The 93783-nt window shown below is 39.8% G+C and carries 94 protein-coding genes and 5 pseudogenes; 50 read left to right on the forward strand and 49 right to left on the reverse strand.

Going from position 1 to position 93783, the window contains the following annotated elements; genetic code table 11:
• A partial coding sequence (locus FTV37_RS10310) for a transposase (RefSeq protein ID WP_373683574.1) occupies nucleotides 1–277 on the reverse strand: 277 nt, incomplete at its 3' end.
• 88 nt (nucleotides 278–365) lie between these two features.
• Between FTV37_RS10310 and FTV37_RS10315 the strand changes: the two are divergent.
• A pseudogene (locus FTV37_RS10315) lies at nucleotides 366–1037 on the forward strand (FAD-dependent oxidoreductase); the annotation flags it as partial.
• A gap of 76 nt (nucleotides 1038–1113) precedes the next feature.
• Here FTV37_RS10315 and FTV37_RS10320 read toward each other — a convergent pair.
• Nucleotides 1114–1764 carry a hypothetical protein gene (locus tag FTV37_RS10320; RefSeq protein ID WP_180063790.1) on the reverse strand — a complete coding sequence of 217 codons (651 nt, stop codon included), beginning with the start codon at nucleotides 1762–1764 and terminating at the stop codon, nucleotides 1114–1116.
• Between the two features lie 100 nt (nucleotides 1765–1864).
• Between FTV37_RS10320 and ispF the strand changes: the two genes are divergently transcribed.
• Nucleotides 1865–2353, forward strand: a complete 489-nt coding sequence (ispF, locus tag FTV37_RS10325; protein WP_078193864.1) for a 2-C-methyl-D-erythritol 2,4-cyclodiphosphate synthase — start codon at nucleotides 1865–1867, stop codon at nucleotides 2351–2353.
• On the opposite strand, the gene FTV37_RS10330 is transcribed toward ispF, so the two are convergent.
• The 3 genes from FTV37_RS10330 to FTV37_RS10340 form a co-directional block, all read right to left on the reverse strand.
• The gene (locus FTV37_RS10330; protein WP_180063791.1) at nucleotides 2341–2865 is read right to left on the reverse strand and encodes a protein tyrosine phosphatase family protein; all 525 of its coding nucleotides are present in this window, start codon (nucleotides 2863–2865) and stop codon (nucleotides 2341–2343) included. The genes ispF and FTV37_RS10330 overlap by 13 nt on opposite strands.
• Before the next feature lie 57 nt (nucleotides 2866–2922).
• Complete coding sequence (locus FTV37_RS10335) at nucleotides 2923–4014, reverse strand: 3-deoxy-7-phosphoheptulonate synthase (protein WP_143221612.1); 1092 nt, start codon at nucleotides 4012–4014, stop codon at nucleotides 2923–2925.
• 127 nt (nucleotides 4015–4141) lie between these two features.
• Entirely contained in the window at nucleotides 4142–5038 is an 897-nt protein-coding gene (locus FTV37_RS10340; RefSeq protein WP_078193863.1) for a sulfite exporter TauE/SafE family protein, read from the reverse strand.
• Between the two features lie 386 nt (nucleotides 5039–5424).
• Between FTV37_RS10340 and FTV37_RS10345 the strand changes: the two genes are divergently transcribed.
• Together FTV37_RS10345 and lpxB are read left to right on the forward strand one after the other, a co-directional pair.
• Nucleotides 5425–5685: a helix-turn-helix domain-containing protein gene (locus tag FTV37_RS10345; RefSeq protein WP_180063792.1), complete on the forward strand. Its 261-nt coding sequence runs from the start codon at nucleotides 5425–5427 to the stop codon at nucleotides 5683–5685.
• A gap of 106 nt (nucleotides 5686–5791) precedes the next feature.
• Nucleotides 5792–6964 carry a lipid-A-disaccharide synthase gene (gene lpxB, locus FTV37_RS10350; protein WP_180063793.1) on the forward strand — a complete coding sequence of 391 codons (1173 nt, stop codon included), beginning with the start codon at nucleotides 5792–5794 and terminating at the stop codon, nucleotides 6962–6964.
• 4 nt (nucleotides 6965–6968) lie between these two features.
• Here the strand turns inward: lpxB and FTV37_RS10355 are convergent, their stop codons facing one another.
• Nucleotides 6969–7919 (reverse strand): AraC family transcriptional regulator, encoded by a 951-nt coding sequence (locus tag FTV37_RS10355; protein WP_180063794.1) that lies wholly within the window; start codon nucleotides 7917–7919, stop codon nucleotides 6969–6971.
• A gap of 181 nt (nucleotides 7920–8100) precedes the next feature.
• On the opposite strand from FTV37_RS10355, the gene FTV37_RS10360 reads away from it, so the two are divergent.
• Nucleotides 8101–9306 (forward strand): alkane 1-monooxygenase, encoded by a 1206-nt coding sequence (locus FTV37_RS10360; RefSeq protein ID WP_180063795.1) that lies wholly within the window; start codon nucleotides 8101–8103, stop codon nucleotides 9304–9306.
• A 459-nt stretch (nucleotides 9307–9765) separates the two neighbouring features.
• Here FTV37_RS10360 and FTV37_RS10365 read toward each other — a convergent pair.
• The 8 genes and pseudogenes from FTV37_RS10365 to FTV37_RS10400 form a co-directional block, all read right to left on the reverse strand.
• Nucleotides 9766–10709 (reverse strand): annotated as a pseudogene (locus tag FTV37_RS10365) (phosphatidate cytidylyltransferase).
• Nucleotides 10709–11359, reverse strand: coding sequence for a 1-acyl-sn-glycerol-3-phosphate acyltransferase (locus FTV37_RS10370; protein WP_180063796.1), 651 nt, complete (start codon nucleotides 11357–11359; stop codon nucleotides 10709–10711). Before FTV37_RS10370 ends, FTV37_RS10365 begins: the two are co-directional and overlap by 1 nt.
• Nucleotides 11360–11420: 61 nt before the next feature.
• A complete protein-coding gene (locus FTV37_RS10375) occupies nucleotides 11421–11849 on the reverse strand; it encodes a hypothetical protein (RefSeq protein WP_180063797.1) in 429 nt (142 codons plus the stop codon).
• Entirely contained in the window at nucleotides 11846–13198 is a 1353-nt protein-coding gene (locus FTV37_RS10380) for a phosphatase PAP2 family protein (protein WP_180063798.1), read from the reverse strand. The genes FTV37_RS10375 and FTV37_RS10380 overlap by 4 nt, the downstream gene beginning before the upstream one ends.
• Before the next feature lie 18 nt (nucleotides 13199–13216).
• On the reverse strand, nucleotides 13217–14971 hold the full coding sequence (locus FTV37_RS10385) for a bifunctional alpha/beta hydrolase/class I SAM-dependent methyltransferase (protein ID WP_180063799.1): 1755 nt from the start codon (nucleotides 14969–14971) through the stop codon (nucleotides 13217–13219).
• A gap of 47 nt (nucleotides 14972–15018) precedes the next feature.
• Nucleotides 15019–15654, reverse strand: coding sequence for a CDP-alcohol phosphatidyltransferase family protein (locus FTV37_RS10390; RefSeq protein WP_168378667.1), 636 nt, complete (start codon nucleotides 15652–15654; stop codon nucleotides 15019–15021).
• Between the two features lie 90 nt (nucleotides 15655–15744).
• The gene (locus FTV37_RS10395) at nucleotides 15745–16353 is read right to left on the reverse strand and encodes an acyl-CoA thioesterase domain-containing protein (RefSeq protein WP_180063800.1); all 609 of its coding nucleotides are present in this window, start codon (nucleotides 16351–16353) and stop codon (nucleotides 15745–15747) included.
• Entirely contained in the window at nucleotides 16313–16636 is a 324-nt protein-coding gene (locus FTV37_RS10400) for an acyl-CoA thioesterase II (protein ID WP_180011871.1), read from the reverse strand. The genes FTV37_RS10395 and FTV37_RS10400 overlap by 41 nt, the downstream gene beginning before the upstream one ends.
• A 154-nt stretch (nucleotides 16637–16790) precedes the next feature.
• On the opposite strand from FTV37_RS10400, the gene ybaK reads away from it, so the two are divergent.
• On the forward strand, nucleotides 16791–17258 hold the full coding sequence (gene ybaK / locus FTV37_RS10405; RefSeq protein ID WP_168378703.1) for a Cys-tRNA(Pro) deacylase: 468 nt from the start codon (nucleotides 16791–16793) through the stop codon (nucleotides 17256–17258).
• A gap of 125 nt (nucleotides 17259–17383) precedes the next feature.
• Here ybaK and FTV37_RS10410 read toward each other — a convergent pair whose 3' ends face one another.
• Genes FTV37_RS10410 through FTV37_RS10420 form a run of 3 tightly spaced genes read right to left on the reverse strand, consistent with a single transcriptional unit; the run spans nucleotide 17384 to nucleotide 19012 of the window.
• Nucleotides 17384–17875 carry a hypothetical protein gene (locus FTV37_RS10410; protein ID WP_168378665.1) on the reverse strand — a complete coding sequence of 164 codons (492 nt, stop codon included), beginning with the start codon at nucleotides 17873–17875 and terminating at the stop codon, nucleotides 17384–17386.
• On the reverse strand, nucleotides 17868–18464 hold the full coding sequence (locus FTV37_RS10415; RefSeq protein ID WP_168378664.1) for a hypothetical protein: 597 nt from the start codon (nucleotides 18462–18464) through the stop codon (nucleotides 17868–17870). Before FTV37_RS10415 ends, FTV37_RS10410 begins: the two co-directional genes overlap by 8 nt.
• 5 nt (nucleotides 18465–18469) lie before the next feature.
• Entirely contained in the window at nucleotides 18470–19012 is a 543-nt protein-coding gene (locus tag FTV37_RS10420) for a PAAR domain-containing protein (RefSeq protein WP_171525891.1), read from the reverse strand.
• 537 nt (nucleotides 19013–19549) lie between these two features.
• On the opposite strand from FTV37_RS10420, the gene FTV37_RS10425 reads away from it, so the two are divergent.
• The 15 genes from FTV37_RS10425 (at nucleotide 19550) to FTV37_RS10495 (ending at nucleotide 37623) form a co-directional block, all read left to right on the forward strand.
• On the forward strand, nucleotides 19550–19819 hold the full coding sequence (locus FTV37_RS10425) for a hypothetical protein (protein WP_168378663.1): 270 nt from the start codon (nucleotides 19550–19552) through the stop codon (nucleotides 19817–19819).
• A gap of 590 nt (nucleotides 19820–20409) precedes the next feature.
• Nucleotides 20410–22194: an IucA/IucC family siderophore biosynthesis protein gene (locus tag FTV37_RS10430; RefSeq protein WP_180063801.1), complete on the forward strand. Its 1785-nt coding sequence runs from the start codon at nucleotides 20410–20412 to the stop codon at nucleotides 22192–22194.
• The gene (locus FTV37_RS10435; protein WP_180063802.1) at nucleotides 22187–23644 is read left to right on the forward strand and encodes a lysine N(6)-hydroxylase/L-ornithine N(5)-oxygenase family protein; all 1458 of its coding nucleotides are present in this window, start codon (nucleotides 22187–22189) and stop codon (nucleotides 23642–23644) included. The genes FTV37_RS10430 and FTV37_RS10435 overlap by 8 nt, the downstream gene beginning before the upstream one ends.
• Nucleotides 23644–25479 (forward strand): IucA/IucC family siderophore biosynthesis protein, encoded by a 1836-nt coding sequence (locus FTV37_RS10440; protein ID WP_180063803.1) that lies wholly within the window; start codon nucleotides 23644–23646, stop codon nucleotides 25477–25479. The genes FTV37_RS10435 and FTV37_RS10440 overlap by 1 nt, the downstream gene beginning before the upstream one ends.
• A 54-nt stretch (nucleotides 25480–25533) precedes the next feature.
• Nucleotides 25534–26166, forward strand: coding sequence for a GNAT family N-acetyltransferase (locus FTV37_RS10445; RefSeq protein WP_180063804.1), 633 nt, complete (start codon nucleotides 25534–25536; stop codon nucleotides 26164–26166).
• Complete coding sequence (locus FTV37_RS10450) at nucleotides 26163–26555, forward strand: hypothetical protein (protein WP_078190999.1); 393 nt, start codon at nucleotides 26163–26165, stop codon at nucleotides 26553–26555. Before FTV37_RS10445 ends, FTV37_RS10450 begins: the two co-directional genes overlap by 4 nt.
• Nucleotides 26531–27802: an MFS transporter gene (locus tag FTV37_RS10455; RefSeq protein ID WP_257221052.1), complete on the forward strand. Its 1272-nt coding sequence runs from the start codon at nucleotides 26531–26533 to the stop codon at nucleotides 27800–27802. Before FTV37_RS10450 ends, FTV37_RS10455 begins: the two co-directional genes overlap by 25 nt.
• Nucleotides 27803–27817: 15 nt before the next feature.
• Nucleotides 27818–30085 carry a TonB-dependent receptor gene (locus FTV37_RS10460; protein ID WP_180063806.1) on the forward strand — a complete coding sequence of 756 codons (2268 nt, stop codon included), beginning with the start codon at nucleotides 27818–27820 and terminating at the stop codon, nucleotides 30083–30085.
• A gap of 111 nt (nucleotides 30086–30196) precedes the next feature.
• Nucleotides 30197–31417: an MFS transporter gene (locus FTV37_RS10465; protein WP_180063807.1), complete on the forward strand. Its 1221-nt coding sequence runs from the start codon at nucleotides 30197–30199 to the stop codon at nucleotides 31415–31417.
• A gap of 235 nt (nucleotides 31418–31652) precedes the next feature.
• Nucleotides 31653–33824 carry a bifunctional mannitol-1-phosphate dehydrogenase/phosphatase gene (mtlD, locus tag FTV37_RS10470; protein WP_180063808.1) on the forward strand — a complete coding sequence of 724 codons (2172 nt, stop codon included), beginning with the start codon at nucleotides 31653–31655 and terminating at the stop codon, nucleotides 33822–33824.
• Between the two features lie 190 nt (nucleotides 33825–34014).
• Nucleotides 34015–34689: a 2'-5' RNA ligase family protein gene (locus FTV37_RS10475; protein ID WP_180063809.1), complete on the forward strand. Its 675-nt coding sequence runs from the start codon at nucleotides 34015–34017 to the stop codon at nucleotides 34687–34689.
• Nucleotides 34686–35207 carry a bifunctional adenosylcobinamide kinase/adenosylcobinamide-phosphate guanylyltransferase gene (gene cobU / locus FTV37_RS10480; RefSeq protein ID WP_180003751.1) on the forward strand — a complete coding sequence of 174 codons (522 nt, stop codon included), beginning with the start codon at nucleotides 34686–34688 and terminating at the stop codon, nucleotides 35205–35207. Before FTV37_RS10475 ends, cobU begins: the two co-directional genes overlap by 4 nt.
• Nucleotides 35204–36256 carry a nicotinate-nucleotide--dimethylbenzimidazole phosphoribosyltransferase gene (gene cobT, locus FTV37_RS10485; protein WP_180063810.1) on the forward strand — a complete coding sequence of 351 codons (1053 nt, stop codon included), beginning with the start codon at nucleotides 35204–35206 and terminating at the stop codon, nucleotides 36254–36256. The genes cobU and cobT overlap by 4 nt, the downstream gene beginning before the upstream one ends.
• Entirely contained in the window at nucleotides 36257–36880 is a 624-nt protein-coding gene (locus FTV37_RS10490; RefSeq protein ID WP_180063811.1) for a histidine phosphatase family protein, read from the forward strand.
• Complete coding sequence (locus FTV37_RS10495; protein ID WP_180063812.1) at nucleotides 36877–37623, forward strand: adenosylcobinamide-GDP ribazoletransferase; 747 nt, start codon at nucleotides 36877–36879, stop codon at nucleotides 37621–37623. Before FTV37_RS10490 ends, FTV37_RS10495 begins: the two co-directional genes overlap by 4 nt.
• A gap of 66 nt (nucleotides 37624–37689) precedes the next feature.
• On the opposite strand, the gene FTV37_RS10500 is transcribed toward FTV37_RS10495, so the two are convergent.
• The gene (locus FTV37_RS10500; RefSeq protein ID WP_180063813.1) at nucleotides 37690–38400 is read right to left on the reverse strand and encodes an LrgB family protein; all 711 of its coding nucleotides are present in this window, start codon (nucleotides 38398–38400) and stop codon (nucleotides 37690–37692) included.
• Nucleotides 38397–38849: a CidA/LrgA family protein gene (locus tag FTV37_RS10505; RefSeq protein ID WP_111884333.1), complete on the reverse strand. Its 453-nt coding sequence runs from the start codon at nucleotides 38847–38849 to the stop codon at nucleotides 38397–38399. Before FTV37_RS10505 ends, FTV37_RS10500 begins: the two co-directional genes overlap by 4 nt.
• Nucleotides 38850–38946: 97 nt before the next feature.
• On the opposite strand from FTV37_RS10505, the gene FTV37_RS10510 reads away from it, so the two are divergent.
• On the forward strand, nucleotides 38947–39846 hold the full coding sequence (locus FTV37_RS10510; protein ID WP_180007851.1) for a LysR family transcriptional regulator: 900 nt from the start codon (nucleotides 38947–38949) through the stop codon (nucleotides 39844–39846).
• Nucleotides 39847–39994: 148 nt separating this feature from the next.
• Nucleotides 39995–40474, forward strand: a complete 480-nt coding sequence (locus tag FTV37_RS10515) for a helix-turn-helix domain-containing protein (RefSeq protein ID WP_078191046.1) — start codon at nucleotides 39995–39997, stop codon at nucleotides 40472–40474.
• An 82-nt stretch (nucleotides 40475–40556) separates the two neighbouring features.
• On the opposite strand, the gene FTV37_RS10520 is transcribed toward FTV37_RS10515, so the two are convergent.
• The 4 genes from FTV37_RS10520 to tusD are packed head-to-tail and all read right to left on the reverse strand — an operon-like array spanning nucleotide 40557 to nucleotide 41982.
• The gene (locus FTV37_RS10520; protein ID WP_168378648.1) at nucleotides 40557–40868 is read right to left on the reverse strand and encodes a TusE/DsrC/DsvC family sulfur relay protein; all 312 of its coding nucleotides are present in this window, start codon (nucleotides 40866–40868) and stop codon (nucleotides 40557–40559) included.
• Nucleotides 40869–40916: 48 nt separating this feature from the next.
• The gene (locus tag FTV37_RS10525) at nucleotides 40917–41204 is read right to left on the reverse strand and encodes a DsrH/TusB family sulfur metabolism protein (RefSeq protein ID WP_078190986.1); all 288 of its coding nucleotides are present in this window, start codon (nucleotides 41202–41204) and stop codon (nucleotides 40917–40919) included.
• Nucleotides 41205–41217: 13 nt separating this feature from the next.
• Nucleotides 41218–41568, reverse strand: coding sequence for a hypothetical protein (locus FTV37_RS10530; protein WP_180022111.1), 351 nt, complete (start codon nucleotides 41566–41568; stop codon nucleotides 41218–41220).
• A gap of 45 nt (nucleotides 41569–41613) precedes the next feature.
• A complete protein-coding gene (gene tusD, locus FTV37_RS10535; RefSeq protein ID WP_078190984.1) occupies nucleotides 41614–41982 on the reverse strand; it encodes a sulfurtransferase complex subunit TusD in 369 nt (122 codons plus the stop codon).
• 314 nt (nucleotides 41983–42296) lie between these two features.
• Here tusD and FTV37_RS10540 point away from each other — a divergent pair, with 314 nt between their 5' ends.
• The 4 genes from FTV37_RS10540 to FTV37_RS10555 all read left to right on the forward strand — a co-directional run bounded on the left by FTV37_RS10540 (nucleotide 42297) and on the right by FTV37_RS10555 (nucleotide 46863).
• Complete coding sequence (locus FTV37_RS10540; protein ID WP_078193832.1) at nucleotides 42297–42893, forward strand: phosphatase PAP2 family protein; 597 nt, start codon at nucleotides 42297–42299, stop codon at nucleotides 42891–42893.
• A 517-nt stretch (nucleotides 42894–43410) separates the two neighbouring features.
• Nucleotides 43411–44418 carry an SDR family NAD(P)-dependent oxidoreductase gene (locus FTV37_RS10545; protein WP_180003741.1) on the forward strand — a complete coding sequence of 336 codons (1008 nt, stop codon included), beginning with the start codon at nucleotides 43411–43413 and terminating at the stop codon, nucleotides 44416–44418.
• A 198-nt stretch (nucleotides 44419–44616) separates the two neighbouring features.
• Entirely contained in the window at nucleotides 44617–46011 is a 1395-nt protein-coding gene (fumC, locus tag FTV37_RS10550) for a class II fumarate hydratase (RefSeq protein ID WP_180063814.1), read from the forward strand.
• A 360-nt stretch (nucleotides 46012–46371) separates the two neighbouring features.
• Nucleotides 46372–46863, forward strand: a complete 492-nt coding sequence (locus FTV37_RS10555; RefSeq protein ID WP_168378642.1) for a hypothetical protein — start codon at nucleotides 46372–46374, stop codon at nucleotides 46861–46863.
• 127 nt (nucleotides 46864–46990) lie between these two features.
• On the opposite strand, the pseudogene FTV37_RS18165 reads toward FTV37_RS10555, so the two are convergent.
• Nucleotides 46991–47777, reverse strand: a pseudogene (locus FTV37_RS18165) (IS3 family transposase); the annotation flags it as partial.
• 383 nt (nucleotides 47778–48160) lie between these two features.
• Between FTV37_RS18165 and FTV37_RS10560 the strand changes: the two are divergent.
• Together FTV37_RS10560 and FTV37_RS10565 are read left to right on the forward strand one after the other, a co-directional pair.
• A complete protein-coding gene (locus tag FTV37_RS10560; protein WP_180063815.1) occupies nucleotides 48161–48373 on the forward strand; it encodes a DUF4177 domain-containing protein in 213 nt (70 codons plus the stop codon).
• Nucleotides 48370–48582, forward strand: coding sequence for a hypothetical protein (locus FTV37_RS10565; RefSeq protein WP_180063816.1), 213 nt, complete (start codon nucleotides 48370–48372; stop codon nucleotides 48580–48582). Before FTV37_RS10560 ends, FTV37_RS10565 begins: the two co-directional genes overlap by 4 nt.
• A gap of 85 nt (nucleotides 48583–48667) precedes the next feature.
• Here the strand turns inward: FTV37_RS10565 and FTV37_RS10570 are convergent, their stop codons facing one another.
• The gene (locus FTV37_RS10570) at nucleotides 48668–49153 is read right to left on the reverse strand and encodes an Lrp/AsnC family transcriptional regulator (RefSeq protein ID WP_078188537.1); all 486 of its coding nucleotides are present in this window, start codon (nucleotides 49151–49153) and stop codon (nucleotides 48668–48670) included.
• A 216-nt stretch (nucleotides 49154–49369) separates the two neighbouring features.
• Complete coding sequence (locus FTV37_RS10575) at nucleotides 49370–50230, reverse strand: alpha/beta fold hydrolase (RefSeq protein ID WP_180063817.1); 861 nt, start codon at nucleotides 50228–50230, stop codon at nucleotides 49370–49372.
• 174 nt (nucleotides 50231–50404) lie between these two features.
• Here FTV37_RS10575 and FTV37_RS10580 point away from each other — a divergent pair, with 174 nt between their 5' ends.
• Nucleotides 50405–50866, forward strand: a complete 462-nt coding sequence (locus FTV37_RS10580; protein ID WP_180023531.1) for a hypothetical protein — start codon at nucleotides 50405–50407, stop codon at nucleotides 50864–50866.
• Between the two features lie 273 nt (nucleotides 50867–51139).
• Here the strand turns inward: FTV37_RS10580 and FTV37_RS10585 are convergent, their stop codons facing one another.
• Complete coding sequence (locus tag FTV37_RS10585) at nucleotides 51140–51376, reverse strand: hypothetical protein (RefSeq protein WP_078188534.1); 237 nt, start codon at nucleotides 51374–51376, stop codon at nucleotides 51140–51142.
• Between the two features lie 559 nt (nucleotides 51377–51935).
• A complete protein-coding gene (gene brnQ, locus FTV37_RS10590) occupies nucleotides 51936–53228 on the reverse strand; it encodes a branched-chain amino acid transport system II carrier protein (protein WP_180007846.1) in 1293 nt (430 codons plus the stop codon).
• A gap of 349 nt (nucleotides 53229–53577) precedes the next feature.
• On the opposite strand from brnQ, the gene map reads away from it, so the two are divergent.
• Nucleotides 53578–54372 carry a type I methionyl aminopeptidase gene (map, locus tag FTV37_RS10595; RefSeq protein WP_168378636.1) on the forward strand — a complete coding sequence of 265 codons (795 nt, stop codon included), beginning with the start codon at nucleotides 53578–53580 and terminating at the stop codon, nucleotides 54370–54372.
• 319 nt (nucleotides 54373–54691) lie between these two features.
• Here the strand turns inward: map and FTV37_RS10600 are convergent, their stop codons facing one another.
• On the reverse strand, nucleotides 54692–55606 hold the full coding sequence (locus tag FTV37_RS10600; RefSeq protein WP_180007845.1) for a LysR substrate-binding domain-containing protein: 915 nt from the start codon (nucleotides 55604–55606) through the stop codon (nucleotides 54692–54694).
• A gap of 279 nt (nucleotides 55607–55885) precedes the next feature.
• Here FTV37_RS10600 and FTV37_RS10605 point away from each other — a divergent pair, with 279 nt between their 5' ends.
• Nucleotides 55886–56797: a LysR family transcriptional regulator gene (locus tag FTV37_RS10605; protein ID WP_078188530.1), complete on the forward strand. Its 912-nt coding sequence runs from the start codon at nucleotides 55886–55888 to the stop codon at nucleotides 56795–56797.
• Between the two features lie 134 nt (nucleotides 56798–56931).
• Here the strand turns inward: FTV37_RS10605 and FTV37_RS10610 are convergent, their stop codons facing one another.
• Both FTV37_RS10610 and FTV37_RS10615 read right to left on the reverse strand, forming a co-directional pair.
• Nucleotides 56932–57840, reverse strand: coding sequence for an alpha/beta fold hydrolase (locus FTV37_RS10610; protein ID WP_180007844.1), 909 nt, complete (start codon nucleotides 57838–57840; stop codon nucleotides 56932–56934).
• A 24-nt stretch (nucleotides 57841–57864) separates the two neighbouring features.
• Entirely contained in the window at nucleotides 57865–58404 is a 540-nt protein-coding gene (locus tag FTV37_RS10615) for a PadR family transcriptional regulator (protein ID WP_180022122.1), read from the reverse strand.
• Between the two features lie 181 nt (nucleotides 58405–58585).
• On the opposite strand from FTV37_RS10615, the gene FTV37_RS10620 reads away from it, so the two are divergent.
• From FTV37_RS10620 to FTV37_RS10630, 3 genes are all read left to right on the forward strand, one after another.
• Nucleotides 58586–60610, forward strand: coding sequence for an NADPH-dependent 2,4-dienoyl-CoA reductase (locus tag FTV37_RS10620; RefSeq protein ID WP_180063818.1), 2025 nt, complete (start codon nucleotides 58586–58588; stop codon nucleotides 60608–60610).
• Nucleotides 60611–60733: 123 nt separating this feature from the next.
• On the forward strand, nucleotides 60734–61138 hold the full coding sequence (locus FTV37_RS10625) for a nuclear transport factor 2 family protein (protein WP_121532411.1): 405 nt from the start codon (nucleotides 60734–60736) through the stop codon (nucleotides 61136–61138).
• A 203-nt stretch (nucleotides 61139–61341) separates the two neighbouring features.
• Nucleotides 61342–62433: a YheT family hydrolase gene (locus tag FTV37_RS10630; protein ID WP_180063819.1), complete on the forward strand. Its 1092-nt coding sequence runs from the start codon at nucleotides 61342–61344 to the stop codon at nucleotides 62431–62433.
• Nucleotides 62434–62471: 38 nt separating this feature from the next.
• Here FTV37_RS10630 and FTV37_RS10635 read toward each other — a convergent pair whose 3' ends face one another.
• Both FTV37_RS10635 and dkgB read right to left on the reverse strand, forming a co-directional pair.
• Nucleotides 62472–63647: an MFS transporter gene (locus tag FTV37_RS10635; RefSeq protein ID WP_180011266.1), complete on the reverse strand. Its 1176-nt coding sequence runs from the start codon at nucleotides 63645–63647 to the stop codon at nucleotides 62472–62474.
• A gap of 1 nt (nucleotide 63648) precedes the next feature.
• Nucleotides 63649–64455, reverse strand: coding sequence for a 2,5-didehydrogluconate reductase DkgB (gene dkgB / locus FTV37_RS10640; protein WP_218947589.1), 807 nt, complete (start codon nucleotides 64453–64455; stop codon nucleotides 63649–63651).
• Between the two features lie 109 nt (nucleotides 64456–64564).
• On the opposite strand from dkgB, the gene FTV37_RS10645 reads away from it, so the two are divergent.
• Complete coding sequence (locus FTV37_RS10645; RefSeq protein ID WP_180063820.1) at nucleotides 64565–65449, forward strand: LysR family transcriptional regulator; 885 nt, start codon at nucleotides 64565–64567, stop codon at nucleotides 65447–65449.
• A 113-nt stretch (nucleotides 65450–65562) separates the two neighbouring features.
• Here the strand turns inward: FTV37_RS10645 and FTV37_RS10650 are convergent, their stop codons facing one another.
• Nucleotides 65563–65976, reverse strand: a complete 414-nt coding sequence (locus FTV37_RS10650; RefSeq protein WP_180063821.1) for an internalin — start codon at nucleotides 65974–65976, stop codon at nucleotides 65563–65565.
• Between the two features lie 229 nt (nucleotides 65977–66205).
• Between FTV37_RS10650 and FTV37_RS10655 the strand changes: the two genes are divergently transcribed.
• The 7 genes from FTV37_RS10655 to FTV37_RS10685 all read left to right on the forward strand — a co-directional run bounded on the left by FTV37_RS10655 (nucleotide 66206) and on the right by FTV37_RS10685 (nucleotide 73148).
• Nucleotides 66206–67846 (forward strand): CTP synthase, encoded by a 1641-nt coding sequence (locus tag FTV37_RS10655; protein ID WP_180022127.1) that lies wholly within the window; start codon nucleotides 66206–66208, stop codon nucleotides 67844–67846.
• Nucleotides 67847–67877: 31 nt separating this feature from the next.
• Nucleotides 67878–68735, forward strand: a complete 858-nt coding sequence (gene kdsA / locus FTV37_RS10660) for a 3-deoxy-8-phosphooctulonate synthase (protein WP_078188522.1) — start codon at nucleotides 67878–67880, stop codon at nucleotides 68733–68735.
• Nucleotides 68736–68799: 64 nt separating this feature from the next.
• On the forward strand, nucleotides 68800–70089 hold the full coding sequence (eno, locus tag FTV37_RS10665; RefSeq protein ID WP_078188521.1) for a phosphopyruvate hydratase: 1290 nt from the start codon (nucleotides 68800–68802) through the stop codon (nucleotides 70087–70089).
• Nucleotides 70090–70105: 16 nt separating this feature from the next.
• The gene (locus FTV37_RS10670) at nucleotides 70106–70498 is read left to right on the forward strand and encodes a septum formation initiator family protein (RefSeq protein WP_078188520.1); all 393 of its coding nucleotides are present in this window, start codon (nucleotides 70106–70108) and stop codon (nucleotides 70496–70498) included.
• On the forward strand, nucleotides 70461–71186 hold the full coding sequence (ispD, locus tag FTV37_RS10675; RefSeq protein ID WP_180063822.1) for a 2-C-methyl-D-erythritol 4-phosphate cytidylyltransferase: 726 nt from the start codon (nucleotides 70461–70463) through the stop codon (nucleotides 71184–71186). Before FTV37_RS10670 ends, ispD begins: the two co-directional genes overlap by 38 nt.
• Nucleotides 71187–71271: 85 nt before the next feature.
• Entirely contained in the window at nucleotides 71272–72408 is a 1137-nt protein-coding gene (gene rodA / locus FTV37_RS10680) for a rod shape-determining protein RodA (protein ID WP_180063823.1), read from the forward strand.
• 68 nt (nucleotides 72409–72476) lie between these two features.
• Nucleotides 72477–73148 (forward strand): hypothetical protein, encoded by a 672-nt coding sequence (locus FTV37_RS10685; protein WP_257224294.1) that lies wholly within the window; start codon nucleotides 72477–72479, stop codon nucleotides 73146–73148.
• Between the two features lie 20 nt (nucleotides 73149–73168).
• Here the strand turns inward: FTV37_RS10685 and FTV37_RS10690 are convergent, their stop codons facing one another.
• From FTV37_RS10690 to FTV37_RS10720, 7 genes and pseudogenes are all read right to left on the reverse strand, one after another.
• Nucleotides 73169–73471, reverse strand: a complete 303-nt coding sequence (locus FTV37_RS10690) for a cyd operon YbgE family protein (protein ID WP_078188516.1) — start codon at nucleotides 73469–73471, stop codon at nucleotides 73169–73171.
• A 3-nt stretch (nucleotides 73472–73474) separates the two neighbouring features.
• Entirely contained in the window at nucleotides 73475–73576 is a 102-nt protein-coding gene (gene cydX, locus FTV37_RS10695; protein ID WP_002120988.1) for a cytochrome bd-I oxidase subunit CydX, read from the reverse strand.
• A 24-nt stretch (nucleotides 73577–73600) separates the two neighbouring features.
• On the reverse strand, nucleotides 73601–74746 hold the full coding sequence (gene cydB / locus FTV37_RS10700; protein WP_180063824.1) for a cytochrome d ubiquinol oxidase subunit II: 1146 nt from the start codon (nucleotides 74744–74746) through the stop codon (nucleotides 73601–73603).
• Nucleotides 74743–76329, reverse strand: coding sequence for a cytochrome ubiquinol oxidase subunit I (locus FTV37_RS10705; RefSeq protein ID WP_180063825.1), 1587 nt, complete (start codon nucleotides 76327–76329; stop codon nucleotides 74743–74745). The genes cydB and FTV37_RS10705 overlap by 4 nt, the downstream gene beginning before the upstream one ends.
• Entirely contained in the window at nucleotides 76329–76520 is a 192-nt protein-coding gene (gene cydP, locus FTV37_RS10710) for a cytochrome oxidase putative small subunit CydP (RefSeq protein WP_078188513.1), read from the reverse strand. Before cydP ends, FTV37_RS10705 begins: the two co-directional genes overlap by 1 nt.
• Nucleotides 76521–77434: 914 nt before the next feature.
• Nucleotides 77435–77503, reverse strand: a pseudogene (locus FTV37_RS18170) (hypothetical protein); the annotation flags it as partial.
• A gap of 56 nt (nucleotides 77504–77559) precedes the next feature.
• Nucleotides 77560–77709: a hypothetical protein gene (locus tag FTV37_RS10720; RefSeq protein ID WP_168378620.1), complete on the reverse strand. Its 150-nt coding sequence runs from the start codon at nucleotides 77707–77709 to the stop codon at nucleotides 77560–77562.
• Between the two features lie 308 nt (nucleotides 77710–78017).
• Between FTV37_RS10720 and FTV37_RS10725 the strand changes: the two genes are divergently transcribed.
• Nucleotides 78018–78236, forward strand: a complete 219-nt coding sequence (locus FTV37_RS10725) for a transposase (RefSeq protein ID WP_168378619.1) — start codon at nucleotides 78018–78020, stop codon at nucleotides 78234–78236.
• 134 nt (nucleotides 78237–78370) lie between these two features.
• Here FTV37_RS10725 and FTV37_RS10730 read toward each other — a convergent pair whose 3' ends face one another.
• Nucleotides 78371–79090 carry a UDP-2,3-diacylglucosamine diphosphatase gene (locus FTV37_RS10730; RefSeq protein ID WP_180063826.1) on the reverse strand — a complete coding sequence of 240 codons (720 nt, stop codon included), beginning with the start codon at nucleotides 79088–79090 and terminating at the stop codon, nucleotides 78371–78373.
• Between the two features lie 138 nt (nucleotides 79091–79228).
• Nucleotides 79229–79738 carry a peptidylprolyl isomerase gene (locus FTV37_RS10735; RefSeq protein WP_078193500.1) on the reverse strand — a complete coding sequence of 170 codons (510 nt, stop codon included), beginning with the start codon at nucleotides 79736–79738 and terminating at the stop codon, nucleotides 79229–79231.
• A 168-nt stretch (nucleotides 79739–79906) separates the two neighbouring features.
• On the opposite strand from FTV37_RS10735, the gene FTV37_RS10740 reads away from it, so the two are divergent.
• A complete protein-coding gene (locus FTV37_RS10740; protein ID WP_180063827.1) occupies nucleotides 79907–81634 on the forward strand; it encodes a glutamine--tRNA ligase/YqeY domain fusion protein in 1728 nt (575 codons plus the stop codon).
• Between the two features lie 135 nt (nucleotides 81635–81769).
• On the forward strand, nucleotides 81770–82681 hold the full coding sequence (locus FTV37_RS10745; protein ID WP_180063828.1) for a bestrophin family protein: 912 nt from the start codon (nucleotides 81770–81772) through the stop codon (nucleotides 82679–82681).
• Nucleotides 82682–82690: 9 nt separating this feature from the next.
• Here the strand turns inward: FTV37_RS10745 and FTV37_RS10750 are convergent, their stop codons facing one another.
• The gene (locus tag FTV37_RS10750) at nucleotides 82691–83614 is read right to left on the reverse strand and encodes a LysR family transcriptional regulator (protein WP_180063829.1); all 924 of its coding nucleotides are present in this window, start codon (nucleotides 83612–83614) and stop codon (nucleotides 82691–82693) included.
• 96 nt (nucleotides 83615–83710) lie between these two features.
• On the opposite strand from FTV37_RS10750, the gene FTV37_RS10755 reads away from it, so the two are divergent.
• Entirely contained in the window at nucleotides 83711–84772 is a 1062-nt protein-coding gene (locus FTV37_RS10755; protein WP_180063830.1) for an aldo/keto reductase, read from the forward strand.
• An 83-nt stretch (nucleotides 84773–84855) separates the two neighbouring features.
• Entirely contained in the window at nucleotides 84856–85314 is a 459-nt protein-coding gene (locus FTV37_RS10760; protein WP_372491103.1) for an SRPBCC domain-containing protein, read from the forward strand.
• A 139-nt stretch (nucleotides 85315–85453) separates the two neighbouring features.
• Here the strand turns inward: FTV37_RS10760 and FTV37_RS10765 are convergent, their stop codons facing one another.
• Complete coding sequence (locus tag FTV37_RS10765) at nucleotides 85454–85990, reverse strand: lecithin retinol acyltransferase family protein (RefSeq protein WP_078193494.1); 537 nt, start codon at nucleotides 85988–85990, stop codon at nucleotides 85454–85456.
• 135 nt (nucleotides 85991–86125) lie between these two features.
• Between FTV37_RS10765 and FTV37_RS10770 the strand changes: the two genes are divergently transcribed.
• Nucleotides 86126–86902 carry a phosphodiester glycosidase family protein gene (locus tag FTV37_RS10770; RefSeq protein WP_257224296.1) on the forward strand — a complete coding sequence of 259 codons (777 nt, stop codon included), beginning with the start codon at nucleotides 86126–86128 and terminating at the stop codon, nucleotides 86900–86902.
• A 56-nt stretch (nucleotides 86903–86958) separates the two neighbouring features.
• Here the strand turns inward: FTV37_RS10770 and FTV37_RS10775 are convergent, their stop codons facing one another.
• The 4 genes and pseudogenes from FTV37_RS10775 to putA form a co-directional block, all read right to left on the reverse strand.
• Nucleotides 86959–87207 carry a hypothetical protein gene (locus FTV37_RS10775; protein ID WP_168378614.1) on the reverse strand — a complete coding sequence of 83 codons (249 nt, stop codon included), beginning with the start codon at nucleotides 87205–87207 and terminating at the stop codon, nucleotides 86959–86961.
• Nucleotides 87208–87468: 261 nt separating this feature from the next.
• The gene (locus FTV37_RS10780) at nucleotides 87469–87693 is read right to left on the reverse strand and encodes a hypothetical protein (protein WP_168378613.1); all 225 of its coding nucleotides are present in this window, start codon (nucleotides 87691–87693) and stop codon (nucleotides 87469–87471) included.
• Between the two features lie 252 nt (nucleotides 87694–87945).
• Entirely contained in the window at nucleotides 87946–89028 is a 1083-nt protein-coding gene (gene trmA / locus FTV37_RS10785; protein ID WP_078193491.1) for a tRNA (uridine(54)-C5)-methyltransferase TrmA, read from the reverse strand.
• Between the two features lie 230 nt (nucleotides 89029–89258).
• A pseudogene (gene putA / locus FTV37_RS10790) lies at nucleotides 89259–92918 on the reverse strand (trifunctional transcriptional regulator/proline dehydrogenase/L-glutamate gamma-semialdehyde dehydrogenase); the annotation flags it as partial.
• 205 nt (nucleotides 92919–93123) lie between these two features.
• Here putA and FTV37_RS10795 point away from each other — a divergent pair.
• Nucleotides 93124–93618, forward strand: a complete 495-nt coding sequence (locus FTV37_RS10795) for an Lrp/AsnC ligand binding domain-containing protein (protein WP_180063832.1) — start codon at nucleotides 93124–93126, stop codon at nucleotides 93616–93618.
• Nucleotides 93619–93783 lie beyond the last annotated feature (165 nt).

Raw genomic sequence — 93783 nt, forward strand, 5'->3', positions numbered from 1 at the left:
TCTTCAACACACCTTCTAAAAAATCAATTTCTAATGCCTGCTCACCGATTTTTGCATGTAACTTTTTAAGATCAATGGGAGGTTCTGATGGAGCTTTTGATTGATCGAAAGCTTGTGAGGAAGCTGAGATCAATTGATTTTTCCAGTCAATAATTTGGTTTTGATGAACATCAAACTCAGAACTCAATTCAGCAAGTGTTTTTTCTGCTTTGATCGCAGCAAGTGCTACCTTAGCCTTAAAGTCGTTTGAATGATTTCTTCTTGGTCTACGTGCCATAAAATACTCCATATATTGATGTTTATAACATCATTTGAGGAGCAGAGTATCACTTATAGGAGTTGTTCAAATTTCCGGATCCATCTCTGATGCCACGGGCGACATCCACAAATTTACGACGCAGCTTGCTAAAGCAACAGAACGCTTTGATGTGAAATATATGTGGGGTTTTGAGGTGACTGACTTTGAACATCATGCAAAAGGTGTCAATGTTCAGTTAAAAGCCAGTGATGAAAATATGGAACATCCTGATGCAAATACCTTACTTGAGGCAGATGCTGTGGTGGTCTGTGGTGGTGTAGGCAGTTATGAACTTGCGCATAAACTCGGTGACCGTGTAAATGTCTATCCAGTCAAAGGATATTCAATTACCATAAACTTAAATGATGAACAAAGTCAGACCAATGCGCCTTGGGTGAGTCTGTTGGATGAAAGTGCCAAAATTGTGACTTCACGCTTAGGTGCAAATCGACTACGTGTTGCAGGCACGGCAGAGTTTAATGGCTATAACCGAGACATTCGTGCAGATCGCATTCAGCCCTTAATTGATTGGTCGAATCGTAACTTTAATCTATCAACAGAACATGTGGTGCCATGGGCGGGTTTACGACCAATGATGCCCAATATGATGCCTGTAGTACATGCAGGTAAGCGAGATCATATTTTCTATAATACAGGGCATGGTCACCTTGGATGGACCTTGTCTGCGGCAACAGCTGCAATGATTAGCCAGCAAGTGCAGCAAACACATCCGATTTAACTGACATATTTTAGACATCAAAAAAGCCTCAATGTTGAGGCTTTTTTGTATTTTTCTAAGTCATTCGAATTTGATCTTAATCATATAAACGATAAATCCCTGCAAAACGTTCACAGCCTTTTTGTTCAGTTTTTACTGAGAGTAAGGCTTTACTGTAATTGAACTGATATTTGCAGTCGTGTTCATTATCGGTGATTTGATTTTTTTGTTCGGGTGTTGTGTAAGCTAAAAATGGGATGGTTTGTGTTTCGACTCGATTGTTAGGATTACGATAGGCAATGCCTTCAATTTTGATGCTGTCTTTGCCTAGTTGATGTACCTTTAAATGTACAGGTGATGTCGCAAAATGACCATTTTCAAATTTCAGATAATGCTGCGTTAAACTTTGGTTCATCGAGGTGTAGATATTCAAATCTTCATAGCGAAGCTCGAATTGTTGTTTAAAACACTCCAAGTTTTTGCATTGCTGAACTCGGCTATACCATAATTTTTGCGTATCTATCAGTAAGCGTATTGGGGCATCGGTAATCAACTGCGCTGTTAAAAAAAGCCCATCTAGCTTTTCACGTTGTTCTTCAAAACCGTTAGAACAGTAATTTTTTTTTGCCTGAGTATTGGCATGATCACAGTCTATCTTTTCTGCATGCGTAAACGTCGCTAGGCCAGAACCTATTAGCAGAACCAGTCCGAATTTTTTGATGATATTTATTTCAGTTTTCAACAGCATGATCGCTTATACTTTCACTATGTTGCGCTTGCCCACACTATAGCGAAATAGAAAGCGTGAATACAAGATTTCAATCATTATTTTCTCAAGGAACTCAAGCATGATAGCTCAAATTCGTATCGGTCAGGGCATGGATGTGCATGCATTTGAAGAAGGTGATTTTGTAACGCTTGCTGGTGTTCAAATTCCACACACACATGGACTCAAAGCACATTCAGATGGTGATGTGGTATTGCATGCGCTTTGTGATGCATTATTAGGAGCTTTGGCACTTGGAGATATTGGTCAGCATTTTCCAGATACAGATCCAAAATTTAAAGGTGCCGATAGTCGAGTACTTTTAAAACACGTCTACCAAATGATTTTAGATCGTGGATATGTACTTAATAATGCTGATATTACCGTGGCTTGTGAGCGCCCTAAACTAGCAAAACATAATTTAGAAATGCGTCAAAGTATCGCAAATGTTATGGATGTTGAAGTTACACAAATTAGCATCAAAGCGACCACCACCGAAAAATTAGGGTTTACTGGTCGCCAAGAAGGTATTCTTTCTACTGCAACAGTACTGATTTCTCACGCAAAATGATCTGGATGGATCAGTGCATGTTGTAAATCTTGAGTTGCTTTACGGCCTTGAAGTTGTAAGGCAACCGCATGGATTAAACCTGTCCATGTTTCATTAGGTTCCCAAATTTGATGCATAAATTCTTGAGCCTTTGGCATATCAACATCCATATAGTATTGACGATATAAATACATCAAACTGCTGACACGGAAGTTTTTCGCACAGTGTAGCCAAACCGTTTGACCTTGAATCAAATGGTCAATCATATCGAGTACTAAAAGGCATTGATCATCTGAAGGGGTATCCCAAGAGATCGGAACTTGAATGTAGTTCAGGCCTAGATCTAGGCAAATGCGGTCTTCATGCTCGATATGATTGGATGCATCGGTCAATGCTAAATTGATAACTGTTGAAACACCATATTCTTTGATCGTTTGAAGCTCAGAAGGAGATGGTTGTCCTGACGTTAATAAGTGTTCATGTATATATTGGAAGTTTTCAATGTGACTTAACGCATTTTCGATTTCATTCATCTGACAAATAATCCTTCAAAGTAAAACGCCATCTTGAAGATGGCGTTTTTCATTCACTTAGCGTGTCGGTAACACGTCTTTAAGTGCTTCATGCATCTCTAACAAGACTTTTTCAGTCGTATCCCAATCGATACAGCCATCAGTCACTGATTTACCATATTCGAGGTCACAGAGGTTGGCAGGAATATCCTGACGACCACCTTTTAAGTGACTTTCTACCATAATACCCACGATTGACTTGTTTCCGTCAAGGATTTGTTCAGTAATATTTTTCAGAACAAGGGGTTGTAGGTACGGGTCTTTGTTTGAGTTTGCATGACTGGTATCAATCATGATTTTGCCACTAACTTTTGCTTTGGCTAATGCCGCTTCGGCATCTGCAACAGAACCTGCGTCGTAGTTTGGTTTACCGTTACCGCCACGAAGTACAACGTGTGCATAAGGGTTACCACTGGTACGAATAACTGAAACTTGACCTTGGTCGCTTAAGCCCAAGAAGCTATGACCATGTTTAACAGATTGCATGGCATTGGTCGCAACGGTTAAACCGCCATCTGTACCATTTTTAAAGCCAACTGGTGAAGAAAGGCCAGAAGACATTTCACGATGTGTTTGGCTTTCAGTGGTACGCGCACCAATCGCTGACCAAGAGATAAGATCTTGGTAGTACTGTGGTGAGTTTGGATCGAGTGCTTCAGTTGCACAAGGCAAACCTTTTTCATTCAATTCAAGTAAAAGTTTACGACCAATACGTAAGCCTTTTTCGATGTTGAAAGAATCGTTCATGTCTGGGTCATTAATTAGACCTTTCCAACCAACAGTGGTACGTGGTTTTTCAAAATACACACGCATCACGACATAAATTGTATCTTGGATTTTGTCACTTAAAACTTTTAAACGGTCAGCATAATCATGTGCAGCGACTGTGTCGTGAATTGAACATGGACCAATGACAACAAAAAGACGTTTGTCATTTCCATCTAAAATATTACGTACAGTTTCACGGCCCTTAAGGACTGTTTGATAGGCAGTTTCAGTCAGAGGTAGCTCTTTTTTTAGTTCTGCAGGAGTAACAAGAGGCTGAATGCTTTTTACATTCACGTCATCAATGTCGTTTTGGGTAATAGAATTTGACTGTAAAGTATTCATTGCCGTCACTGGTTTGATTATACAAAAGGTTGTTTCGTGAGCCGAATATAACATGAATTTAGCATTCAAATGTTATAAAAAAGATCAATAAGTCTCTGAAAAAAAAGTGATGAATCGGGCAGTTAATTTAAACCTGCTGACTATTCACCGTCGGTGCGATCAACATTGCAGTTGTTGGTTTTTCGACAGGTTTTGATTTTACTGGATTAATGATGAAATTCATGCCTAAAACAAACAAGGTAATGCCTAAGACTTTACGAATAACTTTTTCAGGTAAACGTGAGCTGATCAAAGTTCCGACAACAATCGCTGGAATAGAACCCACCAATAACCAACCCAATAAATGAAAATCGACATTACCTGAGCTCATATGACCCAAGCCTGCAACCAGTGTAAGAAGCACGGCATGTACGACGTCAGAGCCGATAATACGAATCATCGGTAAGTTCGGGAACATAAGCACCAAAGCCATAATACCGAAGGCACCTGCACCAACAGACGATAGAGTAACGAATACGCCTAAAATAATCCCCATGATGATGATATATGCACGCTTATTTTTAGCTTGGAAATTGATACGCTCCAGATCAGCACTCATATCATCCAACTGATCAGTTTTTCGAAATTTATTAAAGAATTTTTCGATATGACCACGGAAAATAATTGAGATCCCTGTAATCGTCAGCATAAAACCTAAAAACATGGTTAAGACGGTTTTGTAATGTGTCGATTGGCTGAGATAGTTTTCCAGTACCCAATGGGTCGCAAATGACGCAGGGATACTGCCGACTGCAAGCCAAATGACAATGGTCCAAACGATATTCATTTTACGGGCATGGACTAAAGAACCACAAAATTTTGAAATTGCGGCATACAGTAGATCTGTACCGATCGCAATGTGGGGTTCAATTTTATATAGGCTAATCAGGATCGGGGTCATCAATGAACCACCACCAACACCGGTAATACCTACGCAGAAACCTACAATTACACCTGCCAGAATGAACTCTAAAGGACCGACCATCGCTGAATGCCAAATATCAAAAAACGTGCATATCTTATGACTAATTAATATAAGTCGTTGTCTCGATTAGTGATTTACTTGTGAAAAAAATAGATAAAGAATAATTTAATTTGGAAATTAATAAATTTTATATAAGCTAAGTTATTGATTTCGGCTTTCTCAACTGGTTGATAGTTCAAATGGAGATTATGCTGCAGTGAAATCATGTATTAAGAATATAAAGGAGTGACGATCTGAAAATAGATATCCAATGTCTAAAACGCACCGTAGGTTTATTTTCCTAGTCTTTAATTAGTTATTTATCGATATATGCGACTGTGAACTTAAAGTCCATTCCTGCAAAATCTATACTCCTTAAAAAGATAAGGTTTCGCCATTATTCGAATATGGGTAGAAGGACACTAACTAGACATTTTAACCATGCGACAGGGCTACCAATTGTCACATGGTTAAATAATGAAAGACTGCGATATGCGGCTGAATTGCTCGAATTGACAGATTATTCAGTTGATAAACTTGCGGAAGCCTCTGGTTTTAATACCGCAGTGCTATTTCGTAAAATGTTTAAGAATAAATACGGCACAAATCCGAACCATTGGCGGAAAAATTTTAATCAGCAGCTAAATAGCAGTGATGAATATTTCTAAGATGGTGAATTAAAGACGTGCAGCTTTTTTTAGGAAATCTATTAACTTTGCGAAGGACTCGTATAGAATCTATAGCTAAAGAAAATTGAGTTAAAAGGACAGACTTTTGCAAAATCGGAAACTTAAAATTGGCATCGTGGTTGGGGAAGTATCGGGGGATACATTAGGCGCCAAGCTTATCCGTAGTTTTCGAGAGCAAGGGATTGATGCGGAATTTGAAGGCATTGGTGGTCCGCAAATGATTGCAGAAGGCTTTAACAGCTATTATCCGATGGATATTTTATCGGTGATGGGGATTGTTGAAGTCTTAAAAGATATTAAAAAACTCTTTGCTGTACGTGATGGTCTGGTTGAAAAATGGACTGAAAACCCTGTCGATGTTTTTGTAGGGATAGATGCACCGGATTTTAATTTGCGTTTATCTAAGAGCTTAAAGCAAAAACAGCTACCAATTAAAACAGTGCAATATGTCAGCCCTTCTGTGTGGGCATGGCGACAAGGCCGTGTACATGGCATCAAGGCGAGTATCGATTTAGTCCTTTGCTTATTTCCATTTGAAAAAGCGTTTTTCCAAAAATGGCAAGTTCCGGCTGCATTTGTCGGACACCCATTGGCAAGTCAGTTGCCTTTAGATAATCCACTCGTTGCGGCTAAACACGAGTTAGGCTTAGATGAGCATCAAAAACACATTGCATTACTTCCGGGCAGCCGTCGCGGTGAAATTGAGCGCTTAGGGCCTTTGGTGCTATCTGCCGCACAGATTTTGACGGAGCAGCATCCAGACTATGTGTTCCTGATTCCTGCAATCAATGATGCACGTAAACAGCAAATCGAAGTGTTGCTCAAGCAGTACCCTGAAGCATTACAAGCCAAAGTTCGCTTGATGGAAAACACAGATACTGAGTCTAAAATTGGCCGTCAGGTGATGAACGCATCCAATATTGTTGCTTTGGCATCGGGTACAGCGACTTTAGAAGCGATGCTTTTACATCGTCCAATGGTGACCTTTTATAAGTTAAATTGGCTGACCTATCATGTGGTGAAATTACTAATCAAAATTCCGTATTATTCATTGCCAAATATTATTGCGGGAAAAAAAGTGATTCAGGAACTTATTCAGCATGATGCAACACCTGAAAAATTAGCAGCAGAAATTGAAAGCTTGATGGATGTTGAAACATCGCAAATTCAAGTGATGCAGCACATCACCATGCATAAACAACTGCTTTCAGGTAACAGTGAAAACCCTGTGGAAGCGATTTTAAAGCTTTTAGATTAAACCTTTAAGATGACTCAGTTTTTGCGAGCTGATGCTGCTGTCGATACTGGCTCGGTGTGAGATCATAAAACTTTTTAAAAGTTTGGCTAAATGCCGTTTCAGATGAGTAACCTATACGATGGGCAATTTGCTGAATAGTGAGTTGCCCCATTTGTAAGTGCTGTGTTGCCAGTCGCAAACGATGTTGCTGCAAATAGGCGAGTGGTGATTCACCGAGCATTTGAGTAAATAAACTGGCAAATTTAGAACGCGACATACAACATTGTTCTGCCAAACTTTCGACGGTCCAAGCATGCTGCGGTTGTTCATGAATCGCGGCCAAAGCGTTGGATAATTCGGGATGACTCAAGGCATGCAACCAACTGCTTGAATCTGACAAGGCTGCAATATAATCACGCACACATTCGATAAATAAAATACTCACCAAATGATCCAAAATTTTGTCACGGCCTGGACGGATCTGATGCGCTTCAACGGCCAGAAAATGTAAGCCAATTTGCAACCATTCCGGTGCGGTACTGCTCATGATATGTGGTGTATGTAACAGCGTGGGGAGGGCATTCACTAAAGGCTTTGCCATAATGCTGTCGACATGTCCACGGATCGCTAGTACAAATAATTCTTCTGCTTCATGAGATTCGGCAGAATTTAATTCAATGGTTTTATTTCGTTGCTCTTGAAACAGTGGCGTGATGTTTATTGATTCGACCAAGACATCAGACTGTATAGATTTGCAGTGGTGGTTTTGCCCTGAGGGAATAAGGCAAAGATCGCCAGCTTCGAGTAAGACCTGCTCTTGATCTATATGTACAACACACTGACCTTGAATCACTACATACGCAACCATGGCATTGTGATCTTGAAAATGAAAAGCCCAAGGATGCTTTGATCTCAAATAAATATATTCAGATCGGTGGAGATGAATATCATCAAAAATTTTACTTAAAGCATCCATATTTCAAATATTTACTCATATTAATTTTCTATTTATAGATGGTCATTATGTGCTTAAAGGTCAACATTTATCCTTAAATGCCAAAGACGATAGCATAGTTTTTTTGGACGCTTAAAACTGTTCTGGCTGCCCATATTTTACGAATATAAACACAGAAGAAGTAATTAGGGAAGTCTAGCGCATGAATGCACCAGTAAAATTAAATGAACAGCAGCTCGCTCAGTTAGAAAGCAAAATCGGTAGTGTTTTAGATAAAAAACGTTATGGTTGGCTATTGAGTCCAGGTTTACCAGTCATTGGTATGGGGATTTTGGCGGGTTATCATTTTGGTCCAAAACCGACAAAAAAACTATTTGCCATGGGTGGGCCGCTTCTACTGCATGTCATTATTCCTGCACTGGATGCACTGATCGGTGATGATGCCAATAACCCGACAGATGATGACATCAAAGTTTTAGTGAATGATCCCTATTATGATCGGATCGTCAAATTATTTATTCCACTGCAAATGGCAGCGAACGCTTTTGCAGGCTATGTGGTTACCCGTAAAGATGTTTCATTATTAGATCAAGTTCTACTTGGGATTTCGATGGGTGCCATCAATGGCGTCGGTGTAAATACAGCACATGAACTTTGCCATCGACCACATAAAAAAGACCATTATTGGGCACATGCGACTCTCGCACCTTTGGGTTATAGCCATTTCCGCATTGAACATCCTTATGGACACCATAAACGTGCGGCAACGCCTGAAGATCCTGCATCCTCAAAAATGGGCGAAACCTTTTATGAGTTTTGGCCACGCACTGTATTTGGTGGAATTAAATCGGCGGTGCAGATTGAGAAACAACGCTTAAAACGTAAAGGTTTAAGTTTCTTTTCGAAGGACAATGAGCTGTTTCATGGTTGGGCGATGAGTGCTGGTTTTCATACCGCGATGCTGAAAATGTTTGGTAAAGGCGTGACACCGTATTTAGTTACACAGGCCTTTTATGGAATCAGCCTTTTTGAAATTATTAATTATATTGAACATTATGGCCTGAAACGTGAGCAAAAAGCGGATGGAAGCTATGCGCGTACCATGCCTGAACATAGTTGGAATAACAATAATATTGTGACCAATCTATTTTTGTATCAATTACAACGACATTCAGACCATCATGCTTATCCGACTCGTCCATTTCAGGCATTAAGACATTTTGATGAAGCCCCAGAGTTGCCTAGCGGCTATGCCACTATGCTAATTCCTGCTTTAGTACCCTCTATTTGGTTTAAGATGATGGATAAACGTGTCTATGATCACTATCAAGGTGATTTAACTAAAGCCAATATTCATCCTAAACGTCGTGCAAGACTTTTTAAAAAGTTTGCAGTTTCAGACGTTTAAATCGAATACCTGATGAGAAGTGTCCCAAGATTGTTTGCTTGGGATTTTTTTATTGTGCGTATTATTAACTGAAGTTACGCAGTAACATCAGAAGCGCACGTTGATTCAAATAAAAGAACGATACACGGTAACATCATCCGCAACTGTTTGAGACAGGACTAATTGTAATCAAAAATGTTTCTGCGATACTTTGAATAATTTGACGCTAGTGAAAGAGTTTTGTCTGTGAGGTGCATTCACCGCAAGATGGTTTCCTTGCGAAGCTTCGCTTCTCATTTTGCCGAATGAGAAACAACGTTTCGTAAGAGTATCTCCAGCCGAAGGCTAATACCTTTATTCAATCCTTAGGTGTAAGACACCATCGCATAGACTTAAAAATCATTTTTAAATGTGAAATCAATTCTACATGCGTAACATCATTTAAAATCCCAAATTTTCTATTTGAATCTTAGTCACTTCTTAAGACCACCAATAGCGCAAAATGTGGAAAAAATCGGTGCAGAAAAGCAGATTGAATCAATTCGGTCGAGCATGCCACCATGGCCTTGGATGAGCTGTCCCCAATCTTTTACACCACGATCGCGTTTAATGGCCGACATGACAAGACCACCAAAGAAACCGAATATACAAACAATAAAACCAATACATGCAGCCTGTAGATAGCTAAAGGGTGTAAGCCATGACATAGCCACGCCTAGTGCAGTGGCTAAAGCGATGCCGCCGATTAACCCCTCAACGGTTTTAGACGGTGAAAGTATCGGTGCGACTTTGTGTTTTCCAAATAGCTTGCCACAGACATATTGTAAGACATCGGAGGCTTGTACCACCATGATCAGCCAGATCGCTAGCCAAATTTTTTCACCTTCAAATCCGGGAAGTTTGAGATTTAATAGCGCAGGCACATGCGAAATACAGAATACGCTGATCATTAAACCCCATTGAATTTTTGAACTGCGTTCTAAAAATCGCGTGGTATCTTCAGCTTTGAGTGTAGCGATAGGGATAAGAAGAAACACATACAGCGGAATAAAAATAGAATATAGCCCGTACCAGTCGATATACACCAAGTAATACTGGTAAGGGATGACAAAATAAAAAGCGATCAGCAAAGGAAGATAATCACCGCGACGGGTCGGCAGTAAACTGATAAATTCACGTAAAGCAAAGAGTGAAATCAATGCAAACAGGATCACAAAGGCGATTTTACCTAATGAAATTGCTACACCAAGTACCAACAACATGACCCACCATGCATTGATCCGCGCATTTAAATTGTCGATGACCGGTGCAGGTGCATAACCCGCTTTAAATTTTAGTATTGAGCCAATGGTTGAGGCAATAATCAAAATAATCGCAAAGATACCAAACAATACATAAGTCATTTGCGCATTGGTGAATTCCATTATTGATACTCCAATGCTTTTAATTTGAGTAATTCTTCCTGAGCGTAGTTTAAAAACTCAGTTTTACTGTGTTCATTATGGGCTTCTAAAGGTTTGCCAAAAATAACGGTAGATAATAATGGCAATGGTATAAGCGCGCCTTTAGGCATGACACGTTTTAAATTAGAGATCCACACTGGTACGATTTCAACATCAGGAAATTGATTTTTGAGATGGAATAAACCGCTTTTAAACTCTAATATTTCAACGTCATCATTTAAATTCCGAGTGCCTTCAGGAAAGAAAATAATCGAGTCACCTTGTGCTAATACGGTTTTGATCGGTTCTAATGGATCTTGATTTTGCTCTCGATTTCGCTGAATAGTGACGCCAGTAAACGTATCTTGAATGAGAAAACGTCGAAAGCCATCTTTTAGCCAATAATCCGAAGCCGCTACAGGACGCGTATTCCGTCTGAGATCTGTCGGTAGTGATGACCAAAGCAAAATAAAGTCGATATGGCTATTATGATTTGCATAATAAATACGCTGCTTCATTACAGGTTTACACCCGACCCATAGACTCCGCGCGCCCGTGAGCAGCCGCGCACCACGACGAGTGAGAAAGGCAATATAGCGAGCAATTGAACGGCTTAAAAAATTACCTTTCATTGGTGAGTGAGCATTCCTTGAAGTGTCTAATGGAGTTGGCATAGCTTCAAATTATTGTGAATTATTTATACAGTAAAAATATGCAGAGGAATGCGATGTATTGCAAGCAAAGCACAAAGATCTGCCATTTAAATAAAGCCAGACAACCTAATTCACGCAGCTCCCATGCGCGACCACATTTATTTGTAGGCATTAATTTTAGGTTAATTAAACTTAAGTCCAGCTCTTTGGTGGTTTGTTCTAGGCTTTGGGTTTGGCTGTATTCAGCGACAGTGGCTAAAAGTGCCGAATCAAATTTGATTCTCAGGCTTAAATAATGTTGTATTCCGAGCAAAACTAGACAAATTAATAAATATAGCAAATCGAATAGCATCACATTACCAAACTGGATAATGAGCCAGAGCGTGAGGATCGCTGCCACATAAGCTGAGATGAGCAATCCAGTGGTGGATTGCAACAACTTTGACAGCACCACAAGTTGTAAATTCATGGTGCAAGTCCTTTAAGTTTTAAACGATAAGTATTTAAATGTTTTATTTGCGGTGCTTTAAGCACGACCCACGGACGGTTATGGCGAATAATCCGTAAAACATCTTCGACTGAATATTCAGGATGTTGTTTCAATAATAATGCGGCAACTACAGCACTACTTCGTGAATATCCCAAAGCACAGAAGACCAAGATGTTTTGTGCTTCATCATTGTTATTAGATTTCAAGAATAGTTCTAAAGACTCTACAGCATGATGCAGCTGATTGGCCTGTAAAGGAATTAGGTCTAAACTCAAGTGTTGAGCATAGGAGCACTTTGGATAAGTGGGTAATTCTGCGCAACAATCGAGTAAAGCATCATATTGTTGCATGACCTGTTTGGACGGATAGCGACCTAAATAAATATAACTCTGATTGATTTTGATGATTTTAGAATCTTCAGGATGGCGATAGGTCCAGATTCGGCTATTGATCCAAGCAAATACAAAGTAGGGCGTGAATAGCATTTTTGCAGCAATTGTCATATCACCATGACTGAGTTTTTGAAAAAAATGGGGTCGATTGAATAAATATGCAAACGAAACTAAAAGCAGACTGCTTGCAGGATAGAGCAGCCAAAGCCACCAACCTTTTGCATGTGCGATTGCGCCACAAAATAAGGCAGCAAATAGATAAAGGATGCCGATTTTAATGTGCTTTAAGCTTAGCCGACTCAGGCTGTTTTGAGCCCATGGTGCAGGACTGGCCATCGGGAATAACCATAAACATAAGGCACCGACTAATAAACCTGTTGGGATATCTATAAAATGGTGCTGCCAAGTGGTTAGAACCGAGAGACCGATCAAAAAGGACCAACCATCTACCAGATATTTCAGCTTGCCTGTGCTATGCCGACGGTAGAAATCCCAAAGTATCACCAGTAGTACAATGTGCAGGGAAGGTGCTTGATTGAAGGGTTTATCAAAGCCCATCAAGACATCAAACCATAGGCCGAAAAAACCTGTGAGTTCGGGGCGTTCAAAGCTAAAACGTAGCGGGAAAATTAAAAAGCAGCTGATTGAAAGGATTTGTGCCGAAAATAGTCGCAGGACATGTTGTTTTAATTCAAACTTATTCCAACAAAGTAATAAAGACAAACCATAGAACAGATCAATCGACCAATAAGGCACAATACTCCATGGCCAAAGTGGAATATATTTTTCCCATTCAAAGACGATAACAGGTACGGAAGCTAAGCCCGCAGCGTATTGATTGGCAAAACCATAACTTAAGAAGAAAAAAGGTGCCAGAAATGCCAAACACAGTAGGCCGTATTTCCAAGTTCCTTTTTCAGTATCCAGTTTATGCATAAGATTGACCGTCCAAGCTTAAATTTTTTGTGCAACGGAAACGGTGAAAATACCAAACTCATCAATAACTTGATCGATTTTTTTGAAACCAGCTTGCTCAACTAATGTATCCATTTCTGCTTGTGAGCGTAAACGCATCACCCATGCATCTCCTTGGCGATGTGAGGTCAGGGCACGGGCGATAAATTCTTGTTGCGGATGCCAAATTTGACCTGTGTAGATGAGATAACCATCTTTCTCAATGGCTTGACTTAAGCCTGATAAGGACTGTCTAAGTAAATCATTATCACTAAATAATTCGTATAAACCTGAGACCACGGCTAAAGTCGGTTTAGGTTCAACACTGGCTAGTGATGTGGTATCAAAGGCATCCGCTTCTACAAATTTGGCAATCTGGCTTAAACCTCTTTGCTCAATCATTACTTGACCTGCTTGTACATTGATCGAGCTGTAGTCTCTAAGCAGGATGGATTCAGGATGCTCAGGCAGTTTTTGTACAGCATCTAAAATATAACGGCCATGACCTGCTGCAATATCCATAATCCGTACTGCGTGTTGGGCATCATGTAACTTAGAAGCATATTTCGTTAATAGTGCTTCAATATTTTGTTTTCTAACGCGAATACCACGCCAACCAATCGCATTTAAATATTGTCGATCGATGATGTTACCAAGAGCATTTTGGCTTTCTGATTTATCTCTGTAGACAAAATCTAAGGTACTGCCGGAGTCATATCCTGTCTCTTCACCAATTTTTAAACCCTTGGAAAAGAGACTACCAATTTTAAGATTTTGTTTGGTTAAGCTCCAAAATGCATGTTTTAAAGAATGCTTTGGAAGCGTTGAACTTAAGGTTTCTGCTACAGCACAGCTCGGGCCAATTTTATCGGCATCTAAAAGTTTAGGTGCGGAATAGGGTTGTTTAAAACATTGTTGAATAAAGCGATGGATTTTATCTGTGGCGATTTTGCGATGTTTTTCACCCAAAGTATCATGATAAAAACCATCTAAGACGTGAAATTCCTTCAATGGATGAGGGAGTTTTTGATAAAACGCCAATTGCGGTTTTTGATGCACCACGTAGTCAGATCCTGAACATAAGACTTGAGTAGGAACAAAAATATTTTGTGCATCTTTAACGATTCGATCTGACGCTGCATATAGACCCAGCAGCATCCGGACTGATATGGCCCGAGCGATCTGCGGGTCTGTTTCATAACTTTGCGCACGTGCAGTATCGTGCGTCAACATTTTGGCTTTGACATAACTATTGATAAAAAAGTTGCCGGCGAATTTGTTGAGGAGTGTTAAGCCGGGTTTTGCAAAAGGCACATAGAGTTTGATGTCAAATGCAGGCGAGGCAAGGCATAAAGCACGAATTTTAGGGGCATAATCATGCACCCATGTCGCGGCTAAAACAGCGCCAACGCTTTGAGCTACAATTGCTATATTTTCTGATCGAATTTGGTAATTTTGTTCTATATGCTGAACAAAATATTGAATGTCTTGAACGCATGCAGAAAAGCTCGGTGCATCTCCTCGTTCACCAGGAGTATTACCGTGACCTCGCGCATCCCAAGCGAAAAAATCAAAATCAGGCAAATTCAATTCATTGACCAAATGCGCCATTCGTCCCGAATGTTCATGGCCACGATGAAATAAGATCACCGCTTTTTTCTTACGGTTGCTTTTTAAACTGCTATTTTCCCAATGTTGATAAAACAAGGATGTTCCATCATGGCTCGTAAAGGTATGCTGAGTATTGTTATACATTGTGTTGTTCTCAAAATAATGAATCGACTGACGATCTAAACTGAAATTTATTGTGGGTTGATAATGCTATTTTTAATGCGGTTATAAATCGTAATAAATAATAAAAAGATGGTAATAATCAAAATACTATTGCAGATAAGAGACAATGTATTTAAGCCAACATTCAATATAGAAGAGGTCACGATGATGACGCAGATGATGCTAAATACAAAAGCGCGGTCACTTTTTCCCATTGGACCATCGTAACGACGTTCTTGCCCCACTAATGGCGCCATCACACCGGTATATTCGGCAAGTATGGCGAGAAAACAGGTTAAAATAAGTAATTCAGCTTGAATAAAAGCAAAACAAATTAAACTAAAATAGAGTGCTGAGTCGGAAATCACATCACATAATTCATTATAAAAAGCACCGAGTTTGGATTGTTGGTTGAACTCACGTGCCAGCATGCCATCTATGGCATTGAAGCCCATTCGAATAAGCATCCACACGGGGAAAATCAACAGTAAAATGCCAATACCGTTGTGAGAAAAATAGATATAAATAAAAAATGCCACAGCTAGCGAAATGAACATTGCCAGTAGTGTTACTTGATTTGCTGTAATACCAAGATGATGAAGTGATTTAACCAAAGGTCGAAGCAGGTTTTGAAATGCAGGCTTAAGCTGGTAGATCGAAGGCATATTATTGTTATAGCGGTATGATTTGCATGAATTTTATACGATTGATGCTTAACTTAACAAGAATTTGAATGTTAAAGATTGTCACAGGCCTCAAGATTCGCCTGTATAACGCATTAAGTTTTCTTGTGTAGTACTTGCGACTAATTTTCCATCTTGCCACATTTGTCCATGACTAAGCCCACGTGATTGGGAGGTTCGGGTGGTATTCATGTCATAGAAAACCCAATCATCCACCCGAAAGGCATGATGATAATACATCGAATGATCAAGACTAGTTGCGATGAGTTCAGGAGACAGATAATTTAAACCATGTGTTTTGAGCGCCACAGAATATAAATTATAGTCTGAATAGTATGCTGCAATGGCCTGATGTATATGAAGTTGGTCAAATTGTGCATCCAAGGCATCATGGAGTTTTAAATATTCTGCATATTGATTTTGATTTAAGACAGAAGTTTGACCGGACGGTGGCAAATCTGTCAGCACGTATTCAATTGGTTTAGATATAAGCTGAAAAGGCTGTAAAAATGTGGATAGATATTCAGGTGAAATAGATGATTGGATTTGCGATTTATAGAATTGCTCTTCTTTGAGCATAATTGGTGGAAACTGTGGGATCAGATCTGGTTCAGGTATTTGATACTCCATACCCGTTTCGTTATTCATATAGGACAACATCACCATATATTGGTTTGCCATGCTGTATGGCGGTCACTTGTCGTGTAGAAAAACTATGGCTATCACGTAAATTTTCGACTTTAAATAAGACGGGCTGATTTGCATGACCCGCAGAAATAAAGTTGGCATGTAAAGAGTGAAGTGGGAGCGTGCAGGTATAGGATGCACTGATTATACTCTGAGCAAGTAATTGTCCACCAAAAATATGGTCACCAAACAGAGGTTTGCTCTGTGCCAAAAAGTAGCCCTGATCTTTGGGCACTACAGTTAATAATTGGATGAGGTCTTGAGTCAGCGTTGTCATATTTTTTTGAAATTTTTGCTTTGTTTAAATGTATTCAACTCAAACTTATTGCACAAGTCATGTTCATGAAAAATATAAAAGTGTTCGCCGGTCTTTCTAGAATAGGCTTATAATCGAGTTTTCCTAGTTGTCCGAATGGAATGACGAAAAAGCAATGACACCTGCATGTAAACTCTTAAAATCTAATAAAATCGACTTTACAATTCATGAATATGATCATGACCCAGAAGCAAAAAGTTTTGGTTTAGAAGCTGCGGAAAAACTTGGTTTAACCGTCGAAGAAGTGTTTAAAACCTTGATGGTTACGGACGATAAAAATTACTTTGTTGCCGTATTGCCTGTGGAGTTTCAGCTGAATTTGAAAAAAGTGGCCACAGCATTTGGCTGTAAAAAACTAAAAATGGCAGACCCAAAAGATGCAGAGCGTTTAACCGGTTATTTGGTTGGTGGTATTAGTCCAGTTGGACAGAAAAAACGCTTAAAAACTGTGATCGATGTTTCTGCACAGAACTTAGCTAAAATCTATGTGAGTGGTGGTAAGCGTGGTTTGGACATTGGTTTAAAACCCGAAGATTTAGCAAAAGTTTTGGGTGCAAACTTTGCTGATGTGATAGATGTCTAAACGGAGTTTATGATTCCCTAAAATCAATTGAATTTTACGGTGTTACTTACAATATTATCCACTATTCCCAAACCACTAAAATAACAAAAGCCGCATTGAGCGGCTTTGTAGTTCGATGACACATCTTAATTAGGGATATTTGAAGGAGAAATCACACATGAATACTCGAACTCTCCGGGTTTAGTCTCTTTAAGTAAGTTTTCCCAAGAACTATTCTTTGTTTTAATCCAACTATAAATATCTTCATAAAATTCAGGATTGAGATTAGCTTTTTGAATATATGATTTATTTAGAAGAAATTTAGTCATCAAACACATTGAATTCAGCTCAATTGGATTTCTATTTTTTTCTAAACTAAAATTATTTTTAGCTTCAACTTCGTATTTTCTCAGCATAGTTGCTTTGAGTAGTGTTGATTTAAATAATTCCATAGTTAAATCGTTAGGAGGTGTTTGATTAGCAAGGGCAAAGAGATTTCCATCAATTCTCAACATAGACGGGAAAAAGTTTGCCTGTATATCTAATTCTTGCTGAGGAGACGGTGAAGATTTACATCCTGTTGTTAAAATACTACTAAAAATGAGAATACTTATAAACTTTAAAATTTTGTTACGCATCTGGGTGAATTCCTTGTTCAGCTAAAACTTTTAACATTTTAGGATTGTAATCTTGGTTAAAAAGCATTTTGTACATATTGCGGTTGATCTTTTCACCACCTCTGAGCATCTGTAGTTTGGCAGCACCAGCTAATACTTCCCCTATATTAAGATCATCTAATGTGCCTTTTAAACCAACTAAATCCTGAATAGCAAACGTTGTACCAAATCTAGTTTTGAACTCATTGCTCTTAAACTCTGCAACGATAAGTGCTGCTTCTTTAACAATGTGTTTTCTTAAATATTTCTGAAATAAGACGTACATTCGAGTGTGGTATCCAGTAGTGGATATTAAGTTTTCAACATCTGAGACATCATTTTCTAATCCGAAACGAATGGCTAAAGCATATTCTAATTTATTTGTATTATATACATGTTCCCACATATGACTTGGCATCATAAAGTTATACGGTTGTACTATCTTTCTATTAAACTCTAATAAACAAAATGGTTGTCTAACCGAACAGCTTTCAACCTTATCAGGAAAGCCGGACCAAGCTTTAGCATTTCCTGGAACTGAATCAGTATTTGGTCCTAATGTATCACTCATAAAATTTACTCAAATGGTTTCATAGGTTTTGATAAATCAAAGGTTTCAATCTGCACTTCAGATGGTTCATAACCGATCTCATGAACTAATGTTTTACCATCACTACCAGTAAAGTTTTCAATCTTTTCACCATTTGGGAGCGTTAATATATAAAAATAATTACTTAATGGATCTCTAGAAGTTTCATTTTTAAATTCAAATTGGGCTGTATAAACTTGTTGACTATCCATAAAGCTGTTGTTAGATGTAGTAGAGTTATAACTTAATATTGAACTATTAATTCCGCCATTTTGTTTTCCAACTAAATTTTGACTAGGTAAAAATGTAGCACCACAGGTAGTTTTATCTCCTGCAACTATCATGGCCTTGCCATTAATAACAACAAGGTTATTGCTTGCTATTGCTGTAACTATTGTTTTGCATTTAGGACAGAAGTGTTTCATGCCCTGAAGATGTGAGGCTTTTCCTTGGATAACAAAAGTATTATCTACTTCGGTTACAATTCCGCCATGAGTAGTTTTATCGCCAATTGTTATTACGGCTTGCATTATGTATGACTCGTTTTTATATCGAAATTAAAAAATAGAAAGTGAATGTTATCTGTTAGATTTAGTTAGTTCTTTTTGGTTTTTGTAAAATTTCGATAAGAGTTGAGCTTGTACAGGGTATCTGCAATAGTGGATGAATTGATACTCATTCATTAAGTTCAAAAGCTCGTCCCAAAAGTGGATTTTTTGTATAAAATATACGATAGAATAATATTAAGCTGGCAACCAGCGTTGCGGATCAGTTTAGCAAGGAAACTTGTGACACTCCCGACTTTAGAAGCGTTGCACATTAGAGCTCAAAGTAATGTGGGCTTTTTTGTTGTTTTCAGATTTAGCTTTGAATAACGAAAATGCATGAAGTTACAGAAGTAAAATTTAGTAAAACTTCATGTTAGAGGTTAATTCATTAACAGTGCTTAATTATATTTAAACGTAAAAAATACCTATAAAAATAGGTATTTAAAATCCGACTAAAACAGTTGTATTTTAATTTAAAAGCTGTAATTTGAAAGAGCGATCTAATAAAGAGACAACAAAATGCCTTATTCAAATACTAAAGCGATTATTGAGCAAATCTATAATTTTGTATTAGAAAAACATGGTTTAGCGTCTAAAAGTCGATTTATGCAGTTATCGATTTTCTTTAAAGAATTACATGAAGGGGATGAGTCAAAATTTACCGCAGATAGGTCTTTTTATTACAAAGGAATATTTAACAACAGAGAAAAAAGTGTATTTGCGAATGCTGCGCCAGACTTTTTTGATAAGCACAAGTTTTTGGATTGGGTTGTTAAATCAATTGATTGATTTCAACCCAATCGTTTGAGTACATATTCATCATTCATGCTGTATAGCCAGTCTGAATAGAAGATATGGATCAGAAATCAGTAGGTGTTTGTTATGAAATACATGCTTATAGTCAATAAAGATGCATGATCAGTATGATGCCAGTAAAGTCTTCAATGATTAAAATTTAACTGCACATTTCGTTCTTTGATTTAAATAAAAGCTTGGTTCAAAGCAGAATATAAAAACCCATGTAAAAGACATGGGTTTTTAGTTTAAGTTGCACAATGTGATAATATGGCTAAAAAATAAGCAACATGATTTATTTGTTCTATGCTAAATGAGAAAATTATCATTTAGTTCCATTTCAGAAAATTGTATAAATAAAAACAGAAAAGTTCATATCAAAAAAATTAATTTTTAAATACATAGAGATAAGACCAAATTTGCAATCCTGTAGCAAATCTTCACAAAAATGCAATTATTAACAATAATGATTATCATTAACATAGTTTCACGCTGGCCAGCGTACTAAGCATGACTTGCACAGTTAAAGAAACATAATTACATGACAAAGCTTGGAAAAGCTTAAAAATAGAGGATATGGTCAGATGAAAGAGCTTGCTAATCGCTTGGCGATGCAGCATCTTGTCAATGCATACTCACAAGAAACCGGTAAAGGTATTTTGCTGGAAAAGTATCAACAGAATTCATCACAATTGACGTTTAGCCAAGGCTTGACGTTGTTATGCATCCCTTTAGATTGCATTCAATCACAGTTATTTGTACCACTATCTTATGTCAGCCTTGTTGGTAGACATCGTCTTGCAGATCTCCCATACGTTTTTAATAAAGGACAGAAACTGTCATTTAGTATCACCGCGATCGCGAGTTTATTGCTTGAACAGCTCGTACAAGAGTCAGGTCATATACTGGATGCTTCATCATTATTAGAGCGTTGGATCGAAAGTCGTGAAGCGCTTACACAATTTTTGACACTACGTGAACATGATTTAGAGGTCTTGGTCCAAGCGGAACAAAGTTTCATTGAATCAGAACAGGCCTTAATTTTAGGGCACAGCATGCATCCTGCACCGAAAAGTCGGGTTGGTTTTGTGCATGAAGATTGGGAAAGGTATTCGCCAGAAGCCAAAGGTCTCAGCCAACTGCATTATTGGTTGGTTGCTCCAGAATATATTCAAGAAGGTTCAGCTTTAGATCAAACTGTATCAACGCAATTGAAAAGCGAATTGCAATGGCATTTATCAGAAACAGATCAAGCACTGCTCAATGCCTATTCGCATTATAAGTTATTACCTTTGCATCCTTGGCAAGCACGCTATTTACAGTCAAAAGCATGGTTTAAAAACTTAAAAACCAAATTAAAAATTATCGATTTTGGCGAGAAAGCTTGGTCATTTTCCCCAACAACTTCGGTACGGACTATGGCAAGTTTTGCAGCGCCGTGGATGTTAAAACCATCACTATCTGTAATGATCACCAATTCAATCCGAGTCAACCTTGCCAAAGAATGCCACCGTGGTGAAATGACCCATCGACTTTGGCATTCAAGTCTTGGTGAACGTATTTTAAAACAATGCCCAACGCTCAAAGCGGTGAATGATCCTGCATGGATGGCATTGAGCATAGATGATGAAATCGTCGATGAAACTATTTGCATCTTCCGTGATCAGCCTTTTAGTGAAAAGCAGCAGGTGAGTTGTATTGCATCATTGTGCCAAGATCATCCTGCACAGCCGATAAGCCGTTTTAATGCCTTATTTGAACAAATCGCAAAACAACAACCTGAACTTGATCAAAGCGCCATTGCGATCAATTGGTTTAAACAATTCTTAGCTATCAGTCTAAAACCACTGATGTATTTGTATCACCGATACGGAATGGCTTTTGAATCACATCAGCAAAATGTCTTACTTGAGCTGGAACATGCAATGCCTAAATATCTATGGCTGCGTGACAATCAAGGCTTTTACTATATTGAAGAACTAGCAGGTGAAATCTTAAGCGCGTTTCCAGAGTTGCAAGAAAAAGCGCATGCCGTGGGTTCAAAAGCCTTTGTCGATGAGCGCTTTAGCTATTATTTCTTTGGCAATACTTTATTTGGAATCATCAATGCAATTGGTGCAACTGGATATGTCACAGAGCAAGTGTTGATATCGATATTGCAAAATGAACTGTTGGACTTACATCGGGCATATCCAGAAAGTTCATTGATTCATTCATTACTTTATCAGCCGACCTTGCCGTATAAGGGTAATCTGTTGACGCGCTTGTATGAGCTGGATGAATTGATTGCCCCAGTCGATCAGCAATCGGTTTATGTACAGTTGCCAAATCCTTTATGTGTGGAACAGAAGGATGTGCAATATGCTTGATTTTATTGGGATAGGCTTAGGGCCATTTAACCTTAGTTTGGCGAGTTTGCTACATAAGCAAAATCATTTGCAGTATCAATTTTTTGAAAAGAAACCACAGTTCGACTGGCATGCGGGTATGCAATTGCCCAATACAGTACTGCAAGTGCCGTTTATGGCCGATCTGGTTTCCATGGTCGATCCAACCAGTCCTTTTAGTTTTTTAAATTACTTAAAGGCGCAGCAGCGTTTATACAAATTCTATTTTTTAGAACAAGCTCAGATTCCTAGACGTGAATATAACCATTATTGTCAATGGGTTGCAGACCAACTAGAGCATATTCAATATCAATCAACCGTAAAAACCATTTATGCCCAAGAGCAAGGCTTTGAAGTCATGGTTGAGCAAGATGGACGTTTTAGACGTTATCAATGCCGAAATTTGGTCATTGGTTCGGGTAATGTTCCGCATTTACCACAGTGTCTAAAAGACATACAACAGCAATATCCGGAGCGCTGCTTACATTCTGCAAATTATTGCAATGCAGCGTTAAATCACATGAAAGGGAATGTGGTTGTACTGGGATCAGGCCAGTCTTCGGCCGAAGTCTTTATGGATCTGTTTGATCGTCAATATTTGCAGGATCAGACGACAACAGCGCAGTTTAAATTGCATTGGCTGACCCGTTCTAATGGTTTTTTCCCGATGGAATATGCGCCGCTGGGTTTAGAGCATTTTAGTCCGGATTATACTACGCACTTTTATCAACTAAGTCCTGAAAATAAAGCCGAACAACTGAAACAACAAGGTTTGTTATATAAGGGCATCAGTGCAAAAACCATCCGTGATATTTACCAAAAACTATATCACCGGAGTATTGGTCAAAATATTCAACAGACGCATTTACATGCTCAGGTGGGTTTGGTCGATGCCGAGCCTCATGGTGCGGGCATCCGTTTGCAGTTTCAGCATAAAGTCACGGCAGAACAATTCTATCTAGATGCGGACTTTGTCGTGGCTTCAACGGGATATCACAGTCCAGAGTGGCAATATCTCAAATATCTAAAACCACTGATTCAATGTGATGAATTCGGTCGCTGGAAAATCAGTCAGGACTACCGCGTACAGCATGACGCTGTTGGGGAGATCTTTGTTCAAAATCAGGAAATGCACAGTCACGGTGTCGGGACTCCTGATTTAGGGTTGGGTGCTCACCGTGCAGCGATCATTGCCAATCAATTATTGGGTTTTGACTTATACGATTTAGGTGATCAAGCGCAAAGTTTCCAACATTTTTCACCCAGTGAAAATGCTGAAATGCACAGTATGGGCATTGTAAAGAAATCAGCGCCAACCAATATCCAAAGACCATTTTCCGTAAAAAAAACCATTGCCAACTATGCAATGAACCGCAATACAACAATGCCGAATAAGCAAGAACAGAATGCGGTTAAACTCGAGAAATTATAATGACATTTGCAAAATTACAGATAAATCAAACGCAGTGGCGCCGTGCAGGGCAAAGACTGATTGAAATGGCGATTGCTGAATTTTTATATGAAGAAATTATTCAAATTCAGCCAGTGGAAAATAACACTTGGCAACTCAATCTGGATGATAAAACGTATCAATTTGAAGCGACTCAGTTTCTGCTTGGGCATTGGCGTATAGTTGAAGGGAGTGTTCGAGATTTAGGTGATTCGACAGCACAGCCCGCATGGAATCTACATGAATTTATTCGTGCCTTTTCAAATCAAGCTGAAGTGAAACCTTTTACCAAGGCCTATTTGATTAAAGAAATGAACAATACATGGTTGGCTGAAGCACATGTTTTTGATGAGCAAAGATTGCTGAGTCAGGCTGTGCTGTCAGCGCCACACTATCAAATTGAAGGCATGTTACGTGGACACCCATGGCTCATTATGAGTAAGGGGCGTATGGGCTTTGGCTATGATGATTATTTAAGCTCAGCACCAGAGATTTCTCCAACAGTCAAAGTCTTGTGGTTAGCTGTTCATCGTAATTTAGCTGAGTTTCGTTCGACCGAGGCTTGGGATGCGAAAAGCTTATATCGCCATGAATTGAATTCTGCGCAATTACACGATTTTCAACAGCAATTGGCGGACAAAGCCGTAGATGCTGCTGAGTATTATTTTATTCCTGTACATGCGTGGCAGTGGCATCAGTGGTTAATCCCGACCTATGCCAATGAAATCGTTGATCAGCGCATTGTTGAATTGGACATTGGACAAGATGACTATGTGCCAATGCAATCAATTCGTACCTTATGCAATACCAGTCATCCTGAACGGCATTATGTGAAGTTACCTGTCAGTATCTTTAATACGGCGGTATATCGAGGTTTGCCTTCAAAACGAAATTTAGCTGCACCTGCGGTGACCGCTTGGCTGAAGGACATTCAACATCATGATGTAGACCTGCAAAAAACTCAGGTGGAGTTTTTGGGCGAAGTCGCAAGTCTCACTTTGCAACAGCCGTGTTTTGATCAGATAGACGGTGCGCCTTACCAATTTAAAGAATTGTTTGGTTGCTTATGGCGTGAAAGTGTAGAGCCTTGTATCGGTGAACATCAGTTAGCGCTTTCCCAAGCAGCATTGTTGCATCGAGACCTAAACGGTCAGTCTATTTTATCCGTGTTGATTCAGGCTTCAGGTTTGACGCCTTTGCAATGGTTGAAGCGTTTTGCCGAAGTTTGTGTAACACCGTTACTGATTTGCTTATACAAATATGGTTTGGCTTTTTCTCCACACGGTGAAAACACCATGTTGATCCATGAAAATGGTTTACCGAAAAAAATGGTGCTGAAGGACTTTATTGATGATGTCAATTTAGTTGATGAAGATTTTCCAGAACTCGAAAATTTACCACCTGAAGGGCAAATTTTACTGCGTCATCCTGCTGAAGAACTTAGTCACTTTATCTTTACAGGTTTGTTCATGGTGCATTACCGCTATATCTGTAATGTCTTCCTTGAAGATTATCCAGAGCATACAGAACTTGAGTTTTGGCAAACCATCTCCACCGTGATCGACGAATTTCATCAAGCACATCCTGAATTGGCAGATCGTATTGAAAAATTCAGTATGTTCCGTCCAAATTTCGAGAAAATTTGTCTGAACCGCGTTCGGCTGTTTACCACCAGTTATAACGACGAAGCAGAACGACCAGTACCTGTATTTTTAGATCCAATTGCAAATCCTGTGAGTCCAAGCACTTTAAATCAGTGGGCGAAACAACAGCATACCGCCGAACAGAAAACGACAACCAATCGTATTGCGTCATAAGCAGATTTTTGAGCTAAGAACAGAAAAGATTAAATAAATTTAAAGGACGACATCATGACAACGTTATCACGACAACTACCTGATTTTTATGAATACTATGAGAATGAGACGCAATACTACTTACGACAAATGCAATATCCACAAGATATGGCTTTGGTTCATAAATGGATGCATGAACCGCATGTGATTCCACAGTGGCAACTCAATAAGTCAGAAACTGAACTAAAAGTGTATTACGAAAAAATGCTGGCAGATGATCATCACCGAATTTTGATCGTAGGAGTCAATGGTGAAGACGTGGGCTACACAGAGATTTACGAAGGAAAACGGGATCGATTAGGTTTGTACTACGACGGTGATGAGCTTGATCTAGGTTGGCATTTGTTATTTGGTGAAAAGTCCGTTTTTGGTAAAGGCTATTTACGTCCCGTCATGCGTTTATTGAGTTTTTATATCTTTGAAAATGCCGCATCAGCCAAGATTGTGGGAGAGCCTGATCATAGTGTGAAGCCTTATGCCGTCGTGGTTGAAGACATGTGCTATGAAGCGCAGCGCCTAATCCCAATGCCTGAAAAGACCGCCATGTTGTATTACTGCTTTAGAGAAACATTTTATTCAAAATTTGGTCATTACTTAAACGACTCCAAGGCATTTCAGCATCAGCAACTAGCTAAGGCGGTGTCATGAGTTATCGCTGCACCCACATGCACATACTGGACATGCGCTTTTCAGCGCATGTTTCAGTGGAAGAGTTTGAACAATGGTTGACTCAAGTTGAGCGCTTTTTTCTGAAAAGTCAGCCCTTTGTTTTGGTTATGCAAACGGCTGAGGGAACGACTTTTCCTGAAGAATATCGGCAAATACAGGCCGTTTGGTACAAGAAGTTTAAACATCTCTTTTTTCAATATTGTTTGGGTCTGGTGCGTATTGCGCAAGATCCAGATGACTTCAAACGTTTAAATACACCCGCGCTGCATGCAGCGTGGCGTGTGCCTTATTACGTTTCATTAGAACAGTCTGATGCGCTGCAATGGGCAGTGCAGAGGTGGATATGCAACAACACTCAAGAAAATTAAATCATGCAATTTCACCATCTCAAATTTCAGTCCTGAGTTTGAGCGTCGTGATTATTTTGTACTTAGCACATGCATTGCCTTTGTATTTTTACAATGTGGCTTTGCCTGCCATTTTACGACATCAAGGGGTAGATTTACGCTGGATCGGCATGTTATCGCTGCTTTATATTCCATGGGCATTCAAGTTTTTTTGGGCGCCTTGGATCGATCAGCTCTATGTCAAAAAACTCGGTAAACGTAAAACATGGCTGTTGTTTACGCAAATCGCATTGGTACTGGGGGTACTGGTTTTAGCCTTTACGCAGTTTTCTTATGGGCTGACTTTATTTGTCATTGTTGGTTTATGGATTTCAACGTTTGCGGCAACGCAAGATATTGCGATTGATGGTTATACCGTAGAGAAATTTACCGAAGGCAATTACCGTCTGGGCAGTATGGCACAGAGTATTGGGGTGGCCGTCGGTAGCATGCTTGGTGGCGCTGCAACTTTATGGATTTACCAATATTGGGGTTGGCAGTCAGCGCTCACAACTTTAGCGCTGCTGACATTTTTAACCATGTTTGCTGTGTTTTTTATTCAAGAAGAACCACAAACTCAAATTGCCAAAGCCAAACCAAGCCTACGACAAGCGTTTAAACGACCTGCGATTCGTTGGGCCTTGCTGCTCATCGTTTGTTATCGCGTGGTGGAAGCACCCGCTATGGCAATGCTGAATCCCATGTTGATCGATCAAAAATGGTCACTGTCTCAGATCGGGGTGTTGATGTCTGTGGTCGGTGCCGGTGTCGGTCTGATTGCAGCTGTTAGTGCAGCTGTATTGCTGAAAAAAATCAAAGCGACGCAATTGTTGGTCTGGGCAGGATGGTTACGTACATTGCTATATGCCGTCATTGGGGCAGCCGTTGTATTGGAGTGGTTGAATCAATGGCATCTGCTTTTAGGTCTATTTGTCGTGTTGATGCTAGCCATTCGTTATATCGCCATGACATCACTCTATGCCTATTTCATGCAGACCAGTTCTAAAGAACAGGCGGGTACCGATTTCACCATATTAGTGTGCTTTGAATTGCTCGTTTACTTCATTGGCGGTGCATTTTCAGGCTTTCTCGCAAAATCATTAGGCTATGGACATTTTTACTTGGTATTGGCAATTGGCTCAGTAATCAGCGTCTTAATTAGTCAGCGCATTGTTTTAAAAACACAAAATTTTAAAACTCAAACACTTCCGACTCAATCGGAACTCTAAGAAATGGAAAAGAATATGAAACGTTTAGCTCTACCGATGCAACTGACGTGTCTCAGCCTTGCAATTTGCACTCAGCTTTATGCACAAGACGTCACAACGGACACAGCACAAAATACTGCAGTTGAAACACAAACTGCAGTAGCTACTAAAATGGCACCGATTGTTGTGACGGCAACTCGTTCTGCGAAAAGCATTGCAGATATTGCGGGTACGGTGTACAGCATTCCTAAAGAAGAAATTGAAAAACAAGCCAATGCAGGTAAAAGCACAGCTGATATTGTTGGTTTATTGGTGCCATCACTGACTCCATCGAGTGGTACAACGTCTAACTATGGGATGACCATGCGTGGACGTGTGGTGCAATACATGATCGATGGTGTGCCGCAAACGGGATATCGTGATGGATCTCGACAACTGGCGAGTATTAGCCCGTCGATGATTGAACGAATTGAAGTGGTCTCTGGCGCAAGTAGTATTTATGGTTCAGGTGCGACAGGCGGTATTATCAATATCATCACCAAACGAGGTGGATCTGAACCGCTGAGTTTTGAAACGAAAGTCGGTGTTACTTCTGGTAATAACTTTAAGTCTGATGCTCTGGCTTATGAAGCTGCACAAACCATGAACTTTAATCAAGGCAATTTACGCGGAACTTTAGGTGCAAGCTATACCAAACGTGGTGAAATACAAGATAGTCATGGCAACCGTATTGGACCTGAAATTGCACAAACAGACCGTCAAGATACCGACACTTTAGATCTAAATGGTCGTGTCAGTTGGAAAATTGCCGATGGTCAAACGCTGAGTTTTGGCGCGCAATATTATAATGATGAGCAAGATAGTGACTATGGCCCTGACTATGGTCCAAATTTAAATGCGCTGCGCTCACAGCCCGTGGGTGGCAAGCTGCCGTTGTCATTAAATGCGGTAAAAGGCTTACAACTTGCTGAACAACCACAAACTGAACGTTATAGCGTCAACGCACAATATGAAAATCAAGATATTTTAGGCCACCGTCTAAACGCTGAAACCTATTATCGAAATGAAAAAGCACGGTGGTTCCCATCTGCACGTCAAATGGCACCTGAACTCTTCTTGGTGTATCAGTCAGAAACCGATATCGATGTTTTAGGCGCGCGTGTTGCTCTACAAAAAGATCTTAACTTAAATGGTCGTGAACTGGGTTTAACCTATGGTGTGGACTATGAAAATGAAAAAGATCAACAAAATATCCAAATGTATGACAGCGCAACGTTTATTCAAAGTAATGGTTTGAGTTATCAGCCGTTTAACTACTATGCCTTTGGCCCAGATGTTGAAACAGAAAAACTTGGCGTATTTGCCCAAGCGCAATATGAATTAACCGACCGACTTGGCTTACAAGCAGGCATTCGCCATGAACGTGTAGAAAGCGATGTCGATTCATCTGTGCCTTATATGGAAGCAATTACTGCAGATTTAACCCCAGGTTATGTGGCGAAAACACTGAATGGCGGCAAAGTAAAACATGATGCAACGCTGTTTAATGTTGGCGCGGTGTATCACTTAACAGATGCACAGCAAGTGTTTGCCAATTTCTCACAAGGTTCAAACTTGCCCGATGTGCAACGTATGCTGCGTGATGTGCCAGCAAATTCTGTGATTAATAGCCAAACCATTGACCCGATTAAAGTCAATAACTATGAACTCGGTTGGCGTGTACAAAATGCCGGTGGTTTAAATGCAGGAGTGACAGCTTTTTATAATGACTCAGATAAAAGCCTGAAATTTGGTGCGCCGAATTACACCATTGATGTTATTGATACCGATGAACGTATCTATGGTGTCGAAGCCAATGCCAGTTATGAAGTTCAACCAAATTGGACTGTTGGCGGCACAGTTGCATATACCACGGGTCAATTTAAAAATACCCAAGGTGACTGGCAAGAGTTGGATGCCATTCGTGTAGCACCTTTAAAAGGAACAGCATTTTCAGAATGGCAATTTGATAATGACATGAGCCTACGTGTTCAAGCTTTAGCGATTGGCGGTACAGACAAAGCCCAAAAAGACGCTGTGAAATATGGGTCTGCTCCAGCAGCGGCAATTAAAGGCTTTGCAACGATGGACGTGATTGCCAATGCAAAAGTAGGACCGGGTAATGTGGGCTTTGGTGTCTACAACGTGTGGAATACGGATTATAAGTCGGTATACAGCCAGTCGGTTGAAACTGTCTATGGCCCAATTTCTAGCCTAGCAGCTCAAGGTCGTACCTACGGTTTAAGTTATACGGTGAAATACTGATTTAAATCCTGAATCGGGTTTAAAGCACGGTATCGTGACTTACAAAATAGAGGTGGCTTAAGTCACCTCTATTGTTTATAACGTAGCCATTAAAAATGGGTAACAAAAATAATGGATCGAAATAACAAACTGTTTATTGCTGCCAGTCTTGCCAATGGTGCAAGTTTCTCGATGATATTGCCGCTGTTGGCGCCATTGGTTCGAGAGTTAAAGCTTTCTGAACTACAAGGCGGAGCAATGGTTTCCGTCGGTGCGCTGCTGATGGCTATCGGTGCGATTTACATTTCAAAAAATCAATCCAAGTTTTCGATTTATCAACTGTTGAGTATCGGTTTTGTGGGGATGGCTGTGACATGGGGGCTATTTACTGCAGTGTTGATGTATGGCCTTTCTGTTCAGATAGGGATGTTGTTGCTGTTTAGTTTATTGATGTTGTCACGTGCAGCCACTGGGGTATTTATGGCGATGCCACAGATTGCCTTGCAAACTTATGTGATGACTCGTTTTAACAATGAGCAGCAGCGTTCACAAGCAATGTCAAAATTCGGTGCATTAAACAGTGCAGGCGTGATCATTGGTCCATTTCTAACAACCTTACTGTTGGGCTTTGGTGGAATCATGACGCCGCTTTGGGCAGCAATCATTATTTTAGCGTTGATTTCTGCGGTCTTGGTGTTCAGCTTTGACCGACATACCGAACAGCATAGCGTTGAAAAGCCAGTGACAGAAAAGCATGAGTCACCATCTACGGATTTGAGCATTCAGCAATGCTATCCATGGTTAATGTTGGGATTTAGTCTCTATCTTGCCATCGTGACCGTAAATTTAACGGCCGGGTTTTATATTCAAGACCGCTTTAATATGACTGCTGCAGAAGGCGCAGTGCATTTTGCAGAATGTTCTCTTGTCGTCGGTATTGCTTTGGTGATTATGCAAACGCTGATTTCTAAGTATTTAAATTGGTCCGTATATCGCTTACTGTGGGTTGGGCTGTTTAGCATGGCAGTAGCCTTGCTGATTTCGGTTTTCACCAATGAATTACGGATATTTCAAGCCACGTACCTGTTATATGGTATATCGGTAGCATGTTTAATCCCTGCATTTACAACGGGTGCAGCGCAAACGGCGCCCAGTGCGTTACAGACTAAGGTGGCAAGTTGGTGTACAGCCACTCAGGCTTTGAGTTTTGTTGTCGGGCCACTGATTAGTACGGGTTTATACCAGTGGCACAAAGAATTTCCGTATTATTTTTTATTTTTAGTGATGCTTGGTTTAATCGTATTCTTTTTATTTCAAACCAAAACTCAAACCGTGAAGCGAGTAACTGAGTGAAATATGCAGAGACTTGTATACTTACTTCAATAGGTCGGTGTGAAGATAGGCCTATCCTGACAACAGTGGGTTTTGATTACATGATGTTACTTGATCAGCGATTGATTTTACAAAATAGATTTTAAAAGCAAGCTTTTTGATTAAAAAATAACCACAATTGTTTCATTAATTCTCAAAGTACTGAATCAATAGTTTTCTCCGTTATTCTTTTCACATAAAAAATAACGGAGGTTAAATGCTTAAATTTAATAATGATTTGGTTCTGGGCGCCATTTTTGATATGGATGGAACAATGTTTGATACTGAACGTTTACGGTTTCAAACATTGAAACAGGCATCTCTTGAATTGATCGGTGTTGAGTTTTCCGAATCATATCTGATGAATTGTTTGGGGCTAAGTGCACAAAGCGCGCATCGATTGGCCCAAGCCGAATATGATGAAAACATTCCATACGCAGATATTCGCAAACGTGCAGATGAATTAGAGCTGGAGCATGTTCGTCAGTTTGGTGTACCGATCAAAAAAGGCTTGGTTCAAGTATTAGAACGCTTACGCAAGTCAGGACTACGGATGGCTGTAGCAACATCGAGTCGCCGAGCAATCGCAGAAGAATATCTCATCAATGCCAATGTGTATAAGTTCTTTGATGTCTTAGTCTGTGGTGATGAAGTTGAAAATGGTAAACCGCATCCGGAAATATTTATACGTGCTGCCGCAAAGCTGAATTTAAGTCCTGCTGATTGTTTGATGTTTGAAGATTCGGAAAATGGTGTGACTTCAGCCTTTGACGCTGGCGGTATTACTGTACTGTTTAAAGATATTAAATCGCCCAATGAAAACATGCTGTCCAAAGCCAAATATTATTATGAATGTATGTATGACTGCTTGACGGAACTTGACCCGTTCACTGCGCATTTAGAGATGCCGCATGTGCAAGAGGCTTTTCCACAAACACTTAATCAGCTCACTGTCGGTATTCATGGTTTTGGGGCGATTGGTGGTGGCTATTTAGCTCAAATTTTGTCGCATTGGGATGGTTATACTCGCCCGAAAAAAATCTATGCATCGACTCGTAACCCTTTATATCGTTCTGCGGTCAATGCATTTGGTACCTATAGTATTCGCTATGGTCAATTGTCTTATGACGAACGCGTTGAAAACATGGCAGTCATTGATGCTGAAAATATTCAGCAGATGCAAGAAATGTACACGGAGTCGAGTTTAGTTGCCATCTGTTTGCCTGAAAAAGCGATTGCGGAAGAAGCCAAAACCATTGCGCAAGGCCTGTATGCACGACATATTGCACATGATGAAAAAGCCATAGAACCCCTAACTATACTCATCATTTTGAATAAAGTCGGGGCAAAACAATTATTAATGTCACATTTAAAACAGGCTTTAACTGAGCTTGCAGGGGCGGTCGTTGCTGAGAAAATTATACAACAACACTATTTTTGCGACACCGTGGTCAACCGCATGGTATCTAAGTTAAGTGACCAAAACTTATATCGTCAGCTCCGTATAAAATATAATATCTTCAAACAATTTCAATTAGATGAAGTTGAAGTGAATGCTCAATTAGACTTAGAAGATGCGACGAAATTAAATCCTGTTCAGGAACGTCAAGCCACTTTATATGTTGAGGATATGCGCCGAAATTTCCACCCAAGTCATATATTGCAAAGCATGGATTTAATTTTATTTAACGCAGAATCTGACATGCCGATCTATGTAGAAAATAACAGTCCTTTGTTAGAAAAAATGCGTCAAATGATTTTGGTCGATCATATTGAAGATATCCAGTTAATAAAAAATCGCTTATGGAATGGTGTACATGCCATGTTGGCTTGGAAATCCGTATTGTTAAATCATCAAAACATAGGTGTAGCACTTGCAGATAATCGCATTGAACAATTTATGCATGAGCTCATTGACGAGGTACAGGCTGGTTTAGCACGATGCTTACCTAATCGTGCTTTTGATTTAACACGACTGGCAGAAAGCTTTATAAACTCTTGTGAACATGCGTATAAAGATCCATGTGCGCGTGTGGCACGAGATCCTTTACGTAAACTTGCAATTAATGAACGAGTGTTGGGCTCGTTGGCGACCAATGTGAAATATGGACTGGAGACAACACATCTACAACAAGGGATTGTCTATGGTTTGATGTATGCCGTGAGTGTAAATCAATGTTCGATGGATCAGGTTATCAACTTTATCCAGTTGCAATTTTCAGAACTGAAAAAGACAAACGAGCTTGAACAACTGGAACGTATTGAACAGATTGAGGCCAATGTAATGATACAGTTGCACCATTTTTCTGATCAGTCCACAGAGCAGTTCACATCTTGGAAAAACCATGCTGTAACGCAAGATCAGAAAGATACTGTGAAATTTGCCTAAAATATAATGCTTATCTGTGCGCAATGTATATTGAATCAAAATGCTGAGTATGACTCGGCATTTTTTTCTTACAAAGAAGCTTTAGATGAATGAATTTCAGCTTTAAATGAATATTACTAAATCAAAATTGGGCAAAGTCTGTTTTGATTCATGCTTTAATAAAGCAGATTGAATTTAAAGTGATTTATCTGTGTTTCTAAAACCTTCAACGCAAGTCGTACCTACGCTCAATCAGGATTATCCCGATTGGCATCAAGGTCGTCATCACTATGCTTTGTGGTATATAGAAATACAGGATCCTGAATTATTGGCATATCTCACAGCACTTCGAGCGCAGTTTTCAGATCTTTTATACACGCCGAATACGCGCCAATTTCATATTACCGTGTTTATTTGTGGTTTTTTTCAAGAGCTGAATAAAACCCAATTATTCGATCATTCTGAACAACGATGGAATGATAATTTCTCAGCAGATGAATTGGCACTGCACCAACAACAACTTCGACAGTTATCGCTATCTAATATTCGGTTATGTACAGGTCAGATCAATAGCTTTCAAAGCGCGCTGTTTATTGAAATTGTGGATTTAGAACGTAAGTTAGACCATCTACGTCAAGCTTTGAATTTTAGTTCGAATGAAATTGCATCGATCGAATATTGTCCGCATATCACATTGGGCTTGTATAAACAGGCGTGGAATAGCGATGATATTTTTGAAAGAATCCAACAAATTGAGCAGCACAGCTTTGATTTTGAAAGCGAGCAACTGACTTTTGGTCATTATCAGGCTCAAGTATTACAAGGGGCTTTGAGTCCTTATTATCAACATCAGTTCAGACAAAATATAGAGATGGCACAGTCATGATTCATTTCATTTTGGGTGGGGCGCGTTCAGGTAAGAGCCGACTTGCAGAACAAAAAGCCAAAGAAAGTGCTCAAGCCGTCATCTATGTGGCGACAGCACAAGCCTATGATGAGGAAATGCAGGAGCGAATTCAGCATCATCAAGCGGACCGACCTGAACATTGGGGGCTGATTGAAGAGCCTTTGTATTTAGCCGATCGCTTAGTTGAAATAGACCAAGCTCATCAAACCATTCTTATCGATTGTTTAACGCTGTGGATGAGTAATTTATTGCTGCATGAACAAGCAGATTTTCAACAGCAACAATGCCAAAAATTACTTACGGTGCTGCCAATATTAAAGTCAGACATTATTTTAGTCAGTAACGAAACTGGGCTGGGCGTTGTTCCCATGGGACAAATCAGTCGAAAATTCGTCGATGAATCTGGGCGCTTACATCAACAAATTGGTCAAATTGCTGACCATGTGGTGTTTTGTGTTGCAGGTTTTCCAATGATCTTAAAAGGAGATAAAGCATGAACTGGTGGCAAGAACCCTGTCAAAATCCGAGTATCGAAGCTAAGCAACAGGCGTCAAATCACCAGTTACAGCTAACTAAACCTACGGGCTCGCTTTCAGAACTTGAAAATGTAGCGGTGCAACTTGCATCATTACAAAACACGGATCAGCCCAATATCGATTTCCCATGGATCACCATCTTTGCAGGTGATCATGGCGTGATGGAAGAAAATATTTCGGCCTACCCACAAGCTGTCACACGCCAAATGCTACAAAACTTCACGACCGGTGGTGCATGTATTAGTGTCATTGCACGTGAGTATCAAGCCAAACTACAAGTGATTGACTGTGGCTCTGTAGGTGAAGCCTATGAATATGCAGGGGTTGAGCGCTACTGTATTGCAGCGGGTACAGCAAATTTTGCTAAAACTGTTGCGATGAGCGAATCACAATGTATTGAAGCGATGAATCTCGGCCGTAAAAGTGTTGAAGATGCTATCGCTGCAGGTGCGTCTATTTATGTCGCAGGGGAAATGGGCATTGGCAATACCTGCTCGGCCTCTGCTGTTGCATGTTTTTTATTTAATGAGCCGGCCGAAAAACTGACAGGTGTTGGTACAGGTATTCGTGCTGAACAATTGGCACATAAGAAACAAGTGATTGATCAAGCTTTAGCTTTACATCAGGACTATGTCGGCCAAGATGTCTTTAAAGCGCTATGTGCTGTAGGTGGTTTGGAAATTGCCGCAATGGTTGGAGCATACATTCGCTGTGCGCAATTGGGGCTAGCAATGGTCGTGGATGGATTTATTAGTACGGTTTCTGCCTTGGTCGCTGTTCGTTTAAATCCTGCTGTACGTGAATGGATGCTTTTTGGTCATCAATCGGCTGAATATGGGCACCAACGTTTACTTCAAGCCCTTGAAGCTGAACCACTCTTAAAGTTGAATTTACGTTTAGGTGAAGGCAGCGGTGCCGGTGCAGCCTTGGGTTTAATTCGTTTGGCATGTCGTTTACATAACAATATGGCAACTTTCGCGCAAGCTGCTGTGATTGGTGAAAAAGTTTAAATGGAACATTTCCGTTTAGATATATTGCGTCATGGTGAGACTGAACTGAGCCATACCTTACGTGGCTCTACAGATGATATTTTGACGCAAAAAGGTTGGCAGCAGATGCAGCAGACCATAGATGATGTATTGAACGTCATACATACACACGGTTTAGTGAGTTGGGATGTCATCATTACTTCTGACTTACAGCGCTGCCGTTTATTTGCTTTAGATTTGTCTCAACAACTCAAATGTCCAATGTTTGAAAATGCGAAGTTTCAAGAAATGCATTTTGGCGACTGGGAAGCGGTATCAACCAAGCATATCTATGAAAACACCCCAGAGTTACTCGCACAGTTTTGGCAAAGCCCCAGCACATTTACGCCACCGAATGCAGAAAGTCTTCAGCAATTTCAACATCGGATATTAAGCGGTCTAGATGAGTTAGTCTTGCAGGCTCAACAGCATCATTGGCACCGCGTTTTATTGGTTTCCCATGGTGGCGTGATTAAATTATTAAAATGTACGGCACAGCAAAGTCACTTAGATGATTTATTAAAAATGACGGCTGAATTGGGACAATTAAATTCATTCATTGTGCAAAATCGTGCAAATATTCGTCTTTTGGAGCAAAGTGAATGACACCTTTTTGGATTGCTCTACAGTTTCTCACGACTTTCCCGATTCAACTTAAAGCGATGCCATCGAAACAGCAAAATGGACAATCTTTACTGTTTTATCCAGCGGTGGGATTGTTGATCGGTGGCATTCTTGCCTTGCTTGCTTTTACATTGCATAGTCTGCCGATTATCTTACTCAGCAGTATTTTGCTGGTAGTTTGGATTTGGCTCACAGGTGGATTGCATCTAGATGGTTTAGCTGATACGGCAGATGCGTGGGTCGGTGGCTTTGGTGATGCCGAGCGTACACTAAAAATCATGAAAGACCCTGCATGTGGGCCGATCGGTGTTTTGAGCCTCGTCGTGATTTGCTTACTCAAATGGTCGGCACTTTATGTTTTGCTACAACAGCAAATGTATTTGGCATTAATTGTATTTCCAGTCTTAGGACGTTTAGCCCCTTTATTTTTGTTTTTAACAACTCAGTATGTTCGCGAAAAAGGTTTAGGCTCATCGATAGCAGCAACTATTCCACGAAAGTCGGCATACATGATATTTACACTCTGCCTAAGTGCATGTTTGTATTTTAGCTGGCCTGGAGTTGTGAGTATATTTACGTTTATTTGTACTTTACTGTATTTGCGATGGAAATTTATTCAGCGTATAGGTGGCGTGACGGGCGATACAATTGGTGCAGCGATTGAAATCACAGAGGTGATGAGTCTTTTAGCGTTTGTCATAGCACTTCATTATGTAATTGCTTAGTTTTACAGTGAAATGACTTAACTCCTGATTTAAAAAAAGCCCAGCTAATGCACTGGGCTTTTTATTTTATCCTAATAGATAAATGACCAAATGAATAAGTGATGGCCCAAGCAATACCATAAAGACCCCAGCTAGTACCATGCTCAAGCAGGCTGCAACACCTTCTTCTTTATGACGTGATAACGCCTTACTTGTACCAAATCCATGTGCAGCATTGCCAAGAGCCGCACCTTGCGCAAAGCGTGAATGCAATTTAAGCCCAGCCAAAACTAGGTCAGCCAAAGCCACGCCGGCAATCCCAGTAATCATGGTAAATAGAATCACCAATTCGACTGAACCCCCAATATTCGAGGTAAGTTCCATGGCAAATGGCGTAGAAATGGAACGTGCCATCAAGCTATAAGACGTTTCTTGGTCAAATTGAAATAACTGTGCCAAATAAAAAGCACTAATAATCCCAGCTAACATGCCAATCACGATGCCTAGACTAATACTCAGCGCATGCTGACGGATAATTTGTCGATATTCATAGATGGGGATAGCAAAGGCCACAGTGGCCGGGCCGAGCATCCATACAATCCATTGGCTTTCTTGCATATAGGTGTCATATGAAATATGAAAGCAAAACATGAGTATAATCAGCACAAACGGGACGAATAGTGCAGGGGAAAGAACCATATACGGTAACTTACGATGTAGCTTTTTCGCCAAAATATAACCGACAAGGGTCAGGACGAAAAACAACACTGAGATACTGTTCAACCCAAAATCGTTCATAAGGTTTTTCCTGCTGTGTTGACATCATGATCTGTCGCAGTTTGGTGTTTCGCTTTAAGTTTTGCCTCGAGTTTAAAGCCCCAATAAACCGTAAATGCTGTAAACACCATGACACAGACGGTACCCAGTACCACGGCTAAAATTAACTGCCAGCCAGAGCTGAGTAATAAATCTTGATATTTAATTAATCCAACTACACAGGGGATAAAGAATAGAACCAGTTCAGCCAAAATAAAATCTGAGCCTTGTTTAACCCATTGCATTTTAAATAAACCACTCAATAATGCGGCTAAAAGGAGCAATAAACCAATCACGCCAGCAGAGATCGGCAAGTTAAACCAAGATTGAATGCAAGAGCCAATCCACCAGATCAATATCAATAAACTTAGCTGCGCTAAAGTTTTAAGAAACTGGGTAAATTTGGAAGTAGATTGTGGAAACGTATCCATGAGACGACAGTAGAATAGGAGATGACGCTATTTTAAAAGTGCATACCCTGTATAATTATGAATAATTAATTATTAATTATGCTTAAATGGAATAATAATGGACATTAAAAGCCTAAAAGTCTTTGTGACCATCGTACAAAAACAGAGTTTTAGTCATGCAGCAGAAGCGCTTTTTGTCACTCAGCCGACCATTAGTAAATTAATTCGTCAGTTAGAAGACGAGATCGGCGTGCCTTTATTTCATAAAGGAGAAGCAGGTCGAAAAAGGGAAGCACAGCTCACCTATATGGGAGAGCAGATTTATCAGCATGCCTTAGTGATATTGAATGAACAACAACGGATGCTTGATACCGTTACCCAAGTTCGTGCCTTAAAACAAGGTAAATTGACCCTAGGTTTACCGCCATTGGCATCAGTGTTGTTCAGTCAGTTAATCGCGCTGTTTCATAAAAAATACCCCAATATTGAACTGAGCTTTTTTGAGGTTGGGGCGACAGGTATAGAAAGTGCCATTTTAAAAAAACAGGTCGACGTCGGGATTATTTTGGGTCACTTGAAACCGGTGCTGAGTGGTATTCCAGTGATGGAGTCACCTTTGTGTCTATTGTCCAAAAAAAACTCACAGTGGCGTAAGCGAAAAACAGTATCGCTGATTGAATTAAAAGAAGAATCCTTTTTATTATATGATGATACCTTCACACTCAATGACATCATTATACAGGCGGCAAACTACGTCGGATTTGAGCCCAATGTAGTGTGTAAAAGTAGCCAGTGGGACTTCATCGCCAAAATGGTAGATTCAAATGTCGGGATTGCACTCCTGCCTAAAATTTATTGTGAACAACTTGATGCGGCAAAATACCATATGGCTGAATTAGAAAATCCAAATCTAGACTGGAAACTCAGTATGGCCTGGAATACCACTGTTGCCATGAGTCCCGCAACGCGTGCATGGCTAGAAATAATTGAGGACAATAAAGACAAAATACATTTTTAGTTCATTCCTAGATCAAGCCGATAAATAAATGATTGGAAATGAAGGTGGATTTATGATTTGTACCTCAAAGATTATTGAAAAGGATTTTGCAAAATCAACAGGCATGAATTAAATTGGGTGTTGGTCGTTATTTTTGATGGTTCATAAAATGAAATGGGATGATATAGGTCAACAACCGTGTTCAATCGCTCGTGCGCTTTCAGTGCTAGGGGATCGTTGGACCATGTTGATTATCCGTAATGCATTTATGGGCATTCGACGTTTTGATGACTTTCAACAAAATCTCGGTGTGACGCGTCATGTGTTATCTGACCGATTAAAGCGTTTGGTTGAAGAAGGTATTTTAACCAAAGTTGCTTATGTCGAGCGTCAGGAACGGTTTGAATATCGGCTGACTCAAAAAGGCTTAGACTTGTATCCAATCCTTCTAGCTATGACCCATTGGGCTGATCAATATATGGATCAGGGCTTAGGATCACCTGTTGAATATGTGCATCAGGCATGTGGGCAAAAATTTAAACCGGTTTTGGTGTGCTCATGTTGTGCTGAACCAATCCAAGCCAAACAGGTCAAACCGATATTTACCCAAGCCTATTACATCGCTCTCAACCAATTAAAACCTGCCTAAGCTGTTTTATGGCTTTCTTCAAGATGCTGATTTGCATCCATATAGTCAAAATAGCCTAAGCGGCATTTAGATTACTTTAAAATTACAAACAATTTGCAGGTTTAGGGATTCCCGCTAAACGACTTAAATGTCGAGCGACCAAACCGGTGTTAAATTTGTCTTGTAACACCGCATTATTAATATCAGCGCTCACCGTTTTCATTAAAAATTTAATGAGTGGGCGAGTTGCCGGCGAGTGACCAAACTGTTGATAAAACTGTCGCACAGCTTGTAAAACTTCAAAATGCCATGGGCTTAACTCAAGATCTAAACTTTTAGCCAGTTCTTGGGCAACAGTTTCATTCCAAATAGTGTAATCCACCAAATGGCCATCTTGGTCTAATTCAAGATTCATATTCGTTCCAAAAGAGAAGATTGTAGAAATGGATCGCTTTTACTCAATTTATTTGAGTGAAATACATCGTTTAAATCTAAGGCATAGATCAGCAAAAGCGGCATAGTCGATCACTTTCATATGACTATAATTCATACTTTTACCTAAAATCTCAGCATCATTTTCAAGTACATAACATGTGCCAAATTGCTGAATTTGTTCATCTGCAATATGTAAGACTGCTTCACCCATCAAGATAATTGCATCTTCAGGATTGATTAAACTGGCTAACTGCTGGATGTGCTGTAGGGTATTGGCATAGCTGGCTTGGACTAAATACAGCGTAGAATTTGACATCATCATTCCTCTTTTACCAATACAACACATGATCAAATTGTTGAATTAATTCAGTATTGAATTGAACAAACTCTAGTTCTTGTTCACTGTTGATCACAAAAGGATGCTGTGAATTTTTTTGTTCAATATAAATCGGGGTGAGATCATAAAACTCAAAGCTATCAACCATGTTGGATGCGAGTTTAAATGCATGCTTGAGCTGATTAAACTCTTGTTCTGCCTGAAGTAAGCTCAGCGCAGCATCTTTGAGCAACACTTTAACGTCACAGCCGAAGGTTGCAAGCACCATGGTCGCAGAAAGACTTTCATGTACTTGTAAGCTTGCAAGATTTGCATGGGTTAAAACAACCAGTACAGATTTCACGTAATTTTCCTTTTCAATGCTACAAATGCGCGGCAATCAAAATACTTAGAATTGCAATAAACGGTCAGCAGCTTGTACGGCATCGGCGAGTTCGCCTAGGCCCACAAGTTCAAATTGCTCAGCTAGATTATGTTGCTGAATATTGTGACGCTGTGCATTTTCCTGATCTGTGATCCCACGTGCGAGAGCTGCACTTACGCAAACAGGTAAACGAATGCCGAGTTTTTGCCATTCACTACTGAGTTTGCGTTGATCATCTGGCACCCATTGCAGGGCATTTGCGACATTTACACCATCTTGATAGAAAAAAACCCGAAAGTTTTCGCCTTTTTGCTTCAGCGCTTGGGCAAGACCCAAAGCATGCCAAGCCAATATCGAAGTGGGTGAGGAGGTAATTAGTAATAGAGTACTCATCGAAATTCACTAAATGAATAAACGGTCTAGATCGACAGTTTGTTCTGAGTTCAGAAGAAAAAGCTAGTATACAATGATTTACTCAATGATCTGAATATTTGCACAGTTTTGCTTATTTAGGCAGCACTGCCATTGCAAATTTTTCTTCAAATAGAACGATTGGTATAACATTGGGTTTAATTTGGATTCAGCCTCAAGCTAACACTTTTCATAAATAAACTGTGCGGTTACATACTGAAAAATCTTTATATGAATAAAACGCAATTTTTGATTTTACAGAGTGCTATGATCTTTTCATTTTTTTAAACCACCTCATGAATATAGAGAAATTTAATTTAAGTTTATTTAATTCAATCAATGCTTCGGACAATGCTTTAGATTTCACCATTTCTTTTGCCATATTTATAGCCAATGATCTATTTTATATCGTGATTCTTTTGATGTTTTTGGCTTGGTTTAAAGGAAGTTTTGATACAAAAAAGCAAATCGTTAAAGCCACTGTGTTTACTATCGTCGCTTTTCTGATCAGCCAAGTGATTTCAAGTTTCTTTTACTATCCTAGACCCTTTGTCTTGGACGTTGGACGCACGATTATAGAACATTCACCAAATGGATCATTCCCGAGTGATCACATGCTGTTTTTTAGTACGATTGCATTTTCTTATATTTTTTCAAAGCAAAAAGCTGTCGGCTATGTATTTCTAGCTTTCGCTTTTCTTGTGGCGTGGTCGAGAGTCTATTTGGGTGTGCATTATCCAATGGATATGGCGGGAGCGCTGATCATTGCGGTTTTGCTGAATTTTGTTGGACTGTCTTTATGGCGAAAATATGGGTCTTATTTGGTGAGCATGATCTTAAAAGTTTACGAGTTCCTATTCTCAGCCATGATTAAAAAAGGCTATATCCGCTAAATTAAGTTTGCTAGATATTTGTGATTTCAAACTTTTGCTGCTGCTATAGTTACATTGGCAACATCTTGCCAGATGAATATTTCTGATGATTCATCTGGCGTTCACATCCTGCTTCTCCACCTCAAAAATAGTCAGACTGCTCAATTCAATTTGCTCATTCGATAAGATCATTTCTTAATATTTTGTTGCTGTCTAACATGCTTCGCAATGTAACTATTATTAAATATCTTCTTCAAAAACCCTTCAACTCAAATGCCACGAAAACTTATGATGTCTTCAAAATTGATCGCTAGCGAGGTCATTTGTCGTAAATCAAATACAGTTAATATCCATAACTGCAACACAGTCAAAATTCTAAAGCAGTAAGATAAAACTAGAATGCTCTTGCAGATTATTCGGCTCATGAAAAATGCTGAGGCGAAGTTTCAAAATTTAGATCTGTAGATAAGTTGGTGACGACACCAAGATGATGCCAAAGAGTTGTAAAAGCTTGATAACTATAAGGAGTATCTAAACAATGATTTTAGTGACTGGTGGTTTAGGCTTTATAGGTTCACATATAGCCTTGAGTTTAATGGCTCAAGGTCAAGAAGTCATTATTGTGGATAATTTATCCAATGCAAATTTACAAACACTTGAACGACTAGAATTTATTTCAGGCATGTATGTGCCTTTTGTCAAACTCGATATTCGCAATACTCCCGCACTCAATAAAGTATTTGAACAATATACCGTCGATGCTGTCATTCATACGGCAGGCTTTAAGTCATTGGAAGAATCCGTCCTTAAACCACTTGAATATTATAATGATAATGTCAGTTGTATCATGAGTTTGCTGCGTGCCATGCAGCGAACAGGTGTACGAACACTGATCCATTTATCAAGTTTAGCGGTATATGGTCAGTCGTCGGCAGAATTAACAGAAGACACAGAAATTAATTTTACCTATCCAAATCCCTATGTGAAATCTCAACAAATGGTGGAAGAAATTATACGGGATACTGCACGTACGGATAATGAGTGGAAAATTGCGATTTTGCGTTTAGGAAACGTCGCAGGTGCTTTCGAGCATGCAGTTTTAGGTGAGTTTGTAGCGCCATTGCCAAAAAATATCGTGCCACTAGCGATGCAAGTTGGGGCTTTACAACGAGATTTTATCGAACTTCGCAAACAAGCTAAAACTGGAGATGGTACTGTGGAACGGAGTTTCTTGCATGTACTCGACTGTTGTAAGGCGGTGTGGCAATGTTTGCAATGGTTGTCGCAGCAGCAATTCGCCTGTGAGGCTTTTAATATTTCAGGTGAGTTGGTTTCGATACAGCAACTATTAGATACGCTTTCAGAAGTAACTAAGGCCGAGATTAAGACTGTCGAATCTACTTTTTATCCAAGCCATGAATATGACCAGCTTGGGGCAAGTACACAGAAAGCGAAAAGTACTTTTGATTGGCAGCCTGAACAAGATTTAAAGAAAATGCTAGAAGATGAATGGCGTTTCTATCAACAAACATTAAGAGGGAATTAACTCGTCTTGTTTTCGGTAAATTTAATCATCGTGCATGATTTTCTTTATAAAATCACGATAAAGATTATCAAATAAACCACTTATAATTGATAATGGTTATTATTTACAAGTCTAAACAAGTTACCTAAACTGTATTTATCAGCAGAGTTTGATTCTGCACAGACGTTCAAGTTTATAGATAAGGATATGAGGTCATTTATGCAAACACGTATTGAACATGACACAATGGGCGATGTTGAAGTACCTAGCGATGCGATGTGGGGTGCACAAACACAGCGTAGTTTGCAAAACTTTAAGATTGGTGGTGAACGTTTACCACGTCCAATGATTCGTGCAATGGGTCTCGTGAAAAAATCAGCAGCGATTACTAACGCAGCATTGGGTCAAATCCCTCAGGAACTATCTGGTTATATTGTCAATGCAGCCGAAGAAGTGATCTCAGGGCAGTGGGATGCACAATTTCCACTGGTAGTTTGGCAAACGGGTTCAGGTACGCAAAGTAACATGAACTGTAATGAGGTAATTGCCAATATTGCCAATCAAAAACTAGGCAATCCATTGGGTTCACAAAAACCTATCCATCCCAATGATCATGTCAATCGTGCTCAATCGACCAATGATTCGTTCCCAACCGCAATCCATGTGGCTGCAAGTCTACAAATCAATGAGCTTTTAATTCCTGCAGTAACGAAACTGCGTAATACCTTAGAAGCTAAATCTAACGAATTTAAAGATATTGTTAAAATTGGCCGTACACATTTACAGGACGCAACGCCTTTAACATTAGGCCAAGAGTTTAGCGGCTATGTTTCACAGCTCGATCATGGATTGAAGCGTTTAAATCAAGCTTTAGAAGGGCTGTATGAATTACCACTAGGCGGTACAGCGGTGGGTACAGGTTTGAATGCACATCCTGAATATGCTGTAAAAGCAGCAGCAGAACTTGCGAAGCAAACGGGTCTGCCATTTGTAACGGCGCCCAATAAATTTGAAGCACTTGCAGGACGTGATGCAGCTGTATTTGCGTCGGGTGCTTTAAAAACACTTGCTGCAAGTTTAAATAAAATCGCCAATGACGTGCGCTGGTTAGCCAGTGGTCCACGCTGTGGTTTTGGTGAGCTACGCATTCCAGAAAATGAACCAGGCTCAAGCATCATGCCAGGTAAGGTCAATCCAACTCAAAGTGAAGCCATGACGATGGTGGTTGCTCAAGTACTTGGAAATGACACAACCATTAATGTTGCCGGTGCATCGGGTAACTTTGAATTAAACGTGTTTATGCCTGTTATTGCCTTTAACCTATTGCAATCTATTCAACTCCTCGGCGATGCATGTAATAGCTTCAATGACCACTGTGCAGTAGGCATTGAACCAAACCGTGAAAAAATCGATCATTTCTTACATGATTCATTAATGTTAGTTACGGCGCTCAATCCAGTAATTGGTTATGAAAATGCTGCAAAAGTTGCTAAAACCGCATATAAAGAGGGCAAAACCTTAAAACAAGTTGCGGTAGAACTCGGATTAGTTACTGCTGAGCAATTTGATGAAGTGGTTCGTCCTGAGCAAATGGTTTCACCAAATACAAAATAAATTGTTTTGAGATTATTCATCTAAAGTATTTGTAAACAAGTAGAGAGGCTGATTTATATTCAGCCTCTCTTTTTATTGGATCTATGATTCATCAATTTTTCAGCTAGATACTGCCTAATACAGATTCTTTTGATTCATTTTCAGCTGTAAAAGTATAGATATAAACTGGATGATTTATAAAAAACTGGGTAACGAAAAAATGAAGCAAGGCCAATGTTGGAAGAGAGTAATTCATTGGATTGGGCTTTGAATTCATTGGCACACTTGTTAAAATGCCTTTCTTTTTCTGTTTTCGTTGCTATTTGACATTTGTTTGAATAAATATTTGCAAGACAGTATTTTATTTAAGGATTTCCCCCAATGCTCACCATCTATTTGACAGATGTCCAAAAGAACGTTCAATTTAAAGACTATCCGGGCGAGCATCCTGTTAAATTTATATTGAATTTTAAAAAGATTTTTCCAAGCGTTATGGAGCTTTTGCTACCAGTTTTGCCTGAAAATGAAAATCTTGAAGAAATGAGCTGGGAATCGACAACGCCAGATTTTGAAAAATTTAAATTACTACTCAGTGGGTGGGGCGTAATTGAGCTACGTTTGAATGCTATTGCCCAATATAAAGACCGTGCTTATGCAGATAACTTGGTAAAAAAAGCACAGCAAAAACGTAAAGAATATAAAAAAGCACAGTCAAAATTACAAACCGTTGAACTTGATTATTTATTCATGCACGAAGTTCATGGTTTGATTGATGCAGAGTTGGTCGAGCTAGGTGAAAAATTCTATCTACCGACTTTACGTGAGCTTTGGAAAAACCAAGTGTCAGCGAATGTATTAGAAGCAAAATTCTAAACTGCACACAGTTTTAGTCGAAAAATCCTCCGCTTAGGAGGATTTTTTATATGCACATCAGAACTTCAGATTTACTGCGGCAAGTGACTGTTTCATAGTGCCCCATCAAGCAAGTGAAGCATTGATCCTAAACAATATCGTGAACGGTCATCCCTTCTAAATACTTAAAATATTTCTGCTTAAAGGCTTTTAGACTTAACCAGTCATTTGTAGAAGGTCGTCTAATTCGATGGTAGTAAACTTTGAGAATAATACAGCATCGGTTTCTTTTCTAGTAGTAAACACTACCGTGAATCACATGGTCTTTTAATGTGGGAGACAAGCTTCGCTTACTGCATTATCCCATGAGCAGCATACTGTGTAAGGTCGCGACGGTTGTATACTAGAATACCGTTATTCATCAATAAATAGCCCCTACAATCATGATTACAGTACTTCGAGTCTGTGAAGTATTGCTTTGCAAGGAAATGTACCATGCACCTGTTTGGATAACCTTGATGAGCTACTGCTTAATTAAATGCATTACACGCATATCAATTGATGGTCTGATTTTACTTGACCATTACAATGGCTAGTTTGCCAACAGACAGTACAACGACTAAATAAACTTAGCATCCACATAAATACAACCCATCTTGCTTGGTACTGATATAAGTAATATCCGTTGTATGCTTATATTTGCGTGCAACTTTATTCAGTAAACTTAGCTTTTTAAATATTCTTAGATTCTACAGACAGAACATTCATTCATACGATAATCAAGATCATGTATGTCATGGACATGATTGTGCGCCTAAATGAGTATGATGCTGCCAATGGATAGCTTTCAAATCATCATACATAAATAAATCTAACATTTTTCATGCATAGAAGCGTGAAGTGCTGACACCTAGATATTTGCAGGCAGAAGAGACTGCAGTGATTATTTTTAACTGATCGGTGATAGATTTAAGTAAGTATATCGTTGCTTTGAATACTTTCTTAGCTTTACGAGTATAGGGCTATGCTGGCAGCATGTCGAAAGACACAGCAAACTATTAGCGAAAGAGTCTCTCAAAGATGCTAAAACTTGAAAATCATAAATGCTGACATTAAAAAGCCCCATGGTTAGGGGCTAGTCGTATCACTCGCGTGATACTCATATAAGGCTCATCTCATACTGCGTGTATTAAAACATAAAATTGAAAAAATTGCTGAGTAAATTGGCAGGAAAACCGGGTTGTTTCAGGAAAAAGCGATCGTTATACTTTGCCGTGAACATTTGTTCATTTCACTATAACCATAAAGAACGAAATTGATGAAAGAATATAAAGTTGTTATCTATCAAGAAGGCATGCTGGGGTCTTTACTGCTTGGCGCTTCAAAAGTTGATCCTGTTAAATTCACAAATTTTTTAAACCAAAATGCGCAGCAAGGCTGGGCGGTGATTACGATGGAAAAAGATATCCGCCGTATGCTGCTGTTTTGGAAGCGTGAAGCTTATGTGGTTGTTTTGGAGAGAGAAAAATGAAATACGGTGTCTTCAGCGCACTGATTATTTCAATTTTATGGGGTTTATTAGCCATTGCTCAGCTGTGGTTTGAGTGGCTCAGTGCCGATGTTTTTATCAAAATAACCGTCACAGCGGCCATTCTGGAAGTCATCATTATTATCGCAACATTGGTCATACGCGAGTATTTGACAGATAAAAAATTGAAAAAAGATGGCTTTATAGATTAGACCGCATAAACAGGGCAATTAGGTGATGAACTTAATTGCTCTTAAATTTTAAGGTCATTTTATAGATTAGATCTATATTGACTCATTACTCAATCATCATGAGGTCAGCACTGCTGGCAGATTTTAATTGTCGTAGCGCAAAAATGGAGCGGGTATGGCGTATACCTTTCATAGAATATAAATTTTTACGTAAAAAACGCTCATAGTGTTCAGCATTTTTAACCGCAACTTTCACTAAATAATCGTAATCGCCAGTGACTAAATGTGCCTCTACCACTTCTGGCATATTGGCTAAAGTTTCACTAAATTGATCTAAAATTTCATCATCGTGACGTTCTAATGTGATTTCAATAAAGAATAATTCATTGATCCCAATCGATTTTGGATTGATGTTGGCTGTATAACCATCGATAATTTTTAAATTTTCTAGACGTTTTAAGCGTGTCCAACATGGCGAAGAGGAGAGACCAACACGTTCAGAAAGCTGGGCTATGGTGAGTCGTCCATCTTCTCTTAATGCGGATAATATTAAACGATCAATTCTGTCGAGGTTGTGTCGTGCTTCACTCATGCCAAAATAGAATATAATTGAGAAAAAATAGTTATATCATTTTTTGCAATGGTCGGCTGAAGAAAATAAGCACACTCGGACTTGCAATGCAGATTTTAAAGATAGAAAAATAAATTATGTAAGGTGTTAGGCAGGGTGATTGAAGCTAAAAATAGAAAATCTTGTGCAGATTATAAAAAGACCACTCAGCCGGATTACTGACTGAGTGGCAAAAACTTAAGCGTGTAACTGTTGTTCAATGATCGGCCATAGGTTTTGATGTGATGATTTAAACATCAACATATGTCCGATGGCTTTATGACCTGTTTCTTTCGGTTTTAACTCAATCATTTGAGTCGAAGCATTCGGGTATAAGCGCAGCAAGTCTTTGACATTGGCTTCCGTGGCAATTTCGTCATCGGAGCTCCATACGGCGGTGATCGGGCAGCTCACTTGTTGATGAAAATCATGCTGAACAGTTTTGCCTAAGGCATTGATGACATAACCAGGTTTGCTACAAAATTCAGCCCATTCACGAGCTACATCTTTTGGCAAATTTTCACCCATGCCAATTGCATTGGTCGGGCCATAGCCAATGGTATAGCGTGCAATCGGGAAGATCACATTAAACATCACTGGAGCTAAAAGTTTGGTACGACCTTTAAGTTTTTTTACATGACCTGTAGAGCCAGAAACAGCAACCACTTTGGCAACTTTGTCAAAATTTGGCACGATACCTAATAATTGTCCGCCTGCGCTATGACCGAGTAATATGACTTTAGGCGCTTGCGTTTTACTGATCAAGGCGTCGATTGCCGCAGGGATATCAAGCTGCCCCCATTGCACAATACTTGCTGTCGATTCTTTTAGAGGGCTGTGTAGCGACTCACCAATACCACGAAAATCAAAAACTAAAACGTCATAGCCTTGTTGGCTCAACCATGTTGCATAACTATTATAAAATTGCTTGGTAATGCCTGTGGCTGGACAAATCAACACAGGTAAAACCTGTTTGAGCTCTGTCTGGTGCGGATAATAGCGCGCACTCAGTGAATAGCCGTCTTGGCAATGAATCGTGAGTTTTTCAGATGATGACATGATTCAAACTTCATGGGTGTGTTCCGATGACTCTAATTTAAACAAGTTCCAAAAAGAAACCTGAAAAGAGTATGACTCTAAAGTCATGTCATAACAGGTTTGAAGCAAGTACTATTGCAGTAGAAATACAGATAAAAATAATGCGTGTAATTGAACAATGGATGTAAATTAAAAATGGACATGCTTCAACTTTCGAGTGCAGTACAAATTGCGATAGTCTTTAGTGGGATTTATTTATGGGTAGGTATGCTCACGGGTGTGTGGAAATATACACAAATAAGACAGTCTGAACTGGCACGTGCGCATTATTATGTCGATATTGCACATCGGAGCAGTTTGTTATACGCCCCAGCGACGCTTATTTTAGCGGTATTGGCCTATTTTTCAGCACTTCCACATACGCTCAATTTACTCTTTGTAATCATCAATTTGTTCTTTTTTAGCTTTTCGATTTTAAGCTATGTACTGCATGGCTTTTTAGCCGATACCACCAATCAATTTAAAGTACCGCACGTCTTAGGTAAGTGGCATTTGCCTAAATGGATGATGAGTATGGCAATGCTTGGATTGGTGATTGGCGAGTTAATTGCAACACTCGGATTGCTCTTCGGAGTCATCGTTAAATTTTGGTTTTAAGCAAAGTAGTATCAAATAAAAATCGTATCAATTAGATTGGAGGCTAATCAGGAGATAAAAGCTTTTAAAGTGCAGACGATTGTTAGGTCGAAGAATTTATATAAACAAAATTTTAAGTTCTGCAGAATTGAAAATTTATGAGAAAAGGCTGATGATTTTCTGGTTATTTTAGGGATTATTTGTATTGTTATTTAAAAAGGATTAAATGATCGAGAAGGTGGGGGTGGCATCTTTCTTTTTTCAAGATGGATGATGCCTCATCCATCTTCTAACTTAAAATTCTGTTGATTTTTGCTTTCGATATTTGTGGTCAATGACTGCCCATAAATAAAAGGCTACAGAGACAATAAGCGCATAAGCAAAATATTCAGGTCTTAAATTTCCTTGTATTAAGCCTTGAATAAGTAGTGTCAGCATGAGAGCAATAGTGGTGCTTGTATAGGTCACCATGTTCTTATTTGCCTTCAGAGCGTTAATGAAGAATTGCTTTTTGAAATGTACTGATAACATCTCCACCCCTCCTTGTTGTTGTTTAGCCAAAACCCATGATTTTGGTCAGGTTTGAACTACTGTTGTACTTCGAAACTAGAAGTATTTCAATAGCAAATGTCATTATTTTGTCATAAAACTATGTTAGATCATCGTATAAGAATAATCATTTTATTCATATACTAAATATTATGAATCTAAAGGTGTTGACTGGTGAGTAAAATGGTCGATGCATAATATCTATGTATGAATAAGCAATATATATACCAACACGGGTATATCGGCTTTATGACACGAAACCGCCTAGCTTACAGTCTGAATCGGGCTTAATCATGGAGTTTGTGTACGGTGTATTTTGCAGAAAGTATTTGTATTTTAACTATTATTATATTTTGTAGCCAAAGGGCTGGATTTTTTTCTCATCATGAAAATAAAACTTTATTAAAAAAGTTCAATGACTTAGGATTTTTGCGCTGTAGTAGGACAAATAAAAGTCAGTTTGGGTAAAACTCGACAATTATTGGTCACAGGTAAAATCGTCATTCGGGTAAAACTCCGATTTTAGACAGGTCAAAAAAGGTTATTTTTTAACTTTGTCAATTACAGCAGCAATAATCAGCACAATCACAGAAGGGATCAGCCATGCTAAATTTTGTTGAGCAAGCGGTAGATTGGCAATAAAGCTTGGAAGCGCATCTTCGAAACCAGCTACTTTTAAACCATCAAAAATACCGAAAATAAACGCACAAGCGGTAACAGGCGCAATAACTCGTGATGGTGAAATAAACCATTTAGAGCAGAAGCTAAGTAGGATAACTGCAATCGCAGGTGGATAAATTGCACTTAAAACAGGCACTGAAACTGCAATGAGTTTGGTTAAACCTAAGTTTGAAATCAGCAGTGAGAAACCAACTAAAATGAACACAAAAACTTTGTATGGAATTTTAGTCAATTCTGAGAAATATTCAGCACATGCGCAGGTCAAGCCAATCGCGGTCACCATACATGCAACAAAGATCATTGCAGATAGGAAATAAGCGCCCATATCACCAAATGCATGTTGTACATATGCATGCAGGATCACTGCACCATTTGTTGCATTTGGAGCAATATCATGGCTGCCCATACCGAGTTTGAACAAGCTGATATAAACCAGTGTAAGTCCAATACCTGAAATAATACTGGCAATGACAGCATACTTGGTGACGAGCTTACTATCCGTTACACCACGTGAAGTAATGGCTTTTACGATCACGATACCAAAAACTAAAGCACCTAAAGTATCCATGGTTAAATAACCATTGACCACACCTTCAGAAACTGGTGCAGCCACGTAGTTACCAATTGCAGGCGGAATTACACCAGCAGGGATAAAGAACGCAGAGATACCCAGTACAATGAGACCTAAGATCTTGAGCGGTGAAAGGAAATAACCCACAGTATCCAAAATTTTGTTTGGATAAAGTGAAACAATGGTCACTAATGCAAAATAAATCACGCTATAAATTAGCAGACTGTTTGCGCCGTTACCAAAATAAGAAGAGAAACCAATTTCATATGAAACGGTAGCTGTACGAGGTGTTGCAAATAAAGGTCCAACAGCTAAGTAACACGCGACAGTAAGGATAATGCTGGCTGCTTTACCCAAAGGTGAACTTAAAACTTGAATAGAACCCTCAACACGCGACAAAGCAATAATCGTGATGACAGGTAGACCAACTGCGGTGATTAAGAAACCAAATGCAGCTAACCAAACATGTTCACCCGCTTGCTGTGCGACAATTGGTGGGAAAATAATGTTACCTGCACCAATAAACAGTGCAAAGGTCATAAAACCTAAGGCAACAATATCCCGTGTACGAAGACTTGTCATAAAGGGGAGATGAACTGTGAAAAAAGGCAATTTTAGTGCAATTAAGCTCGTTTTTGGAGCAAAATTTATAAATCGTATAGATAGTTTTTATAATACGAATCATAAATATATTGACAGATAAAATAATGTTTTATTTATATTTATGATAAATAAAAGAAATTTATTGTATATAAATTTTTTATAGAAATATGTTTAGCGATTAAGATTTATCAGATATAAATCAATTGTTCTAATTTTCAGCACTAAATAGGATGCTATAAGCCGAATAAATGCAGAAATATTGGCTGAATAAAACAAAAAAAATCTAAAAGGTCTATAATTCGGTGTATTCAAATTTGAGGATATTCAGATGAAAGCTTCCAAAATCACGATTAAAACCGAGCAAGATATTGAAAAATTACGCATTTCAGGTCGTTTAGCTGCTCAGGTTTTAGAGATGATCGGGGAGTATGTCAAGCCGGGCGTGACCACTGAATATCTAGACGATATCTGTAATGATTTTATCGTCAACACACTTAAAGTGATTCCTGCCAACGTTGGCTACTATGGCTATACCAAAACCACCTGTATTTCACCGAATGAAGTGGTTTGTCATGGTATTCCTTCGAAAGAAACTGTATTGAAAGATGGTGACATTATCAATATTGATGTTGCCATCATTAAAGATGGTTATTTTGGTGATACCAGTCGTATGTACTATGTGGGTGAGGTTTCGCCTGCGGCTAAAAAGTTAGTGGAAACTACCTACGAAGCCATGGTTGCAGGGATTCATGCAGTTAAACCGGGAGCAACTTTGGGGGATGTAGGCTATGCCATTCAACAAGTTGCTCATCGTGAAGGCTACAGCATAGTACGTGAATACTGTGGTCACGGAATTGGTAAGGTTTATCATGAGCAACCGAGCGTTTTACACTATGGTCAACCGGGTCAAGGTGTGATTCTGAAAAAAGGCATGGTCTTTACCATTGAACCGATGATTAACAGCGGTAAAGCGCGAACTAAAGAGTTAAAAGATGGCTGGACAGTGATTACTGCAGACCGCTCTTTATCTGCACAGTGGGAACATATGGTGGTTGTAACCGATAGTGGTTTTGAGTTGCTATCTCCATGGCCAGAAGGTACAGGTACATATCCTGCAATCTAAGCTAAATCGCGAATTTAATCCTGAATCTGCTGTATCTAAATGATTGAAGTTAAATTAAATTATACATGTGTATAATTTTTGACTTTAGTCTAATAATTTGTAGTGTGTATGAACGTTATAGGTTTTAAGACTAAGAGGTTTTGTCTATAGCTTAATTTATAAGGCTTTGCTTATAACTCTGAAAATCAGTTAGAGCTATTAACGATTTAATAAAGATGTATTTTATTTATATAATATGATTACAGATTCTGCTGTAGTTTCTGATTTTCTTAGTTTTTAAGTTTTCGCTTACCCATCACATGGGTAAGCTTTTTTTTGCCTAAAATTTAGCGTGTTCATGTTGGCTGAGTTTTTCAACTAAGTAATCAATGAATACTCGTACAGCAGGTAATAAGCCACGACGAGATGGATAAACAGCATGGAATATACCATGTGCAGCTTTCCATTCAGGTAACACACGAACCAAAGCACCTGATTTCACATGGTCGGACACAATACTGTCGGGCAATAACACCACGCCACAATCTTGGCAGGCTAGCGCAGCTAACATAGACAGGTCAGAGCCCATCACCGTTGGATTCACTTTAATTTTTTTCTGATGCTGCTGTGCATCGGTCACAATAATATGTTGATCGAGATGCTCATCCGCCATACTTAATATTTGATGTTGTGATAAGTCTTCGGGCTGTTTGAGTTCACCAAATTTATTCAGATAGGCCTGACTGGCAAATAAGTGCTGCTCAATCGTTTCAAATTTACGAATGACTAAATTGGGGTCGTCGTCTAGATTTGAACGTACACGCAGCGCAAGGTCGAAGCCTTCATTAATGATATCTACGCGGCGATTGGTCACCATCATTTGCACTTTAATTTCTGGGTACTGCTTTAAAAATTCAGGCAAAATTTTGGTCATTTCATTTTGCGCGATGGAAACAGGTAAGCTGACTTTAATTAAGCCGCGCGGCTGTGTGCTGAGATGATCAACCAAATCATGTGCGGCTTGAGCGGCATTCATCATAACTTGTGCATGGCGGTAGATATTCATACCAATATCTGTAACAGCAAAATGTCGTGAACTACGTTGAATCAGGCGGACACCTAAACGTTCTTCTAAGTTATAGACCCGACGACTCAGTTTTGATTTTGGAATATCTGTTGCACGTTCTGCTGCACTAAAACCACCATGTTCGACCACTTGGGCAAAACAATAAAAATCATCTAGATCACTCAGCACTGTTCTTATTCCATATTTGCAACGATTTAGCTAATTAACTTGAATTGTTTCATGAAGTCAATCACGTTTTGTAGTTTTTCATGTGAGAAAGTTGAGTAAAATTGCCAAGACTAAAGTCGGGTTAACCTTGTAATCGTTTCACATTAGCATGACCAAACAATAAATGTGGTGTATACATCTTTTAAATAACCGAATTTGAAGGATGTGATTTGAGTGTCGTCCTGATATATTCAAATAAAAGACCATTATGAAAGAAATTCGACATTAAAGGACAATGTCATGGAATTAAGACATTTACGTTACTTTGTCGCCGTTGTAGAAGAACAGAGTTTTACGAAGGCTGCTGAAAAGCTATTTATTGCTCAACCTCCTTTAAGTCGTCAAATTCAAAATTTAGAAGAAGAGTTGGGTGCACAGCTTTTTGAGCGTGGCAGCCGTCCTTTGAGAACCACCACCATTGGCCGTTTCTTTTATCAGCAAGCCGTGAAATTACTTTCAAATGCAGAAGAAATTAAGCTCATTACGCAGCGGGCCAGTGCTACTGAACGTACCATTAATATTGGGTATGGCGGTTCCTTACTCTGTGGTTTATTACCTCGAATCGTTTATTTGTTCCGCCAGCAATATCCACACTTAAATGTAAATTTAATTGAACTGAGTGCAGTTGATCAGATTCAGGCATTAAAAGAAGGTCGGGTTGATGCATGTTTTAGTCGAGTTCGTGTGTCGGATCAGGCGGTTAAACGTGTGCTATTGCGTGAAGAGCCTCTGATTGTTGCGGTGCATTCAAGCCATCCTTTATCTTCACAGCAGCAGATTGCATTAAATAATCTCAAAGATGAGCAGATTTTTATTTATCCTGCAACGGATGGTCAAAGTTATGCAACGCTGATCAAGTCTTTATTTTTAGAATATGGGATGGAGCCGAAACGCTTCAATACTCAAGCAGATTTGCAGCAATCACTGGGTATGGTCGCTGCGGGCGAAGGCATTTGTATTGTTCCTGAATCTGTCCAAATTATGCAGTTTAGGCATGTGAATTATGTGAAATTATCGGACAGTGCCGCCATTAGCCAAATTTATTTGATTGTGCGGAATGATGATGAAGGGGAATTGGCACGTCCTTTATTTGATTGTGTTTACCAAGTATATGATTTGGAAGCAATTGAATACGATCGTCGAGTTTTCTAACATTTGTTTTAAAATTAATTTAGATGTTAATTTCGAAATTCAATTTAGAAGCAAACAGTTAAGTAACACTTTCCTTCATACAAAAATAGGCTCAATCTTGAAAGTTTTGAGCCTATTTTTTTTATTTAGTGTTATTAGACCGCTTGTTTTAAAAACTTGGTGACTTCACGGCTAAATTTGACCGGTTCACTGAGCAATGGCGTGTGCCCCGATTTCTTAAAAATGATTTGCTCTGCATTGGTTAGGCTGTCAGCAATAATTTTTTGACCTTGGGCAGGATAGAGGATCGATTTTGCACCTGTGAAAAAAGTTGTTGGTGCGGTGAGTGCTGCAATGGCTTCACGATAATCTTCAGTATGGTTCAAATAGTTTTGAATATACCAATATAAATAGGTCACACTTTGTGAGGGTAACATCAGCTTCTGTAAAGTTGGTTGTTGGTATGCAAAACGGAAAGCGGATAAAGCATAAGGATTGCTATTTTGTAAGTCTATGAATCTTAACCAAGCGTCGACCAGACCTTGACGGTCATGTTTATTCATCTGCTGTGCAAATGGCACGGAGAGGTTGGTTGCAAGTACCTTCGAGATGTCTTCTAAAATACTTAAAAACTCATTGTGGCGTTTGCCATATAAACCATATTGCCAATCTGCATCTACTCGTATTTTAGGGGTTTGATCGATGTGTAAATAGCGTTTAATTTTTTCAGCAAACTGACCGTATTTTAAACCGTGCATGGTGGTCGTTGCCCCCATGGAGTAGGCAATCACCGTGATTTTATCGTAACCAAGCTGGGAAACTAAGCTGTCAATATCTCGCCAATGGCTTGAAATGGTGTCCGTATTTGGAATTTGACAATGTTTAGAGCCGCCAAATCCACGCCAGTCTGGAATGATAAATTTAAAATGCTTTCGGTGTTGATATAGAAAAGGGTGCCATTGCCAACTTTGCATGCCCAGTCCAGATAAAACCAGGATGGGTTCTCCTTGACCATATTCACGAACATACAGTTGTTGTTGATCTGGCATTGTATAGTGTGGCATGCGGCTTCCTATTTATTTTTTGTTTTAGCGATTAAATTTATGCAACTGTGGAATGATGGTTTCAAGCCATTTGATCCAACCGATTTCCAAATCAATCCCAAGCTGTAAAATCATTTTATGAATGTACAAAGTACGGTCTTCATCATGCGCATGTGCAAAGTCTTTTGCAAAAATAGACTGGTACACTTTTAGTTTTTCTTTGTGAATTTCTAGGTGACGTTCTAATTCGGGTAATACGCCGTTTGTGCCCAGTTGAGCTTCAGCACGTAAACGAACCATTAACTCTTCACGTAACTGAGCCGGAGGGCTTTGCTCAACCATCCAATTGGCTAATTCAACACGTCCAAGCTGTTCAACTTGGTAGGTTTTTTTACGGGTTGTGCTGTGCTCATCTTCAATAGTGCTGATCCAGCCTTTTTGCTGCATACCACTGAGTTCACGGTAGATTTGCTGATGTGTCGCATTCCAAAAAAAGCCCATAGAGCGGTCAAAACGGCGTGCAAGGTCAATTCCTGTACTCGGTTTTTCAAGTAAGCTCGTGAGTAAAACATGGGCTAAAGACATATATGGCTCAGTCAAAATAGTTTTGTACTTTTTATTATGCAACATGTTGCATAAAAATCAAATCTCGCATATAAATTAGTGCAACAAGTTGCAAAAATCTTGTATGCGTAGATGGAAATAGAAAGCTCGTATACAAGCGAAGATAAAAATAGCCAGCTTTTCAGCACGCTAAGGAGAAAAAATGTCAAATTATCCAAATTTATTGGCACCACTAGATTTAGGTTTTACAACGCTAAAGAACCGTGTATTGATGGGTTCTATGCATATCGGCCTTGAAGAAGCACCGGGTGGCTATGAACGCATGGCAGCTTTTTACGCTGAGCGTGCGAAAGGTGGTGTAGGTCTGATTGTAACTGGTGGTATTTCTCCCAATGATGATGGTGTGACATTTGCTGGTGGTTCAAAATTAGACTCTTTAGAAGAAGCAGAAAAACATAAAGTGATTACGCAGGCGGTACATGATTCTGGCGGTAAAATTGCGATGCAGATTTTGCATACAGGTCGCTACTCGTATCAAGCCAATAATGTTGCACCTTCATCTATTCAAGCACCAATTAACCCAGTAAAACCGCAAGCTTTAAGCACAGCAGACGTCGAACGCACGATCAATGATTTTGCCAAATGTGCTCAGTTAGCACAGACAGCGGGTTATGACGGTGTAGAAGTCATGGGGTCAGAAGGTTATTTAATTAATGAGTTTATTGCTGCACGTACCAACCACCGTGATGATGAATGGGGCGGCAGTTATGAAAACCGTATTCGTTTTCCAATCGAGATCGTGCGTCGTACGCGTGAATTAGTCGGTGAAAATTTTATTATTATTTATCGTCTTTCTATGTTGGATTTGGTTGAAGGCGGTTCGACTTTCGAAGAAGTTGTGCAACTTGCAAAAGCCATTGAAAAAGCTGGTGCAACCATTATCAATACCGGTATTGGTTGGCATGAAGCGCGTATTCCGACCATTGCAACCAAAGTGCCACGTGCTGCATTTACATGGGTGACTAAGAAATTAAAAGGTATTGTGAATGTTCCTTTAATCACCTCAAACCGTATTAACACTCCTGAAATGGCTGAGCACGTACTTGCTTCGGGTGATGCAGATATGGTGTCCATGGCACGTCCAATGCTGGCTGACCCACGTTTTGTGGAAAAAGCAGAACAAGGTCGTAGTGATGAAATTAATACCTGTATTGGTTGTAACCAAGCCTGCCTAGATCATATTTTCTCAATGAAAATTGCAACATGTTTGGTTAACCCTCAAGCCTGCTATGAAACTGAACTGATATTTAAAGAATCTGCACAGGTGAAAAATATCGCTGTGATTGGTGCGGGACCTGCAGGTTTAAGCTTTGCAACTTATGCTGCAGAGCGTGGTCATAACATAACTATTTTTGAAGCATCGAGCCAAATTGGTGGACAGTTTAATATTGCGAAAACGATTCCTGGTAAAGAAGAGTTTTATGAAACGCTGCGTTATTTCAAACGTAAAATAGAACTATTGCCTCAGATTAAATTGGTACTGAACCATACGGCAACCTATGAAGAATTAGCTCAGTCTGAGTTTGATGACATCGTGGTGGCGACGGGTGTAACACCGCGTCAGTTAGATATAGATGGTATTGATCATCCAAAAGTATTGAGTTATTTACAAGTTTTACGTGAGCGTCAACCAGTTGGCAAACGTGTAGCGATCATTGGTGCAGGCGGTATTGGTTTCGATACGGCTGAATATTTAACGCATGAAGGTGAAAGCGGTAGCCTCAATCCTGAGAAATTTTATGATGAATGGGGAATTGATACCACTTATGCGCAAGTCGGTGGCTTGAAACATCCAGACGTCGAAGAATCGCCGCGTGAAGTGTATTTATTGCAACGTAAGGCTAAATCGGTTGGTGCTAGCTTAGGTAAAACCACGGGTTGGATTCACCGTACAGGTTTGAAACACCGCGATGTGAAAATGATTGCGGGTGCAAGCTACGACAAAATTGATGATCAAGGTTTGCATATTACCGTTGATGGTCAATCACGTATTTTAGATGTTGATCATGTGGTGATTTGTGCAGGTCAGGAATCCTATACCGCGATGTATGAACAGCTACAAGCAGATGGGAAAAATGTGCATTTGATTGGTGGTGCGAAAGAAGCAGGTGAGTTAGATGCTAAACGTGCCATTCGTCAAGGTGCAGATTTGGCTGCGGTGATTTAATCAGCCTCATACTAAACCACGACAACTTCATTCAATTTAATAGGCAGTTGTCGTGCTTCCTCTCCATTTGGGAGAGTAGTTTGAGGAAAGGGAAATGATTCATCAAAAAAAAAGGACATAAACATGACTATTGAAACAACAAAAAAATCTGTTGCACGTTGGCACGAAATGCTCGACACACGGGATATGAATATTTTAAATGAACTCTTGGCAGAGGATGTGGTGTTTCGTTCACCTGTCGCGTTTAACCCATATCCAGGTAAGCCTGTAGTAACTTTTATTTTGACCAATGTGATTCAAATTTTTGAAAATTTTACCTATCACCGTGAGTTTTACTCAGAAGATGGTTTAAATGTGGTGCTTGAGTTTTCTGCCAATGTTGGCGAGAAAAAATTAAAAGGGATCGACATGATTCAGTTTAATGAACAAGGACAGATGATTGATTTTGAAGTCATGCTCCGTCCGAAAAGTGGCTTGGAAGCATTGGCGGCGAAAATGGGTGAGCGCATTATGCAATATCAGCCTTGAATCTGCTGATTTTTAAATGCTCATCACAGAATGATAAAAAGCATGATGGATATTGTCATGCTTTTTGCTTATGAGGTTTAAGTAAACAAATATTGCTAGTGAGATATGGTTTTGTAGATACGTTTGTTTAATGGGCCTTGTTGGTCAAAGTGAAAAGATTGAAATGATTTGCTGTAGTGCGAAGCGAGGTGAAGGTAAGGTCAATGAATAATGTGATGCATAAAGGGCGTCTGGCTCTTTTAAATTTTGTAGATCATGCCATCGGTGCGGAAATACCACAGCTTTATTATCATCCTGAAGGGCAAATGCAACATGTGCTGCCGAAGTTAAAGCAACTACATGAAAAATATCGTCCTACGCCTTGGCTGTCGAATACCCATGCACATTTACTGTATTTTGATGTCATTAAAAAGCGCCAAGTGAAGCTCAAATACGATGCCATAGAGCAGTTGACCATGGCTGATGGTGGAATCACAGCCATTGCATGGTTGGGTTTGGATTTACCTGCGGATGTGCCAACTGTGGTGCTCATGCATACGATTACGGGAACGCCTGAAAGTATGCGAGAAGTGGTTCGGGATCTTCATCTATATACAGGTTGGCGCATTGCGCTATGTTTAAGACGCGGTCATGCCAATTTACCTATGCCTGTTGCCAAAATAAATTTATTTGGTTCAACCGATGACCTGCGTGAACAGATTGCCTTTATTCAGCAGAAATTTCCCGAATCGAATTTATTTGGCGTCGGTTCATCTGCAGGAACGGGGTTATTGGTCCGCTATTTAGGCGAACAAGGTGAGGAAACACCACTTAAAGCGGCTTTTGCTTTATGTCCGGGCTATGACACCGAGCTTGGCTTTAAAAATGTCCATCCTTTTTACAGTAAAATGATGACCAAGAAGCTCTTTCAGAAATTTGTAGAACCCTATTCTGCAACATGGTCAACGACTCCATCTATAATTGAAGTCCTAAAAAGTAAAGATCTGGCGCAGTTTGAACGTACATATTTTCAAATGGCGGGTTTTACTGATTATGAAAGTTATGCCAAATCCACCAACCCAATTTATGTATTTGAAAATCTTAAAATTCCTTTGATGATTTTAAATGCCGAGGATGATCCTGTTTGCCATATTCAAAACTTTGAGCCCTATAAAGAATTAATTCGTTCTTTGCCGAATGTGGTGGTGGTGACCACCAAAAAAGGCAGTCACTGTGGTTATTATGAAGGTCTTGTTGATACCCATTCATGGGCAACCAAATTGATGGCAGATTTTTTAAAGTTATATGCGAACTAAAAAATAGCCTACTTTGGATAGGCTATTTTAAGTGTGTGTTACTCGGCTTGTGCGCAACATGCAGTTGTTTGAGGTTTAAGCTTCATCTGTATCAATACTAAAATCAACGCTATAGCACTCAATGTCGCTCCTGTATAAGATACTGCAGCATAGCTTAGGTTGAGATTTAGCACTGCGGCACCTGCAACAGCGCCCAAAGCATTTCCAAGATTAAATGCACCAATATTCACTGAAGAAGCGAGGCCTGGTGCATCGTGAGCGACTGTCATAACACGCATTTGTAAAGGTGGTACAACGGCAAAGGCTGCTGCTCCCCAGATGATTAATGCAATCGCCGCGCCAATGGTGGTTGTTGCTAAAATTGGAAATAACAGCATCATCAGCATGAGTAAGACTAAAAAGCCAATCAAGGTTTTATCTAGAGACTGATCTGCAAACTTACCACCGAAATGGTTACCAATTGAAAATCCGATCCCGATTAAGACCAACATGAAAGTGATAAGCTCAGGGCTTGCATGGGTAAAGACTTTTAAGCTCGGTGCGATATAGGTATAGAGCGCGAACATAGCTCCAGCACTCATTACCGTGGTGAGCAGTGCTAAAACAACAGGCATGCGTGTTAATACTTTTAACTCTGCTCGTACATCAGGTTTTTCGGTCTGTTGCTGATGAGGTAGTGCTTTCCATAATGCCAACATGGTGATGATGCCCAGTAAGGTAATAGCGGCAAAAGACATACGCCAACCGATATTTTGCCCCACCCACGTTGCGAGTGGCACGCCGCCAATATTGGCAATGGTCAAGCCCATAAACATCATAGCAACGGCACTGGCTTGTTTATCTTTCGGCACAACACTCGCTGCAACGACAGAACCTAAGCCAAAAAATGCCCCATGATTTAAGCTAGTCACCAAACGTGCCGCCATTAAACCGAGATAATTGGGTGCAATCGTTGCCAAAATATTACCGATGGTAAAGATTGCCATTAGTAAAATAAGGGCAGTACGTTTAGGAAAACGTGCTAACCATAAGGTCATTAATGGGGCACCAATCATGACGCCAACGGCATAGGCACTAATCAGTAAGCCCGCTTGAGGAATGGAAACCGATAAATCTGCTGCGATTTCAGGCAAAAAACCCATCGGTGAAAATTCTGTTGTGCCAATTGCAAAAGCACCTACGGCTAATGCAATTAATGGAAAATTGAATTTCATATTAAATATCCCACACTGGAGCAAGTTCAGGTGGGTTCACTTCACGTGCATTTCTGTCTAGTGTGGCAATGGCCTGCATCTGTTCTGATGTTAAATGAATGTCTTGAGCTTTTAAGTTACTGGTTAAATGTTCACGTTGGGTTGACGATGGAATTACGGCATAACCCTTTTGCAGCGCCCAAGCGAGTGTCACTTGTGCAACTGAAGCTTGGTGTTGTGCTGCAATATCAGAAAGTATTGGGTCATTTAGCACTTTGCCATAAGCCAAGGTCATATAAGAGGTGACATCTATAGTGTTCGCTTGTAGGTAATTGACCAAGTTTTTATTTTGCAAATATGGACTCAGTTCAATTTGATTGGTTGCAATATTTTCCAGCCCGATGTGATCAATGGCTTGTTGAGTGAGCTCAATATTAAAATTAGATACACCAATATGTTCAGTCAAACCTTGTTTTTTTGCCTCAAGTAAATGTCCCATTAATTCAGGAATATTGACTCCAAGTGCAGGTGCAGGCCAATGAATAAGTGTGAGGTTAACTGCATCCGTCCTTAATTTAATTAAGCTGTCCTTTAGGCTGGGTATCAGTTTGTCGGCAGCATAATTTTCAGTCCAAATTTTCGTGGTTAAGAAAATATCAGCTCGATTGACCTGGCTTTCATGGATTGCTTGGCCTACTTCTGCTTCATTAGCGTAAATTTGTGCGGTGTCTACAGCACGATATCCAACTTCTAAGGCAGTTTTAACTGAATGAATAACAGTGTCACCTGTTAAACGGAAGGTACCGACACCAAATTGAGGAACAATCATCAGGAATTCTTTTTTTTGAGTTGATGCTATTGTGCTGCTAATTTTAATGAAGAAAAATGCATGAATTTGGAATATATTATTGATTAAAAATCACGAATTCGAATAAGCAATGAAATCGACCATTGAGGAGCTGCAGGCTTTTACTGTCATTGTAGATAGCGGCTCTATTATTAAAGCAGCAGAAAGACTGGATCAAACAGCATCTGGTGTCAGCCGTGCATTACAGCGTCTGGAATCTAAATTAAATGTAACCCTGTTGGAACGAACTACCCGCAAAATTAAGCTCACGCAAGAGGGGCAATTGTTTTTAGCAAAAACACGGCGGATATTGAATGATTTGAGCGAAGCGGAAGATTCTCTGCTGAAATTAGATGCAGATACTTCGGGGTTAGTGCGAGTCGATTCAGCAATTTCTTTTATTCTGCATATGATCGTTCCCTTGATTCCAGAATTTAATGCACGTTATCCGCATATACAGATTGAGTTAGTAAATCATGATCAAGTGATTGACTTATTAGAGCATAAAGCGGATGTTGCAATTCGCTTTGGAAAATTAAACGACTCCAGTTTACATGCAAAACTCATCTATAAGAGTCGACTGTGTTTGGTGGCGAGTCCTGAATATCTTCAGCAGCATGGACGTCCGCAAAATGCTGATGGGCTAACCGCACATGCTTTACTTGGATTCAGTCAAATTACCCATATGAATACTTGGCCGATCCAAGTCGCAGGGAAGCCCTTGACGATCCGACCAAATATTAAGGCATCAAATGGTGAAACGATACGTGAGCTTGCGATTCATGGTATGGGCATCGCTTGTCTATCGATTTTTATGTTAGAAAAAGATATTGCAGAAGGGCGATTGGTCCAGCTTTTAGACGATCAAATTGAGCCACATGAACAGCTTATTCATGCTGTCTATTATCAACAAGAGCATTTACCCAAACGTGTTCGTTTATTTATTGAATATTTAGCTGAAAAATTACAAGAATAGTTGTGAGAAAAAACAGTGCATTGTTGGGTACCGATTTTTATTTACATAGAAACAATAAAAAAACCCGACATTTGCCGGGTTTTTTTGATCATTTGTTTGATAAAACTTCGATCTTAGTTCTCTAAAGCTGGTGTTGCAGCGGCAATAGCAGCAGCAACGGCATCATCTTCAGATTGTGCAGAACCTGAGTTTTGTTTAGGTTGAGCAACTTGTGCAGGTTTTTCTGCCGCTTTAGGTGCTTCTGCTTTTGGAGCAGGAGCTTCTGCAGGTGTGGTAGGTTCACGACGAATTTCAGTTGTTGTATTCGGTGTTTCTTCACGAATCACTTCAACTTGCTGCTGAGTTGGTTCTTCAACAACGGGTTGTTCTTCAACTGGTTCTAATTGTGTAGGTACAGATGCTGTTGGTTCAGATGCTACAACTTCAACCTGTTCCTGTTCTTCTTCTTTTGGTGCTTCTTTTTTTACACATGCTGTAAGAAGTAGACCTGTTGCGATTGCACCGCAGATTAAAAGTTTCTTATTCATAATTACACAAAACAAAAAAGTGTGGATTGGATAAATGCATTATAACAGCAAATAAGAATATAGAAATGATAAGAACTTACTCTAAATTTTTATGATAATTGCTGTTACAATAGCCAATTGTTAATTGTTCTATGAATTGATGCGGAATGACTTTGCTTTCTTGGTACAGAGTAAAGTAAAATCGCACAACATTGTAGGCCAATTTAGGCTCCATTGTACGAGAAACTTAATGACCCATTTTATTTTCGTTACTGGTGGTGTTGTATCATCACTAGGTAAAGGTATTTCAGCTGCATCAGTGGCTGCGCTTTTAGAAGCCCGTGGTTTAAAAGTAACCATGGTAAAAATGGATCCATACATTAATGTCGATCCAGGGACTATGAGTCCATTCCAACACGGTGAAGTTTTTGTCACAGAGGATGGTGCTGAAACTGACTTAGACTTGGGTTATTACGAACGTTTCTTGCGTCGTGCGAAAATGACCAAACTGAACAACTTTACTTCAGGACGAGTGTACCAAGATGTCTTGAATAAAGAACGTCGTGGTGACTACCTCGGTGGTACAGTTCAAGTTATTCCACATATTACTGACAATATTAAAGAACGTGTTCTTCGCGCAGGTGAAGGCTATGACGTTGCGATCGTTGAGATCGGCGGTACAGTAGGTGACATTGAATCTCTCCCATTCATGGAATCTGTACGTCAACTTATGGTCGAACTAGGTCATAAGCGCACAATGTTAATGCACTTAACTTTACTCCCATATATTAAGTCAGCTGCTGAATTAAAAACTAAACCAACTCAACACTCTGTAAAAGAGCTTTTGTCGATTGGTATTCAACCAGACATCCTGATCTGCCGTACAGAGCATGATGTTGATGCTGACACTACACGTAAAATCGCGTTATTTACGAATGTTGAAGCTCGTGCAGTTGTGGTGTGTAAAGATGCGCGTTCAATTTACCAAATTCCACGTACTTTCTATGAACAAAACGTTGATGATTTAATCTGTGAACGTTTTGGTTATAACGATCTTCCAGAAGCTGATCTTACAGACTGGGATAACGTTGTAGATGCATTACTGAACCCTGAATACACAGTTCGTGTAGCGATGGTTGGTAAATACGTTGAACTTCCAGATGCATACAAATCTGTAAACGAAGCACTTTTACATGCGGGTATTCAAAACCGTGTGAAAGTTCAAATCGACTACGTCAATGCAGAAGAACTTGAAAGCCAAGATGTAAACGACGTATTAAAAGACGCGGATGCAATCTTAGTTCCAGGTGGTTTTGGTGAACGTGGTACAGAAGGCAAAATGAAAGCGATTCGTTTTGCACGTGAAAACGGTGTACCGTTCCTCGGCATCTGTTTAGGTATGCAGTTGGCTGTGATCGAATATGCGCGCAACGTTGCGGGTATTAGCGATGCAACTTCAACTGAATTTAACCGTTCTACAAAATCACCATTGATTGGTCTAATCACTGAATGGTTAGATGAGCGCGGCGAAGTTCAACAACGTAATGCAGATTCTGACTTAGGCGGCACAATGCGTCTGGGTGCTCAAAAATCTGAATTGGTTGCGGGAACAAAAACTGCACAAGTGTACGGTTCTGAAGAGATCGTTGAACGTCATCGTCACCGTTATGAAATGAACAACCGTTATATCCCAGTGCTTGAAGAAAAAGGCATGAAGATTTCAGGTTATTCTCCGGTACAACGTCTCGTTGAAACTGTTGAAATTCCTGCACATCCTTGGTTTGTTGCGGTACAATTCCACCCAGAATTTACCAGCTCACCACGTGATGGTCACCCATTATTTGCTGGCTTTATTGATGCTGCTAAAAAACAGTATCAAAAAACCAAGTAATGGCATTGTAGGACTAAACTAGGAAGTTTAAATGTCACAATTAAAACCACAAGAAATTGTACGTTTAGGCGATATACAAATGGCAAATCATTTGCCATTTGTACTATTCGGCGGCATGAACGTACTTGAGTCAAAAGACCTTGCTTTTGAAATTGCTGAAACCTATGTGGATATCTGCAAACGCTTGGATATTCCATATGTGTTTAAAGCAAGTTTTGATAAAGCCAATCGTTCAAGCTTGAACTCTTTCCGTGGCCCAGGCCTGGAAAAAGGAATCGAGTGGTTAGCTGACATTAAAAAACACTTTAATGTGCCGATTATTACTGACGTACATGAACCATACCAAGCTGCGCCTGTTGCTGAAGTTGCGGATATTATCCAGCTTCCTGCATTTTTAAGCCGTCAGACTGACCTTGTTGAAGCGATGGCGAAAACTGATGCCATCATTAACATCAAAAAAGCACAGTTCCTCGCACCACACGAAATGCGTCATATTCTGCATAAGTGTTTGGAAGCAGGGAATGACAAACTGATTCTTTGTGAACGTGGTTCAGCATTTGGTTACAACAACTTAGTTGTCGATATGTTGGGCTTTGACATCATGAAAGAAATGAATGTCCCTGTGTTCTTTGATGTGACACATGCGCTTCAAACGCCGGGTGGTCGTGCGGATTCTGCGGGTGGTCGTCGTGCGCAAATCACGACACTGGCACGAGCAGGTATGGCGACTGGTTTAGCAGGTTTGTTCTTAGAAGCTCATCCAGATCCAGAAAATGCCAAATGTGACGGTCCATGTGCGCTACGCATGTCACAGTTGGAGCCTTTCTTGGCACAGTTAAAAGAACTCGATACCTTGGTTAAAGGTTTCGCAAAGTTAGACACACACTAATTCGATACACATTGATGCGTCACTTTTGACGCATCATTTTTATTAATCAACTGAGGAATTGTTCATGAGCCAAATCGTTGACATTCGTGCACGTGAAATTTTGGACTCTCGTGGTAACCCTACCATCGAAGCAGACGTAATCTTAGCCTCTGGCGTTGTAGGCCGTGCATGTGCACCATCTGGTGCTTCAACTGGTTCTCGTGAAGCTTTAGAACTTCGTGACGGCGACAAAGCTCGTTACTTAGGTAAAGGCGTTAAAACTGCGGTTAACAACGTTAACACAGTAATTCGTGATGCATTGTTGGGTAAATCAGTATTCGAACAAAAAGACATTGATAACACAATGATCGCGCTTGACGGTACTGAAAACAAAGAAAAATTAGGTGCGAACGCAACTTTAGCGGTTTCTTTAGCTGCTGCACGCGCTGCTGCTGATGAAAAGAAAATCCCACTTTTCCAATACATCGCAGACCTTCGTAATAACAGCATTTTGACTATGCCTGTTCCAATGATGAACATCCTAAATGGTGGTTCACATGCAGACAACAACGTAGACATTCAAGAATTTATGATTGAGCCAGTTGGCTTCACTTCATTCTCTGAAGCTTTACGCGCTGGTGCTGAAATTTTCCATTCTTTAAAATCAGTTTTAAAGAAACAAGGTCTAAATACTGCTGTTGGTGATGAAGGCGGTTTTGCACCGAACCTTCGTTCTAACGAAGAAGCAATTACAGTAATTCTTGAAGCAATTGAAAAAACTGGCTACAAAGCAGGTTCTGACATTATGCTTGCGCTTGACTGTGCATCTTCAGAATTCTACAAAGATGGTCAATACATCCTTGCAGGTGAAGGCAATAAAGCATTCACAAGCAACCAATTTGCTGACTACCTTGCTGGTTTTGCAAAACAATACCCAATCATCTCAATTGAAGATGGTTTAGACGAGTCTGATTGGGAAGGTTGGTCTTACCTCACTTCAATCCTTGGCGACAAAATCCAATTGGTTGGTGATGACCTATTCGTTACGAATCCTAAGATCCTTCAACGTGGTATCAACGAAAAAGTGGGTAACTCAATTCTGATCAAGTACAACCAAATCGGTACGTTGACTGAAACTCTAGATGCAATCTACCTTGCAAAAGCAAATGGTTACACTACAGTAATTTCACACCGTTCTGGTGAAACTGAAGATTCAACTATTGCGGATCTTGCAGTGGGTACAGCAGCGGGTCAAATTAAAACTGGTTCACTTTGCCGTTCTGACCGTGTAGCGAAATATAACCAATTACTTCGTATTGAAGAATTGACTAATGCTGCATATCGCGGTAAAGCTGAGTTCAAAGGTTTGAACTAAGCAGATCATGCTATCTATGTTAAATGTATTTGACTCCAAAGCGAGTAAAGCATTGTTGGGCCTTGCGATCTTTTTGATCGCAGGGTTTCAATATTTATACTGGTTCGGTGAAGGTGGTTATCATCAACATCAACAACTGAGTCAGAAAATACAACAACAAGTCGAACTCAATGACGAATTAAAAGAACGAAATCGCGTGCTTGCCGCAGAAGTATACGATTTAAAAAATGGCGTTGAAGCTATTGAAGAGCATGCTCGTCTAGATTTAGGTTTAATTAAACCGCATGAGACTTTCGTACAGATGAGTACGATCAGTACTCAGTACAAACCAATTTATATTGATCCAAATGCAAAAGTAGACCTACGTACCAATGAGTCAGAACCAGCCGAACTTCCACCCGAACCTTAAATTGTGGGCTATTATTCCTGCTGCTGGTTCAGGAAGTCGATTTTCTAAAACTGAACTAAAACAATATCAAAACATTGCGGGTCTAACTGTGCTTGAACACACAGTTGCACGTCTCAACCAATTGCCTTTAACAGGCTATGTATTGGCTATAGGTGAGCAAGATAATGTTGCTCAGACTTTGGCACTAGCAAATCAAGATAAGGCTCATTTTTGTTTAGGCGGTGCAGAGCGTGTGCATTCTGTACTCAATGCATTGCAATATCTATCTTCGATTGCCAATGATGATGATTGGGTATTTGTTCATGATGCAGCACGACCATGTGTCTCACAGTTGAGTTTAGAAAATTTAGTTCAATCGGCAGTCGATTCTGAGCAAAGTGCGATTCTCGCCATTCCCGTACGCGATACATTAAAACGAGTTGAAACGGCGCCACTTATATCAACAACGGTAGATCGTTCAACTTTATGGCAAGCGCAGACACCACAAATTGCCAAATTGGGTATGCTTAAAAATGCCATTGAACAAGCGCTTGCCGCTGGTGCGACCATCACAGATGAAGCTAGTGCCTTAGAATTTGTCGGTGAGCAAGTTAATGTCGTGCAAGGTCGTTCGGACAATATTAAAATTACCTATCCTGATGATTTAGAGTTGGCACGTTTAATTTTAGCGTCTCAAGTTAATAGATGATTATTTCAAGGAATATTTAAGGGACAGTGATTTTTACTGTCGCTTTAATCTATAATTCCCGCATCCTTTTTAGATCTGTTTCGCAATGATCCCTTCTCAACAGTATCGTTTTTTACGTCAGTCATTACGCGATGGCCGCAGTATAAAACACGATTCTTCTCGATGGGCTAAACTTCATTTAGACCCGTGGTTACTTTGCTTCTTGGTACTCAATGCAATATTGGGGCTGATGGTTGTCTATAGTGCGACCGCGGAAGATTCGGGAATGGTACTACGTCAAGCCACAAGTTTTGGTGTGGGCTTTATTGTGATGCTGATCTGCGCGCAAATTCCACCCAAAGTTTACCAATCTATGAGTCCGTACTTATATGCCATCGGTATATTTTTACTGTTGTTGGTTTTGGTCATTGGTGAAAAAAGGATGGGAGCGAAACGCTGGATTAGCTTGCCGGGTATCGGCAGTATGCAGCCGAGTGAGTTTATGAAATTTGCCATGCCACTCATGATGGCGTGGTATTTTGCGCGAAAACCATTTCCACCGAAATTTTTACAAATTGTCGGGGCATTAATTTTATTATTGATTCCATTTGCATTGGTCGCTTTACAGCCCGACTTGAATATTGGTTTGATTATTCCAGGTATTTTTGTTTTATTTTTAAGTGGAATGTCTTGGCGTTTAATTGCAGCTGCTTTAACCGCCTTTGCTATTGCAGCACCTGTACTCTGGATGTTCTTTTTGCAGGAATATCAGAAAAAACGTGTACTGACGTTATTCAATCCTGAGTCTGACGCACTTGGTGCAGGTTGGAATATTATTCAGTCTAAAATTGCCATTGGTTCAGGCGGTTTAATGGGTAAGGGGTATACCGAAGGGACACAGTCGCACTTGGGCTATCTGCCAGAGCATCATACTGACTTTATTATGTCGACCTATGCTGAAGAGTTTGGTTTTATTGGTGTATTTCTTTTATTTAGTTTATTTACAGCAATTATTGTTCGCTGTTTGATTATTGGACTAAATTGCTTCCATAATTTTGGACGACTCTATGCAGGAGCGATAGGATTAACTTTCTTCTTTTTTGTATTTTTAAACTCGGGTATGGTTAGTGGTATTTTGCCTGTAACTGGCGATCCATTGCCCTTGATGAGCTATGGGGGTACAGCAGTCATATCCATGCTTGCAGGTATGGGGATTGTGATGTCGATTCATACTCATCGTTAAATTTTAAAGCTGGAATTAATCCGGCTTTTTTTATATTTAAAATTTTGGCATTTAAAAAATGGAAGCTGATGTTGATAGATATTTTTCGTGATTCTGAATCGATGTTGGATGAGCTATATAACGAGTTAAATCATTCAGCATTTATTGGTGGCGTGCAGCGACTTGATTTAGTCTATGAATGTTGTGAATTATCCATGGAGCATGGTGAAGCCATTTTACAACTTTTAGAATCACGCCAAGATATATCTGCACTCGCATTATTTCGAATTCAATTTGAAGCTGTGGTGAGGGCATATTGGTTACTAATGGTTGCCTCTAATATAGAAATTCAGAAATTTGAAATTCAACGAGAAGAAGAGTTGCTTCAGAATGTGAAAATTCCTACCGCAGCTGAAATGATTACAAAGTTAGAAAATGTTGTAGAAATTAAGCATATTGTTCAAATGTTTAAAGAGTTTAAGTTCTATTCGTTAAAGCATTTGCATTCGATTGTGCATACTGGTCGAAACTCATTAATTCAGCGAAAAGCTGGGTTGGCGGATGCTCAGCGCATAATAATAGTGAAGCAAGTCAATGGATTTATCATAATGGCAGCTCAAATTTTGCTAAGGCATGCCGCTAAAGAAAAATATATTCATCATATCCATGAAAAATTTAGAGGCTGTTTTCAAATGCAAGACGATATTACAGCAGAAAAAAAAGCCGAAATTGATCGTAAATATAATAAAGCCCTCAAGTGAGGGCTTTATTTAGATATTAATTAATGTAGGAACCATGTGTAGTAGCCCCATAACATGAGTGGCCAAGCGAGGAAGGGGCTAAAAAGCCATTTCCAGAACCAATGGTGTGGTGTAAAACCCACACCATGCACAAAACCACCTGAAATACCTATCATGATGAACATCAGCGCTCGATGGCTATATCCACCATTGTCATCCAGCATGGCAGCAGGATGTACAAGTAACACGGCTGCCAAAGGAAAAGCTAACAGGCAGGAAATGACCATTGCAAATTTATTTGGCTTCTTTTCTACAAGTGATTTTTCTACAGCAGCATCAGTCATTTGTTATTCCTCATCTAGATCTTGATGATGTTCGATGTAAAGCGCACTAAGTACACCTGCAAAACATGCCATCAAAATACCGAGAATCCAAGCAAAATACCACATCGTCTTTTCTCCTTAGACACAGCCTTAGTATAGGCTGTGTGAATTCTCTTCAATATGTTTGTTTGTGACCACACCCCACATCTTGTAGTAACACCAAGTTGTGTAGCACAGGATAATTGGGACAAAAATACATGCGGCAACTGTCATCACAGTCAGGGTATTTTTACTTGATACCGCATCCCACATAGTCAAACTTACAGTTGGGTTGATGCTCGATGGCATAAGGAAAGGGAACAATGCAAAACCAGCAGTTAAGATTGCACCAATGACTGCCAAGCTTGAACCAAGGAAGCTGAAACCTGCTTTACCTTTACCTGCGGCAAGGATGATGATCAGCGCACCTAAAATAGCCATGATTGGCGCAATCATAGTAATTGGATAAGTACTGTAATTGTTCATCCAACCTGGGTTGGCATTGGTGATCACTTCTTTAGCTAATGGGTTTGCAACGCCATTAGTGTCAAACGGTTGAGCTAATGTGTAGCCTTGGATATTACCGAAGTATAACCATGCGCCTGCCAGTAAGAAGCAAACTAAGAATACGATACCCATAAGCTGAGTTGCTTTTGCAGAGCGTGCGCGTAGATCGCCGTCTGTACGAAGCATGAGCCATGCACCACCGTGAGCGCAAAGCATAGACAAACTCACGATACCGCAAACTAAAGCGAATGGGTTAAGCAGTGCAAAGAAGCTCCCTGTATAAGTCGAGCGAACAGTTTCGTCCATAGTGAATGGAACACCAAGGAACATATTACCAAACGCAACACCAAATACGAGGGCAGGAACGGCACCACCAATTGCTAAACCCCAGTCCCAAGAATTACGCCACTTGGTATTTTTAAGTTTAGAACGGTAGTCAAAACCGACTGGACGTAAGAAGAGGGCGAAGAGTACCAGTAACAGTGCCCAGTACATGCCTGAGAATGCAGTCGCATATACCATTGGCCATGCTGCAAACAGCGCACCACCGGCAGTAATAAACCAAACTTGGTTACCGTCCCAGTGTGGGGCAATCGTATTGATTGCCGCACGACGTTCTTCGTCTTTTTTACCTACGAATGGCATGATCGCCATTGAGCCCATATCGAAGCCATCGGTGAGAGCGAAGCCGATCAGTAGGACACCGACTAATACCCACCAAATGATTTTGAGTAATTCATATTCGATCATGCTTGAGCCTCCTCATTTGCCTTTTTTGCAGCTTCAAGTTTCTCGAAGTGGTATTTACCAGTATGTAGAGAACTTGGGCCAAGGCGTGAGAATTTAATCATTAAGTACATTTCAATGATCAGCAGTACAGTGTAGAACGCTGCCAATGCAAGGATAGAACCCCATACATCACCTGTACTTAAGCTAGAAGCTGAAAGATGTGTAGGTAGAACTTCACCGATAGTCCAAGGTTGACGACCAACTTCGGCAACATACCAACCTGTTTGTGCTGCAATCCAAGGTAATGGCAGGGCAAATAAAGCAAACTTTAATAACCAAGGTTTGTTTTCTGCATTACGTTTACCGACAGCAAAGGTAGCAAGTACGAACAGAAGGAGCATTAAGAAACCAGAAGCAACCATTGCACGGAATGCCCAGAACAAGCTTGGGACATGTGGAATAGTGTCTTTTGCAGCTGCTTTGATTTGTTCGTCAGAAGCATCGACAACTTTGTCTGTGTATTTTTTCAGAAGCAGACCATAACCCAAGTCTTTTTGAGACTCAGCAAATGCTGCTTTAAGTTCAGGAGACGTATCGCCTGCACGAAGTTGTTCTAACTGTGAGTAAGCCACCATACCGTTACGAATACGCGCTTCGTGTTGTACGATCAGGTCTTTAATACCTATCACTTCTTTGTCAGTTGAACGTGTTGCAATAATCCCCATGACATAAGGAATTTTGATCGCGTAGTCAGTAGACATGGTTTCTTTATTTGGAATACCAAACAAAGTAAATGGCGCTGGAGCTGGGTGAGTGTCCCATTCAGCTTCAATTGCAGCAAGTTTAGTTTTTTGTACATCACCAATTTCATAACCAGATTCATCACCTAGTAAGATCACTGAAAGTGTAGAAGCTAAACCAAAGATAGCAGCGATAGCGAATGAACGACGCGCAAATGGCAAGTCACGCTTTTTCAATAAGTAGTAACTTGAAATTGCCAGTACGAAAATAGCACCAGTCACATAACCTGCAGATACGGTATGTACGAATTTAACCTGAGCCACGGGGTTGAAAATCAGCGCACCGAAGTCCACCATTTCCATACGCATAGTTTCATAGTTAAATGCGGAACCGACAGGGTTTTGCATCCAACCATTGGCCACTAAAATCCATAGTGCGGACATGTTCGAGCCAAGTGCAACCAACCAAGTGACAGCCAAATGCTGAACTTTAGATAGGCGATCCCAGCCGAAGAAGAATAAACCAATAAATGTTGATTCAAGGAAGAATGCCATCAGACCTTCAATGGCTAATGGTGCACCGAAAATATCACCGACATAGTGTGAGTAATACGCCCAGTTAGTACCGAACTGAAACTCCATGGTCAAACCAGTAGTAACACCTAAAGCGAAGTTAATACCGAAGAGTTTTCCCCAGAATTTAGTCATGTCTTTATAAATTTCTTTGCCAGAAATCACATAGGTGGTTTCCATAATGGCAAGAATAAAAGCCAGACCTAAAGTCAGTGGAACAAAAATAAAGTGATACATCGCGGTCATTGCAAATTGGAACCGCGAAAGATCGACCACGCTTTCAGAAATCATCAACGTGTCTCCTTGATTTGGGAAGGACTGCCAGCAATATGCTCGGCAACTTGATTGTCAAAGTTTTTAGGGATGGTAGGGGCGTCGAACCAGATGTTCTTAATGATCATTAAAATAATCACTTTAATTATTAGTATTGCGGTTATTTCTCTGACCACACGACGATTTAAATCTTTGAATTTTAAGCTCATGGAGATAAGCCTATTCTTTAAACTTGTACTATATTATTAACAAATATACACAAAAAGCAAATAGGTTGAACAGTTAAAATAAAAATATATTATTAAAGTGTTTTAATACAATAACTTAATCGTTTTAATGATTTAAAAATAAACTAATTCTGTTATTTAAATACTTGACTAAAACACTTGTGTTTAATTATTTTAAATCCGACTAAAACGCTTATATTTATGTTTTAAATTCTGACTAATTTACTATATTTACTAAAATTTACATTGTGAATAATGAGAATCTTTACTAATTAAATATAAGTAGGTTAAGTCTTGAAGTGCGACACCACCTCGCTATTAAATAACCCGAATCATGAATAAGCCCAGATATATCATGATAAATTGAGGCTTGTTTTGATGTGGGCCGCATTCTTCAGTGTATAAACTTCTGTCTGCGGACATATCGCAGCAATTGCCTCAGGAAGCTTTTACGTCCATCAATGCAGGCGATCAGAATGTCTGTCACTATTCTGCAAATCTGTGAATACGCTGAACATTCATTAGCACCTTCACTTTTTGAAAGGTAAAGACCTAGCCGTTCTTTATGGTCCTCGGCATGTAATCCCAGAATGGTAAAACGGCTTTGTTGACAGAAATACCTTCATTCTTGATCTTTTTTGTTAAAAACACAACATTTTAATTGGTGAATAATACTTGTAATGAATGGTATTGAGCCACACAAATGGATATACGGCAATATCGAGAAGACGCCGTTACCAAGCATGTAATTCAGGGATTAACTTGTCTGTAATATTGGTAATGCCACCCGTGGAAAGAACCAGTGCATACATATCGGTAATTTGTTTCTGAATATTGCGGTAGCCCGTACGGAGTGCATATAGCGAAATGACTTTGTTGTCGATCTATTTATGGAGTTAGGTTTGATTTTTCTTGACGAGTTGAGGCTCAAAATCGTCAGCACGATCCCGAGGTATTTCCAGTTCAAATGAACCGTAAGATGATTTTACAGTCTTACGAGAATAGCTATTCCTACAATTGGCTAGTGGGGGCTTCTAAATTCAATTTCAGCATTTAAAGCTGCTTCTGTCAGTTGTTTGAGGGGTGGGGTTAAGATACCGTTTTCACCAGTGAGGAGGGCTTGACTGTAATTGTTTTTAAAAACAGCTTTGAAATCAAAGTTGCTTGCCATGATGTGTCATTTCTTGTTTGATTCAGTTTATTGAAATGACACAGATTTTTGAATACTATTGAAAAAGCAGGTATTTATAACGTATATAAGTCCTACTTTTGCTAATCAAAGCGCAATATTGTATACTTCTGCTTAACTCGAAGCGGGTAATGTTCCTGCTTATCTTTTTTTATTTAGCTGATTGTGATTTATCTGTATTCAAGCTTCTGACTTGAATCATATCTTTGTAACTACAGAATTATTATTCCAAACCCGATTGATTAATCTCTTTGTTCTGTCACAAAAAGCTCACATGTTGAGTAAATCTTTTGAATATTTTAAATACTTGGCAAACTGCCAAAGCCGTAAATGGCGACGAAATTAATGTAAAAATGGTGCCTTTAAAACGTCAACAAAATACCAATGCTGGTTTAATTTGGGTTGATGTTGGGCAAATGGTTGAATTAGAAACAGGCGAGACATTTAACCTGAATCTAGATGGCAAAAGCTTCTATACTGGCCCAAACCAGCTATATCGCTTAGCCTAAAAGCAAAAAACAGCAGATGATCTGCTGTTTTTTTTTTGCTTAATTTAAAGTCTACGTTTGCATGGTCTGGATGCGTATATTAATCAAATATGATGGTAAGTTTTTCTAAAGGCTAACGATTAGAAAGCTATGGACTAGTAAGACCAAATTTTTAATTTTAAATCACTCACAGATGGGTTTTCACCAATCTCTAATATTTGAGCTTGTTCTGTACGCCAGTCCCCTAAAACGATACGAGGTTTGCCATGCACATCGTGTATTTGGGGGCGGTGGGTATGTCCATGAATCAGTAGATCGGCATGCTCTAAAGCTTTTTCTACAGCTTCGGCATTTACATCCATGATTTCATAAGATTTAACTTGCTTGGTTTCTGTACTTTTTTTGCGGAAGCCATTGGCGATTTTTTGTCGAATGCTAAGCGGTAAGCTCTTTAAGAAACCTAAAAGCAAAGGATTACGAATCACTTTACGAAACTTTTGGTAAGACACATCATCGGTGCAAAGTAAATCGCCATGTTCGAGGCGAATTTTATAGTTGCCAATGTGGAGATAATCAACGTCTTGTAATAATTGACCGTGAAATTTATCTAAAAACTTTTGACCCAATGCAAAGTCACGATTACCTACTTGGAAATAAATTTGATTTCCCAAAGCAGTAAAATCTTTAAGCGCTGCAATGATTTCGTCTAACCATGGGGCAGTAAAGTCATCACCAATCCAAGCATTAAACCAATCACCTAAAATATACAGCTGGGTATTTTGAGTTTTGTATTGTTCTAACAAAGCTAAAAACCCCCGAACGAGTCGAGGGTGTTCAGGTGACAAATGTAAATCAGCGATAAACAGATAGGTCACGAATCTTTTCCTTATTCTAAAAATCCCTCCCAGCCTCCCTTTGGAAAAGGGAGGAGTTCCGACATTTATTTCATATTGAAACTCCCTCCTTTATTAAAGGGACTTGCGCAGCAATGCTACTCAGGGAGAATTTAAAAATTATTCAGAAATGATTTTAGCTGATTCGATTACAACGTTCTCTAGAGGAACGTCTGCGTGGTAGCCACGGTTACCAGTACGAACGCTTTTGATTGCGTCAACAACGTCAAGACCTTCAACTACTTTACCAAATACTGCATAGCCCCAACCTTGCGCTGTTTTACCAGTGTGATTAAGGAAAGAGTTGTTTTTCACGTTAATGAAGAATTGAGCTGAAGCAGAGTGAGGTGCTTGAGTACGTGCCATAGCGATCGTACCAACATCATTGCTTAAACCGTTGTCAGCTTCGTTTTCAATAGAATCACGAGTTGTTTTTTCTTTGAAGTTTTCATCCATGCCGCCGCCTTGGATCATGAAACCATCAATAACACGGTGGAAAATCACGCCGTCATAGAAACCATCGCGAACATACTGTAAGAAGTTTTCAGCAGTTTTAGGTGCTTTTTCAGTGTTAAGCTCAAGAACAATACGACCTTTATTGGTGTTTAATTCGACTTGAGGAAAACTCATTGTGTAATCTCCTGTACATGGACATGAAAGCCATGGGTTTTTTGGTTGTGAGAAGCATAAGCAAACTGTAAACTACAAGGCAAGTAAAAACGTTACTTTCTTTGTTAAAAATAAAGAAAAGCGTTTTAATTATCCTAATTTTATCTTTATAGAAGTGATTTTATTACCATGAAGCCAAACGATGTTGTTTCATCCCTGCCTAACAATCCGACAACCAAGAACAATGCCCCTGTCGAAGCTGCGCAGCAGGAACAACAGCCAGGCTTAGATTTTGTACGTCAAGTCATTACAGATGATTTATCTGCAGGTCGTACCGAACAAGTTGTAACACGTTTTCCACCAGAGCCAAATGGCTACCTACATATTGGTCATGTAAAAGCTATTTGCCTAAACTTTGGTATTGCTCAAGAATTCGCAGGTCTATGTAACCTCCGTTTTGACGATACAAACCCGGATGCCGAAGAGCAAGAGTATGTAGACGGTATTGCCAATGACGTCAAATGGCTAGGTTTTGAGTGGAATGGCGAGCCACGTTATGCATCGAGCTATTTTGATCAGCTTTACGCTTGGGCAGTTCAATTGATTGAACAAGGTGATGCTTATGTGGATTTGCAAAGCCCTGAAGAAATCAAACTGAACCGCGGTAATTTTGTTGAGCCGGGTAAAAACTCGCCGCAACGTGATGCTAGCGTAGAAGAAAACTTAGCGCGTTTTGAACAAATGCGTAATGGTGAGTTGGGAGAAGGTCAGGCAGTACTACGTGCCAAAATTGACATGACTTCACCTAACATTCATATGCGTGATCCTATTTTGTATCGTATTTTGCATTCTGAACATCACCAAACTGGTGATAAATGGAAAATGTACCCAATGTACGATTATGCGCATCCATTATCAGATGCCATTGAAGGAGTTACGTATTCACTGTGTACACTTGAGTTTGTTGATCACCGTCCATTCTATGACTGGGTTGTCGAGAAAGTTAAATCACCATCTGTACCACGTCAGTACGAATCAAGCCGCTTAAATGTGGATTACACCATTACCTCTAAGCGTAAATTACGTAAATTGGTTGAAGGTGGTTTTGTGAATGGTTGGGATGACCCGCGTATGCCGACCGTTGTAGGTATGCGCCGTCGCGGCTTTACTCCAGAAGGTCTGCGTGACTTCTGTAAACGTGTCGGTGTAACAAAAGTCGATGGCAGTATCGTGGATGTTGCAATGCTTGAATACTGCATCCGTCAGTCTTTAGAAAATACTGCTTCGCGTGGTATGGCAGTGTTGAATCCACTCAAAGTGACTTTAACTAACTTGCCTGAAGCAATGGATTTGGTACATGCACGTCATCCAAACGTTGACATGGGTGACCGTATCATTCCGTTGACTCAAGACATTTACATCGACCGTAAAGACTTTGAAGAAGTTGCACCTAAAGGCTTTAAACGTCTGATTCCGGGCGGTGAAGTGCGTTTACGTCATGCGTATGTCATTAAGTGTGATGAAGTGATTAAAGACGAGAACGGTGAAGTGATTGAATTGAAATGTTCAATCGACCCTGAAACTTTAGGTAAAAACCCTGAAGGCCGTAAAGTGAAAGGTGTTGTACATTGGGTTTCTGCAAGCAAGGGTATTGCAGCGGAAGTTCGTATCTACGACCGTTTATTCACTGAATCAGACCCTGAAGTGGGTGATGACTTCCTTGCAAACTTAAATCCAGAATCACTTAAAGTGGTTCAAGCGGTCATTGAGCCTGCATTGGCAGAAGCAAAACCTGAAGATCGTTTCCAATTTGAACGTGAAGGTTACTTTGTTGCAGATCAGTTTGATCATACAGCTGAAAAACCAGTGTTTAACCGCATCTTAGATTTGAAAGACAGTTTTAAACCGGGTAAATAAAATCTTAGTTTTTAAAGGGATTCATCTTTGAATCCCCAATAGGTTAAGATCAAGTAGGTTAAGATTAAGCTCAACTTCGGTTGGGCTTTTTTCATGCTTGAGATGGTTCATTAAGGCAGTACAGAGGGGAAATAAGTGATCATTCGAAATAAAAATAATAGCTTTAAACTTTTATTTGCATGGCATGGCACGATACTCCCAAAAGTCATGCCTGCGTTGGCTGTCGTCGTGAGTTTGTCGGCGATTTTGGTGTATCTAAGCGCTGCACACTACCTGAATACGCCTGAAGTTCCAGCCATCGGATTTACCATCTTTGGGGTGATTCTGTCGATTTTTTTGAGCTTTCGAAATACTGCCTGTTATGACCGTTGGTGGGAAGGGCGCAAGCTTTGGGGCTCATTGATTGCCAATACACGCCACATGATTCGTGATAGCCATGTCCTTGAAGATGAGCAAAGAAACGTGTTGATGTACCGCATCATGCTGTTTTGCAATTTGTTACGTGATCGCTTACGCCATGAATCACAAGATATTGCACATTTTAAAGACGGCGTAGTTTTGACGGATCAGCAATGGCGGCAATGCCGAGACAATATCAATGCACCACAGTATTTACTTGAAATCATTCAAAAAGATTTAGTCAAAACCTATAAACAAGGTCAGATTACAGACATTATTTACAGCACGCTCACACGTCATACTGTAGCGATGGGTGATATCCATGCAGGCTGTGACCGTATCATGACCACGCCATTACCATTTTCCTATTCGGTGCTTTTACATCGCGCAGTGTATTCATTTTGTCTGATTTTGCCATTTAGCCTAGAGGCCAGTTTAGGGATATGGACACCTGTCATTGTGGCTTTGATTGCATATTTATTTTTAGGTTTGGATGCGTTAAGTGCAGAACTGGAAGAGCCTTTTGGCTTGCAGGAAAATGATTTACCGCTGGACTCGATTGTACGAAACATTGAGCGTGAAATGTATAGCAGCTTAGAAGTTGAACTTCCGCCGCTGATTAAGACTTTTAACAGTAATTTAAGATAAATTCTTGGCCTAATTTTCAGATAAATTCGGCGATACGTACCAAGCATATTGATGCTGAAAATAATCGTCCAAGTGTCGCATAAAAGCCTGTACTTTAGGCGGAACAAAATGTCGATGCGGAATTACCACATAGATTGCAGTACGTTGAACAGGGATCTTGGGTAGAACTTGGATGAGCTGGCCAGATTGTAAATCTTCATCCACATGCCAGATGGAGTGGTTTGAGATGCCTAAACCTGCAAGTGCTGCTTGGCGTACGCCTTCACCTGAATTGATATGAACTTGTCCTGAAACAGGTATATTTATGTTGTGTTGATCTTGGACGAATGTCCAAAGCTGCGTAACACCCTTAGGGTATTTCTGTAAAATGCATTGGTGTATAGAAAGCTCTTCTAGAGAGCGAGGTTCGCCATGTTGTTCGATATAGCTAGGCGAGGCACACAAAATACGACGGTTTAAGCTGAGCGGTTTAGCAATCAGCGATGAGTCTTCTAGCTGTCCAATACGTATCGCAACATCGATACCTGCGGAGACCAAATCTAAATTTTGATCGGTCTGTTCAATATCTAAAGTCAATGTTGGGTGTAGATTGGCAAAGGCTGCAAATACGGGCCCCATGATACGATTTCCAAAAACTTCTGAACAGGTGATTTTTAATGTGCCACTGAGTTGTTGTGGTTCAGGCTGAAATTGGCTCAGGAGAGAATTAAATTGTTCGAATAAGGGAAAACCTTGCTGCAATAAAACAGCACCTTCCTGTGTTAAATGTAGCTGCCGTGTGGTGCGATGAAAAAGGCGCAGCCCTAAACTTTGTTCAAGTCTGTGTAGACGGCTACTAGCGACAGAAACAGAGAGATTGGCTTCTTTAGCGGCTTGACTGATTGAACCCAGTGTCGCCATTCGTGTGAATAACTCGAAATCTTCAGTTAGCATTATCAATATAATCAAGAAAGTCTTTCTCAATATTCAGGGTTTTTCTGATAAATATCTGTGCCTATTCTGTGTATAAATTAAACACAGGAAATATCTATGAACTATCACAATCTAGGGCAATCTGGCTTACAAGTTTCAGAGTTCGGCTTTGGTGCAGGTACATTTGGCGGGCAAGGCCCTATTTTCTCTGCATGGGGGCAATCGAGTTTAAATGATGCCCAACGTATGATTGATCTGTGTATTGATCAAGGCGTGAATTATTTCGATACCGCAGATGCTTATTCAAATGGTGCCTCAGAGCAGATGCTCGGTGGATTACTTCAATCAAAACGCCAAGAGGTGATTATTTCCAGCAAAGTGGGTATTCGCTTACAAGAGGGAATCAATCAAGGTGGATATTCTAGAAGCTATTTAATACAAGCCGTGGAGGCGAGTTTAAAGCGTTTAGGCACGGATTATATTGATGTGCTGCAACTGCATCAGTTTGATAGCACGACGCCACTTGAGCAGCTGATGCGCAGTTTAGATGACTTGGTAGGTAGTGGAAAAGTTCGCTATATCGGTGTGTCGAATTTTTCAGGCTGGCAGCTCATGAAAGCGCAGTCGATTGCCCAACAGCAGGGCTATGAAAAGCTAAGTGTGCATCAAGTCTATTATTCTTTGATTGGACGTGACTATGAATGGGAGTTGATGCCTGCGCAGCATGATCAACAGATTGGTGCAGTGGTTTGGAGTCCGCTGGGCTGGGGGAGATTAACAGGGAAATTTGATCGTGAGCACGCGATTCCAAAGCAAAGCCGGCTGCATGAAACAGCACAATTCGCACCGCCAGTTCAACACGAGAAGTTATATGCGGTGTTAGATGTAATGCAAGAAATAGCCATGGAAACAGGGCACTCTATCCCGCAGATTGCATTGAATTGGCTGAAAACCAGACCGACAGTTTCTAGCATTTTGATAGGCGCACGTAATGAACAGCAACTGTTGGATAACCTTGCGGCGAAAGATTGGTCGTTAAGCGTAGAGCAGTTAGCCCGATTAGACGCAGTCAGTGCAGTGTATCCACCTTATCCATACTATCCCTATTGGAATGGGCAATTTACAGAGAAGAATCCCACGCTAGTGACATCAGCATTTATTACAGAACATACAGCATAATAGGGCAATAACAATTCAGTGGTAGGCAATGATCAGTTCTCTGTGCTATCACTGAATAAAATTAAAATACTGTAGGAATGCTGATGAGTGTCGTGATTGAAACCCAGATGTTAATTCGTAAGTCCATCAATATCGTATTTAATGCTTTTGTTGATCCTTTAATAACACAGCATTTTTGGTTTAGTGCATCGAGTGGCTATCTAGAAGAAGGTAAAACCGTGCAATGGACTTGGCAGAAATATAATGCAGTCGCCGATGTAGACGTGCTGAGTATTAAGGAAAACAAATTAATTCAAATACAGTGGGGAGAACCAAAAACTCAAGTCGATTTTATTTTTGAGCAGATTAGCCCGATGGAAACCTACGTTCGTATCAAAAATTCAAAGATTCCTCTGCAAGGTCAGGCATTAATTGATTTTATTATCGATAGTACAGGTGGTTTTACAACGGTTTTGGATGCAGCCAAAATTTATTTAGAACATGGCCTGCAAAGCAATTTGGTTGAAGATAAATTTCCACCTTTTAGCAATGCGAACTTTTAGCAATGTGAAGAGTGACCAAAATTAAGCATGACATCTGATACGCCGTAAGGAAAAGCTTGTGTATTAGCGCAGTATTTCTAAGCAATGTGCTGATGTATTGAAATTTGATAAAGCCACGGTTCAATGCTGCTGCAGTGAATTAACGATTTTTATGTTCTTCACGCTTTAAATAGGTATAAACCGGCATCTGCATTTTGGCTTTTTCGCGCAGTTTCTTTTTGATATAGAACACCAGTGCAAAGCAAGTAGTGGTCACGGTCAGCATCATACTGCTCATAAAACTCATCAGAGAACTGACATAGCCAATCGTGGTGAGTCGGTTCATCATACGGAACACTTGAGGACTACTTTCAACGCCGGTAATAGCCCATGTGCATAAGTGTTCACAGTTATTAATAATCAGATGATAGTTGTTTTCATGCATGCGAGAGCGCATACGACGCACCACTTTACGACCTTTAAATTTTGGATTGCTATATGACTGAACGATAATTTTTTTGCCGTGGCTGAATTTTTCGATCGAAGTCATTTCAATTGGATGTTTTTTGAAAAGGTGTGCAAAACCAGAGTAGTGAATGACTCTACCGCGGCCGGCATATATGCCATGATGGCTATAACCGAAGTGTTTAACAATAAGATGTGTTCCAAGAGGAAAACCATCTTTCTGCACGTGCATGAATTTACCAGTCCTACTTTAAATCCGAATTATTTTTAAAGATTAGTCTACTTTTAATCTGTGAATTAATCGACTATTTTAGCGATGATTTAGCTAAAATTTGTTCGATTTTTAATGCGCGCTATGGATAGGGTCATGCTTCGACTTCAATTAACCTCAATGTTTAAAAAAATGCGCTTTATGATGCTGCTCGGTCTGATTTTCTCACCGAGTATTTCCTATGCCAATATTCAAGCAAAACGTGTCAGTCAGCCCATTGCCGTGGATGTCGTCGAAATATCGGATCTAAGTAAACTAAAACTCTATTTAAATGATACACAGCAGCAGCCATATCAAGACCTACAGCGACTAAAGCAGGTATTAGCGCGTAAGTGTAATATGATGAACTTCGCAATGAATGCCGGGATGTATCATGCAGACTTAGCACCTGTTGGTCTATACGTTGAAAATGGAGTGCAGAAAAAAGCCTTGAATCGTGCAACACGAGGCTTTGGTAATTTTTTAATTCAGCCGAATGGTGTTCTAGCATGGAATGCCAAGCAAGCGGTGATATTAACTACACAAAAATATGCTTCCACAAATTTTAATGCACGTTATGCGACGCAGTCAGGCCCGATGCTGGTGGTAGATGGAAAAATCAATTCAAACTTTATCCCACAGTCAGATTCATTGAAAATCCGCAATGGAGTGGGGATCAAGAACGGGAAGTTGTATTTTGTGATCAGTCGTGAAGGCGTGTCGTTTTATGCATTTGCACAATATTTTAAGCAGCAATTATCGATTAACAATGCCTTGTATTTAGATGGATCTGTGTCTAGTGCAGAAATCCAAGCGTTGAATAGACATGATTCAAGTTTGAAAGCTTTAGGACCAATTGTAGCGTATACAACAGCATTTCAATGCAAACAATAAAAGCCCGAATGGTCGGGCTTCATGTATACAGTCTTTAGATTGATAGCAACTACTGTTTATTTGCCAACTAAACCTAAAAAGGTACTTTGGGTTTGGCACATTTGAATGGCTTGTTCTTTAGATTGTTGCTTAATACTTTCTTCAAACTGTTTTTTCTGTTCTTTGATTTGCTCTTCGTTTAAGCCCATTTGTTTCGATAGGGCTTCGAGTTTATCCCAAGATTCTTCGCATTCTTTGGGGATTTGGCTACAAGCACTTAGACTGAGTATGCAGCAGGCAATAAGGCAACTTGTTAATTTATTCATGTTCATTCCTTTAATTTTTATATCAATGCTGTTTAGAGGTCTTCGGCATCATATTTGATGCAATATTGGGTTTTATTGTCGAGTGCTTAAAAATTATATATCGCTAATTTGCCTTGGAGCATAGCATAAAAGTTGTAAATTACGATGTGGCCGACTCACAAAACCTGATCTGTAAATAAGCGGCATCATTATGATTATTTTAAAAATGAAAAAGGCACTCTGTAAATAGAATGCCTTGTTTGAACACTGAATGTTCAGACTCTACTGTAGAGGTAGATGCTGGATTTCATTTAATTCCTTACGGCTATAACCGCGCGAAGCGAGCACTTTTTTAATACCGAGGATAACATCTTCATCTGTTGCCTTTGTAAGAGCAGCAATAAGCTGTTCATTGGTTTTACAAGAGCAATCATTTTCAACACAGGCAATTTGATTCTTATGCCCGTTTTGCTGTTCATTAGCGAACAACTTATGCCAAAAACTCATAGAGCCTTCATTTGCGACCTAACATAGGACGAAATATAACCAATCCAATAAATAAAGCAAGACTACTAAAGTGAAATTTTAGCCACTTGAATCATCATTTTTTCGATTGGACTTTTAGAATCTTTGCCTAATTGATATAAAAAGGCATCCATTACACCGCATGTGGCGAGAAAATAAAGCTTTTTTAGTATATAAAAAAGGAGCTTTTAGAAAGCTCCTTTTATGACAACAACATGACTTGAAATAATTTGTTTAAATCTTCTCAAGAAACACACCAGACTCTACATGGTGTGTATAAGGGAATTGATCAAACAAGGCAAATTTACTGATTTTATGCGTTTGTGAAAGCAGTTTAAGATTGTCATGTAAAGTATCTGGGTTGCATGAAATATAGATAATGCGTTCAAAACGTTGCAACAGTTTTAGTGTTTCATCATCGATACCTGCACGCGGTGGATCGACAAATACCGTATCGAAGTTATAGCTTGAAATTTCAATCTCAGCTTCTTCAAGGCGGCGGAATGTACGTTCAGCATTGTAGGCTTGGGTAAACTCTTCAGCAGATAGACGAGCCACTTGGATATTATCAATACCATTTTGCTCAATATTCCACTGCGCGGCATAAACTGAAGACTTGGCTAATTCGGTTGCCAAAACGCGATTAAAGCGTGTTGAAAGAGGCAGCGTGAAATTACCATTACCACAGTAGAGCTCAAGTAAGTCTTTGTCTGAGTGATCCGCAACCTGACACGCCCATTCCAGCATTTTTTGACATACGCCGGCATTGGGCTGTGTGAAGCTACTTTCAATTTGTTTATACTGATATTTACGGTCAAATACTTGGAGTTCTTCAACCACATAGTCATCAGTTAAAATCACGCGCTGACCACGACTACGACCATAAATCTTGATATTGAGCTTTTCAGACAGCGCTTTGGCAGCAACTTCCCATTCAGCATTGAGCGGGCAGCGGTAAACCAATGAAACCAGCATTTCACCTTTCAGCGTTGCTAAGAAATGAACTTCAAATAATCGGCTAGATAAGATCTCTTGTGCTTTGAGTTCATTTAATAATACGGGCATTAAATCATTAATGCTTTTATCTGCAATCGGGAAATCTTTAATTTCTACAACTTGTTTTTCATTGTCTGCATTGCGTTCAAACATTGCATAGAACATATCATTTTCAGTATGCCAAATTCGGAATTCCGCTCGCATACGAAAGTTTTGTTCAGCAGAAGGAAAAACTTCTAAAGAGGGAGGGTTGTATTCTGAAAATTGAGCCGTAATGCGGGCAACTTTGGCATCAAGTTGTTGCTGATAAGTTGAAGTCATATGCAGTAAAAAATCGCAAACATATTAAAAAAAGTCATGTTAGCAAAATTCACCTTATAAGACTAAATTAATTCCACTTTTGGCTGTATTTATCTGTAGAGAAGATGAGTCTGAATGCTTAAATTAGTTCATTCATCTAGGGGAACGTTAAAAAAACGCTCAATCTTTATGGAACATTCATAAAGATTGAGCTAAGTGAGGAACTGATTAGTTGGAGTTCATTCGAATGTTTAATTCATCGTCATTAAGCTGGCATTACCACCGGCTGCCGCAGTATTGACACTGATTGCCCGCTCAATCACGAAACGTTCTACAGGGATGTCATATTGGCCTGAAGCTAAATGTGTAATGCCAATAATTGCACCTTCACGAGACGCGATGACTTGTTGAATTTTTAATAACTCAGCTTTTTCACCATGATGTAAAACCGCATCAAAATTGCCATGATAAATATCCGTGATCACTTTAAATTGGTCTACGAGGATTTTTGGCATGCTATTTAAGTGTTTCAACACAAAAGTATTGTCTGCAAGTACGACGGGCTGACTACCTACCGATAAAATCGCAGCAATTTGATGTAGTTGATCTGCATCATTGTTAGCCAATGAAAGCACACCTTTACGTGCCAAAATGGCATATTGGTTGTTTTCACCAGTTGGGCTTTGTAGCTCAAAACTTTGTCCAGCGGCTATGGCCTGCGGTGCTTGAATAGCAATGCCTGAAAAATGCTGCTTCGCCCAAGTGTTAAAAGCCTCATATGCAGGGAAGTGTGCAGCTTGCGTTTCTGCCTGAGCCGCATAAGGTGTAGCCAGTTTTTTCTCAGAAACTTGATGCATTAAACGGTAAAGATATAAAGGACCGCCCGCTTTTGGACCAGTACCTGATAAGCCCTCGCCGCCAAAAGGTTGTACACCAACCACAGCGCCTACAATATTACGGTTAATGTATAGGTTGCCAACTTCTGCATGACCGATAACTTTTTGAATCGTGTCATCAATACGTGTATGCAAGCCCATGGTTAAACCATAACCTTTGGCATTGATTTGCGTTAATAGGTTTTCAATCTCACCATATTTGTAGGTGATTAAATGCAATACTGGCCCAAAAACTTCGCGTTCTAAATCATTTAAATGTGGAAGTTCAATTAAAGTTGGTGCAACAAAAGTTCCCGTACTTAACGCATTGCTATCAGCATTAAACATGATTTGATGTACGGGATAGCCTTTGCTACGCATCTTCTCAATATGTTTTTCAATATTTTGTTGTGCTTCAAGGTCGATCACTGGGCCAATGTCAGTTGCTAAAAGTGCAGGATTTCCGACACGAAGTTGCTTCATCGCACCTTGTAACATGGTACGGACTACGTCCACATTATCTTCTTGCACACAGAGAATACGCAGGGCAGAACAGCGTTGACCTGCACTGTCATAGGCAGAGTTAACGACATCCAATACCACTTGTTCTGTCAATGCTGATGAGTCAACAATCATGGCATTTTGACCACCAGTTTCAGCAATCAAAACCACACTTTCGCCAAATTGGTTTAAGCGCTGTGCAACGGTTTTTTGCAAGATACGTGCGACTTCCGTTGAGCCTGTAAACATGATGCCTTGGACACGTGAGTCCGCGCTGAGTTTGGCCCCAATGGTTTCGCCACGGCCAGGGAGAAGTTGCAATACATCAAACGGAACACCTGCTTCCCATAAAATATGTACAGCTTGAGCAGCAATCAGAGGCGTTTGTTCAGCAGGCTTGGCAATCACGGTATTACCTGCAACCAAGGCTGCAGCAATTTGACCTGTGAAAATAGCAAGCGGGAAGTTCCATGGGCTAATGCACAGCACAGTACCTAGGGGTTCAATTTGCGTATTCTCTGCTAGATCAATTATTTGAGCTGCATAATAACGTAGGAAATCTACAGCTTCACGGACTTCAGCAATAGCATTGGCATAAGTTTTACCACTTTCACGTGACAACAACACCATCAGAGATTGCAATTGTGCTTCCATCAAATCCGCCGCACGGTTTAAGCATGCTGCACGCTGATCTTTGTCTAAAGTTTTCCATGAACCTTGGGCATTTACCGCATTATTGAGAGCGATTTCCGCTTGTTCTAAACTGGCTTCGCTGACACTACCGACCACATCACTACGGTTTGCAGGGTTTGTAATGTTGATACTTGCAGTATGAATTTCTTCTAAATTAGCGCCCATTGCACTAGCATGCCACTGGGTATGTGCATGCTGTACGGCCGTGGTATTGAGCTGAGATAAGTCGCGATCATTGGTTAAATCGAGTCCTTTTGAGTTGCGACGTTCTGTGCCATACAAATCTTGCGGAAATGGGATAGAAGGATGCTTCGCTCCAGTGATACCTTCTTTTTCAGCCGTCGCTAATATCGTCTGTCTTGGATTTTCAATTAAATCTTCAATTTTTAAATTTTTATCTGCAATACGGTTAACGAAAGACGTATTCGCACCATTTTCCAGTAAACGTCGAACCAAATAGGCCAATAAGGTTTCATGGTTACCCACTGGTGCATAAATACGACAAGGCACACCCAGTTTGTTATCAGACTTCGAACCCACCACTTGTTCATAGAGGGGTTCCCCCATGCCGTGAAGGCACTGAAATTCATACTGGCCTGGATAGTAAAGCTCTGGCTGTGCTAATTGGTAGATCGTAGCAACGGTTTGCGCATTATGTGTTGCAAACTGAGGATAAATTTGCTCAGGTGCTGCTAAAAGTTTTTTAGCACATGCAATATAAGACAGGTCGGTATGAACTTTGCGCGTAAATACAGGATAGTCACTCATACCTTCAATTTGCGCTTTCTTAATTTCGCTATCCCAGTATGCACCTTTCACCAAGCGAATCATTAAACGTTTTTGGCTACGCTTAGCGAGGTCAATAATATGGTCGACCACATAGAAACAGCGTTTTTGGTAGGCTTGAATCACAAATCCAATACCTTTCCAGTCCGCTAATTTAGGCTCAAAACACAGGCGTTCAAGTAGTTCCAAAGAAATTTCTAAACGGTCAGTTTCTTCAGCATCAATGTTTAGACCAATATTGTAATGCTTGGCTAATACTGCAAGTTCAAGCACTTTTCCATAAAGCTCGTTATGTACACGATCGATCTGCGAGCGTTGGTAGCGTGGGTGTAGGGCAGATAATTTGATCGAAATACCTGCACCGTTATAAACATCTTTACCTTCAGAGGCTTGACCAATCGCGTGGATCGCATCGGTATAGTCTTGATAATAACGTTCTGCATCAGGTTCAGTTAATGCTGCTTCACCTAACATGTCATATGAATAGCGGAAGCCTTTGTCTTCTAATACTTCTGCATGTTTAAGCGCTTCATTGATGGTTTCACCTGTAACAAACTGTTCACCCATCATACGCATAGCCACGTCTACAGCTTTACGGATAATGCCACGTCCACTGCGTGCTAAAATACCGGTGAGTAGGCTAGACAGACTTTTTTGTTGAGGGGTTTCCATCAGTTTGCCCGTCAGCATTAATCCCCAAGCAGCAGCATTTACGAACATGAGGCTACTTTGGCCAACATGATCTTTCCAGTTACCTTGGTTGATTTTATCTTTGATCAGTAAATCACGTGTTGCTTTGTCTGGAATACGGAGTAGCGCTTCAGCTAAACACATGAGCGCGATGCCTTCCTGAGAAGACAATGAAAACTCTTGTAGCAAGCCTTGTACAATGCCTGCTTTACCTGTACCGCTTTTACGTTCACGTAATGAATGGGCTAAGTCAAAAGCCAATTGTTGAATTTGATCGCTGATCGGGGAAGGGATTTCACTGTGTGCTAATAAGTTTTCAATGCACTCAGTTTCAGCACGACGCCATGCTGTATTAATCGATTGTTCAAAGCTATTCTTGTCTTTAAATTCAATGATGTAGTCATCGCTTCCCGTGACTTCAAATACTTTTCCATTCATGTTTCAATTTTCCGTGTCAAAGTTCTATGACGAGCAAATAAATCTTGAGCTTGATCCTTTATTTAATTTATCATCACAGAATATTTAGCGAATAACTCACTATAGTTTTAATAATATTTAGAGAAAAATTCAGATGACTAGCCCATATTTGAGCTTAGACCGTATAGATATTCGAATTTTAGAGCTGCTGCAAGACGACGGAAAATTGTCCAATATTAAGCTTGCAGAAATGGTGAATTTATCACCCACTGCGGCGTTGGCACGTGTGCAAAAATTATCGAAAGAGGGCTTTATTTTAGGCTATGAAGCACGTTTAAATCCGGTCTTACTCAACAATGGATTTGTGGTTTTTGTAGAGATTTTACTAGATAAAACCACGCCCAATGTATTGGAAGATTTTTCGGATGCAGTGCGTCAAATTCCAGAAATCGTAGAATGTCATATGATCAGCGGTGGTTTTGATTTTGTAGTGAAAATACGCTGTGCAAATATGGAAGAATTTAGAAAAATTTCAGGGCAGGTGCTTTGGCAGCTACCCGGCATCAAGGAAACGCGCAGTTATCCTGTGATGGAAGTGATCAAAGAAAGTATGCAAATTAAACTGAAACCTGCGGCTCGGCCGAAGTAGCTAATCATCAATAATTGAGTATAAAAAAGGGGCATTTAGCCACTGCTGTCCCACAAAAATCACAAGAGGAACCTCAATTGAGGTTCCTCTTGTTTTATCACCCTCTTGTCTGGTGAGAATAGCGATTTCAAATACTTCCTTTCGAATAAGTTCACTTGGATAATT

It is taken from the genome of Acinetobacter sp. YH16042 (genome assembly GCF_013417245.1).
Classification (GTDB): Bacteria; Pseudomonadota; Gammaproteobacteria; order Pseudomonadales; family Moraxellaceae; genus Acinetobacter; species Acinetobacter amyesii.

What these genes read in the sequence shown, in the direction of transcription:
- FTV37_RS10320 (WP_180063790.1), bottom strand. Translation starts at nt 1,764, where the DNA reads ATGCTGTTGAAAACTGAAATAAATATCATCAAAAAATTCGGACTGGTT.
- ispF (WP_078193864.1), top strand. Translation starts at nt 1,865, where the DNA reads ATGATAGCTCAAATTCGTATCGGTCAGGGCATGGATGTGCATGCATTT.
- FTV37_RS10330 (WP_180063791.1), bottom strand. Translation starts at nt 2,865, where the DNA reads ATGAATGAAATCGAAAATGCGTTAAGTCACATTGAAAACTTCCAATAT.
- FTV37_RS10335 (WP_143221612.1), bottom strand. Translation starts at nt 4,014, where the DNA reads ATGAATACTTTACAGTCAAATTCTATTACCCAAAACGACATTGATGAC.
- FTV37_RS10340 (WP_078193863.1), bottom strand. Translation starts at nt 5,038, where the DNA reads ATGGTCGGTCCTTTAGAGTTCATTCTGGCAGGTGTAATTGTAGGTTTC.
- FTV37_RS10345 (WP_180063792.1), top strand. Translation starts at nt 5,425, where the DNA reads ATGGGTAGAAGGACACTAACTAGACATTTTAACCATGCGACAGGGCTA.
- FTV37_RS10355 (WP_180063794.1), bottom strand. Translation starts at nt 7,919, where the DNA reads ATGGATGCTTTAAGTAAAATTTTTGATGATATTCATCTCCACCGATCT.
- FTV37_RS10360 (WP_180063795.1), top strand. Translation starts at nt 8,101, where the DNA reads ATGAATGCACCAGTAAAATTAAATGAACAGCAGCTCGCTCAGTTAGAA.
- FTV37_RS10370 (WP_180063796.1), bottom strand. Translation starts at nt 11,359, where the DNA reads ATGAAAGGTAATTTTTTAAGCCGTTCAATTGCTCGCTATATTGCCTTT.
- FTV37_RS10375 (WP_180063797.1), bottom strand. Translation starts at nt 11,849, where the DNA reads ATGAATTTACAACTTGTGGTGCTGTCAAAGTTGTTGCAATCCACCACT.
- FTV37_RS10380 (WP_180063798.1), bottom strand. Translation starts at nt 13,198, where the DNA reads ATGCATAAACTGGATACTGAAAAAGGAACTTGGAAATACGGCCTACTG.
- FTV37_RS10385 (WP_180063799.1), bottom strand. Translation starts at nt 14,971, where the DNA reads ATGTATAACAATACTCAGCATACCTTTACGAGCCATGATGGAACATCC.
- FTV37_RS10390 (WP_168378667.1), bottom strand. Translation starts at nt 15,654, where the DNA reads ATGCCTTCGATCTACCAGCTTAAGCCTGCATTTCAAAACCTGCTTCGA.
- FTV37_RS10395 (WP_180063800.1), bottom strand. Translation starts at nt 16,353, where the DNA reads ATGGCAAACCAATATATGGTGATGTTGTCCTATATGAATAACGAAACG.
- FTV37_RS10400 (WP_180011871.1), bottom strand. Translation starts at nt 16,636, where the DNA reads ATGACAACGCTGACTCAAGACCTCATCCAATTATTAACTGTAGTGCCC.
- ybaK (WP_168378703.1), top strand. Translation starts at nt 16,791, where the DNA reads ATGACACCTGCATGTAAACTCTTAAAATCTAATAAAATCGACTTTACA.
- FTV37_RS10410 (WP_168378665.1), bottom strand. Translation starts at nt 17,875, where the DNA reads ATGCGTAACAAAATTTTAAAGTTTATAAGTATTCTCATTTTTAGTAGT.
- FTV37_RS10415 (WP_168378664.1), bottom strand. Translation starts at nt 18,464, where the DNA reads ATGAGTGATACATTAGGACCAAATACTGATTCAGTTCCAGGAAATGCT.
- FTV37_RS10420 (WP_171525891.1), bottom strand. Translation starts at nt 19,012, where the DNA reads ATGCAAGCCGTAATAACAATTGGCGATAAAACTACTCATGGCGGAATT.
- FTV37_RS10425 (WP_168378663.1), top strand. Translation starts at nt 19,550, where the DNA reads ATGCCTTATTCAAATACTAAAGCGATTATTGAGCAAATCTATAATTTT.
- FTV37_RS10430 (WP_180063801.1), top strand. Translation starts at nt 20,410, where the DNA reads ATGAAAGAGCTTGCTAATCGCTTGGCGATGCAGCATCTTGTCAATGCA.
- FTV37_RS10435 (WP_180063802.1), top strand. Translation starts at nt 22,187, where the DNA reads ATGCTTGATTTTATTGGGATAGGCTTAGGGCCATTTAACCTTAGTTTG.
- FTV37_RS10440 (WP_180063803.1), top strand. Translation starts at nt 23,644, where the DNA reads ATGACATTTGCAAAATTACAGATAAATCAAACGCAGTGGCGCCGTGCA.
- FTV37_RS10445 (WP_180063804.1), top strand. Translation starts at nt 25,534, where the DNA reads ATGACAACGTTATCACGACAACTACCTGATTTTTATGAATACTATGAG.
- FTV37_RS10450 (WP_078190999.1), top strand. Translation starts at nt 26,163, where the DNA reads ATGAGTTATCGCTGCACCCACATGCACATACTGGACATGCGCTTTTCA.
- FTV37_RS10455 (WP_257221052.1), top strand. Translation starts at nt 26,531, where the DNA reads ATGCAACAACACTCAAGAAAATTAAATCATGCAATTTCACCATCTCAA.
- FTV37_RS10460 (WP_180063806.1), top strand. Translation starts at nt 27,818, where the DNA reads ATGAAACGTTTAGCTCTACCGATGCAACTGACGTGTCTCAGCCTTGCA.
- FTV37_RS10465 (WP_180063807.1), top strand. Translation starts at nt 30,197, where the DNA reads ATGGATCGAAATAACAAACTGTTTATTGCTGCCAGTCTTGCCAATGGT.
- mtlD (WP_180063808.1), top strand. Translation starts at nt 31,653, where the DNA reads ATGCTTAAATTTAATAATGATTTGGTTCTGGGCGCCATTTTTGATATG.
- cobU (WP_180003751.1), top strand. Translation starts at nt 34,686, where the DNA reads ATGATTCATTTCATTTTGGGTGGGGCGCGTTCAGGTAAGAGCCGACTT.
- cobT (WP_180063810.1), top strand. Translation starts at nt 35,204, where the DNA reads ATGAACTGGTGGCAAGAACCCTGTCAAAATCCGAGTATCGAAGCTAAG.
- FTV37_RS10490 (WP_180063811.1), top strand. Translation starts at nt 36,257, where the DNA reads ATGGAACATTTCCGTTTAGATATATTGCGTCATGGTGAGACTGAACTG.
- FTV37_RS10495 (WP_180063812.1), top strand. Translation starts at nt 36,877, where the DNA reads ATGACACCTTTTTGGATTGCTCTACAGTTTCTCACGACTTTCCCGATT.
- FTV37_RS10500 (WP_180063813.1), bottom strand. Translation starts at nt 38,400, where the DNA reads ATGAACGATTTTGGGTTGAACAGTATCTCAGTGTTGTTTTTCGTCCTG.
- FTV37_RS10505 (WP_111884333.1), bottom strand. Translation starts at nt 38,849, where the DNA reads ATGGATACGTTTCCACAATCTACTTCCAAATTTACCCAGTTTCTTAAA.
- FTV37_RS10510 (WP_180007851.1), top strand. Translation starts at nt 38,947, where the DNA reads ATGGACATTAAAAGCCTAAAAGTCTTTGTGACCATCGTACAAAAACAG.
- FTV37_RS10515 (WP_078191046.1), top strand. Translation starts at nt 39,995, where the DNA reads ATGAAATGGGATGATATAGGTCAACAACCGTGTTCAATCGCTCGTGCG.
- FTV37_RS10520 (WP_168378648.1), bottom strand. Translation starts at nt 40,868, where the DNA reads ATGAATCTTGAATTAGACCAAGATGGCCATTTGGTGGATTACACTATT.
- FTV37_RS10525 (WP_078190986.1), bottom strand. Translation starts at nt 41,204, where the DNA reads ATGTCAAATTCTACGCTGTATTTAGTCCAAGCCAGCTATGCCAATACC.
- tusD (WP_078190984.1), bottom strand. Translation starts at nt 41,982, where the DNA reads ATGAGTACTCTATTACTAATTACCTCCTCACCCACTTCGATATTGGCT.
- FTV37_RS10540 (WP_078193832.1), top strand. Translation starts at nt 42,297, where the DNA reads ATGAATATAGAGAAATTTAATTTAAGTTTATTTAATTCAATCAATGCT.
- FTV37_RS10545 (WP_180003741.1), top strand. Translation starts at nt 43,411, where the DNA reads ATGATTTTAGTGACTGGTGGTTTAGGCTTTATAGGTTCACATATAGCC.
- fumC (WP_180063814.1), top strand. Translation starts at nt 44,617, where the DNA reads ATGCAAACACGTATTGAACATGACACAATGGGCGATGTTGAAGTACCT.
- FTV37_RS10555 (WP_168378642.1), top strand. Translation starts at nt 46,372, where the DNA reads ATGCTCACCATCTATTTGACAGATGTCCAAAAGAACGTTCAATTTAAA.
- FTV37_RS10560 (WP_180063815.1), top strand. Translation starts at nt 48,161, where the DNA reads ATGAAAGAATATAAAGTTGTTATCTATCAAGAAGGCATGCTGGGGTCT.
- FTV37_RS10565 (WP_180063816.1), top strand. Translation starts at nt 48,370, where the DNA reads ATGAAATACGGTGTCTTCAGCGCACTGATTATTTCAATTTTATGGGGT.
- FTV37_RS10570 (WP_078188537.1), bottom strand. Translation starts at nt 49,153, where the DNA reads ATGAGTGAAGCACGACACAACCTCGACAGAATTGATCGTTTAATATTA.
- FTV37_RS10575 (WP_180063817.1), bottom strand. Translation starts at nt 50,230, where the DNA reads ATGTCATCATCTGAAAAACTCACGATTCATTGCCAAGACGGCTATTCA.
- FTV37_RS10580 (WP_180023531.1), top strand. Translation starts at nt 50,405, where the DNA reads ATGGACATGCTTCAACTTTCGAGTGCAGTACAAATTGCGATAGTCTTT.
- FTV37_RS10585 (WP_078188534.1), bottom strand. Translation starts at nt 51,376, where the DNA reads ATGTTATCAGTACATTTCAAAAAGCAATTCTTCATTAACGCTCTGAAG.
- brnQ (WP_180007846.1), bottom strand. Translation starts at nt 53,228, where the DNA reads ATGACAAGTCTTCGTACACGGGATATTGTTGCCTTAGGTTTTATGACC.
- map (WP_168378636.1), top strand. Translation starts at nt 53,578, where the DNA reads ATGAAAGCTTCCAAAATCACGATTAAAACCGAGCAAGATATTGAAAAA.
- FTV37_RS10605 (WP_078188530.1), top strand. Translation starts at nt 55,886, where the DNA reads ATGGAATTAAGACATTTACGTTACTTTGTCGCCGTTGTAGAAGAACAG.
- FTV37_RS10610 (WP_180007844.1), bottom strand. Translation starts at nt 57,840, where the DNA reads ATGCCACACTATACAATGCCAGATCAACAACAACTGTATGTTCGTGAA.
- FTV37_RS10615 (WP_180022122.1), bottom strand. Translation starts at nt 58,404, where the DNA reads ATGTCTTTAGCCCATGTTTTACTCACGAGCTTACTTGAAAAACCGAGT.
- FTV37_RS10620 (WP_180063818.1), top strand. Translation starts at nt 58,586, where the DNA reads ATGTCAAATTATCCAAATTTATTGGCACCACTAGATTTAGGTTTTACA.
- FTV37_RS10625 (WP_121532411.1), top strand. Translation starts at nt 60,734, where the DNA reads ATGACTATTGAAACAACAAAAAAATCTGTTGCACGTTGGCACGAAATG.
- FTV37_RS10630 (WP_180063819.1), top strand. Translation starts at nt 61,342, where the DNA reads ATGAATAATGTGATGCATAAAGGGCGTCTGGCTCTTTTAAATTTTGTA.
- FTV37_RS10635 (WP_180011266.1), bottom strand. Translation starts at nt 63,647, where the DNA reads ATGAAATTCAATTTTCCATTAATTGCATTAGCCGTAGGTGCTTTTGCA.
- dkgB (WP_218947589.1), bottom strand. Translation starts at nt 64,455, where the DNA reads ATGATTGTTCCTCAATTTGGTGTCGGTACCTTCCGTTTAACAGGTGAC.
- FTV37_RS10645 (WP_180063820.1), top strand. Translation starts at nt 64,565, where the DNA reads ATGAAATCGACCATTGAGGAGCTGCAGGCTTTTACTGTCATTGTAGAT.
- FTV37_RS10650 (WP_180063821.1), bottom strand. Translation starts at nt 65,976, where the DNA reads ATGAATAAGAAACTTTTAATCTGCGGTGCAATCGCAACAGGTCTACTT.
- FTV37_RS10655 (WP_180022127.1), top strand. Translation starts at nt 66,206, where the DNA reads ATGACCCATTTTATTTTCGTTACTGGTGGTGTTGTATCATCACTAGGT.
- kdsA (WP_078188522.1), top strand. Translation starts at nt 67,878, where the DNA reads ATGTCACAATTAAAACCACAAGAAATTGTACGTTTAGGCGATATACAA.
- eno (WP_078188521.1), top strand. Translation starts at nt 68,800, where the DNA reads ATGAGCCAAATCGTTGACATTCGTGCACGTGAAATTTTGGACTCTCGT.
- FTV37_RS10670 (WP_078188520.1), top strand. Translation starts at nt 70,106, where the DNA reads ATGTTAAATGTATTTGACTCCAAAGCGAGTAAAGCATTGTTGGGCCTT.
- ispD (WP_180063822.1), top strand. Translation starts at nt 70,461, where the DNA reads ATGAGTCAGAACCAGCCGAACTTCCACCCGAACCTTAAATTGTGGGCT.
- rodA (WP_180063823.1), top strand. Translation starts at nt 71,272, where the DNA reads ATGATCCCTTCTCAACAGTATCGTTTTTTACGTCAGTCATTACGCGAT.
- FTV37_RS10685 (WP_257224294.1), top strand. Translation starts at nt 72,477, where the DNA reads ATGTTGATAGATATTTTTCGTGATTCTGAATCGATGTTGGATGAGCTA.
- FTV37_RS10690 (WP_078188516.1), bottom strand. Translation starts at nt 73,471, where the DNA reads ATGACTGATGCTGCTGTAGAAAAATCACTTGTAGAAAAGAAGCCAAAT.
- cydX (WP_002120988.1), bottom strand. Translation starts at nt 73,576, where the DNA reads ATGTGGTATTTTGCTTGGATTCTCGGTATTTTGATGGCATGTTTTGCA.
- cydB (WP_180063824.1), bottom strand. Translation starts at nt 74,746, where the DNA reads ATGATCGAATATGAATTACTCAAAATCATTTGGTGGGTATTAGTCGGT.
- FTV37_RS10705 (WP_180063825.1), bottom strand. Translation starts at nt 76,329, where the DNA reads ATGATTTCTGAAAGCGTGGTCGATCTTTCGCGGTTCCAATTTGCAATG.
- cydP (WP_078188513.1), bottom strand. Translation starts at nt 76,520, where the DNA reads ATGAGCTTAAAATTCAAAGATTTAAATCGTCGTGTGGTCAGAGAAATA.
- FTV37_RS10720 (WP_168378620.1), bottom strand. Translation starts at nt 77,709, where the DNA reads ATGGCAAGCAACTTTGATTTCAAAGCTGTTTTTAAAAACAATTACAGT.
- FTV37_RS10735 (WP_078193500.1), bottom strand. Translation starts at nt 79,738, where the DNA reads ATGAGTTTTCCTCAAGTCGAATTAAACACCAATAAAGGTCGTATTGTT.
- FTV37_RS10740 (WP_180063827.1), top strand. Translation starts at nt 79,907, where the DNA reads ATGAAGCCAAACGATGTTGTTTCATCCCTGCCTAACAATCCGACAACC.
- FTV37_RS10750 (WP_180063829.1), bottom strand. Translation starts at nt 83,614, where the DNA reads ATGCTAACTGAAGATTTCGAGTTATTCACACGAATGGCGACACTGGGT.
- FTV37_RS10755 (WP_180063830.1), top strand. Translation starts at nt 83,711, where the DNA reads ATGAACTATCACAATCTAGGGCAATCTGGCTTACAAGTTTCAGAGTTC.
- FTV37_RS10760 (WP_372491103.1), top strand. Translation starts at nt 84,856, where the DNA reads ATGAGTGTCGTGATTGAAACCCAGATGTTAATTCGTAAGTCCATCAAT.
- FTV37_RS10765 (WP_078193494.1), bottom strand. Translation starts at nt 85,990, where the DNA reads ATGCACGTGCAGAAAGATGGTTTTCCTCTTGGAACACATCTTATTGTT.
- FTV37_RS10770 (WP_257224296.1), top strand. Translation starts at nt 86,126, where the DNA reads ATGCTTCGACTTCAATTAACCTCAATGTTTAAAAAAATGCGCTTTATG.
- FTV37_RS10775 (WP_168378614.1), bottom strand. Translation starts at nt 87,207, where the DNA reads ATGAATAAATTAACAAGTTGCCTTATTGCCTGCTGCATACTCAGTCTA.
- FTV37_RS10780 (WP_168378613.1), bottom strand. Translation starts at nt 87,693, where the DNA reads ATGAGTTTTTGGCATAAGTTGTTCGCTAATGAACAGCAAAACGGGCAT.
- trmA (WP_078193491.1), bottom strand. Translation starts at nt 89,028, where the DNA reads ATGACTTCAACTTATCAGCAACAACTTGATGCCAAAGTTGCCCGCATT.
- FTV37_RS10795 (WP_180063832.1), top strand. Translation starts at nt 93,124, where the DNA reads ATGACTAGCCCATATTTGAGCTTAGACCGTATAGATATTCGAATTTTA.